The sequence below is a fragment of the Methylophaga thiooxydans DMS010 genome, from assembly GCF_000156355.1.
GTDB lineage: Bacteria > Pseudomonadota > Gammaproteobacteria > Nitrosococcales > Methylophagaceae > Methylophaga > Methylophaga thiooxydans.
Genome location: NZ_GG657899.1, coordinates 1 through 113862, shown reverse-complemented (window position 1 = coordinate 113862; position 113862 = coordinate 1). Strand labels below are relative to the sequence as shown.

The 113862-nt window shown below is 45.7% G+C and carries 105 protein-coding genes, 1 tRNA gene and 2 pseudogenes; 39 read left to right on the top strand and 69 right to left on the bottom strand.

Annotated features, from left to right (window positions below; all coding sequences use genetic code 11):
• Together MDMS009_RS09370 and MDMS009_RS09365 are read left to right on the top strand one after the other, a co-directional pair.
• On the top strand, nt 1-1175 hold a 1175-nt coding region (locus tag MDMS009_RS09370), incomplete at its 5' end, for a permease (protein WP_237700510.1).
• Between the two features lie 198 nt (nt 1176-1373).
• Nucleotides 1374-1946: a Tll0287-like domain-containing protein gene (locus MDMS009_RS09365; protein WP_008291415.1), complete on the top strand. Its 573-nt coding sequence runs from the start codon at nt 1374-1376 to the stop codon at nt 1944-1946.
• Between the two features lie 11 nt (nt 1947-1957).
• On the opposite strand, the gene MDMS009_RS09360 is transcribed toward MDMS009_RS09365, so the two are convergent.
• The 12 genes from MDMS009_RS09360 to MDMS009_RS09305 form a co-directional block, all read right to left on the bottom strand.
• A complete protein-coding gene (locus tag MDMS009_RS09360) occupies nt 1958-2155 on the bottom strand; it encodes a winged helix-turn-helix domain-containing protein (RefSeq protein ID WP_008291609.1) in 198 nt (65 codons plus the stop codon).
• Between the two features lie 141 nt (nt 2156-2296).
• Nucleotides 2297-3466: a pyridoxal phosphate-dependent aminotransferase gene (locus tag MDMS009_RS09355; protein WP_008291727.1), complete on the bottom strand. Its 1170-nt coding sequence runs from the start codon at nt 3464-3466 to the stop codon at nt 2297-2299.
• A complete protein-coding gene (gene ovoA, locus MDMS009_RS09350; RefSeq protein WP_008291601.1) occupies nt 3463-5604 on the bottom strand; it encodes a 5-histidylcysteine sulfoxide synthase in 2142 nt (713 codons plus the stop codon). The genes MDMS009_RS09355 and ovoA overlap by 4 nt, the downstream gene beginning before the upstream one ends.
• A 75-nt stretch (nt 5605-5679) precedes the next feature.
• Entirely contained in the window at nt 5680-6249 is a 570-nt protein-coding gene (locus tag MDMS009_RS09345) for a class II aldolase/adducin family protein (RefSeq protein WP_008291422.1), read from the bottom strand.
• Nucleotides 6233-7462, bottom strand: coding sequence for a tetratricopeptide repeat protein (locus MDMS009_RS09340; protein ID WP_008291619.1), 1230 nt, complete (start codon nt 7460-7462; stop codon nt 6233-6235). Before MDMS009_RS09340 ends, MDMS009_RS09345 begins: the two co-directional genes overlap by 17 nt.
• On the bottom strand, nt 7459-8118 hold the full coding sequence (locus MDMS009_RS09335; RefSeq protein ID WP_008291603.1) for an energy transducer TonB: 660 nt from the start codon (nt 8116-8118) through the stop codon (nt 7459-7461). Before MDMS009_RS09335 ends, MDMS009_RS09340 begins: the two co-directional genes overlap by 4 nt.
• 12 nt (nt 8119-8130) lie before the next feature.
• Nucleotides 8131-8538, bottom strand: a complete 408-nt coding sequence (locus tag MDMS009_RS09330; protein ID WP_008291710.1) for an ExbD/TolR family protein — start codon at nt 8536-8538, stop codon at nt 8131-8133.
• 9 nt (nt 8539-8547) lie between these two features.
• Nucleotides 8548-9072, bottom strand: coding sequence for a MotA/TolQ/ExbB proton channel family protein (locus tag MDMS009_RS09325; protein ID WP_008291757.1), 525 nt, complete (start codon nt 9070-9072; stop codon nt 8548-8550).
• The gene (locus MDMS009_RS09320) at nt 9056-10411 is read right to left on the bottom strand and encodes a MotA/TolQ/ExbB proton channel family protein (protein ID WP_008291443.1); all 1356 of its coding nucleotides are present in this window, start codon (nt 10409-10411) and stop codon (nt 9056-9058) included. Before MDMS009_RS09320 ends, MDMS009_RS09325 begins: the two co-directional genes overlap by 17 nt.
• Nucleotides 10408-11181 carry a DUF3450 domain-containing protein gene (locus MDMS009_RS09315; protein WP_043888145.1) on the bottom strand — a complete coding sequence of 258 codons (774 nt, stop codon included), beginning with the start codon at nt 11179-11181 and terminating at the stop codon, nt 10408-10410. The genes MDMS009_RS09320 and MDMS009_RS09315 overlap by 4 nt, the downstream gene beginning before the upstream one ends.
• Before the next feature lie 283 nt (nt 11182-11464).
• Nucleotides 11465-12100, bottom strand: a complete 636-nt coding sequence (locus MDMS009_RS09310; protein ID WP_036312341.1) for a response regulator — start codon at nt 12098-12100, stop codon at nt 11465-11467.
• Complete coding sequence (locus MDMS009_RS09305) at nt 12000-13433, bottom strand: LapD/MoxY N-terminal periplasmic domain-containing protein (protein ID WP_237700509.1); 1434 nt, start codon at nt 13431-13433, stop codon at nt 12000-12002. The genes MDMS009_RS09310 and MDMS009_RS09305 overlap by 101 nt, the downstream gene beginning before the upstream one ends.
• A 72-nt stretch (nt 13434-13505) precedes the next feature.
• Here MDMS009_RS09305 and hemL point away from each other — a divergent pair, with 72 nt between their 5' ends.
• The 4 genes from hemL (at nt 13506) to MDMS009_RS16095 (ending at nt 18197) form a co-directional block, all read left to right on the top strand.
• Complete coding sequence (gene hemL / locus MDMS009_RS09300) at nt 13506-14786, top strand: glutamate-1-semialdehyde 2,1-aminomutase (protein WP_008291374.1); 1281 nt, start codon at nt 13506-13508, stop codon at nt 14784-14786.
• A 109-nt stretch (nt 14787-14895) separates the two neighbouring features.
• Nucleotides 14896-16335 carry an exodeoxyribonuclease I gene (gene sbcB / locus MDMS009_RS09295; protein WP_008291325.1) on the top strand — a complete coding sequence of 480 codons (1440 nt, stop codon included), beginning with the start codon at nt 14896-14898 and terminating at the stop codon, nt 16333-16335.
• A 159-nt stretch (nt 16336-16494) separates the two neighbouring features.
• Nucleotides 16495-18006, top strand: coding sequence for a B12-binding domain-containing radical SAM protein (locus tag MDMS009_RS09290; RefSeq protein ID WP_008291533.1), 1512 nt, complete (start codon nt 16495-16497; stop codon nt 18004-18006).
• A 5-nt stretch (nt 18007-18011) separates the two neighbouring features.
• On the top strand, nt 18012-18197 hold the full coding sequence (locus tag MDMS009_RS16095; RefSeq protein WP_008291407.1) for a DUF1289 domain-containing protein: 186 nt from the start codon (nt 18012-18014) through the stop codon (nt 18195-18197).
• 2 nt (nt 18198-18199) lie between these two features.
• On the opposite strand, the gene MDMS009_RS09285 is transcribed toward MDMS009_RS16095, so the two are convergent.
• From MDMS009_RS09285 to MDMS009_RS09270, 4 genes are all read right to left on the bottom strand, one after another.
• On the bottom strand, nt 18200-18766 hold the full coding sequence (locus MDMS009_RS09285; protein ID WP_043888142.1) for a hydrolase: 567 nt from the start codon (nt 18764-18766) through the stop codon (nt 18200-18202).
• 6 nt (nt 18767-18772) lie between these two features.
• On the bottom strand, nt 18773-20089 hold the full coding sequence (locus tag MDMS009_RS09280; RefSeq protein ID WP_008291618.1) for a TolC family outer membrane protein: 1317 nt from the start codon (nt 20087-20089) through the stop codon (nt 18773-18775).
• 196 nt (nt 20090-20285) lie between these two features.
• Nucleotides 20286-20609 carry a rhodanese-like domain-containing protein gene (locus tag MDMS009_RS09275; protein WP_008291214.1) on the bottom strand — a complete coding sequence of 108 codons (324 nt, stop codon included), beginning with the start codon at nt 20607-20609 and terminating at the stop codon, nt 20286-20288.
• Nucleotides 20610-20624: 15 nt separating this feature from the next.
• The gene (locus MDMS009_RS09270) at nt 20625-21281 is read right to left on the bottom strand and encodes a protein-L-isoaspartate O-methyltransferase family protein (protein ID WP_237700508.1); all 657 of its coding nucleotides are present in this window, start codon (nt 21279-21281) and stop codon (nt 20625-20627) included.
• Between the two features lie 98 nt (nt 21282-21379).
• On the opposite strand from MDMS009_RS09270, the gene msrA reads away from it, so the two are divergent.
• Complete coding sequence (gene msrA, locus MDMS009_RS09265) at nt 21380-21847, top strand: peptide-methionine (S)-S-oxide reductase MsrA (RefSeq protein WP_008291368.1); 468 nt, start codon at nt 21380-21382, stop codon at nt 21845-21847.
• Between the two features lie 12 nt (nt 21848-21859).
• Here the strand turns inward: msrA and MDMS009_RS09260 are convergent, their stop codons facing one another.
• From MDMS009_RS09260 to MDMS009_RS09185, 18 genes are all read right to left on the bottom strand, one after another.
• Nucleotides 21860-22651 (bottom strand): ABC transporter permease, encoded by a 792-nt coding sequence (locus MDMS009_RS09260; RefSeq protein WP_008291296.1) that lies wholly within the window; start codon nt 22649-22651, stop codon nt 21860-21862.
• Nucleotides 22648-23580, bottom strand: a complete 933-nt coding sequence (locus tag MDMS009_RS09255) for an ABC transporter ATP-binding protein (protein WP_008291334.1) — start codon at nt 23578-23580, stop codon at nt 22648-22650. Before MDMS009_RS09255 ends, MDMS009_RS09260 begins: the two co-directional genes overlap by 4 nt.
• On the bottom strand, nt 23570-24763 hold the full coding sequence (gene pqqE, locus MDMS009_RS09250; protein WP_081443614.1) for a pyrroloquinoline quinone biosynthesis protein PqqE: 1194 nt from the start codon (nt 24761-24763) through the stop codon (nt 23570-23572). The genes MDMS009_RS09255 and pqqE overlap by 11 nt, the downstream gene beginning before the upstream one ends.
• Nucleotides 24735-25019 (bottom strand): pyrroloquinoline quinone biosynthesis peptide chaperone PqqD, encoded by a 285-nt coding sequence (gene pqqD, locus MDMS009_RS09245; protein WP_008291278.1) that lies wholly within the window; start codon nt 25017-25019, stop codon nt 24735-24737. The genes pqqE and pqqD overlap by 29 nt, the downstream gene beginning before the upstream one ends.
• Nucleotides 25016-25753: a pyrroloquinoline-quinone synthase PqqC gene (pqqC, locus tag MDMS009_RS09240; RefSeq protein ID WP_008291457.1), complete on the bottom strand. Its 738-nt coding sequence runs from the start codon at nt 25751-25753 to the stop codon at nt 25016-25018. Before pqqC ends, pqqD begins: the two co-directional genes overlap by 4 nt.
• Nucleotides 25754-25783: 30 nt before the next feature.
• On the bottom strand, nt 25784-26698 hold the full coding sequence (gene pqqB, locus MDMS009_RS09235) for a pyrroloquinoline quinone biosynthesis protein PqqB (RefSeq protein ID WP_008291516.1): 915 nt from the start codon (nt 26696-26698) through the stop codon (nt 25784-25786).
• Nucleotides 26699-26802: 104 nt separating this feature from the next.
• Nucleotides 26803-26874: a pyrroloquinoline quinone precursor peptide PqqA gene (gene pqqA / locus MDMS009_RS16090; protein WP_081443609.1), complete on the bottom strand. Its 72-nt coding sequence runs from the start codon at nt 26872-26874 to the stop codon at nt 26803-26805.
• A 351-nt stretch (nt 26875-27225) separates the two neighbouring features.
• Nucleotides 27226-29004, bottom strand: a complete 1779-nt coding sequence (locus MDMS009_RS09230) for a methanol/ethanol family PQQ-dependent dehydrogenase (RefSeq protein ID WP_008291263.1) — start codon at nt 29002-29004, stop codon at nt 27226-27228.
• A gap of 161 nt (nt 29005-29165) precedes the next feature.
• The gene (locus MDMS009_RS09225; RefSeq protein WP_008291695.1) at nt 29166-29801 is read right to left on the bottom strand and encodes a response regulator; all 636 of its coding nucleotides are present in this window, start codon (nt 29799-29801) and stop codon (nt 29166-29168) included.
• A 283-nt stretch (nt 29802-30084) separates the two neighbouring features.
• On the bottom strand, nt 30085-31863 hold the full coding sequence (locus MDMS009_RS09220; protein WP_008291558.1) for a methanol/ethanol family PQQ-dependent dehydrogenase: 1779 nt from the start codon (nt 31861-31863) through the stop codon (nt 30085-30087).
• Nucleotides 31864-32044: 181 nt separating this feature from the next.
• Complete coding sequence (locus tag MDMS009_RS09215) at nt 32045-32689, bottom strand: response regulator (protein ID WP_008291285.1); 645 nt, start codon at nt 32687-32689, stop codon at nt 32045-32047.
• Complete coding sequence (locus MDMS009_RS09210) at nt 32686-34032, bottom strand: sensor histidine kinase (RefSeq protein ID WP_043888140.1); 1347 nt, start codon at nt 34030-34032, stop codon at nt 32686-32688. The genes MDMS009_RS09215 and MDMS009_RS09210 overlap by 4 nt, the downstream gene beginning before the upstream one ends.
• 153 nt (nt 34033-34185) lie before the next feature.
• A complete protein-coding gene (pqqA, locus tag MDMS009_RS16275; protein WP_081443609.1) occupies nt 34186-34257 on the bottom strand; it encodes a pyrroloquinoline quinone precursor peptide PqqA in 72 nt (23 codons plus the stop codon).
• Between the two features lie 152 nt (nt 34258-34409).
• On the bottom strand, nt 34410-35054 hold the full coding sequence (locus MDMS009_RS09205; protein ID WP_008291401.1) for a response regulator: 645 nt from the start codon (nt 35052-35054) through the stop codon (nt 34410-34412).
• Nucleotides 35051-36763, bottom strand: a complete 1713-nt coding sequence (locus tag MDMS009_RS09200; RefSeq protein WP_008291453.1) for an ATP-binding protein — start codon at nt 36761-36763, stop codon at nt 35051-35053. Before MDMS009_RS09200 ends, MDMS009_RS09205 begins: the two co-directional genes overlap by 4 nt.
• Nucleotides 36760-37077, bottom strand: a complete 318-nt coding sequence (gene soxZ / locus MDMS009_RS09195) for a thiosulfate oxidation carrier complex protein SoxZ (RefSeq protein ID WP_008291633.1) — start codon at nt 37075-37077, stop codon at nt 36760-36762. Before soxZ ends, MDMS009_RS09200 begins: the two co-directional genes overlap by 4 nt.
• Nucleotides 37077-37565 (bottom strand): thiosulfate oxidation carrier protein SoxY, encoded by a 489-nt coding sequence (locus MDMS009_RS09190; protein ID WP_008291543.1) that lies wholly within the window; start codon nt 37563-37565, stop codon nt 37077-37079. Before MDMS009_RS09190 ends, soxZ begins: the two co-directional genes overlap by 1 nt.
• Nucleotides 37566-37568: 3 nt before the next feature.
• Nucleotides 37569-38990, bottom strand: coding sequence for a M48 family metalloprotease (locus MDMS009_RS09185; protein ID WP_043888253.1), 1422 nt, complete (start codon nt 38988-38990; stop codon nt 37569-37571).
• Between the two features lie 126 nt (nt 38991-39116).
• Between MDMS009_RS09185 and MDMS009_RS09180 the strand changes: the two genes are divergently transcribed.
• The 3 genes from MDMS009_RS09180 (at nt 39117) to MDMS009_RS09170 (ending at nt 40893) form a co-directional block, all read left to right on the top strand.
• On the top strand, nt 39117-39359 hold the full coding sequence (locus MDMS009_RS09180) for a sulfurtransferase TusA family protein (protein WP_043888138.1): 243 nt from the start codon (nt 39117-39119) through the stop codon (nt 39357-39359).
• Nucleotides 39352-39816: a sulfur carrier protein DsrE2 gene (gene dsrE2 / locus MDMS009_RS09175; protein ID WP_008291547.1), complete on the top strand. Its 465-nt coding sequence runs from the start codon at nt 39352-39354 to the stop codon at nt 39814-39816. Before MDMS009_RS09180 ends, dsrE2 begins: the two co-directional genes overlap by 8 nt.
• A 96-nt stretch (nt 39817-39912) precedes the next feature.
• Nucleotides 39913-40893: an NAD(P)/FAD-dependent oxidoreductase gene (locus MDMS009_RS09170; RefSeq protein ID WP_008291567.1), complete on the top strand. Its 981-nt coding sequence runs from the start codon at nt 39913-39915 to the stop codon at nt 40891-40893.
• A gap of 145 nt (nt 40894-41038) precedes the next feature.
• Here the strand turns inward: MDMS009_RS09170 and MDMS009_RS09165 are convergent, their stop codons facing one another.
• From MDMS009_RS09165 to MDMS009_RS09100, 14 genes and pseudogenes are all read right to left on the bottom strand, one after another.
• On the bottom strand, nt 41039-41752 hold the full coding sequence (locus MDMS009_RS09165) for a hypothetical protein (protein ID WP_008291265.1): 714 nt from the start codon (nt 41750-41752) through the stop codon (nt 41039-41041).
• Nucleotides 41736-42530: a hypothetical protein gene (locus tag MDMS009_RS09160; RefSeq protein WP_008291509.1), complete on the bottom strand. Its 795-nt coding sequence runs from the start codon at nt 42528-42530 to the stop codon at nt 41736-41738. Before MDMS009_RS09160 ends, MDMS009_RS09165 begins: the two co-directional genes overlap by 17 nt.
• Nucleotides 42531-42670: 140 nt before the next feature.
• Nucleotides 42671-45142: an EcoAI/FtnUII family type I restriction enzme subunit R gene (gene hsdR, locus MDMS009_RS09155; protein ID WP_008291424.1), complete on the bottom strand. Its 2472-nt coding sequence runs from the start codon at nt 45140-45142 to the stop codon at nt 42671-42673.
• Complete coding sequence (locus MDMS009_RS09150) at nt 45142-46350, bottom strand: restriction endonuclease subunit S (RefSeq protein ID WP_008291444.1); 1209 nt, start codon at nt 46348-46350, stop codon at nt 45142-45144. Before MDMS009_RS09150 ends, hsdR begins: the two co-directional genes overlap by 1 nt.
• A complete protein-coding gene (locus MDMS009_RS09145; RefSeq protein WP_008291344.1) occupies nt 46350-47816 on the bottom strand; it encodes a class I SAM-dependent DNA methyltransferase in 1467 nt (488 codons plus the stop codon). The genes MDMS009_RS09150 and MDMS009_RS09145 overlap by 1 nt, the downstream gene beginning before the upstream one ends.
• A 33-nt stretch (nt 47817-47849) precedes the next feature.
• Nucleotides 47850-48719, bottom strand: a complete 870-nt coding sequence (locus tag MDMS009_RS09140; RefSeq protein WP_237700507.1) for a DUF2628 domain-containing protein — start codon at nt 48717-48719, stop codon at nt 47850-47852.
• Nucleotides 48720-48779: 60 nt separating this feature from the next.
• Nucleotides 48780-48839 (bottom strand): annotated as a pseudogene (locus MDMS009_RS16735) (zinc-ribbon domain-containing protein); the annotation flags it as partial.
• Nucleotides 48840-48867: 28 nt separating this feature from the next.
• Nucleotides 48868-49689 (bottom strand): GIY-YIG nuclease family protein, encoded by an 822-nt coding sequence (locus MDMS009_RS09135; protein WP_008291709.1) that lies wholly within the window; start codon nt 49687-49689, stop codon nt 48868-48870.
• A 47-nt stretch (nt 49690-49736) separates the two neighbouring features.
• Nucleotides 49737-50276: a terminase small subunit gene (locus MDMS009_RS09130; RefSeq protein WP_043888136.1), complete on the bottom strand. Its 540-nt coding sequence runs from the start codon at nt 50274-50276 to the stop codon at nt 49737-49739.
• On the bottom strand, nt 50254-51063 hold the full coding sequence (locus tag MDMS009_RS09125) for a YagK/YfjJ domain-containing protein (RefSeq protein ID WP_008291360.1): 810 nt from the start codon (nt 51061-51063) through the stop codon (nt 50254-50256). Before MDMS009_RS09125 ends, MDMS009_RS09130 begins: the two co-directional genes overlap by 23 nt.
• Before the next feature lie 2 nt (nt 51064-51065).
• A complete protein-coding gene (locus tag MDMS009_RS09120) occupies nt 51066-51245 on the bottom strand; it encodes a hypothetical protein (protein ID WP_008291690.1) in 180 nt (59 codons plus the stop codon).
• Between the two features lie 541 nt (nt 51246-51786).
• Entirely contained in the window at nt 51787-52992 is a 1206-nt protein-coding gene (locus tag MDMS009_RS09110; protein WP_008291220.1) for a tyrosine-type recombinase/integrase, read from the bottom strand.
• Nucleotides 52993-53166: 174 nt separating this feature from the next.
• Nucleotides 53167-53243, bottom strand: a tRNA-Arg gene (locus MDMS009_RS09105).
• A 95-nt stretch (nt 53244-53338) separates the two neighbouring features.
• The gene (locus MDMS009_RS09100; RefSeq protein ID WP_043888131.1) at nt 53339-53635 is read right to left on the bottom strand and encodes a hypothetical protein; all 297 of its coding nucleotides are present in this window, start codon (nt 53633-53635) and stop codon (nt 53339-53341) included.
• A 218-nt stretch (nt 53636-53853) separates the two neighbouring features.
• On the opposite strand from MDMS009_RS09100, the gene MDMS009_RS09095 reads away from it, so the two are divergent.
• From MDMS009_RS09095 to MDMS009_RS09070, 6 genes are all read left to right on the top strand, one after another.
• Nucleotides 53854-55083: a phage integrase gene (locus MDMS009_RS09095; protein WP_008291605.1), complete on the top strand. Its 1230-nt coding sequence runs from the start codon at nt 53854-53856 to the stop codon at nt 55081-55083.
• A 27-nt stretch (nt 55084-55110) separates the two neighbouring features.
• Nucleotides 55111-55665: a hypothetical protein gene (locus MDMS009_RS09090; RefSeq protein WP_008291395.1), complete on the top strand. Its 555-nt coding sequence runs from the start codon at nt 55111-55113 to the stop codon at nt 55663-55665.
• A 2078-nt stretch (nt 55666-57743) separates the two neighbouring features.
• Nucleotides 57744-59705 (top strand): type I restriction-modification system subunit M, encoded by a 1962-nt coding sequence (locus MDMS009_RS09085; protein ID WP_008291535.1) that lies wholly within the window; start codon nt 57744-57746, stop codon nt 59703-59705.
• Nucleotides 59705-61069 carry a restriction endonuclease subunit S gene (locus MDMS009_RS09080; protein WP_008291691.1) on the top strand — a complete coding sequence of 455 codons (1365 nt, stop codon included), beginning with the start codon at nt 59705-59707 and terminating at the stop codon, nt 61067-61069. The genes MDMS009_RS09085 and MDMS009_RS09080 overlap by 1 nt, the downstream gene beginning before the upstream one ends.
• 27 nt (nt 61070-61096) lie before the next feature.
• The gene (locus MDMS009_RS09075) at nt 61097-64177 is read left to right on the top strand and encodes a type I restriction endonuclease subunit R (RefSeq protein ID WP_008291261.1); all 3081 of its coding nucleotides are present in this window, start codon (nt 61097-61099) and stop codon (nt 64175-64177) included.
• 477 nt (nt 64178-64654) lie between these two features.
• Entirely contained in the window at nt 64655-65617 is a 963-nt protein-coding gene (locus MDMS009_RS09070) for a GGDEF domain-containing protein (protein ID WP_008291450.1), read from the top strand.
• A 126-nt stretch (nt 65618-65743) separates the two neighbouring features.
• Here MDMS009_RS09070 and MDMS009_RS09065 read toward each other — a convergent pair whose 3' ends face one another.
• On the bottom strand, nt 65744-66754 hold the full coding sequence (locus MDMS009_RS09065) for a zinc-dependent alcohol dehydrogenase family protein (RefSeq protein ID WP_008291644.1): 1011 nt from the start codon (nt 66752-66754) through the stop codon (nt 65744-65746).
• Nucleotides 66755-66894: 140 nt separating this feature from the next.
• On the opposite strand from MDMS009_RS09065, the gene MDMS009_RS09060 reads away from it, so the two are divergent.
• Complete coding sequence (locus MDMS009_RS09060; protein WP_081443613.1) at nt 66895-67167, top strand: winged helix-turn-helix transcriptional regulator; 273 nt, start codon at nt 66895-66897, stop codon at nt 67165-67167.
• 402 nt (nt 67168-67569) lie between these two features.
• Here MDMS009_RS09060 and MDMS009_RS09055 read toward each other — a convergent pair whose 3' ends face one another.
• Nucleotides 67570-69195, bottom strand: coding sequence for a Na/Pi cotransporter family protein (locus MDMS009_RS09055; protein ID WP_008291573.1), 1626 nt, complete (start codon nt 69193-69195; stop codon nt 67570-67572).
• 234 nt (nt 69196-69429) lie between these two features.
• On the opposite strand from MDMS009_RS09055, the gene MDMS009_RS09050 reads away from it, so the two are divergent.
• The gene (locus MDMS009_RS09050; RefSeq protein ID WP_008291771.1) at nt 69430-70650 is read left to right on the top strand and encodes an APC family permease; all 1221 of its coding nucleotides are present in this window, start codon (nt 69430-69432) and stop codon (nt 70648-70650) included.
• A gap of 211 nt (nt 70651-70861) precedes the next feature.
• Nucleotides 70862-71131, top strand: coding sequence for a hypothetical protein (locus MDMS009_RS09045; protein ID WP_008291687.1), 270 nt, complete (start codon nt 70862-70864; stop codon nt 71129-71131).
• A gap of 50 nt (nt 71132-71181) precedes the next feature.
• On the opposite strand, the gene MDMS009_RS09040 is transcribed toward MDMS009_RS09045, so the two are convergent.
• Together MDMS009_RS09040 and MDMS009_RS09035 are read right to left on the bottom strand one after the other, a co-directional pair.
• A complete protein-coding gene (locus tag MDMS009_RS09040; protein WP_008291733.1) occupies nt 71182-72846 on the bottom strand; it encodes a cation acetate symporter in 1665 nt (554 codons plus the stop codon).
• A complete protein-coding gene (locus MDMS009_RS09035) occupies nt 72843-73154 on the bottom strand; it encodes a DUF485 domain-containing protein (RefSeq protein ID WP_008291456.1) in 312 nt (103 codons plus the stop codon). Before MDMS009_RS09035 ends, MDMS009_RS09040 begins: the two co-directional genes overlap by 4 nt.
• Before the next feature lie 219 nt (nt 73155-73373).
• Between MDMS009_RS09035 and MDMS009_RS09030 the strand changes: the two genes are divergently transcribed.
• The 4 genes from MDMS009_RS09030 (at nt 73374) to MDMS009_RS09015 (ending at nt 80152) form a co-directional block, all read left to right on the top strand.
• A complete protein-coding gene (locus tag MDMS009_RS09030; protein WP_008291340.1) occupies nt 73374-75632 on the top strand; it encodes a lipopolysaccharide kinase InaA family protein in 2259 nt (752 codons plus the stop codon).
• Nucleotides 75633-75668: 36 nt separating this feature from the next.
• A complete protein-coding gene (gene alkB / locus MDMS009_RS09025) occupies nt 75669-76307 on the top strand; it encodes a DNA oxidative demethylase AlkB (protein WP_008291295.1) in 639 nt (212 codons plus the stop codon).
• A 166-nt stretch (nt 76308-76473) separates the two neighbouring features.
• On the top strand, nt 76474-77607 hold the full coding sequence (locus MDMS009_RS09020) for an HD domain-containing phosphohydrolase (protein ID WP_052298157.1): 1134 nt from the start codon (nt 76474-76476) through the stop codon (nt 77605-77607).
• 529 nt (nt 77608-78136) lie between these two features.
• The gene (locus tag MDMS009_RS09015) at nt 78137-80152 is read left to right on the top strand and encodes an ATP-binding protein (RefSeq protein WP_406564442.1); all 2016 of its coding nucleotides are present in this window, start codon (nt 78137-78139) and stop codon (nt 80150-80152) included.
• Here the strand turns inward: MDMS009_RS09015 and MDMS009_RS09010 are convergent.
• The 5 genes from MDMS009_RS09010 to MDMS009_RS08990 form a co-directional block, all read right to left on the bottom strand.
• Entirely contained in the window at nt 80149-81045 is an 897-nt protein-coding gene (locus tag MDMS009_RS09010) for a crotonase/enoyl-CoA hydratase family protein (protein ID WP_008291267.1), read from the bottom strand. The genes MDMS009_RS09015 and MDMS009_RS09010 overlap by 4 nt on opposite strands.
• Nucleotides 81046-81279: 234 nt before the next feature.
• Complete coding sequence (locus tag MDMS009_RS09005; protein ID WP_008291268.1) at nt 81280-82263, bottom strand: histone deacetylase family protein; 984 nt, start codon at nt 82261-82263, stop codon at nt 81280-81282.
• A gap of 36 nt (nt 82264-82299) precedes the next feature.
• Nucleotides 82300-84717, bottom strand: coding sequence for an EAL domain-containing protein (locus MDMS009_RS09000; RefSeq protein ID WP_008291426.1), 2418 nt, complete (start codon nt 84715-84717; stop codon nt 82300-82302).
• A 15-nt stretch (nt 84718-84732) separates the two neighbouring features.
• Nucleotides 84733-88344, bottom strand: coding sequence for an EAL domain-containing protein (locus MDMS009_RS16080; protein ID WP_008291280.1), 3612 nt, complete (start codon nt 88342-88344; stop codon nt 84733-84735).
• A 70-nt stretch (nt 88345-88414) separates the two neighbouring features.
• A complete protein-coding gene (locus MDMS009_RS08990) occupies nt 88415-89359 on the bottom strand; it encodes a YbgA family protein (RefSeq protein WP_008291778.1) in 945 nt (314 codons plus the stop codon).
• Nucleotides 89360-89461: 102 nt separating this feature from the next.
• On the opposite strand from MDMS009_RS08990, the gene MDMS009_RS08985 reads away from it, so the two are divergent.
• Both MDMS009_RS08985 and hemH read left to right on the top strand, forming a co-directional pair.
• Nucleotides 89462-90361, top strand: a complete 900-nt coding sequence (locus tag MDMS009_RS08985; RefSeq protein ID WP_008291485.1) for a TIGR01777 family oxidoreductase — start codon at nt 89462-89464, stop codon at nt 90359-90361.
• A gap of 6 nt (nt 90362-90367) precedes the next feature.
• Nucleotides 90368-91381 carry a ferrochelatase gene (gene hemH / locus MDMS009_RS08980; protein ID WP_043888126.1) on the top strand — a complete coding sequence of 338 codons (1014 nt, stop codon included), beginning with the start codon at nt 90368-90370 and terminating at the stop codon, nt 91379-91381.
• Here hemH and MDMS009_RS08975 read toward each other — a convergent pair whose 3' ends face one another.
• From MDMS009_RS08975 to flgA, 3 genes are all read right to left on the bottom strand, one after another.
• Nucleotides 91382-91870: a flagella synthesis protein FlgN gene (locus tag MDMS009_RS08975; protein WP_043888124.1), complete on the bottom strand. Its 489-nt coding sequence runs from the start codon at nt 91868-91870 to the stop codon at nt 91382-91384.
• 15 nt (nt 91871-91885) lie between these two features.
• The gene (flgM, locus tag MDMS009_RS08970; RefSeq protein WP_052298156.1) at nt 91886-92182 is read right to left on the bottom strand and encodes a flagellar biosynthesis anti-sigma factor FlgM; all 297 of its coding nucleotides are present in this window, start codon (nt 92180-92182) and stop codon (nt 91886-91888) included.
• Nucleotides 92183-92272: 90 nt separating this feature from the next.
• The gene (gene flgA, locus MDMS009_RS08965) at nt 92273-92929 is read right to left on the bottom strand and encodes a flagellar basal body P-ring formation chaperone FlgA (protein WP_237700503.1); all 657 of its coding nucleotides are present in this window, start codon (nt 92927-92929) and stop codon (nt 92273-92275) included.
• A gap of 179 nt (nt 92930-93108) precedes the next feature.
• Between flgA and MDMS009_RS08960 the strand changes: the two genes are divergently transcribed.
• Nucleotides 93109-94029, top strand: a complete 921-nt coding sequence (locus tag MDMS009_RS08960) for a chemotaxis protein CheV (protein WP_008291253.1) — start codon at nt 93109-93111, stop codon at nt 94027-94029.
• Between the two features lie 32 nt (nt 94030-94061).
• On the opposite strand, the gene MDMS009_RS08955 is transcribed toward MDMS009_RS08960, so the two are convergent.
• Genes MDMS009_RS08955 through MDMS009_RS08940 form a run of 4 tightly spaced genes read right to left on the bottom strand, consistent with a single transcriptional unit; the run spans nt 94062 to nt 98855 of the window.
• On the bottom strand, nt 94062-95189 hold the full coding sequence (locus tag MDMS009_RS08955) for a DUF4340 domain-containing protein (RefSeq protein WP_008291409.1): 1128 nt from the start codon (nt 95187-95189) through the stop codon (nt 94062-94064).
• Between the two features lie 46 nt (nt 95190-95235).
• Complete coding sequence (locus MDMS009_RS08950) at nt 95236-97149, bottom strand: Gldg family protein (protein ID WP_008291432.1); 1914 nt, start codon at nt 97147-97149, stop codon at nt 95236-95238.
• A 15-nt stretch (nt 97150-97164) separates the two neighbouring features.
• On the bottom strand, nt 97165-97905 hold the full coding sequence (locus MDMS009_RS08945) for an ABC transporter permease subunit (protein WP_008291317.1): 741 nt from the start codon (nt 97903-97905) through the stop codon (nt 97165-97167).
• Entirely contained in the window at nt 97905-98855 is a 951-nt protein-coding gene (locus MDMS009_RS08940; protein WP_008291726.1) for an ABC transporter ATP-binding protein, read from the bottom strand. The genes MDMS009_RS08945 and MDMS009_RS08940 overlap by 1 nt, the downstream gene beginning before the upstream one ends.
• 161 nt (nt 98856-99016) lie before the next feature.
• Between MDMS009_RS08940 and MDMS009_RS08935 the strand changes: the two genes are divergently transcribed.
• Together MDMS009_RS08935 and MDMS009_RS08930 are read left to right on the top strand one after the other, a co-directional pair.
• The gene (locus tag MDMS009_RS08935; RefSeq protein ID WP_052298155.1) at nt 99017-100081 is read left to right on the top strand and encodes a DUF2333 family protein; all 1065 of its coding nucleotides are present in this window, start codon (nt 99017-99019) and stop codon (nt 100079-100081) included.
• Nucleotides 100082-100229: 148 nt separating this feature from the next.
• Entirely contained in the window at nt 100230-100631 is a 402-nt protein-coding gene (locus MDMS009_RS08930) for a c-type cytochrome (protein WP_008291634.1), read from the top strand.
• Between the two features lie 46 nt (nt 100632-100677).
• Here MDMS009_RS08930 and MDMS009_RS08925 read toward each other — a convergent pair whose 3' ends face one another.
• Both MDMS009_RS08925 and MDMS009_RS08920 read right to left on the bottom strand, forming a co-directional pair.
• Nucleotides 100678-101481 carry a substrate-binding domain-containing protein gene (locus MDMS009_RS08925; protein ID WP_043888122.1) on the bottom strand — a complete coding sequence of 268 codons (804 nt, stop codon included), beginning with the start codon at nt 101479-101481 and terminating at the stop codon, nt 100678-100680.
• Nucleotides 101482-101540: 59 nt separating this feature from the next.
• A complete protein-coding gene (locus MDMS009_RS08920; RefSeq protein ID WP_008291391.1) occupies nt 101541-102875 on the bottom strand; it encodes an OprO/OprP family phosphate-selective porin in 1335 nt (444 codons plus the stop codon).
• 130 nt (nt 102876-103005) lie between these two features.
• Between MDMS009_RS08920 and MDMS009_RS08915 the strand changes: the two genes are divergently transcribed.
• The gene (locus tag MDMS009_RS08915; RefSeq protein ID WP_008291602.1) at nt 103006-104076 is read left to right on the top strand and encodes a substrate-binding domain-containing protein; all 1071 of its coding nucleotides are present in this window, start codon (nt 103006-103008) and stop codon (nt 104074-104076) included.
• Between the two features lie 11 nt (nt 104077-104087).
• Here the strand turns inward: MDMS009_RS08915 and moaC are convergent, their stop codons facing one another.
• On the bottom strand, nt 104088-104564 hold the full coding sequence (moaC, locus tag MDMS009_RS08910; protein WP_008291752.1) for a cyclic pyranopterin monophosphate synthase MoaC: 477 nt from the start codon (nt 104562-104564) through the stop codon (nt 104088-104090).
• A 45-nt stretch (nt 104565-104609) separates the two neighbouring features.
• Here moaC and MDMS009_RS08905 point away from each other — a divergent pair, with 45 nt between their 5' ends.
• From MDMS009_RS08905 to MDMS009_RS08895, 3 genes are read left to right on the top strand one after another with little or no spacing between them, the layout of a single operon-like run.
• Nucleotides 104610-104837 (top strand): MoaD/ThiS family protein, encoded by a 228-nt coding sequence (locus MDMS009_RS08905; RefSeq protein WP_043888242.1) that lies wholly within the window; start codon nt 104610-104612, stop codon nt 104835-104837.
• A 1-nt stretch (nt 104838) separates the two neighbouring features.
• Nucleotides 104839-105291 carry a molybdenum cofactor biosynthesis protein MoaE gene (locus MDMS009_RS08900; protein ID WP_008291758.1) on the top strand — a complete coding sequence of 151 codons (453 nt, stop codon included), beginning with the start codon at nt 104839-104841 and terminating at the stop codon, nt 105289-105291.
• Nucleotides 105288-105683 carry an MAPEG family protein gene (locus tag MDMS009_RS08895; RefSeq protein ID WP_008291692.1) on the top strand — a complete coding sequence of 132 codons (396 nt, stop codon included), beginning with the start codon at nt 105288-105290 and terminating at the stop codon, nt 105681-105683. The genes MDMS009_RS08900 and MDMS009_RS08895 overlap by 4 nt, the downstream gene beginning before the upstream one ends.
• Here MDMS009_RS08895 and ubiD read toward each other — a convergent pair.
• On the bottom strand, nt 105680-107149 hold the full coding sequence (gene ubiD / locus MDMS009_RS08890; protein ID WP_008291613.1) for a 4-hydroxy-3-polyprenylbenzoate decarboxylase: 1470 nt from the start codon (nt 107147-107149) through the stop codon (nt 105680-105682). The genes MDMS009_RS08895 and ubiD overlap by 4 nt on opposite strands.
• Nucleotides 107150-107268: 119 nt before the next feature.
• On the opposite strand from ubiD, the gene MDMS009_RS08885 reads away from it, so the two are divergent.
• The 5 genes from MDMS009_RS08885 (at nt 107269) to MDMS009_RS08865 (ending at nt 110628) form a co-directional block, all read left to right on the top strand.
• Nucleotides 107269-107844, top strand: coding sequence for a GIY-YIG nuclease family protein (locus tag MDMS009_RS08885; RefSeq protein ID WP_043888120.1), 576 nt, complete (start codon nt 107269-107271; stop codon nt 107842-107844).
• Nucleotides 107845-108377: 533 nt separating this feature from the next.
• Nucleotides 108378-108644 carry a DksA/TraR family C4-type zinc finger protein gene (locus MDMS009_RS08880; protein ID WP_008291351.1) on the top strand — a complete coding sequence of 89 codons (267 nt, stop codon included), beginning with the start codon at nt 108378-108380 and terminating at the stop codon, nt 108642-108644.
• A 7-nt stretch (nt 108645-108651) separates the two neighbouring features.
• On the top strand, nt 108652-109476 hold the full coding sequence (locus MDMS009_RS08875; RefSeq protein WP_008291579.1) for a formate/nitrite transporter family protein: 825 nt from the start codon (nt 108652-108654) through the stop codon (nt 109474-109476).
• A gap of 122 nt (nt 109477-109598) precedes the next feature.
• Nucleotides 109599-110024, top strand: a complete 426-nt coding sequence (locus MDMS009_RS08870; RefSeq protein WP_008291554.1) for a helix-turn-helix domain-containing protein — start codon at nt 109599-109601, stop codon at nt 110022-110024.
• Between the two features lie 181 nt (nt 110025-110205).
• Complete coding sequence (locus tag MDMS009_RS08865) at nt 110206-110628, top strand: hypothetical protein (RefSeq protein WP_008291483.1); 423 nt, start codon at nt 110206-110208, stop codon at nt 110626-110628.
• 49 nt (nt 110629-110677) lie between these two features.
• Here the strand turns inward: MDMS009_RS08865 and prlC are convergent, their stop codons facing one another.
• A complete protein-coding gene (gene prlC, locus MDMS009_RS08860) occupies nt 110678-112717 on the bottom strand; it encodes an oligopeptidase A (protein WP_008291304.1) in 2040 nt (679 codons plus the stop codon).
• A gap of 142 nt (nt 112718-112859) precedes the next feature.
• Here prlC and MDMS009_RS08855 point away from each other — a divergent pair, with 142 nt between their 5' ends.
• Both MDMS009_RS08855 and MDMS009_RS08850 read left to right on the top strand, forming a co-directional pair.
• On the top strand, nt 112860-113654 hold the full coding sequence (locus MDMS009_RS08855) for a UDP-2,3-diacylglucosamine diphosphatase (protein WP_008291557.1): 795 nt from the start codon (nt 112860-112862) through the stop codon (nt 113652-113654).
• Nucleotides 113654-113862, top strand: a pseudogene (locus MDMS009_RS08850) (glycosyltransferase family 1 protein); the annotation flags it as partial. The gene MDMS009_RS08855 and the pseudogene MDMS009_RS08850, both read left to right, overlap by 1 nt.

Sequence of the window (113862 nt, the reverse complement as noted above, 5' to 3'; positions counted from 1 at the left end):
CTATCCTTCCAGTCATTATTTCGACATTACTAGAATTACAGGATAAAAGAATGTCTCAACAATTCAATGATACATTAAGTATGTTCGCTTTCCTCGCCATCGAGCTATCCGTTCTGTTTATCGGTATAAGTGTGCTTGTTGGTGCACTACAGCGTCATATTCCAGCATCAAAAGTAGAAGCATTATTACACTCCCGTCGACGTTCAAGTTACTTTCTTGCCGCGGGCCTAGGCGCCATCACACCATTTTGTAGCTGCTCGACTATCCCCATGCTGAAAGGCCTCATCCGTGCTCGCGCTGGTTTCGGTCCAATGATGGTATTTTTACTTGCCTCCCCCTTACTGAATCCCATTATTGTTGCCCTGCTGATTGCAACGTTTGGCTTTAAACTGACTGCAATATATGTCTTTTCTGCTCTTATCGTATCTTTGGTTGCAGGCTGGTTGTTTCATGCTTTGGGCTTAGAACGGTTTGTGCGTCAAAATGAAACTCACTCTCGCTGTGGCAGCTCCGTTTCAGATCAGAATACAGGCTCGTCGTGCTCTGTAGTAAAGCCTGCTCAACCTGAACCAGAACGCTGTTGCGACACCCCGGCGGACAGAATAGTGAACACAACAACACAGACTACATCTGAGGGCTGCTGTGGCAGTTCAGCAGATAAGACAGTGGCCGATAGCATACAAGATCCCATGCAGGCAGAGCCTCAGGGGTGTTCTGACAATACGCACTCCGTTCAAGCTAAGCCAGCAGCGTCAAGCACAGTCAGAGAAAAATATCGTGGCCTGTGGCGTGAAGCATGGTCAGACTTTAAAAATGTTCTGCCTTACCTGTTAATTGGCGTTTCGATTGGCAGTATTATTTATGGTTATGTTCCTATTGGGCTACTGCAACAATACGCTGGGGGAAACAACCCTTTTGCGATTCCTGTCGCGGCGGTGATTGGTATTCCGCTCTATATTCGTGCTGAAGCGGTGATACCTTTGGCGGGGGTGTTGATGAGTAAAGGTGTCGGCGCTGGGGTTGTGCTGGCGTTAATTATTGGCAGTGCAGGCGCCAGCCTGACGGAGCTTATTTTGCTGCGATCATTATTCAAAACCCCATTATTATTGGCTTTTGTTAGCGTCATTATCAGCATGGCAATCATCGCCGGTTTTGTTGCCTTTGTTTTTTTGTAATCTGTGTTTCCTTGCATACCCCTCCCCCACCTCTGGCATGACTGATTCACACAAGCCCTGTTGCGACACGTTTCTCACATTTCCAGCAGACAATGCTTCTCAGCACAAAAAACAGGTGATAATGTGGTCATTAGACAGTCTCAGTTATTTAACCGTTGAGGTTTAACGCTGAAACCTCACTGAACCGGGGATGCAAAAATGAAAACCGTCACGCTTATGATCAGCCTGTTGTGTGTCTGTGCGAGTAGCTCCGCCGCACAGCTTTCAGAACAGCAACAATTTGAAAAAGAAGCTCAGGTTGCGATCAAGGAATTTGCCTCAAGTCTCAAAACAGCATTGCTCTCGGCCATGCAGGATGGAGGACCGATTGAAGCCGTTGCTGTCTGCAACCTCATTGCGCCGACGCTAGCTGCTGAAATGTCGAAAAAACATGGCATGGAAATCGGCCGAACTAGCCTGAAAGTGCGTAACCCGTCGAATGAAGCCGATGAGTGGGAAACATCAGTGATGCAGCAATTCGAAACACGCTTAAGCTCAGGAGAGGCGATTCAAAGTCTGGCGTTTAGTGAAAAAGTCGACACCGATACCGGTCAACAATGGCGCATGATGAAGGCGATACCGACCGATAAAGTCTGCTTATCCTGTCATGGCACAAAGATCGCCCCGCCGATTCAGGCCAAACTGGATAAATACTACCCTGATGATATGGCAACAGGATTCAAGCTACGTGATATCCGCGGCGCCTTCACCGTCAGCAAAGAAATCGATTAATCAAATCGGGTTTATTTCAGCCCGATAAGCTCGGTACGCCCTTTTGTCTCAAAGCTAAGCTTACCTTCTTTCGATAACCAGCCAATCGCGCGGTGTAGTACTTTGCTATCCAGTCCTGTCTCTTTGCCGATTTTACTGGCAGACGCCGTACCATTTTGCTCCAGATATTCCCAAACTGTACCTGCCGCAGTTCCGATTGCATCAGTCATGGTCATTTTCCCTCAATAAGATGAATTGCATCCATAAATTGGCAAGGTCTATGCCAATTTTAGCGCCATGGTATCTGCCGTATTTTGCGAATTAATGACAACTTTCTGCACTTTTTCAGCGCAAAGAAGAATATTATGCACTCAAAACGCTTTTCTCAGCGCTGAAGCAATTTGCTGCATGGCCTGTTCAACCTGCTGTTGTGGTGTACCTATATTCATTCGCATAAAACCACCACCGCAATCACCAAACACATAACCGGGGTTCATTCCGACCCCAGCTTCATCGATGAAAAAACGTCGTAAGGCTTGATTATCCAGTCCCAGATCACGACAGTCGAACCATAACAAATAAGTACCTTCGGGCTGAATCAGCGACATTTGGGGTATTTCGCTTGCCACAAAGTCAGCTACCCACTGCAGCGAATTGGCTAAATATCGCATCAAGTCATCAAGCCATACTTCACCATGTTGATAAGCCGCCTCAAAGGCAGTGATACTAAACGGGTTGGCGGCACTCACATGCCAGCTATCAAATACCTGATTAATCTGTTTGCGTTGCTGCTTATCAGGCACAACTAATGTAGATAGCCCCATGCCCAGGATATTAAAGGTTTTACTAGGGGCTATTGCTGTGATGATATTGACTGAATCTGTCATCTCGGCAAGTGGCAAATGACGTTGCCCCGGGTAAATCAAATCCGCATGGATTTCATCAGAAATAATCGTAATGTGATACCGCTCGGCTATGTCCAGTAATGCTTGCAACTCATCACTACGCCATACCCGTCCCACAGGATTATGCGGTGAACACAATAACAACAACTTTGCGCCTTGTTTGGCACATTCTTCAAAATGATTCAGATCGAATGAATACTCGCCATCCTGTAATTGCAGCGGATTCAAAACCAGTTCACGCCCAGTTTGTGTCACGGCTGAAAAAAATGGGAAATAAACGGGGGGTTGCACAATGACTTTTGCATTGGGTTCAGTCAATGCTTGTATTGCCGCATGAAGTGATGGCACGACACCAGGACACATCATGATCTCAGTGTGTTTTATCTCCCAGCCATATCGCCTGTGGCACCAGTCAATCATCGATTGATACAAGCTATCGGGATACATGGTGTAACCGTAGAGAGGGTGTTGAGCACGCTGCACCAAAGCATCAGTCACTGCTTGCGGGGCAGCAAAGTCCATATCTGCCACCCACATCGGCATGACATCGACACGACCAAAATAGGCTTGTCGCGCATCGAATTTGAGACTGTTAGAACCGCTTCTATCTATCCGTTTGTTAAAGTCGACTGTCATGTCTTACGTTTCCAGACCGTCACTTCCGATAATGTATGCTGGAATTTACGGCTGGTTTCACGAATCACAAAAGGCACTGATTCAGGCCCACGCACTAAATCGAAATGTGGCTCCAGCAGCGCTTTTAAGCCGTCTAAAGTCGTAAAGCTTTCACCATCTTTTTTGAACCCGCCCAACCATTGCGCTGGTTCTGTATGCGCTTCCAACCACGTGTAAGGTGATGCCAGTAACAACATACCGCCACTGTTCAAACGCTCATGAATCGTTTTCAAAAACTGTGCGGGTTTATATAAACGGTCAATCAAGTTTGCTGCCAAGATCAAATCGTAGCCAGTGTAAATGGACTTCAAATTGCAGGCATCGCCCTGCATAAATTCGACTTTCTCAGCGACCTTATCCAAGCCTAGTTGATCCAAGCGGCGCTCTTCATAGTGAACCAGTTCACCTTCATCAGTAATGGTATAGCGCACCACACCTTGCTGCGCCATTTGTACCCCGAGGTTAATTAAGCGCGCAGAAAAATCCACACCGGTCACATGGTCAAAATGCTTGGCTAATTCAAAACTAGCGCGCCCCACGGCACAGCCAATGTCCAGAGCTTTACCTTTTTTGTGCTCGCCCATTTGCTCTACTGCTAGCGAGGCTAATGTCTGGGGGAAATTGGGTACATCAAAATAGCTATCACCGTAATGAAACTCGGCATATTGCGAAAGCATAGAATCTGTCTCGTAATTCGAGCCATGCTCTTCGACTTCGGCATCCGAAACAACATAACGAAATCCGGCGTGTTGAAAGAAATGACGACGGAATGCATAACGTGCCGTGCGGCGTGTTTCATTACCACAAGAAATCCACGAGCCCCCTTTGATTAAATTATGACGCCCATCAAACGTCGGTGTCGTAAAGTCATCATAAATCGGGTGCACTTTAAACCCATCAAAAGGATAGGTTGGCGTTTCAACCCACTGCCAAACATTGCCGACAACATCGAATAAGTCGCCATGTTTGAATTCGTTAACCGGACAAGAGGAGGCGGCATAATCAAGATGAATATTAGCGGCAGCCTGCTCTTCAGCGATCTCTTCAACACCCGCATGGTCATAGAGACGGTACCACTCATCTTCTGTGGGCAAACGTACTGACTCTCCGGTTTGTTTTGCTTTCCATTCACAGAAGGCTTTGGCTTCATGATAGTTAACATCAACAGGCCAATCCCAGGGCATTGCTATGCATTCAGTCATCAACCTTAACTGCCAGCCCTGCTTGGTTTTCAGCCAAAAAGTGGGGTGTTCTGCTTGGGTAAACTGTCGCCATTCCAGACCTTCTGGCTGCCAGTAACTATCAGTTTGATAACCGTCATTTTCGACAAATGCCAAAAACTCCTGGTTACTGACTAAAAATTTTGAAGCCTGAAAGTTATCAATCTCAGCCTCGTGTTGGCCATATTCATTATCCCAGCCGTAGGTAGTGTCAGCGTAGTCTTTTCCAATGCTGACTTTGCCTGCGGGAATTGTTACTAAGCTGTTTTGTGGCGCCGCTGACGATTTAGTAAAAGGCTGCCACTTAGGATGAGTCTTTATCCACTCTAGTTGTTGCTGGCGAATCAACACCGACGACGTTTCCAGGTGAATTTGTTCATGTTCGATACCCATCAAGATGGCCCACCAAGGATTATCCCAATCGATGGGCAGTTTAAGTGGCGCTTTTTGGATAACTTTGTTGATCATTGTTTTGACTTGCTGACGATACGCTTTCACTTCTTCTACAGCAGGCCAGTCATAATGTTCATCGTTGAGATCGTCCCAGCTCATCTCATCGACCCCCACCGCAAACATTGACTCAAACTTGGGATTGATGCGTTTATCAATCAATCCAGCCAGCAACATCTTGTTCACAAAAAATGTTGCGGTGTGACCAAAATAGAAAATCAAAGGGTGACGCAGTGGAATCGACTTTTGATAAAAACCTTGATCGGATTTTAAGACTTCAAATAACGATTCATAACGTTCAAAAGTGAAGTTGAAATAATCTGCAATTTCCTGACGTTTTGCGGTGGAATCTTTACCATCCAAAATGGGGGTGCGAAGGTAAAGTGCATTGCCTGATGCGTGTTTTTTTAATGCATTCTCAGCAGTCATATTCCTACTCCATCTTTTTTGTTTGAGCCTTTATGACTATTCAAGCGTGAAATTGTTGCGAAATAATGGCGACTCTTATAGCTGCCGAGCCAACCAAGCCATTTTCGCAGACAGCTCCAATGAGCAACTCCATTTATACGCCAGATTAATAGTCTCTGCACAGGCGTAGACACCATGACCACAAACCACCGCTACCTTATGTTTTTGCAGTTGCCGGGCAATGGCTGCTGGCGACTTTTCTACATATTCCGGATAGGGAATTTGCACAACCGGTACAACCGGAAAGTAAAGTTGGCCTTCAAAATCGACCGGTTCGAAGTTGTTCCCGTTTAAGGTTATCGCGACCACATGCGGACCATGGCTATGAAATACGGCCCGTGCGTCTGGGTTTTGACGGTAAACTTCGATGTGCAGCGGTGCATCAAGCGAGGCTCCCACCTCGGTAGTACCATCAAGCTGGCAACAGATAAGATCGTCTACAGTTAAGGTATCAGCACAGCAGCCGGTCGGTGTTACCCAGACCTCATCATGCCAGCGAAAAGAGGCGTTGCCACTATGTGAGTCATTACAACCATACTGGCGAAGCCACAAATAGTGCTGAACCAGTTCTTGTTTGAGCTGTTGTCGATCAGGAATCCTGTTCATTTTCAGCCCTCTTCAATTGGTCGTCGATATGCCGTATCCATTGTCCTGCTTGATTACTCTGCTGCTCAAAGGCAATCGCTTTACTAAACGCCGTTTTCGCCTGAGGTAGTTGCTCCAGATTAAAAAAAGCGGTACCCATCAATACGTAAACGCGACCAAGATCGTTTCCTTTCAGCAAGGCTTGGCTTTGCTCTAAAACCGACACAGCATGTTGCCACTGCTCCATACCGATGTATAGATGGCCGAGCTTCAGGTGTGTTTTCCCAGTGTTATCCATCGGCAGCATTTTTTGTAAGCTTTGTGCCGCCAACTCATCTTCTCGTGCCGCTAACCAACTTTGTGACAGTTTTTCCATGTTATCGAAATTATTTTTGATAACGCCCTTATCCATGGCCTGTTGTAACAATTGACCCGATTTATAAGGAATTCTTAAATAGCGGTACATATCCGCCAAATTAATTAAGGTTTGGGGATCTCCCAAGTCCAGTCGATCAGCAAGCATACGTACCGCTAAAGAAGTGAACTCTTTATCTTGCTCCATGTAGAGAGCAGCCAGCTGCTCCCAATAAACTTTCTGATAAGGGTAAAGTGTAATTAAGGTTTCTAGCACCTGAATCGCAGATTTATATTGCTTGAGTGACATATGAGATGACAGCAATAAGCGATACCAATCTTCTTTAGGATCGGCATCATTTCGAATCGCACGCCGGATATATTCAATGACCTTGGTATGGTTCTCAATGCGATAATTAGCCGTTGCAAGCAAGACAAACACATCGTTATCAGCTTGCGTTTCGCTCTGCAGCCAACTCTCCATCAAACCAATGCCTTTTTTGTACTGGCCATCAGCAATCAATAGCTGCGCCAGGTTGTAGCGCAGATTGTGAGTCACGTCGTCCGGTAAGGCATCGGCATCCAGCGCTTTTTGGAAAGCCTCGGCAGCTTTGTCATATTGGCCGCGTTCTGAATACAAGTAGGCAATCGTTTGCTGAACCACAGCACGGTCATAACTTCCCGTTTCAGTCTGTGCCAACAAATTATCTAAAGCGCGTCCCGCTTCTGTGTATTTTTCGGCATCCAGCAGCGCTTGTGCTTTACTGAGAGATTTGTAGGTTTTTTCTGTCAGCAAGTACTCATCCGCGGCTAAAACACCCGCCTGAAAACTGACCAGCAGAAAAAATAGGGAAACAAAGACAAATGGCTTTTTTATCATCGTGATAATTTAAACTCAATTTCTTGTGTGGCTTGTCTTTCGACAGGCTGACCGTCGAGCAGTTTCGGTTTAAATTTCCATTTTAGAACAGCCGCGAGCGCTTCATCATTGAAAACATTCGCAGGCTTGGCATCAACGACTCTGGGATCGCGAACTGTACCGTCTTTGGTGATGATGAAGGTGACTGTGACAACCCCTTCAACCCCTCTGCGCGCAGCAACACGCGGATATTTCGGTGGAATACGCACCAACGGTACCACTTCATTATCAATGATTGGCCCTTCGACTGTCGCGGGTGCAGGTGAGGCTTTTGGTGCTTTAGCAAAATCACCTAAGTAAGGAACACCGGTGATATTCATCGGCACATCAATCCGTGGCACATCCAGCTTAGGCGTGGGTGCTTTCGGTTTATTTGTTTGCGGTGTTGGCGTTGCCGGTGGTGGCGGTGGCTCTTCCGGCGGCGGTGGCTTTTTAGGCAACTCACGTTTTTTTGTTTCTGGCTGTTCTTGCTCACGTTTCAAACGCACAAAATCAAGCAAACGAATATCTTCAGTGACCCGTCTATCCACACCCTGACTGTTGGTCATGTGATGCATTAGCATGAACAAGCCAAAGTTGACGACTAGCGCCAGAATGATGCCTATCACTATCCGCATTAATGGCCGCCGTTAATCCCGCTCTGCAGCAATCGAAACATTCGACACACCAGCAAGACGAGCCTGATCCATAACTTCTATCAACAAACCTGTTTTAGCCTCTTCATCGGCCAAGATAATAACTGAACCTTCTGGATTTTCCGCGTGCATACGTTCAACATTAGCGCGAACTGCCCGACGATCAATTTGACGTTTATCCATCCAGATTTCGCCATTGGCTTTAATTGAAACAAGAATATTGGCTCGCTCTTTTTTCACCGCCGTTTTTGCTGTAGGACGGTTTACATCAACACCCGTCTCTTTGACGAACGAAGTCGTCACAATGAAAAAGATGAGCAGAATAAACACCATATCGATTAATGGCGTCATATTAATTTCTGCAATGCCGCCACTTTGACGACGGGAATGTCGGTTTCTCATCTTGCTCCCCTACTCCCTGCGCAGCGCATCAGCGACATTATCGACTTTACGCGATACTGTTTGCGTCAGTTGAGTACTGAAATAAAGGCCGGACAATGCCGTTAATAAGCCGCCCATCGTGGTGATCAAAGCCACTGATATACCGCCAGCCATGCCACGCGTATTTCCTGTGCCAAACACGGTCATCACATCAAATACCTGAATCATGCCATTGACCGTGCCCAACAAACCAAGCATCGGCAACGCTGCTGTCAAAGTTCGAATCGACATCAAATAGCGTTGTAGTGACACACGATTCTTGGCAATCATGCCCTGACGGATTTGCTGCGCATACCAACTGGTACGATCCTGGCGCTGCTGCCATTCATCAATCATGCTTTTGACCGAACGTGGATGCTGGATATAAACAAAGAGATAACGCTCAATGATCAACGACCACATCAGAATCGATACCAGCAAGATAAGCCATAGCACAAAGCCACCGCTTTCCATCAATAGCTGAATACGAAACAGACTATCAGTCAGACTGTCCATGCTGCTTTTCCGCGTTGCGTGCAACGATAGCTGCACTTTCTTCATCCAGAATTTGTATCAGACGATTAGATTTGCTGGATAGTCCACTGTGAATCAACAAGAGTGGAATTGCGACCGCCAGCCCTAACTCTGTCGTCACCAAGGCCTGAGAAATACCGCCAGACATGAGCTTGGGATCACCGGTACCAAACAAGGTAATCGCTTGGAAGGTTTCGATCATGCCTGACACCGTTCCCAACAAGCCTAACATCGGCGCGATCGCCGCCAGAATCGCTAGTGTTATCAAGCCACGCTCGAGCCGAGGTGTTTCTCGCAGAATGGCTTCATCCAACTTGAGTGACAGCGTTTCCACATCCTGAGCTAATTTTGCGTTGTACACCGACAAAATTCTGCCTAAAGGATTATTCTGGCTGGCTTCATCTTGTTTCTGCTGCTTGGCAACACCCCGGCCAGCACGCAGTAAGGATAAGAATTGTAAGATAGCAACTAATAGCCCCACAGCACCCAACACCAGAATGATATAGCCAATCCAGCCACCTTGTTCTATTCGCTCTTTCATTGTCGGCGTTTGCACCAATAGCGCCATAATCGCACCACGGGTTGGATCGACCACCGCCAGCACAGACTCACCTGCATCTGTCTGTGCGAACTTGTTCATTTGATTGCGTAAGCGCTCAACAGGCTGTCTTGCCAACTCAACCAAATTTCCGGTTTCTGACAAATAACGTAAAAACTTGCCATTAGAAAACGCCGTAAAGACACCAATACGTGTCACCTCACGGTCTTCCACAGCACCCGTGACACTGATAACAGGCGCTGTAAACTGCTCGACTTTGCCTGATTCAGTCATCTCTTCCTGCAGTGTCAGCCAGAGTTTTCGCAACTCTTCTATCGTCGGTTGTTCTTTACTGTCACTTAGTTTGCTTAGAAACTCGACCCGTTCTGGCTTTTGCACGGTTGTCATAGAGCTTTCCAGTACACCGCGGCTATCATTAGCTACTTGTCGCACCGTGCCAAATAATTCCCCCAACGAACCCGACTTTTCTGATAACAAGCTTTCCTGTTCAGCCAGGCCTTGTTCAAAATCATTAAATGCTTGGTTTAGTTGAGTAGTGCGTTGCTCTTCAAGTTGCAGTTGGCGGCGTGCTTCTTCTAGTAACTGTGCTTGCTTGTCATGCGCTTCTACAAACTCAGCTTCACGCAGTTTATTTTGCTGCTGCTCCAAGACGCGTTCACGCTTAACTTGATCCAGCAACTCATCCAGATTCGCCGGTTTTTCTGCCGCCAGCAACGGCATCGACAAAGCGACCATCAAAAACAAGGAAATCAGCGCTTTCATTGCTCACCTCCTGTTGTATTAACGGGTAACACGAGTAGATCAGGCGGTAGTTGCTTACGTGCCACTTTCAGACCGTCTGCAATCGCTTGCAGCTGGCTGCTTGGTAAGCTCTGCCACTGTTGTGTTTGTTGGTTCCAGATACCGGCTTGCAAACCATCTAGGGTCAGGTAATACAAACTGACGCGCCCGATACGTAAAAAATCAACCGTACGCTCATCGTCTTCCTGAGTCAGCTCAGCTTGGTAGGCTTCAATCGTGCGGCCATATTGAGTTTCAACCTGATAGGCTTCCATAATACGGCGATATTTTTCTGACAATGACACATCTGCTCGTCCCATCATTGTCTTTAACGCCACAATGCGGTTAGTACGTTCTTCTTGTAGAAACGGCACATCAAGCGACACAAACTGCTCCAGTACCTCAATCATCTTGAGCATCAGCGGCACAATATCGCGCTGTGTCGTTTCAATATTCTTCAATTGTTGTCTGATTGAGTCGAGCTCTGCTTTTTGCGAGTCGACTAGATTGTCGAGTTGGTCGTTGTAGGCTCTCAGGCTTTGGGTCTGACGCAAAACATCCCGATACTCAGCCAACATTTCTGTCGTTTCGTCAGCAAGGTTATCGATGTTTTCCTGAGATTTCTGAGCAGCCACATCAGTCTGAACCTGCATGTCGATCGCTTCGTCCAAAGGCCCCGCATTGACTATTAACGGAAGGGCAAGTACGAGCGAGAAACGCCAACCCCATTTCCTCATCTGCTTTGCGTGCATAGATTCAAGATTCCATTTTGCCAACAGTTTGGCATTCAACAAAAAAATATCATCTTAACAAGAGAACACAGGAGGGGAAACGCTTATTTCAGGCAAAAAAAAGCCAAGTAACGAGGTACTTGGCTAAACCTTCAAAGAAGGAGAGAGAAATATAAGACTATAGAAGCTGAAAATTTCTATAACTTGATACTTATGTTACAGATGACAAGCGCATCAGGAATGAGCGACTTATCCCAATAAAACGGGAAGTTATTCCTGTTCCTCTTCCTTCAATATCAAGCAGTTATGATGACAACCCGTGACTAATAGCAAAGCGCATAAGTTCCGCTGTTTTGCTAATATCTAGTTTGCTCTTGATTTGGGTCAAATTATTGGCAACCGTTTTGTAACTGATGCCCAACACATCCGAAATTTCGTTCATACTTTTGCCTTCGCCTAAAAGCCGTAATATTTCAAGCTCTCGGCGAGACAGGTCACTTAAGGCACTGGTGCCCGCATCGATATTTAGCATCGCCAGTTGCTGCGCCATATCCGGGCTCAAGTAGATTTTACCATCCAAGACTTTTTCAACGGCTTCAACCAAGTGATCGGCAGCATTATTTTTGGTGATATAACCTCTGGCACCGGCTTGCATAGCGCGTGATGCAAAGACAGGATCTTCATGCATACTGAACATCAATACTTTGGCATCTTCACGATTGGCACGAATGCGGCGAAGTACTTCTAGGCCGCCAACCCCCGGCAAGGTGATATCCAACAGCACCATATCCGGGTAAGACTCCTGAAACAAGCGATAACCTTCTTCCCCGGTTTCCGCCTCAATAACCTTGGCTGATGGGATTTGTTGAATCAGCTGGCGACAACCTGCCCTGACTATCGGATGATCGTCCACGACCAAAATCGTTACTGCCTGTTTCATTATTCATTTCACCTTTCAATGGAATCAACACGCGAACCTGTAAACCAAGCCCTTCTTCGGTATCAAAGGCAATTCGCCCGCCCAATGCCGATACCCTTTCCCGCATACCAATCAAACCAAAGCCGCGAACCAAGTTTGCATCCAGTCCTTTACCGTCATCGGTCACGGCGACTTTGATAGTTTCCTCTTCGCGGCGAACTTCAACTTTGACATGACTGGCTTTGGCATGGCGCACACAGTTGGTCGTACACTCCTGCACTACCCGATATACCGTTACCTGCAATGTGTCAGGCAAATCATAGAAGTCGCCAACAAAATCCCACTCCCAATCGATTTCAGGTTGCCGATCGCGCCAGTTATGCAACATATCACGCAATGCCTCAGCCAAGCCCAAATCATCCAGGGTCATAGGCCGCAAACGACTGAGCATTTTACGCACCAAGGATTGAATATGAGTTGTGATGGTTTTGACTGAGCCAACTTTGTCTTCAATTTCTGTAATCTGTCTTTCACCCGCTAAACGTTCTATCTCACCTAAATCCACGCGAATACCAAACAAGCACGGTGCCAACTCGTCGTGCAGCTCGCGCGCAAGATCACGGCGTTCAGATTCTTGTAGGCTTAACATGTTACCGGCCAATGCATGATTCTCAGCCATGGTTTTGTCCAAAACGCTTGCCATATGATTAAAACGGATTTGAATCGGGTTGAGTTCTTTTACTGCGGTTGTATCAACCCGTGCGGTGAAGTCACCTTTTTCCAGTTGCCCTAAAGCATCGGCTAATTGCGAAAGTGGCTTAAGTCCTTGCCTGAGCGCGATATAAATCAGCAATAAAATTAACACCAGAAATATCAGCCCTAGCCAGAACAAGGCGTTGATATCCTGCCAAACCTCCGTCACTTCATCGCTAGGGTCCGCCTCAACAACAAGATAACCATAGGACTTACTGCCTTTGGTAATCAGTCGCCTAAAAGCAACGGCTTCAGGCTCCATCATGCGGATAAACCAGTCAGGTGCATCTGGTTTGTTAAAAAAACCCGTTTGGTCTTCTTGCCCGATCAGGGGCCGACCATTCATGTCTTCAAACCAAGCACGAATGTGTCGCGTGTGGCGTACACTATCCACAATCAACGTCAAGCGTTCGCTCAAGTCATTAGAAAAGCGCAAGGTTGGCAAAGCATTGACTAGCAAACCTTTAGCAAGCTGGGTACTTGAGGCCATTTCCTGGGCAAGCGCCGTTCTGGCGTTTTGCACCATGTAGTAGCCTGCGGCGGCAAAGTTGATTAGCAATATAATGCTAACAATAATCAATAATCGTAATTTTAGACTCATAATCATCAGTACAATGGCTGTGATAAGTTAGAATTATCGCACACTTTAAATTGGAGACTCTCAGGAAACGGCATGCAGAATAATCACGATTTGTTTCAACAAGCACAACAGCACATTCCCGGCGGCGTAAATTCTCCTGTTAGGGCTTTCAAAGGCGTTGGTGGTGATCCGGTCTTTTTCCGTGAAGGCAAAGGTGCCTGGCTCACTGATGCAGAAGGTAAACAATACGTTGATTACATCGGTTCCTGGGGGCCAATGATTGTCGGTCATGCACATCCAGAAGTGCTGCGAGCGGTCACACAGGCTGTACAACATGGCCTAGGCTTTGGCGCGCCAACAGAAATTGAAACCACAATGGCGGATCTGGTTTGCGATCTTGTACCTTCAATGGAATTAGTGCGCATGGTCAGTTCCGGCACAGAAGCTACCATGAGCGCGATTCGTTTAGCCCGTGGCTACACTGGCCGCGATAAAATCGTTAAATTCGAGGGCTGCTATCACGGTCATGCCGATTCCTTGTTGGTGAAAGCCGGTTCAGGTGCGCTAACTTTGGGAGTTCCCTCTTCAGCAGGTGTGCCTGAGTCCCTAGCAAAACATACATTAACGTTGCGCTTTAACGATTTAGAATCGGTCGAAACCTGTTTTAAAGAAGCGGGAGACGACATTGCCTGCATTATTGTCGAACCAGTTGCCGGTAATATGAACTGTATTCCACCGGAACCGGGATTTTTAGAAGGGCTGCGTAAAATCTGCGATCAATACGGTACTGTGTTGATTTTTGATGAAGTCATGACCGGCTTTCGGGTCGCCTTAGGTGGCGCACAAGCTCACTATGGCGTGACGCCCGATCTGACCACATTCGGTAAAGTCATCGGTGGCGGTCTTCCGGTTGGTGCTTTTGGTGGTAAACGTAAGGTGATGGAACATATTGCGCCACTCGGCCCTGTCTATCAGGCTGGCACATTATCCGGTAACCCGATTGCGATGGCAGCGGGACTTGCGACGCTGACACAGCTGCAAGAGCCTGACTTTCATAGCAAATTGACACAAGCAACTGAAACCTTAGTCAAGGGCTTACAACAAGCGGCTGATGACGCAGGAATTGCGATGACAACCAATCAAGTGGGCGGCATGTTTGGTCTGTTCTTCACTGAAGATAAAAAAGTCAGCTTTTACGAGCAAGTCGTTGCGAGTAACCAAGAACGCTTTAAACAATTTTTCCACGCGATGCTTGATCGCGGTGTTTATTTAGCACCATCGGCATTTGAAGCAGGTTTTGTCTCAGCTGCTCACGGTGATGCAGAAATCGAATTTACCCTCTCTGCTGCCAGAGAAGCCTTCCAAACACTGTAAAACTCAGTTTCAAACAAGCCATATAGTGAGTTAACCAGCTATATGGCTTGTTCTGGAAGCTTCGCTCGGTTAACGTAAGCAGATTCTATTTTTCTTGCATGGCAGCGTTATGACGACCCTCTACTGGCACGATTACGAAACCTCCGGCATCGATCCACGCTTTGACCGCCCCATGCAGTTTGCCGGGGTAAGAACCGATGAAGATCTCAATATAATCGGCGAACCGCTGATGATTTACTGTAAACCATCAGGCGATTATCTTCCCCATCCACAAGCCGCACTTGTCACTGGTTTAACCCCACAACTAGCAGAAAAAGAAGGCCTCAATGAGGCTGAGTTCATTAAGCAGATTCATGACGAGTTAGCTGCGCCAGGTACGTGTGGTGTGGGCTATAACAGTCTGCGGTTTGATGATGAATTCACCCGTTTCACTTTGTTTCGAAACTTTTACGATGCTTATGCGCGAGAATGGCAAAGTGGTAATTCACGCTGGGATATCATTGACATGGTAAGACTCACGCGTGCCCTGCGGCCGGAAGGTATCCACTGGCCAAACAGAGAAGATGGCAAACCTAGTTTTCGGCTTGAAGACCTAACCGCTGCTAATGGCATCGAACATAGTGGTGCTCACGATGCCTTAGCCGATGTCTACGCTACTATCGAAATGGCCAGATTGATAAAAAACGCACAACCAAAACTCTATGATTATGTGTTTGAACGACGTCGTAAGCAGACCTTGGCACCACTGCTAAACTTGAATGAACGTAAACCCGTTGTGCATGTGTCTCGCATGTATCCGGGAGAGTATTGCGGTACAGCCCTTGTCGTACCGTTAGCTAAAGATCCGAATAACAATAATGGCATTATTGTGTATGACCTGCGTCATGATCCCAAAGACCTGATAGAGCTGGATGCCGAGACTCTACGTGAGCGTTTATTTACGCCTACAGCCGATTTACCTGAAGGAGCCACGCGTCCGGCACTGAAAACCCTGCATATCAATAAATGTCCTGTTGTCGTCCCGGAAAACACCTTGGATGATGCTGCGGCGGAACGTTTGCAGATCGATCGAACCGCACATTATCAGCACCTAGACATGCTTAACACCGCACAAGGATTAACCGAAAAGCTGAATGCCATCTTTACCGCTCCGACATATGACGAAATCGATGATCCTGATGCCAGCCTCTACGGTGGTGGTTTTTTCAGTGATAACGATAAACGCAAAATGGATGTCATCCGTAATGCCGATCCCGCCATGTTGCCAACCTTGTCTGTGCCTTTTGAAGACCCGCGCTTACCCGAACTCCTGTTTCGCTACCGCGCCCGTAACTGGCCGGAAAGTTTGAACCAAGAAGAGCAGGAACAATGGGTTTTGTATCGACAGCATCGCCTGGGAAATCAAGCCGCAGACAAAGTGCTAAATGTAGAGCGATTTGAAACAGCTCTGGCTGAAAGCCGCCAACAAGACCTCAATGAAGAGCAAAAAGCAGTACTCGAACAACTAGAGCAGTATGCGCAAAGGTTAAAAACAGAGTTAGCCTTGTGACAGAGTAAAAACAGAGCCACGCACTGTTTATAGCATGCCTTCATCAGGCCAATTACAAGCTGAACCGAGATTGCTATACAATATCGCTCATTGATTTAACAGCTATTTTCCTAATCCTGCCAATGCATTATCAGCAGGATTTTCATTTCTGGCATACCGATGACTGTTTCTCGCGAAATTATATTGACCACACTCAACGCCCGCTACATGCACGCTGCATTTGGCCTGCGTTATCTTTATGCCAACCTTGGCGATTGGCAGGCAGATACAGAAATTGTTGAGTTCACCATTCAGGAACAAGCTCTTAATATTGCCGAAACCTTATTACGTTACCAGCCTAAAATTATTGGTTTTAGTGTGTATATCTGGAACGTGCAGGAAATCAGCGATATCGTTGCCGTCATCAAGCAGATTGCACCACAAACCATCATTATTTTAGGTGGCCCTGAAGTTGGCCATCACCCTGATGTTCCATCTGTATGTGAACAAGCTGACTTTGTGATCAGTGGTCCGGGTGAAAAAAGTTTTCGCGACTTATGTGAACAACTTTTGACAGGCAACAGACCCGAACAAAAATTTATTGAAGGTCAGGCAACAAAGCTCGATGACTTAGTTCTGCCTTACGCGTTTTATAACGATGAAGATATTCGCAATCGCTTGATTTATGTCGAGGCCTCAAGAGGCTGCCCATTTAAATGCGAATTTTGTTTGTCCGCTTTGGACAAAACCGCTACCCCATTCCTATTGGATCCGTTTCTCGATGAAATGGAAAAGCTATGGCAGCGTGGCGTACGTAACTTCAAGTTCATTGACCGCACCTTTAACCTCAAAGTCACGACCAGCATTCGTATTCTGGAATTTTTCCTTGAACGAATGAGCGATGATCTCTACCTGCATTTTGAGGTCGTCCCTGATAACCTTCCGGACAAACTGAAAGACGTCTTAAAACGCTTTCCACCACAAAGCCTGCAATTTGAAATTGGCATTCAGACGTTTGATCCAGCCATTCAAACGCTGATCAGTCGTAAGCAAAATAACGCCAAGACTTGTGAGAATATCCGTTGGTTGCGTGAACATACCGGTGCTCACCTGCATACGGATCTCATTTTTGGTTTACCCAGTGATACCTTGGACAATTTTGCCGATAGCTTTGATCAGTTAGTCGCATTGAATCCGCATGAAATTCAACTGGGTATTCTAAAGCGCCTGCGTGGGGCTCCTCTCAACCGCCATACAGAAGATTACGATCTGCGTTATAACCCGCAACCGCCCTACAATATTCTATCGACGCGTGATATCAGTTTTATGCAGATGCAACGCGTTAACCGTTTTGCCCGTTTCTGGGACATGATCGGTAACTCTGGGCGCTTTATTAATACCCTGCCAATCATTCTTGGAGAAAGCCCGTTTGTCCGCTTTATGCAACTCTCAGACAGACTTTACGCATTGGCAGGACAAAGTTACAAGATCGCCCTGAGACGCTTGTTTGAAATGCTTTATGTGGTGATGACTGAGGATCTTGGCTTAGATGCTGAGCGTGCTAAAGCACAGTTAAAACTTGATTATTCACGCGCTGACATCAAGGGTATTCCTGATTATGAAAAATTGCCCAGCCTGAATAAAAAAACCAAACAGGGCGTGGCCAATAAACGTCAGCGTCAACACGCCTAGCGCCCATGTCAGAGCAATTTATCCCTAGCCCTTGTATTCGCAAATGTGGTCTTGATGAACGTGAAGTGTGTCGAGGTTGTTTTCGTACGATTGATGAAATCATGACGTGGGAAAAGATGAAAACAGACGACAGATTAGCGACCGTGGAACGTTGTCGTGAGCGACGCGCAAAACGCGCCGCTAGAAGCTAAATTTAAACAATTAATTTTGCCAGCTGTTTGAACGCAGGGTGCTTGGCATCGCCGAGCCACTCAAACAGTAATGACTCAACATTCGTTATCACCGCGCCCGCCAGTCGCAAACGTTGTAAGGCATTAAACTGATTACCCTTGGCGCGTGAACTGACCGCATCTTCCACAACAAACACTTCGTAGCCTTGTTTGAGTAAATCTAAAGCCGTTTGCAGCACGCATATATGCGTTTCCATTCCCACCAGAAATACTTGCTTACGACCACTTTGCTGTAAAGACTCGATTACAGATTCTGCTTTAGCTAATGAAAAACTGGTTTTCTCAATAACCGGCGTATTATTCGGCAACTTATTGAGCAAGGCTTTTTCCGTCGGCCCGAGACCTTTCGGATACTGCTCTGTCACCAGCACAGGTATGGCCAATGATTCAGCCGCTGTCAACAATACGCTGACTTGCTCAATCACGCGGTCTCGCACACCGGCAGGCATCGATGAAGTCAGTCTTTCCTGGATATCTATGACCATCAGGGTGCTAGTTTGACTGTCTGCAACCGACATATTGGTATGCATTCGAATTTACGCTCCTAACCAACTATTTATTTGTACAAGATCTTCAATCGTAACGATACCTGCTGCCTGCTTTAGGCGCAAAGTATTCAGTATGTAATCGTAACGTGAACGTGCATAATCACGACGTGCACTAAATAAGTTACGACGTGCATCGAGCACATCTACCGTGGTGCGGGTGCCCACTTCATAGCCAGCCTGTGTTGACTCCAATGCCTTTTCATTAGACACAACCGCTTGTTTTAACGCCTGCACACGGCTGATACCTGACATAACACCGTTGAATGATTCACGGGTTTGGCGTGTAACAGAGCGACGTTGTTGTTCCTCATTCTGCATCGCCTGATCCAGTCTATAACCGGCTTCACGGGTACGTGAAACTACTGCGCCACCAGCATAAATAGGTAAGTTGAATTGCAAACCGATTGCTTCAGTATGTGTTTTGCTACTACCACTAAAATTACCATCACTTTGTGAAGCATAATTTTTCTGTGCAACTAAATCTAAACTTGGATAGTGACCACTTTTTTGTAACTCAATGGTTTGGGCTGCACTATCAACATTTGATTTCGCCACCATCAATGATGGGTTTTGCACCAGTGCCGTTTGACTCCACTGATTAATATCTTCAGGCTCAGGACTGACTAAAGGTGAGTCACTTTGTAGCCCCGTGAGTTCGTTAATATATTTTCCGGATGTTTCGCGTAATTGCTCATTGGCATTCGCCAATGCATTTTCAGCGGCAATCACTGCTGCATTCGCTAAATCAAAGGCAGCTTGTGCTTCTGTGGTATCGGTAATCGTTGCCATACCAACATCAAATCGTTGTTGGGTTTGCTCCAGTTGTTTAGCAATGGCTTCGCGTTCTGCTAAGGCAAAAGTGAGATCATCTTCCGCACCTAACACGCCAAAATAGCGCTCTGAAACACGGACGATAAGAGACTGCTCAGCAGCAACATAACTCGCATCCGCCCCCTCGATGGCGATATCAGCTTGTTCCTTTTGTACAAAGTTCTGACGGCGATAAAGTGGCTGAACCAGGCTTAATGTGTAGCCATGATCATTATATTCCGTCTGACCACCAAAACTCTGCGATGATGCATCCACCCAAGTTTTGCCAGTGTTCGCAGTGAGATCAACTTGTGGCAAAAAATTGGCCGTTGCCTGATCATCTAATTCCCCTACCGCTTGGCGTGATGCCGCCTCAGCTAATAACTGCGGATCACTGCTTAAAGACAGTTCGAATACGTCAATAAGGTTTTCTGCCCAAGCCTGCGATACCAGCAAACTTGACGCAATAAATGCGTTAATCGCAATTTTTTTCATTTTCCTTCCTTAGTCAATAAGCGTGTCATACCAACGTATGACTCTGAGCGGACTAGCCTCATTTTCATTGGTTTATTATTACAATCCGACCAGTCGGTATGTTGACTCGCAAAAAATATATCAGCGCCTAGCGAGCAGTCTCATGCTGCAAGCGTAGTGCTTCTTTATAACTGTCTTTCAGACTTAGCGATGAAACTTAGTAAACCGTCATGCTGTTATCGACATCAGCAGCCCAGCTGTTCATACCACCTTCCAGATTAATGACGTCTGTAAAGCCAGCATGCTCCATAAATTGACCCACTTGGGCACTCCGTTTACCGCTTCGACAAATTAACACCACGCTTTTATCTTTATATGGCGCAAACTCTTCCATACGACCCGGCACGTCATTCATTGGGATATGAATGGCACCATCGATCATGCCGTGAACCAACTCATTATCCTCACGAACATCAATCATTACCGGGGTAATGCCACTAGTAAGCATGGCTTGCAGTTCGGTTACTGTCATTTGTTTCATTACAATACTCTGACTTTAAAATTTAAATTCGGTTTTGGGCTCAGCATTAATGACCGCTGGAATCACCGTTTCAAAGAGTGACTCAGTCTGCCAATCCCATTCGCTGACACGTTGTATTAATTGTACCGACATAGCTGGCGCTTTGCCTGTTACAGCTAATAATCGACCGCCGACCTTTAGCTGATGTAAATAATGCTCGGGAACGGATACATAGGCAGCTGTCATCACAATCGCATCAATACGATCTGGTAACGACCAAGATTTTGATGCATCTCCCACCTGCAGACTCACATTCTCAATACCCTGCTGGTCCAGCCGTTGTGATGCTAACTCTGATAGCTCAGCAAAGAATTCTACTGACACAACCCGTCCTGCTAATTGCGCCAGTAACGCAGTAAAATAGCCCGAACCGGTGCCTAACTCCATGACAGTCTCATGAGACTGTAAATTTAAGGCCTGTAAAAACCGACCTTCTTGTATCGGAGACAACATCGTCTGTCCACAACCAATCGGTAACTGGGTATCGGCATAAGCCAAAGGAGCTATATCCGTATCAACAAAGCCCTCTCTTGGTATAGCGGTCATCGCAGCTAGTACCCTTGCATCAAGGACATCACCAGGTCGCACCTGTTGTGCAACCATATTAGAATGAGCGTTGTTGAACTTAACCACTTGCTGCTCCTGTTGCAGTTTACTGAGCGGTGTTAGAGTGAATTAGCATAAAAGCTTTCTTATACAGGTGCAACCACATAAACGTTGAGGAGATAAGCATGAACATAGCCACATTTGCAGCCGGTTGCTTCTGGGGTGTGGAAGCCCGTTTCCGCCAGATCAATGGCGTTGTAGAGACGCGTGTTGGTTATACAGCTGGAATCACCCCTGATCCAGATTACAAACTTGTCTGCACGGGTCAGACAGGCCATGCTGAAGCCATTGAAATTCAGTTCGATCCTGAGGTCATTAGCTATCGGCAATTACTCGAAGCATTCTGGCAAATGCATAATCCGACAACGCTGAACCGACAAGGTCCGGATGTCGGCACACAATATCGTTCAGCAGTTTTTTACCACGATGCCGAACAAAAACAACAGGCAGAAACATTAAAATCTGAACTGAATCAGAGTGAACAGTTTGCAGGGACCATTGTGACTGAGATTACGGCTGCTAGTATTTTCTATCCTGCTGAGGATTACCATCAATGCTATTTGGAAAAACGCGGTCAGGGAAGCTGCCACTGACCTGGTTCTACCTTAGCCTTTCTTCCCGGTTACACGATGAAACAAAGGCTCATGCACCGACTCTCTGGAAAAACGCCAGCACGCGACGACTATCGCCGCGATCGAGAATACGCTTAGTACTGTGATATCCGTGATGATAGAAAAGTCACTCTCCGCTGCCGGCACTGCGTGTTTCATTAAATCGACACCGTAACTGAACGGGTTGATTAACACGATATATTTCAGATACTCGGGTAATTGACTCACTGGATACAAAGCGCCACTCAAGAAAAACAGTGGAAAAATGAAGAAATTCATAATCACCGCAAAGTTATCCAGCGTTTTTGACCACGCGGCAATTAAGCCGCCAATCGCCGCACAGCAGATAGCGGTAGCAAGCGCGGGCACTAACAACAACAACGCTATATTAACGTCAACCAGTCCAATAATAGCTAATATCACCAGCAGCATCGCGGCCTGCACCATCGCCGTAATGGTAGCCGCAATTATTTTCGACACCACAATCCAATAATGTTCGATAGGTGCAATCATCATCATTCGCATCACACCGAACTCTTTGTCATAAACCAAAGTCAATGCAGAAAGTAAGGCCGCGAATAACAACGTCATTGCCACAATACCGGGCACTAAAAAGGTGAGATAGCCGCTTTGCTGCTCCCCTTGAAGCATACTTCCGACGCCACTCCCGATAACCAGCAGCCAGATCAACGGTCTCACCATTGAACTAATCAAACGACCACGCTGACGAAACACTTTACTTAACTCACGGCCCACCACGGCTTTTACCGCTAACCAATTACTCATACTACGGCTCCAGTCTGCGGTGGACAGACTGTCCAGAGGTAAACGTCATTCAAGTTGGGTTTACGCCACTGCAAAGAATTGACCGCATTTCCTAGCGACTTTTGTAGCTGCGAGAAATCGACTTTATTGTCGATGACCCTGAAACTTAGATGATTATCTTCCCAGATAGGCTGCCCGAAATCGGCGCTCAGCTTGTGGTAAACCGCTTCAGTATCAGCACAATCTATCTCTAAGATATAAGTAGCTAAACCACGGATCAACGTGTTGGGTGAGCCCCCCTGTTGCAATTTACCTTTCTGAATAAAGTCGACCCAATCACAGGCTTCCGCTTCCTCCAGGTAATGCGTGGTTAAAAACACTGTCATCCCTTCTTCTTTTCGTAATTGCTCGACAAAGCGCCAAATAGCACGACGATTAGGCAAATCGAGTCCAATCGTCGGTTCATCAAGAAAAAGAACGTCAGGTCGGTGTAGCACACCGCGTGCGATATCTACCGCGCGGCGCTGACCACCGGATAAAGCGACTAACTTCATATGTCGCTTGTTTTCCAAACCGAAAATAGTAAGCAGTTCTTCAATACGTGCCGTCGCCTGTTTTGGCGGAAGCTTGTAGAGAGCGGCGGCGAATTTCAAGTTTTCATCCACCGTCATCATGCGATCTAAAGCTGAGTCCTGAAATACTAGGCCAACCGTACCGCGAATTGCCACGGGATCAGTTAGTACTGACTGCCCAGCAATCCAGGCATCGCCTTGTGTGGGTGACGTCATCGTTGTGAGCATATGAATAGTAGTAGTTTTGCCCGCACCATTAGGTCCAAGCAAGCCGTAGAACTGTCCTGCTTTAATGGTAAGGTCAAGCTTATTAACAGCAACGGCCTGACCATATTGCTTGGTCAGGCCGTTGGTACGAATCGCAAAATTAGAGGCCACTGATTTCTTTGGAGTTTTTAGGGTTTCTAAATACTAGAGGTTTAGCTTCCTGTGGTGTTTTCTCAGCCTCATCCCTGCCACGCTGAATCGCTTCATCAATCAGGTGACGATCTGGAGATTTGGTACAAACCGGATCAGCCATGGCCGGATCCCCCGTCAGCATATAGGCCTGACAACGGCAACCACCAAAGTCTTTTTCTTTTTCATCACAACTACGGCACGGCTCTTTCATCCAGTCAAAGCCACGGAAGCGATTAAAATCGTTAGAGCCTTCCCAAATATCTCTAATGCTCAAATCACGCACATTAGGCAATTCCATACCCGGCAATTCACGTGCGGCATGACACGGCAACGCAGTACCATCAGGTGTGACAGTCAGGAATACATTACCCCAGCCATTCATACAGGCTTTTGGACGTTCTTCGTAATAATCAGGCACCACATAGTAAATCTTCATGTTGCCTTTCTGTTCTTCTTGATACCGATGTGCCGTCGCTTCAGCACGTTCAAGTTGCTCTTTCAATGGCATCAATTGATCACGGTTATGCATTGCCCAGCCGTAATATTGCGTTGTTGCTAACTCGACATAATCGGCATCAAGGCTAATCGCCAGGTCCAGAATTTCATCAATCTGATCGATATTCTGACGATGGGTTACGAAACACAATACCATCGGGTAGCCTGCCGCTTTGACCGCTTTCGCCATTTCAATTTTATGTTGAAACGCATCTGTACCCGCAATCAAGTTATTCAAGTCTTCAGAACTGGCCTGGAAACTCACCTGAATGTGATCCAGTCCAGCTTCTTTAAAGGCTTTCGCTTTCGTGGCATCCAAACCAATACCAGAAGTTATCAGGTTGGTGTAAAAACCAAGGTTACGCGCTTCTTGAATCAGTTCAAGAATATCCGGACGTGTCAGTGGCTCTCCACCCGACAGACCCAATTGGGTCGCGCCCATGGCACGCGCCTGCTTGAATACTTCAACCCACTCTGCTGTAGTGAGCTCTTTTTTGATATCCGCAAAATCCATCGGATTTGAACAATACGGACACTGCAACGGACAAGCGTATGTGAGCTCAGCCAATAACCATAACGGTTGTCTGATGTTCTCGTTTGCATTAATCCCAACAGCACCACCGGTGCTGCCAGGCGCTTTATTCTGGTCTGATCCAGTCGTTGCCATGAGCTTCCTCCAAAAACTGATAGACGTCATCGTCCAGGTCGGCGCCATTAAAAGCAGCCTTGAGTTCAGCGATGAGTTCGCCTACGGTTTGTTTTTTTTCACTGACGCGCTTTAAGATTTCTCCGGCAGCAGGATTTAATTTCACCATGCCTTCCGGGTAAAGCAGTACGTAGCAGTCTTGTGCTGGTTCCCATTGGAAACGGTAACCCAGCGCCAGTACTGGCACACTATCTACATTAAATACGCGCTCTGTCATTTTGTTACTTCCACATCCATGCAATAAGGCGGACGGTTTTCGATGTATGCCATCCACATCGCATCTAACATTGTCCACAAGATATCCAACTTAAACTGCAGCAAATCAACTGCACGTTGTTGTTTTTCGCGAGTATCGCAGTAATCCAATGTAATTTGTAGGCCGTGCTCTACATCACGACGAGCTTCATTCAGACGTTTACGAAAATAACGATAACCACTTTCATCGATCCATGGATATAGATCTGGCCAATTATCAAGTCGAGCCTTATGGATCTTAGGGGCAAACAACTCGGTTAATGATGAACCTGCAGCTTCCTGCCATGAGGCGCGACGGGCGAAATTAACGTAGGCATCAATCGCAAACCTGACACCTGGTAAGACATGTTCATGAGACTCGAGTTCTGCACGCGTCAGACCAACGGCTTCACCCAATTGCAACCACGCCTCAATGCCACCTTCTTCGTTTTCGTAACCATCATGGTCAAGAATACGTTGTACCCAGTGCTTGCGTACGGACGCATCATCGCAGTTAGCCATAATCGCAGCGTCTTTAATAGGTATCGCTGTTTGGTAGTAAAAACGGTTCGCTACCCAACCCTGAACCTGTTTCTGACTCAACTTACCGGCATGCATCAGCTTATGAAACGGATGATTGATGTGATACATCGCTTCTTTATCACGCAGTTTTTGTTCGAATTCTTCACGTGACCATGGGGCTGGTTTTTCTGACATTATTATTCCTCTCAACACTGCTTGGCAGTTTTATAGTTCGATATCCATTCCATCATAGGCAAGCTCAATACCGGCCTTATTCAGGATCTGCCTTTGTGCCGACTCTTCATTCAGAATCGGGTTAGTATTATTAATGTGGATTAAAATTTTGCGTGGCTTCTGCATCGCGTTGAGAATACTCATGATGCCGCCTTCACTGGACTGATCCAGGTGGCCCATTTCCTGAGCACGCTTATCACTGATACCTTCATTAGACATTTCATCATCAGTCCAGACAGTGCCATCAACCAAAACAGCATCAGCATTACTCATATACTCAAGTACGTGCGGTTCTGCCACTCCCAAACCGGGTGCGTAGAACAAGTTGCGCCCTGTACGGGTATCTTCAATTTTGATGCCAATATTGTCACCGGGCACGGTGTTATGTCGATGTGGTGAGTACGGCGGTGCTTCACTCTTCAGAGGAACCGCAGTAAAGATCAAACCGTCTGCTGTTGGTATAGTGAAAGAGCTTTGATCGGTGGCAATTTCGTGGTGATTAATACCGCGAAAGTGACCGAGAATGTTGAATACAGGAAAGCCTGTGGTCAAATCTTCGTACACCGCTTTGGTGGTATACACTTCCCAGGGTTTATTGTGTTCACGCAAGGTCAGCATACCGGTAGCATGGTCAATCTGCGCGTCGGTTATAACAATCGCAGTGATCGCAGTATCACGTACCTCTCGCGCAGGCTGCAAAGCCGGGAAGTCATCCAATTGTTTCTTGATGTCGGGTGAGGTGTTGAACAATACCCAATCTTTGCCATCAGCGCTGACAGCAATTGATGACTGTGTGCGTGGGCTCGCTTTAACCGTGCCTTCTCTGACACCCTTGCAGTTAACGCAGTTACAATTCCATTGAGGGAAACCACCGCCTGCGCCTGAGCCTAGTACGTGTACAAACATAACCGTCCTTTAAATTCGTGTTAAACCGGATACCACTTTAACAAATCTTATCGGGTTTAACGTTGCCCGGGGCACAAAGCCCCGGACATACACCGAAACCGATATTAACGGTTGCAGATGTACATGGTTACTTCAAAACCAAAACGCATGTCTGAATATTCAGGTTTAGTCCACATAGTTATATCCTCTCAAAAATTATTTTTAGATAGTCGTCACCCGAACCATTCGGGTAACGCTGATAATGCTACACAGCAATCATGCAACTGACGTCAGGATTCCCCGCCTTGCCATTCAGGATTTTCCTGATTTAGTTACCGTGCTGAACATCGCACCACATCTAGCTTTTAATCACTTTTTGTTATGAGGTGGTGGCTTATAACATTACTGTGTTGCTCCATACAATTTTAGTTCTATAAAAGCTACCTATTGAGATTATTTCAGACATAAAAAAAGACCCGGCATCTTACGATACCGGGCCTTTTATCAGACTTGTTAGATTAATTGCTTAATCTAATTGGGTCTTGGTCTTACAGGCTAAATACGCTCAGTACACCACCCAGGTTAGTCCAGCTAGACAGTGCTTTATATGCACCGACTGCGCCCAGACCATCTGAATCGTTTTCTAAGCTAGGGATAGCCATACCGATACCAGCCCAACCACCTACACCAGACAGGATAGAAACGTATTGTTTACCACCATGTTTGTAAGTGTTGACGTTACCGATGATGCCTGATGGCGTTTTGAATCTGTACAATTCACGGCCAGTTTGAGCATCGACTGCTTTCAGGTAACCTTCCAGCGTACCGTAGAACACCACATCAGAGGCAGTTGCCAAAGCACCTGACCATACTGAGAAACGTTCTGGGTTTGACCAGACGATTTTACCGACACGTGCATCCCATGCAATGAAGTTACCCAAGTGAGTACCACCTGGTGCTGGATACATGCTTAATGTCGCACCAACGTATGGTTGACCTGCAACATACTCAACTTCGAATGGCTCGTAGTCCATGCACACGTGGTTAGTCGGTACATAGTACAGACCGGTACGTGGTGAGTAAGCCGCTGGCTGTTGGTCTTTCGTACCCAATGCCGCAGGACAGATACCCGTGGTGTTCACATCTTCGCCGTTACGTGCAGTGGAGTATTTCGCTACACGATCATGCAGACCGGTTTTCAGGTTAACGCCATTTGACCAGTTAACTGCTGGGTCAAATTTTTCTGCAACAAGCAATTCACCTGTTTCGCGATCCATGGTGTAACCAAAACCGTTACGGTCAAAGTGAACAGCAGTCTTATGCATTTTGCCTCTGACTTTTTGTTCAGCCAGGATCACTTCGTTCACACCATCGTAATCCCACTCATCGAAAGGCGTCATTTGGTAAACCCATTTCGCCATACCGGTGTCTAAATCACGACCAAACAGAGACATGGTCCATTTGTTGTCACCTGGACGTTGTACTGGGTTCCATGTAGATGGGTTACCGTTACCGTAGTAGAACATGTCTAAATCAGGATCGTAAGAATACCAACCCCATGTTGTACCACCACCAATTTTCCATTGGTCACCTTGCCATGTTTTCAAAGATGAATCTTTGCCAACTGGTTTCAGCATAGAAGTCGTTTTAGCTGGATCGATCAGCATTTCTTCGTCAGGACCGGTACTGTACGCTTTGTACAGAGTGTTACCGTCTAAGTCATAAGCCTGGATGTAACCACGTACACCGAACTCACCACCTGAGATACCAACCAGTACTTTATCTTTAAATACGTGCGCCGCCGCAGTGCTGGTTGCACCACGTTTTGGATCGTCACGTTTATCAGACCATACAACGCTACCGTCAGTAGCATTCAACGCTACCAATGTGGTGTCAGCTTGGTTCAGGAAGATTTTTCCGTCGCCGTATGACAGACCACGGTTAACCGTGTCACAGCACATAACGGGCACAGTTTCGTCGTAGTTTTGTTTTGGCTCATACTTCCATTTGATTGCACCGTCGTTGTTCAAATCCAACGCGAATACGATATTAGGAAATGCAGTGTGAACATACATAGTGCCGTCCATGACCAAAGCATTACCTTCGTGACCACGTAAAACACCGGTTGAGAAAGACCACGCCATGTTCAAATCTTTGACATTGTCTTTGTTGATTTGGGTTAATTCGCTATAACGATGGTTAGCATAGTTACCGGCTGGCATGACCCAATTGTTAGGATCTTGCTGCATCTTTGCTAGCTCGTCAGCTGCTGCCAGACCGGGAACGGCCAATGACATCATAGCGAGTGTTAATGGTTTCAGCTTCATTTTGTAATACCTCTTGTTTTTAAGGTTTTAATGGTGGCCATAGAACCGCTAACCACACTAGAGATACTTTATGCCGAAGTTTCCCAACCTTCACTATGATTCCCTCCCCGCAGACATAGGAGTTTTTCCCGACGTTTAGCTGAAGTAACTGCGAAAAATACCTAATGTAGACTAATGATGTGATGCTTGAGCGCTAATCTGACGAGTTGGATTGGTGTGTGTATATTGAGTTTATGCTTAAGTTGGGTTTGATAATTAGCCACAGTCTTGTGGCCAATTTTAAGTGTACTGGCAATCATATCGACTTCAGCGCCTTCAGCCAGTAAACGAAAGATTTCAAACTCGCGGGGTGTCAAAACGCGGGTTGGATCGTTTTCTTGAGAGAGGTTGTGTAGCGCGATGTTCTGGGCGACTTCTGCACTTAGGTAACTCTTACCTGATGCAACTTGCCGTACTGCTTGGATCATTTCTTCTGGCGTGCTGGACTTCAAGACATAGCCCTTTGCCCCAGCACTGATTGCCTGAACCGCAAAACTCACCTCAGTATGCATTGAAAACATAATGACTTTGGCTTTTACATAACGCGCAATCAATTGTCCTAAAGTCGCTAGGCCACTGGACCCGGGCATATTCATATCTAGAATCAATACATCTGGCTGATATTGCTGATAAAGCTTGTAGGCATCATCACCCGTTGCAGCTTCAGCAATGACTCTCAGATCTGCTTGTTCCTCCAGCAATCGTTTAACGCCGGTGCGAACCACCACATGGTCATCAACCAAAATCACTCTAATCATTATTTTTACACCTTTATGCAAAAAAACGAATGATCAAGTCTCACGTAAAAATTTAAGAGGCCGTCTTTTTAACTTTTGATAATACCAGCTTATATAAAAATAATATCAGATTCTTGTTAGGTAACACCTTTTCCATTTCCCATTACAAAAGGGCGTGGATACAGCTAATTAACTCACTCTTACTTTATAAGATAGTTGATATTAAAAAGACCCGGCATCTTACGACACCGAGCCTTTTATCAGACTTGTTAGATTAATTGCTTAATCTAATTGGGTCTTGGTCTTACAGGCTAAATACGCTCAAAATACCACCTAAGTTAGTCCAGCTAGACAGTGACTTGTATGCACCGACTGCGCCCAGACCATCTGAATCGTTTTCTAAGCTAGGGATAGCCATACCGATACCGGCCCAACCACCTACACCAGACAGGATAGAGATGTATTGCTTACCTTGGTGCTTGTATGTATTAACATTACCGATGATGCCTGACGCTGTTTTAAAACGCCAAAGCTCACGACCACTCTGTGCATCAACAGCTTTGATATAACCTTCCAGCGTACCGTAGAACACAACATCAGAGGCAGTTGCCAAAGCACCTGACCATGCTGAGAAACGTTCTGGGTTTGACCAGACGATTTTACCGACACGTGCATCCCATGCAATGAAGTTACCCAAGTGAGTACCACCTGGTGCAGGGAACATGCTTAATGTCGCACCAACGTATGGTTGACCTGCAACATACTCAACTTCGAATGGCTCGTAGTCCATGCACACGTGGTTAGTCGGTACATAGTACAGGCCAGTACGTGGTGAGTAAGCGGCTGGCTGTTGGTCTTTAGAACCCAATGCCGCAGGACAGATACCCGTGGTGTTCACATCTTCGCCGTTACGTGCAGTGGAGTATTTCGCTACACGGTCATGACGACCAGTTTCCAGGTTAACGCCGTTTGACCAGTTAACTGCTGGGTCAAATTTTTCTGCAACAAGCAATTCACCTGTTTCGCGATCCATGGTGTAACCAAAACCGTTACGGTCAAAGTGAACAGCAGTCTTATGCATTTTGCCTCTGACTTTTTGTTCAGCCAGGATCACTTCATTAACACCGTCAAAGTCCCACTCATCATGCGGCGTCATTTGGTAAACCCATTTCGCCATACCGGTGTCTAAGTCACGCCCCCACAGAGACATGGTCCATTTGTTGTCACCTGGTCGTTGTACTGGATTCCATGTGGATGGGTTACCATTACCGTAATAGAACATGTCTAAATCAGGATCGTAAGAATACCAACCCCAGGTTGTACCACCACCAATTTTCCATTGGTCGCCTTGCCATGTTTTCAAAGAGGAATCTTTGCCAATGGGTTTCAGCATTGACGTGGTTTTTTCTGGATCAACCAGCATTTCGTCATCAGGACCGGTGCTATAAGCGGTATAAAGCTCTTCGCCATCTAGGCTGTATGCTTTGATGTAACCACGCACACCAAACTCACCACCAGATACACCGACCAACACTTTATCTTTAAATACATGGGCTGCCGCTGTACTGGTTGCGCCGCGTTTTGCATCATCACGCTTATGTGACCAAAGAGCTTCACCATTAGTCATATCCAAGGCAACTAAGGTTGTGTCAGCTTGGTTCAGGAAGATTTTTCCATCGCCGTATGACAGACCACGGTTAACCGTGTCACAGCACATAACTGGCACAGTTTCGTCGTAGTTTTGTTTTGGTTCATATTTCCATTTGATTGCACCGTCGTTGTTCAAATCCAACGCGAATACGATGTTAGGAAATGGGGTATGTACATACATGGTGCCGTCGATAACCAAGGCGTTACCTTCATGACCACGTAAAACACCTGTTGAGAAAGACCATGCCATGTTCAAATCTTTGACATTCTCTTTATTGACTTGAGTCAGCTCAGAGTAACGCTGGTTAGCATAGTTACCGGCTGGCATGACCCAGTTATTTTCATTTTCTTGCATCGTTGCCAGTTCATCAGCAGCAACCAGACCTGGTACTGCCAAGGACATCATGGCTAATGACAGAGTTTTCAGCTTCATAATTAAATCCCTATTATTTTGTTATTTCGCAATGTACACAGCTAGACTCCACTCATGTACGCGTAATAAGACTTTATGCTGCTAAGGCAATGCAAGCACCATGAGATGCTCCCGAATTGAGCAGGAGAGAATCCTACTCAGACTGGGAATATAGACGCTAGATTATTGAAAAATATATTTTTTATTGTTCCATAATGACGCCATATTTCATCGCCAAACGAACCAAATCAACAGGTGAATGTATGCCCAATTTTTGTTTAAGGCTAGTTTGGTAATTAGCCACTGTTTTTTGTCCGATATTGAGACGGCTCGCAATGTCATCCACCAACTTACCCTCAGCAAGTAAACGAAACACTTCAAATTCACGTGAAGTAAGCCTCTGGGTTGGATTGTCGTCGCCGGCCAAACTCTGAAGCGCCACTTTGTGAGCCATATCCGAACTCAAGAAACTCTTACCACTTTTGACTTCTCGTACTGCTTTTACCAAGTCTTCAGCATGTCCCGACTTGGCGACATACCCCATTGCGCCTGCTGTTAATGATTGAATCGCATACGTCGCATTTTCATGCATTGAAAACATAATGACTTTGGCACCAGACCACCGGTTGAGAATGCGGCGTACCGCTTCCAGCCCTCCCATGCCAGGCATCGACATGTCCATCACTAACACATCCGGACTAATCTCCGGATAGGTTTGATAGGCTTGTTCACCACTTTCTGCTTCACCTACCACAGAAATATCTGTGTTTTGCTCCAATAAACGGCATAACCCTGAGCGTACAACCGCATGGTCATCAACTAACATGACACGAATCGCTAGGCTCATGTAAAACCTCCTTGTTTTGGAATACTAACGTCAATTGTTACACCTTCGTTGAGCGCTGTTTTAATTACAAACTCACCATGAACACTGTCCACACGTTCTTTCATACCCGCTAGCCCAAATCGGTAACTGTGCTGCTGCAAATCAAACCCTTGTCCGTTATCGGCAATTTCCAGCTTGATAGCCTGCTCATTTTCGGTGAGTGAAACCCAAACCTGTCTGGCTCGAGAATGTCTACTAATATTGGTCAGACACTCTTGCATGACTCGATATAAAGTCAGCTGTACTGTTTCGTCAATGCGCTGAAAATCGCCATTAAAATCGGCTTCCACATCAATATTTTGATGTCTTTCCCGCCAGTTATTTACCAGCTCTTGCAGAGCTACTACAAAACCCAGCTCATCCAGTCCGTCAGGACGTAATTGATGCAACATAGTGCGAACAATCTCCATCATTCGACGTACAACTTCATCAATCGCTTCTGCACTTTTTTTGGCTATATCCAAATTTGGGCTGGTTTTTATGGCAGAGGCATCAACATGAATGGCTGTTAAGTGCTGACCTATTTCATCGTGTAGGTCATGTGCCAGTTTTTTTCGTTCAGCTTCCTGTAGACGAATAATTTGCTGAGTAAGACGATGATTATTGTTAATGCTGCCCTGTAATGTGCTGGCCATCAGGTTGAACTTATGGCTGATATTCGCCATTTCAGGTAAATCAAAGATAGGCAATCGTCTATCCAACTGACCTGTTTCGCTATCGGATAGCGCCTCAGTAATGGTGTCAATCGGCTTAAGCGAGCGTGCAACAGCAAAGTACAATAAGACATTGACGGCAAGAAAAAACATAACAATCAGACCCAACATCGTTTTCGTCTCTTGCCAAGCCTCTCTGACTTCGTTGCCAGGCTCAGGACTGATGACTAACTTGCCCATTACTTTGTCGTTAATAGCGATGGGTAATACTTTTTCTGAGACAGATTCCAGTGCTAGATTCATTTGCCCCATAAACCAAGAGGGAGGCTGCTGCTTATGATCCACGCCAACGGACTGGTTGGTTTCAATCAAACGATCATGGTGATCATAGTAGGCTATTCGTAAGTGACGTACACCAGACAAATTTTTGAGATTAAATGGTGATACGTCTACAGTAAAGTCTGTCTGTCGATCGTTGTGGTTAAAATTGGCTAATTCGGCGTTCAACATGTGAAGCGCCAAATCCATAGTAGATTGTACTTCGGCCTGAACATTCTGACGCGCATTATGAATGACCACTACTGCACCGATTGATAAAATGACCAATAGCACCAAAGTAACAACAAGATTAAGTCTGAATCTAAGGTTCATTCAGCAAGGCTCATGAAAAAACCACCATTATAGTGCCAGCCCTAAGTTTCGGTGATAGGAGAAACTCCTATTTCAGTAAGCGATGCGATCCTTTAGACAAAAAAAAGCCCCGGTCGAGACCGGGGCTTTTTTTATAAATCTTTTTACTGCGTATTAACGGTTGCAGATGTACATTGTTACTTCGAAACCGAAACGCATGTCTGAATATTCTGGTTTAGTCCACATGATAATCACCTCACTTTTGTTGGTTACAAAGTCTTTAAGTTCTGACTTGGTTCTCATCATATGCATTCTCAGCAACAAACAAGAGAGGAATTTGCTCGACCTCACTCAGGATTTTCCTGAATTGCAGCAAACCGTATCTGGTTAATTTAACTCTATGCGTCTAACAAACCGCTGCGAATGGCTAACCTAGCCAGTTCAGCCGAGTTTGATACATTAAGTTTTTGTTTGATACTGGTGTGATGTGTGCCCACCGTTTTCGGGCTGAGGCTCAAAATATCGGCAATGTCATTCACTGTTTTCCCCTCAGCCAGTAAACGAAACACTTCAAACTCACGTTGACTTAATACATCAATTGGGTTTTCTGAGCCCGTCAGTTTTTGCATCGCTAATTGCTGTGCAATTTCCGGAGCAATACAGGTTTTACCTTGTGCCACCATTTCTACTGCACGCAACATTTCTTCTGGCGCACTTCGCTTGGGAATAAAGCCTAAAGCACCTGCCTGCATTGCTCTGGTAGTAAACACACTGTCTTCATGAACACTGAGCACCAAAATTTTGGCAGAAGGTTCACGGGCAATGATCCTCTCAATCGCCCCTACACCACCAATACCAGGCATTGAAATATCCATCACGACAACATCAGGATGATGTTTATTGAAGTCTTGAACTGCTTGCTCGCCACTCCCTGCTTCAGCAATCACAGTGAATTTATCACCATCTTCTAGTAGTCGCCGGAAACCTGCCCTGACCAGTTCGTGATCATCCACTAATAAGACTGTCGTTAGATTCTGGTTCATAAGGTTTTATCCGCTCCGAGTGGAATGGTAATCAATATTCTGACTCCCGCGCCGGGCTCACTATTTAGTTCAAACTTACCACCGAGGCTCTGTGCACGTTCTCGCATGCCTAACAGGCCAAAATCAACATCTGAGTGAAAATCTTTCACTACCATGCCTTTGCCATTATCTTGTATATCAATAATTAGCTTATCGTCTTCGCTGCCTTGTTCAGCCGAGACCTTGACCTTAATCTCCGACGCATCGGCATGACGAACAGCGTTGGTGATCGCTTCTTGGACCACCCTGAAGACTGTCATATTCATTATTTCATTCAGATTATTAAGCGTACCATTAACATCTAGTTGGAAGTTAATCGTAGTCTCACGTGACTGCCAACTGGCAATACACTGCTCCAATGTTGGTACCAGTCCTAAGTCATCTAAAGGGCTCGGGCGCAGCCGGGTAATCATATTATGCACAACATCATAGATATGGCTGGCAGTATCGATAATGGCTTGCGCACTGTTAAACACACGTGGTTCAGTCGTTTCAGTTCTATTTCTGATTAAGACTGCATCCGTTTTAATGGCGGTCAAACACTGCCCTAATTCATCATGTAACTCACGCGCAAGATGACGTCGCTCCGCTTCCTGAGCCTCGTCCATATGTTTGGCAAGTAAACGTGTTTCACGTAGCTGGTTTCTGGCGGCCTCAGCTTGTTTAAGTTCAGTAATATCTCTCAGTGTACAAATCAGCCCAATCACCCTATCCTCGTTATCTGATAGCGGTACGGTGGAGAGTAGTAAGTCGACTTGGCTGCCATCTGGACGCACTAAAACAGTTTCCATGTTTTCCGTACTTTCACAGTTTTCAAGAATATGAGAAATCTGTTTATAGTGATTTGCAAAACCAAGGTGTGCCAGCGACTCACCTTTTAGAATAGGTGTTTGTGAGGCAAACAATCGCTCTGCCGTTGAATTACAAAAGGTGATATTGCCAGCATGATCGAGTGATAAGATCGCGTCACCGGATTGTCTTACCAGCATCGCTAGCCGTTGATTTTCGGCTGTGCTCAGCTCTAAAGCCTGCCCCATTCGATTGAAGGTATGACTGATCTGGTTCATCTCAGCCAAGGTAAAATTCGGCAATCGCAGGTGTAAATCACCACGCTCAAAGCCTGACAGCGCTTGCAACAACCGTTGTAACGGTCTTAAGAACCAGTCCACCCCCCAATACAAAAAGATACTGACAAAAACAAAGATCACTAACCCCAGAGCCAGAATGCTTCGAATATCCAACCAGCGTTCACTGATCTCCTGCATCGGTGCCGCATAGATCACCATATGACCATTACCGAAACGTTTTGATAAAGGTGTGACTTTGGGGAACAAAACATCCACAAACCACTTAGGTGGCTCAGATTCAATGTTTTCATCTGGCTGGCCTTCAAATAAGAGACCTTGGGAGTCGAACATAAGAATGTGCAGGCTACGGATCTCACTCAACGCTTTAACCATTTCATGCATTTGTTCGTTGATGCCGAGATCACGAGTCAATGGCTGATCCGCAAGGGTCAGGGTAATCAGCCTAGCGGCAGAGTTCATCGTGTCTTCCACTTCATTTTGCACAGAGTGGCGAGCATTAGAAATCAATACCCCGGTACTGGCCAGTAAAGACACCAGCAATAACATTGTGAAAAAGAGATTAACCTTAAGCTTTAAACTCATTGAAGAAAGGTCTCAGCCACGCCCTTAGCGCCAAGGTTATCGACCCAACGAATCATAATCTTGTCACCCGCAGCTCCCCCAGTGAGCTGAAATGAAAAATAGGGATTGCGCGCCGTTGCCGTGCCACATTTGATGGTCAGCACTTCATTGTCATTGCGCCAGCAGCGAATATCCTGGATAAATTCCGCTGCTATCAACTCGCCTTGTTCATTTTCGCCTCTGCCAGTGTGCATAGGATGGGCGAGCAAAACACGGACTGTTGTCTGCCCCTCTTTGAGCTTCGCTCTGATTCTGTCTCTGGCTTTAATGGCCATCAGGCACAGCCTCCAATATCTACCTCAATCTTGCGTGATGTTCGGTAGAGCTTACCATCAGCTCGAATCACTGCAATTACTTCCGAGTCTTCGGCAACTTTAATCATGCTTTTGAATGGTAAAGCGATGTCGGGCGTCATTTCTAAACTCATTGCCAATGGGTTGGGGTTCTTATCAACTAAGATGGCAATGCGTTCGATATTTTGTAATGAGCTTCGCACCTCTACCGGCACCGATGCGCCATTAACGGCATAGCTGGGTGGCGCACCAACTTTAAAGCTCACAAGCTTATCATCAACTACTTCAGCATCCCCCACCAAAGCGAGCAAGGCATCTTCAACAGTCGCGGCGGTAAAGGCATCGCTCGGCCAGTGTGCGAGCACGCGTTTAGGTAATAGCAGACCACTAGCGGCAACAATCGCTAAGGTTGAGGCAGAGATTGCGCCTTTGATGAGTTTACGTCGGTTATTATCAGGTTGATGCGTCATGTCTTACTGTTCCATCTGGGCGAGTGCCTTTTCAACTTCACGCAAGCGAGAAGCTATTTTAGCGCGTTGGTATTCATCGTGACCGGCAGCTTCAGCAGCTAAGCGTAATTGGTCTGCCGCCGCTTTCAGCAAACCTGAGCGGTAATAATACTCAGCCAACCAAGTGTGTGCCTGACTTTTCTGCCCCATATCGCCTTTCGCCTGTGCCATAAGCTTGAAGACATCACGTGAATTTTCACCCAAATCAAGTTGCGTTTGTAGCAAGTTAGCGGCATCTTGAGGACGCCCGGTTCTCAATAAAGCATGGACCTGCTTCATGCTTAATGCTTTGTCATCAGGGTATAAGCGCTGATTTTCTTCATAAATCGACAATGCCGTCGACACACGCCCAACAGCTAATTCAATGTCAGCCAAAGCCAGTTGATAGGCAAGACGGTCACGATCTTTATCCAGCAATGGCTGTAGCGTTGCTCGCGCTTTGGTATGTTGCCCAGCCTTCAATAATGCCAATGCATAGCCATAGTGAAGTGGATCTTTGTTTTTATTACTATCTTCCGCTAAAACATGTTCATAGTGCTTGAGTAAATCAGATGATTTATCTGCCATCATCACCCGCAACTTTTCTCTAATTAGATAGAACTGTAGTTCATCACTGGGTTGCTGCTGTTTTTGGTAGTTAACCGCGCGACCTCGCGCATCGGCTATCCGCGATAACGTCACGGGATGCGTTCGCAAAAATTCAGGTACAGAGTCACCGCCGTAATAACGACTAGCCTGTTGCAACTTTTCAAAGAAACTTGGCATAGCATGAGGGTCAAAGCCTGAAGCAACTAATGTCTGCATACCAAGGTTATCCGCTTCAGATTCATGCGCACGGCTGTAATCCAGCATGCTCTGAATATCACCACCTTGTACTGCCAAAATGGCTGCCTGCCCGGCTCTCGGGTCAGCGATCCCCAATAAAGCTGCAGCAATCATAGCGGCTGTTCTGGGCACCGTCATTCGTTTATGTCGTTCAAAACTTCGAAGGATATGACGCTGCGTGATGTGTGCAATCTCATGCGCCATGACTGACGCCAGCTCATCCTCTCTTTCCGCGGTGAGCAACAAGCCAGCATTCACGCCGATAAATCCACCCGGAGCAGCAAACGCATTGACTGATGGGTCAGGCACCATAAAGAAAGTGAAGTCGAGCGTAGGCTCATCGCTATTAGCTGCCAGCTTGTAACCCAAAGCTTGTATGTAACTATTAACTTCGGGGTCTTCAACTAGCTCTGTATTTTGTTGCAATCGCCAGAAAAAAGCCTGCCCGATGTCATACTCTTCTCTTGGTGAAACCAATGCTCCCGCACTGTCGCCCATTTCTGGCAACGCAATATTCACCGCATAGCTGTTTAAAATAAACAGGCTCGGAAAAAGAAGCATAAAAAGTAAAAAGTAGCGTTTCATACAGAGCATAGACCTATCCCCCGACACCGGGGTTCCAGCAAGACAATGAATGTAATTCCGTTTATCATTAAGGATTGATACAACGATTGGTCGGTAGCAAGTATGTCAGAATTCGATGCAGAAATTGATACCTCAGGTTTAAATTGTCCCTTGCCCGTGCTCAAAGCACGCAAAGCACTCAACGAGATGGCAGCAGGTCAGCGCCTTCACCTCATCGTAACAGATCCGGGAGCTAACAAAGATATCCCTGCGTTTTGCAAGATGACGGGAAACAGTCTGGTTGAGACATCTGAAGCCAACGGAAAAATTCATTTTATTCTGGAAAAAGGTGCCAGCAATGCCTAAAAAGCTCGCCATTATTGCTAGCAAAGGCACCTTAGATGGTGCTTACCCCCCTTTTCTGCTGGCATCAACTGCTGCTGCATTAGGATTTGAGGCCAAAATCTTTTTCACTTTTTATGGCTTACAACTGCTCAACAAGGAATTATCACTCAAAGTCTCACCACTGGGTAACCCCGCTATGCCAATGCCCGTCCCTGTTCCCAGCATTGTGCAGGTTTTACCAGGCTTGCAAGGTTTTGCCACTTGGATGATGAAGCGAAAGCTAAAAAAGAAAGGGGTCGCCAGTGTCGAGCAACTACGCGAGATCTGTATTGAATCGGGCGTCGAACTCATCGCCTGCCAAATGACGGTAGACTTGTTTGACTTCAAACACGAAGACTTTGTTGATGGAATCAGCTCAGGCGGTGCAGCCACCTTCCTAGAGTTCGCCAGCGAAGCCGACATAACACTCTATATCTGACAACACATGCTCATCGCTGAACTTTAGCGCTGAAACTCAGTCCGTTTTGTATTTGATTAATCTCATTACAAACAAAGTTATCAACTCGGACTCACGATGCCAACGACACGTTTAGCCATCATCGGGGCAGGTATCAGTGGACTGACTCTAGCCCATAAACTTCAAGATAAGTTCAACGTTACCCTATTCGAAAAAGCAGATCGCCCGGGGGGCCGCGTTACCAGCAAAGTCATTGGTGGCGTAGATTTCGATTACGGTGCACAGTTTTTTACCGCTAAAACCAGTGCTTTTCAATCTTTTGTTGATGAAATGCAAGCCAAAGGAGTTGTGGGCATTTGGAATGGTCATTTTATTGAATTCGACCACACAGATATTTGCTCCGAAAGAGACTGGGATGAGAGCTACCCGCATTATGTCGGCACACCTAATATGTCAGCAATTGGAAATTGGCTGGCAGAACCTCTGACCATACATTACGAAACCACTATCACAGAGTTAAAAAAGACGGCGAGTGGCTGGCAACTTCTCCAAGACGATACCGAACTTGGCGCGTATGACTGGGTTGTTTTAACAATGCCGCCACCACAAGTTAGTCAACTCCTGGCTGCCGAACACACCTTTCAGACGACATTATCAGCAATCACTATGCAGGCCTGTTTCGCGCTTCGAGTGGCACCAAAAAACGAACAGGACCTCGGGTTTAATGCTGCATTGATCAGAAACCACGACATCAGTTGGATATCTAAAAACAGCAGTAAACCTGAAAGGTCAGAAATCCCTTCGATTGTGGTCCATGCGACCAATGCTTGGGCTGATGCACACTTAAATGAAGATCTACAGTATGTGGAAAATCACATGCTCACGTGTCTCGCCGACATTACACAAATCGCAGCGGATAATATCGCTTATCGTGACGTCAAGAGATGGGTGTATGCCAACGCTCCGAAACAATCAGGCAATCCATTTCTAGTGGATAAAACAGATCAAATAGCCGTATGTGGTGACGGCTTAATCAAAGGGCGCATTGAGTCAGCTTATATAAGCGCCAGCAAGTTAGCTCAATATCTATCTGCTTAAATGGCTACCAACTGAGTGGCGTCCCCGGCAGACTCAAAATTCACCCTTTAAGGGGTTGATAAGTATATATTAAATTAAAAAAATTTAGTTTGTTGCCCCTTGAGTTGCCCCTATATGACGCTAGTTAGAGTGCAATTAGTGTTTGTCACTCAAAGGTTTCTGATATCAGATCCCTGTAATCAAGGATGATACTGTCTTCCTCTACTCCACCATTGAGTAGCCAATAAAGCTGGTCATCCAAAAGCTCCATAGCTCCCTCAGAGAGAACATACCCAGAATGCGCATAAGCATGATAATGAGTCCCGAAGGGCTGCAGGTGATCAAGCCTCACTATTGACTCACTAGTCCCCTTTGAATTTATGGGTAAACTTTCCCAGTGAAACTGAGGGTACTCTAGATGTCGCACCCTTTCGACAAATTCAGGGCTATAACCTGCACGCTTTCCCTGGTCTACGCCATAACATGGGGCGGCTAGAAAAGTTGGAGCTGTGGCGTGCTTTGACTTGCCTTTGATCAATTCATTACTGACCGGCACGGACTCACTACTAAAAACTATGCAAGGGCGTTTCTTTGCTCGATGAGCTGACCAAACCTCTCTGTCATTGAGAGTCATAGCCGCAACCGGTAAATCAGTAGACTTAAGGGGTTGATTCACCCTCAATGGAGATACTTTAACTACTGCAGAGTTATGGACGGTTGGGTCTTTTCTTCCAGTTGGTTCGAAAGTATATGGGGTTTGATCAACATGAGGTGCGAACGCGAATACCAGCGCCCCCTTTTCCAACTTCGTACTATCTGTTTTGACCCACCAGTTGTTGGGTAAAACCATTGACTGTAAACAATCATCCGGATACGTCATGTCCTTTCCTTGTTAGTGACTTCCATACATCCTCATCAAATTCTGCAACAATCTTCTCTTCTGAAAACTCCTCGCCGGAGAGTGACTCAAGCCACCTAATACCTTTCTCTAAAACATCATCCTGTCTAGAGTTTGGCGCAGGGTTGACTAGTTTTTTTCGTTTCCGCTGACTGTGTTTTTTTTGATAGAGACTTCTCAGCTCCTGCATGTTCTTTTTGAAAGTTTTAGTTTTTTTGTTTGATAATGATGAAATCCTCAAATCACTCTCACCGGCCTGAGCATCAACATCTTCAACAGAAAAATCTAAATATTCATTAGGGGCCGCATTTAGAAGAGGAGGAGTGCCGTATGTTAAATGGAGCAATTCGGTGGTGTTTTTAGTGTACTGGTGTACTTGCCTTTTTAATTTCCCCGTGATGGCGAGAGGCAGTTTTTCCGAGAGGTCCTGTAATCTCTTTCCATCTTGAGCTTCCCACCTAACCCAATCATCTTTGCCAAAATCACTTTCAAATTTATATTGACTGGCCTTGATAGCTTTAAGCGCAGGCTCAATTCTTGAATGGACTGTCTCAGACCATGCTCCAAAGTGATAGAACCTCCAATCAACACCTGTGAATGTTTTCCCTTGATGACTCTGGGAGTAGTGTAGATCTGCGAGATATACGTATTTGATTAGGTGGATAGGCCCAAGTTGTCTGTCAAAGCGGTCATCCTCTTCACCCGCCGCCAATAAGGCAAACTGTAAGAGCATATCTATTTTTTCTATTTTAGTTTGCATGGCGATCTAAGTTGATGACTAGGCTCAACTATGAGCAGGACTCTGACTGGACACTCACAATTGAAGACACATGATTATTTCAAAGATTCAACTCAAAGTGAATCAGAGAAAATTAAGAGAGTCCATAATTATTGGCAATGTCAGGCATACAAATACCTTTGACACCCAACAAATGCTTCGCGGATAACAGCAGTAGATCCAAGATAGTCAGCCGCATCATGGATAGAGTTATACTTAAGCTCAAGCAAGTCGCTCATTTTATTCAGTGATAGCTCCTCAACACCGTGACCAATATATTGAATCAGTACGAAGTCAATAAACTCTTGCTGCTTAGGATCTGCAAAAGCGGACTTGATGGCCGGTTTAGCATGGTCCACGCGATGTTGACGGGTCTGAGCATCTTTAGCATAAGCAACAAAGGCTAATACGTCATAGACATCACTGTCTTTGGCATCGATCAGGTCTTTCATGCTGTCTAGCTTTTCATTGTCATAGCCAGCTTCGGCAAGGTCCTCTAACAATTTGTCCCTAGTTGTCGGGTCACTCCAGATCGCACGTAACTGGTCTTCGTCACCAAAGAACTGAGGCAGGTCATCAAACATACGCTCAACAAACTCTTTGGCGGTAATGGGTTTACCTTCTGGACTCCAATACAATGCAGAGGAAATATGTTGGATTGTTCGTGTTTTGCCATCAGAAAGTTTGATCACGATTTTCTTTTCACAAACACAAGGGCGCTGGCCACAATCCTCGCATACTGGTGGTTCTGGCTTCTCACAGATACAAGGTTCATTATCACACTTGCTGCAGTACCCTGTGGGTGGCGTATCAGGCTTTTCACAGCTACAAGGTCTCTTGCCACACTCTTCACATACTTCTACTGGCTCAGGTTCACCATCCCACTCAGGATCAGCAAAGTTATAGTGAGCTTTCACGAAATCGTAGATGGTGAAGTAATCCTTACCATCGTACATTCGTGTGCCACGACCAATGATCTGCTTAAACTCAATCATGTTGTTACACGGCCGCATCAAAACGATGTTGCGTACATTACGGGCATCTACACCAGTGGAGAGCTTTCGAGAGGTGGTTAAAATAGTCGGAATAGTCTTCTCGTTATCCTGAAAGGTTTTCAGGTCATTTTCACCGGCACTGCCGTCATTAGCGGTGACACGGACACAATAGTTCGAGTTTGTTGTCCAGCCCTTCTCTACAGCGTATTGATTGATGAAATCACGCACCATGCCTGCATGCTCTTGCGTTGCACAGAACACGAGCGTTTTTTCATGAGGATTAAAGCGATCCATCCAATAGTGGACACGCATTTTTTCCCGTTCGGGAATGGTAATAACGCGGTTAAAGTCGCCTTCTTTGTATACCTTGCCCTGTTCAGGTTCGCCTTTGATGATCAAACCATCACCGGGCGTATAAATATACTCATCCATAGTGCCGACGATTGGCAGCACCTTGAAAGGCGTTAAAAAGCCGTCGTTGATACCTTCCTTGAGTGCATAGGTGTAAACAGGCTCACCAAAGTAGGTATATGTATCGGCGTTGACGGTGCGCTTTGGTGTAGCGGTTAGACCCAGTTGCACCGCCGGTGAAAAGTAATTGAGGATGTCACGCCAGGTACTTTCGTCATTCGCCCCGCCCCGATGACACTCATCGATGACGATAAAGTCGAAGAAATCTTCCGGATAATCACCAAAGTACGGGGCAGGATTACCGTCTTCATCCGTACCAGACATAAAGGTCTGAAAGATGGTGAAAAACACACTGGCATTTTTGGGTACAGCCCCTTTCTTTTTAATTTCACTCGGCTCTAAACGCACGATGGCATCTTCACCAAATGGACCGAAGTCATTGAAGGCTTGGTTAGCTAATACATTACGATCAGCGAGGAACAGAATACGAGGCCGTTTCTTGGCGGCTTCTGGCTCGCGCTGGGCACTCAAACTCCAACGGCTGTGGAATAACTTCCATGCAACCTGAAAAGCAATACAGGTCTTACCTGTACCGGTTGCCAGTGTCAGCAAAATGCGTTCTTCGCCCTTGGCGATAGCATCCAAAGCATTATTAATGGCATTTTCCTGATAATAACGCGGTTGCCAATCGCCTTTCGCCTCAAACGGAATTTGAGCAAAGCGTTCACGCCAGACGGCAGCAAAGTCAGGCTCGGTCTGTTTATCACCCGGTTTTTGAGTGGGGTCAAAGGTTAACCGCCAGATTTCTTCAGGGCTGAGGAATGCCTCCACCAACTTTTCTTCATGGGTTTCGAGATCAATCTGGTAGATGTCGTGTCCGTTGGTGGCATAACCAAACCGGCATTGCAATCGCTCGGCGTAGTCTTTGGCCTGACGCACGCCCTCGGTATAACTCAGACTCTCTTTTTTAGCTTCAATCGCCGCCAGTTTACGGCCCTGATATTCCAGTACATAGTCGCTGCTCAATGCCGAAGCACGTTTTCCCGCGCCAATAATGCGTCCCTTGGTAATGCTGACTTCACGACGAATATAACTGTTTTCTATCGCCCCCCAACCAACCTCAATCAACTTGGGGTCGATGAGATCGGCGCGGGTATCAGCTTCATTACGCATCCTTGCATTTGCCATTAAGCTGCAGCCTCTTGTTTATCTTTTGTCAACTCACCCGAGAAGGCTTTTTGGAGGAGTGAATTTTTAAGGTCTTCCAACTCTGCTTGCTTAAGAAGATAGATACTTTCGAGCTGATTGCACTTTTCTTTGAGGTTAAAAAGTGATTTAGCAATCGTCTTTTGTTGATTGAGACTTGTCGGAATCGATACTTTAATTGCTTCCATTTTTTTTGGCGATGTATGTCTGACCTTTAAACCACTCGCAGTTTCCTGAACTTTTGCTCTGAAATACTTAGTGTTAAAGAGGTGATAGAGAAACTCAAGATCAACAGACTCGCTATACTCACTTTTAATATCCACCAAACCAAGCCGTTGATTATGAAGGAATACTTCATCTTCAGGTATTAGAGCAGGTGAACCCAACAGCCCTTCCGCTTGCTCAGTCATAGCAACTAAAAGGTCACCTTTTGAAAGCAGAAACTCTTGAGGAAAAGGACCGTCGTAATATTTTTGTTTATGCCCTCGGTCCCTGTAACCCCCCTCCTCATAAAAGTTGCCAGGTGTAAGCAAAACTAAAGCAGAATCATCTACAAAATATTCGCTTTTAAATGCGAAGCCATGCTTAAACGAGCAAATATTTCCAAGCGATGTTTGGACAACCTCTTCACCAAGCTGGTTAAACACCTGCTGCAAGTAACTTTCAAACAGTTCGCGGGCGTTTTTGAGGTTTTGTTCGGTTAAGGCGCGGGCTTTGTCGATGTCAGCAAAGGCTTGATCGAGGATGGCGACGATGCGTTTTTGTTCTTTCAAGTCCACATATGAAATGCTTAATTCTTCAATTTGTGATTTGTTGATTGAAGCAAATACTGCACCCTCATTACCTTGAATTTCGTCCTGCTTTGAGAGCAAGTAATAAAATAGAAAGTCTCTATCCAACTTATCTGAAGCTCTAATTGCAGCTAGTCCACGACCGATACAAATTTGCTCTATTGAGATATTTATAGGTCCTACGGGTGCTCTGACGGACATCAAAATATCACCGGAATTTGCCTTCTTAGTAATTTTTGTAGTCCATTTCTGAGGTGCTCCAATGTAACGTTCACCAAACTCTTTTTTGCCTTGGTAAAAAGGCAGTCCGTCACCTGAATCGTTATAGTATTTACCTTCGGGAGACTGGCCAGCTATTACTTCACAGAAGTCTCCTAATTTATGGCTAGACCAAGGCATCAAACCAACTCCTGAATCTTTGCCAGTATCGCTTCACTCTCTTTATCTAAGGCAATAATCTCAGCAATGATGTCCTTAGGATCGCGGAGCTCGGCTTCTTTCTTGGCATTGGGATTTTTGACTGACAAGTCCCAGTTGGTCTGATCTAAATCTTCAACATTAATTGACCAGGATTTGTCCGAATCTTCAAAGCCTTTTTGCAATGTCACAAACTCTTCTAGATCTTTATCATGAAGTGGGTTGGTTTTGCCCAGGCTGCGGCCGGGATCAAGCTGGTAGTTCCAGACTTTTTGCGTCGGCTCGCCTTTCGTAAAGAACAGCACCACGGTTTTTACCCCCGCCCCCAAGAAGGTCTTGGCGGGACAATCCAGCACAGTATGCAGGTTGTGGTTTTCCAACAGCTCCTTTCTGAGTGCAATGGCCGCATTATCGGTATTACTCAAAAACGTGTTTTTGATAACAATTGCGGCACGGCCACCGGGCTTGAGCGTTTTCATAAAGTGCTGCAGGAATAGGAAGGCAGTCTCACCGGTTTTGATGGGGAAGTTCTGCTGTACTTCCTTACGCTCTTTACCACCAAAAGGCGGATTGGCCAAGATGATGTCATGCTGGTTGCTGGGCTGAATATCCTGCAAGTTTTCCGCCAGCGTGTTGGTGTGCATGACGTTAGGCGTTTCGATGCCATGCAGAATCATATTCATGATGGCAATCACATAGGCCAGCGACTTCTTCTCTTTGGCATAGAAAGTACGCTCTTGCAGGGTTTTCAGATCATTGGTTGAGAGCTGCTTTTTCTCACGGCCACCTTGTCTTAGATAGTCGTAGGCTTCACAAAGAAAGCCTGCCGATCCAGCAGCCCCGTCATAGATCGTCTCACCGATTTTGGGCTTGGTAACATCAATCATGGCGCGGATCAGTGGCCTTGGCGTGTAGTATTCTCCACCGTTCTTTCCAGCATTACCCATGTTTTTGATTTTGGTTTCGTAGAGGTGGCTGAGTTCATGTTTCTCTACTTGCGAACGGAAACGTAATTCATCAACTTTTTCGATAGCGTCACGAAGCGAGTAGCCACTCTGAATCTTATTTCTGATCTCTCCGAAGATTTCACCGATTTTATATTCGATGGTGTCCGGACTCTCTGCACGCTGCTTAAAGCCTTTAAGGTATGGAAATAACTCACCATCAACGTAGTCGATCAAGTCTAATCCGGTCAGTGCCTTGTTATGGTCAAAGCTGCCATTGGCGTCTTTTGGCGCTGCCCAGCTACTCCAACGATGATCCACATCGATGATGTATCGGTAATCTTCGCCCATCAGCTCGGCTTCGAGCTTGCGCTCCTGTTCCAGATCATCAAGGTATTTGAGAAAGAGCATCCAACTAGTCTGCTCGGTGTAGTCTAGCTCGCTGGAGCAACCAGCGTCTTTCCAGAGTACGTCGTCTATGGCTTTGAAAGTTTGTTCAAACATTTTTTAATGGCTTTTTGTTTCTATTTGGACTGGTTACTGACTACAAGCGTTAGGAAGATACCTCTGGCTTATTCCTGCAGCCTTACACTCCCAGAATATCTGTTGGTTATTGTCCAAGTATGGAGTTAACACCAAGGCTTCACCATTCAAGTCTCCAGCATACATGCTTACAGTTATTTGCCCATTATCTGGGTCCAACTTTAACAATGAATTAGGTATATGTTGCGGGCCTATAAACAACTGCTCAAGCCTCTGCGGTATAGTCTGATTACGCTCATAATACTCTTTAAAGGCTTTAGTAACTTCATTGCTGGAGTTATATGCATTCTGTACGTGAGTGCGCGTTGAGTAATCCTGATAAGCAGGAACAGTAATGGCTCCAAGAATGCCCAATAGAGTAAGAACTACACACAATGCAATCAGTACCCAAACAATGCTAGAGGTTCTGCCTTTTCTTTTCAGATAGCTGAGTTGCTCATTCGGGTTGGGGTGGTTAAATCGTGCGGTTGCTATCAACTCATTACATTTTTTGTAGTACAGAGCATTGGCATACATTGGAAAAATAATAAAAGCTCCAACTAGATAAACGATATCAACCGTAGTGACTCCAGCCCCATCCTTTGCAGTGGGGAGTGCAATGATGGTGATGAGTATTCCAGCAAGGAAATAACCAGCCGCCGGATACCACATTTTCCTGTATAGCATCCAATATAGTGAGAAAAAGAATGCTGGCCAATTCCATGAGGCTCCAGTATTTCCCTCTCTAGCAAACCTATCGAAGCCATCGCGATAATAGTCTTCATATTTATGACCAATGGCCGCATGGTAAAGCGCGTCTTTGGTGTTAATTATAGGCTCAGGTTCAGCCCCTTCAGACACCTCAAGATTATCTCTTTGACTCATTACAATCTTCGGCTCCCTATCATCAGCCAAACTAAGATCAGTTTTCTGAGTTGCTTCACCGCAGTTAAAACAAAACCTGGCTGAATCTGCGAGTTGCTCGCCACATTGTGTGCAAAACACTTAGCTCTCCTTGCTTATGTCTGTAGTTCTAGTTTCTGTTGTATCCGAATGGAACCCTGCTCTGGAATACATTCTTCCAATAGGTTTCTCGGTCAATGATGGCCTTATCATCTGTTCTCATTGGGCGGTATTCCAACAATGAAAACATGAAATTCTCTCTAGCATAGCCAAGCCCCTTAGAGGTTATCAACTTGGTTAACTCATCATTAAATCCATGCCCGGTATATACATAGCAGCTCCACCTGGACCAAATACCAGAGTCACCGTATGCAGAGCCTATGTATACCTTGCCATTGGACTTGTCAGTTATTGCATAAACACCTTTTACATTTTCCAAGGATGACTTCCAGTCCGCTTTTTCTAGCTTGATGATGTTTTCGATCACGCTGAAGTTATGGTTTATATTCTCAAAACCGCAGAAATGCTCACCGGAATACTGTTCAGACAGAATTTCTTTGATCAGGAGCTGTTCGACGATGCCTTCCAATTGCCTGGCTCTCTGTCTTCCGTTTCTAGTCCAAGAAATTTTCAGCCGACCAATAAGATTTTGATACTGATCTGTGAGCAGGGATTCATAGCTAAGAGTTCTAGGTTCAGCAGATCTCGATACCACCTCGAACACACCGCCAAACAGCCAGGTATTTGGCTCATGATAATAGTCGATGAGTGATAGTACGTACTTCCTGTTAAAGTCATTTCGCTTGCTACGCCAGCAATTCCATAACCGCCATTCTTCCCTGTCTCTTACAAAAACATCCAGAGGCTGACTTTCACCATTCCAATTCGCTAGATGTACTTTATAACTCTTAGGATTGGGGATATTGAGCAACTCTGATAGCGCTATAGTCATCTGAAAAGTCCGTTTCAAAAATTGCTAACATTACCAGAAAACTGTGCTTATGACTCCCGAGCCGCCTCCTCAAGCAGTTCAGCCAGAGATTTACGGTCGTTGAGGTTCACCTCAACTCTCTTTTCCCAAGCGCCAATATCCGTGTGCTTACCCAGTAACTCCAAGTTCTTGACCTTATCAGGCCATTTCACCTTTTTAAGAAGCCCAATATTTTCACCTTCTGAAGACAACTCAGCTACGTCCAGACTGGTGATAGTTTGTCTCCAGATCTCTGGCCATTCAGATACAGGTTTGAGTTGTCCCTCATGATTGAGGATATCGACCACATCCATTTGGTCGATTTCTATAAGCCTCCTAAGCACATACTCAGAATCAACAGCCAGTTTTTCTGAACGGGATTTAACCCTCTCAGAGATAGCTTTTGAAACATTAACATTTGCTAACAACCTAGCTGCCTGCGGGGATGCCGTTTTTTGGCTGTAGCCGGCCCTCACTGCCGCTTGGGTGGCATTGAAGTCAACTAGATACTCATCCACGAATGTTGACTGCTTCGTACTGAGTAGGTCACTGTCGTGTCTCTTTGACATCGTCAATACCTCCTTTAATTTTCATTCTGGAGGAGCCATAGTCCTTAGTCTGTGGTGGCCTGTAGCCTTTGCCTCTTGCCTTTGCCAAATAAGATATCCTGTAGACCGCTTTCTTTTTTGCCTCATGAGTGTCAATAAAAACGAATGGCCGGGGAATCACGGGCATGTGATTATTGCCATCATAGGTTTCCCAGGCGTCCTTAATGATTCGATTCAGCTTTGAAGAATGTCTGATTCGATCACCATCCAAAAAAATTACAAAGTGATAGTGTTGAGCTTTGGCTCGCTCTTGCTCTCGCACCCAGCAGAAACCAATCTCATCAACTTGATACCTCCACTTAATCCGCTCAAAAAGACGCTTACGGAATTTAGTAATGATTTGGTTACTATGGGTATGTTGGTAGGTATGTAAATCGAACCTGAGCATGAAAACCCTTGACCATCTAACAAGACAAACCTCTAGCTGCTCCATCATGGTTGTCATAATTCGTAGGTAGATCCCTGATGGTTTTGAGTTAATTAGATACCTGTAACCACCAAACTCAAAATCATCTCCATAAATAACTTTTTTTCGATTCCTTGTTCTTTTGCTGGGGGCTGGCCGGTGGACCAAATTTTCTCCACCCGTATTAATGTCGTGATTAGCTTCGATAGATACTAGAAACTCCCGCGCTTGATCCTGTATTTCAAAATTTGGGGATACCGCACTAGCGCTGAGACCTAGCTTTTTCGTCTCTGACAATTCCGCTCTGTCAAAACCGCCTGGTGGATTCTTTAGTTTATTCATCCCTAAAAGCCTCCCTTTTCTTCGAGCTTCCTAAGAAGAAAACGTCGGTGGCGAATCAAGTCAGTCAGACTCAGTGTCGTTAGGTAACTGGGCTTTATTCCTAGCTCTGGCAGCCTAAGAACTAGCTGGGTGACAAAATCCAACTCTTCGGCCCACTCAGTCAATGTAATATTTTCAGACATTGCTCAAACCTCCCCAGTGTGAACACTGCTGACACTTGCAACTGGTATTTGGGTGGGCTTGGGGTGTTTCTGGTATAGCTGTTTCTTAGATATCCGTTTTGAAATGAGATCGGCTACAAAAGCTCTCATCTCCATATCGGATAGACCGGCAACGAGTGCGTCGTTACAGGCATGAATCTCATGCTCAATCCAGAATGAGGAAGTCCCAACTTTAATGGGGGGAGGTAGAAGTCCTTGTTCTACATCTTGATATACCTTGGCACGTGACTGCTCTCTTTGTTCAACCACGCTTTTGACTCTTATCAGCTTTGCATTAGAAGCCATGTAAAACCTCACGGTTCTCGGCCCATGCATAAATCTCAGGCATAAAAAAAGAGCGCACTGAGTCATCATGCATGAGCTGCATGACTGTCAACACACTCTCTTCTGCTCTTTCCGCGTTATCGGCTCTTGCCTAGGTTTAACCCATTTAACGCGTTTGACAGGTGGAAATTAATCCATCTGTGTATACATTAGCCAAATGCCGTCATCGCTGCAACTTTCAGAAGTTAATTCTCAGCTCGTCTAAGTAATCTGCCCATTCCTGAAGCATTTTGGCTCTGTCATCCAAGTGTTGCGCATGGTTGTATGCGGATCTGGTTGATGAGTCGATGTGGGCTAGCTGACGTTCCACCCAATCACTGTTATAACCTTTTTCATGGAGTAGAGTTGATGCCATTCCGCGAAATCCATGAGCGCTCATTTCTTCACCGGAAAACCCCATTCTCCTCAATGCAGCACAAATGGTGTTTTCACTCATGGGCCTAGCTTTAGACCTCATGCATGGAAAAACATACTTCCCTTCACCTGTAAGAGGACGGATCTCTTCCAGTATTTCCAGTGCCTGCCTTGATAGAGGAATGATGTGAGTTCGTCTCGATTTCATTCTTCCCATGTGAATACGCCAGACACTATTTTCGAGGTCAATGTCACCCCATTCGGCAGCTCTGATATTAATGGGACGATTCATAACCAACGCGGATAATTTTAAGGCACATCTTGTTGCAAAATGCCCAGAATACCCATCAATAGCTCTGAGGAGTTCAGCCACCTTCTTAGGTTCTGTCACAGCGGAATGGTGCTTCACTTTTTGAGTAGGAAAAGCTCCTTCCAGAGCGGCCGCGGGATTTGTTTCCGTCATCCCGTTTGCGATAGCGAATTTGAATATGGTGTTGGAAAGCCTTCTTATACGATGTGCAGTTTCTATGGCACCCCGATCAAAAACTCTTTTGATCACGGTCAAGAGTTCAGGTGCAGTGATCTTGTCTATCTGCCTATCACCAATCCATGGGAATGCATTTTGCTCCAGCCTAGACAAAGTTAAGTCAGCATATTTCTTTGTCCAGTTCGCCTTATTCCGGGCATGCCATTCACGAGCAACTTCTTCATATGTATTTCCTGATACAGATGCATTGAGTCTTTTTTTCCTACGCTCATATGAAGGATCAATTCCAGCATCAATCTTCTTCCTTATGTCATCACGTTTTTGACGTGCTTCCTTCAAGGAGATCTTCGGATACGTTCCCAAAGACAATTTTCTCTCAGTCCCTTCGAAATAAAACTTGTAACGCCAGCGTTTGCTGCCTTTTAGAGGAACCTCGATATACAAGCCATGGCTATCACTGACCTTGTAAGGTTTATTCGTCTCAGACTTGTCTGGTCTTATGCCAGGCTTGAGATTTTTGATTTGTTTGTCTGTGAGAGGCATTTGGGGGGGGCAACTTTTCCAAAAAAAGAATAAATCTACTGTTGCCCCGAATATTGCCCCTTATTGCCCCTGGATGTCAATGACGAATATTGACAGTAATGGACACAACCAAAACTATAACTAACTGTTATTATTGTATTTAAACTCAGTAATAGAAACATATTGATATTAATTTGGCGTCCCCGGCAGGAGTCGAACCTGCGGCCTTCCCCTTAGGAGGGGGACGCTCTATCCAGCTGAGCTACGGGGACAATGGGTGGGCATTATAACAGGCGTTAGTAAGTGCTTCGAATCGAGTTGGGCCAACCGGCGGCTGAGCGGCTTCCGGGCGGTGAAACGGATATGCTTACAGACTGTCAATTTCGCATCGAGCATAATCTGATGCCTCTGCTACATATAGCTCTAGGTCGTTGATATACATCTCCACATCGCGGTTGTAGGCTTCAACTTCGCTATTGTATGAGTCTATCTCCCACTGGTCACAGGTATGTGTGTTAGCCCATTCGTTAACACAGTAGGGTGTTGATGGCTTATTTGGCTTTGAGAAAGGAGCTGAAGGCTCAATACAGAATGCTACTGAGTTGGTTGATAGTGTTAGGAATGCAAGTCCTGCAAGCATGTTCAAATTGAGCTTATATTCCATCTAATTACTCTCCATGTTTCACCGTCAATAATTATGGTGTCGGTATCCAGCGCCTAGTCAAGACTGACCGCCATCATCTGTTTAAAGGTAGGCACCCGCATTGAGAACACTCCCCGTTGTTCCCAAGACAGCCTAAACCAAAGCTTATTTAGATGCCATCCTTGGTTTCCTACCTAGGCTTGATAGACTGGCCTTAAAACCAGTTACAGAGCCGTTTAATGGACTACAAACAGAAGCTAACGCCCTCACTTGCTACCAATATGAGCAAGACTAAAACCGACAAGCACTTTGAAGTCACTGACACGGTCATGGCGGGCTTCAAGCTCAAACGCTACACCTCCGGCACAATGACATTTAGCCTCATCTACACCGCCCCAGATGGTCGTCGTCTGCGTTACACGATGGGTAATTTCCCTGCCCTGTCCGTTCCTGCCGCTCGCAAGATGGCTGAGACGCTCTACGCCCAAGTAAAGCTAGGTCGTGATATTCAACGCGAGAAACAAACGGCACGTGATGTAAAGCCCGTTCCCAAGCTCGGCGACTTTATCAGCGATACTTATCTGCCTTGGTTCATAGCCCACCATAAAGCCCCCAAAGCCAAGTTACCGTTCAATCAATTCAAACACCTGTTCAACAAGCGCCTCGATAAAGTCACGGCATGGGATATAGAAAGTTGGCGGTCAAAACGTCACAAGGACGGACTCAGCGCTTCAACATCGAACCGTTACATCGGCACGCTAAAGGCCATGTTCAATCGTGCGGTTGAGTGGGAAGTCATCGAGCAAAATCCCATCACCAAAGTGAAGAAACAAAAGTCCGACAACCGCGCCATCATTCGCTACCTATCACCTGACGAAGAAGAGCGCCTCAGAGCTTCCCTAAGATCACGTGATCGTCGTTTAACTCAATCAAACCCCTTCTATGCTGACGGGCGTTTCACGCGCTTAGAAACGATCCTAGGCGGCTTTCAAGATCACGTTCATCCGATGGTCTTGTTGCTGATGAACACCGGCATGCGTCGAGGCGAAATGTTCAATCTTCGCTGGCAAGATGTCGACCTCAACAATAAAAGAATAACGATTGTCGGTAACACGTCAAAAACCGGACAGACACGTTACATTCCGCTTAACGTTGAAGCCTTTAACGTTTTACAAATGTGGTCAAAACAAACGAAACGAAATGCCGGTCACGTTTTCGTTGGCAAAAATGGAAAGCGCTTCACCAACATCGACAAAGCGTGGAAAGTGCTTTTACGTGATGCCAAGATTCATGATTTCCGTCTTCATGACCTTCGTCACCACTTCGCCAGCCGTCTTGTCTCTGCCGGTATCGACTTAAACAGCGTTCGCGAGTTGCTAGGTCACTCCGACATCAAAATGACGCTTCGCTACGCTCACCTTGCCCCTGCTCACTTATCGGATGCGGTTGCCGTATTAAACAGCCGTTAAACAACCTTCAAACAAATAAGGAAATTTATGTACGCAAAACATCTCAAGCCTTTCATGCTGTCTGCATTGGTCATCAGCTCTGCTGTAGAAGCCCGCGACTTATCAGGCTTCAGCAACCTGGAATTTGGTATGACATTCAGCGAGGCAAGAGCACTCACCGAGCACAAGCCAGACTTTGAGGTATGGCAAAAAGAAGCTGGCAGCGAAGATCATCTCAAATACACCGTCACCATTTCTGGCATGACAATGACCGCAAGAGCTTTCTTCAAGGATGGTGTAGCTGACGGCTTTAATGTTTCTTCTCGCGTTACTTCACCCAATGAAAATAACTGCATTGACCGGTTTCTTGATGTCGTCATCAAGCTTGAAGATCGCTTTGGCGCAGTGACCAACCCACCGGTCAGTGAAAGGGGTATGTATTCGGCTGACTTCGCATTCTCTAATGGGAGACACATCCGCATGACTGGCAGTTACGATCGAATCATTGATAGATGCCGTTTCCTTATAAATTACGAAAACTCACCCCTGACAAGACAGATGCCAAAAACAACCGGTACCGTCTCTACTCACGATTCTTTCTAGTCAAACGCTAACCAGACAAATCATTGCTCGCATGGTGTCATCACGCATCATGCGGGCAATACCCAGTATCGGCTTCTAAGCCGCTTCATAAAGCTTCTAACTACCCTGACTACAGTTAAAGACAAAACATTTTCCTGACGATCGCCTAGACCGCCTCAGCATCATTCAATTCACCTCCTTTCTTCCCCATTACACAAAACAAAACGACAACAACGATGAGCACTAGACAGTATAGCGTCGACGTTACTTAGTCATCGTTAATGGTCAAAATGAGCCCGCACAGATTGAGTATCGATCCCCCATCGTAAGCCGTCGTGTCTGGTCATCGACTGCATAGAAGCCATGATCCACTCATCGCCTCATACAGCCGTCTTCTTTCTGCTGATGTAGGGTGATGAAGGTCGTCACCAGAAAGCCTCTAAAACCGGCTGCTAGGATCTTTAAAAAGACCTTCAACCCAAGCAGCAAGCAATAGCCTTACACCCGCAGATATTCATTCAATTCATGGGAGCCTAAATCCGCGTCTACTCAAGGAAGGGAGGAAACCAAAGTCCTAGATATTTTCCGTATCCTTGTGGGGGATGCATTTTAAATAATCCGGCTCCCGTGGAACGACCTTATACAGGGAGAAAACCATACCGAAAGTTCTGATGTACATCCGCTACCGGGAAAGACTCAACAACATCATTAACAATGACCTCAATGACCTGATTGTGTTGAATCTGAATTCAAAATTGATGTGGGCATACAAAGACGTTCTAAGCCGTCCAAATTAGTTTGAGGTACCCATGCTTGGGTACGAACCTGAAACGCCGTCTATGGATCACTCTGTTCGCCTAAGTGTCACTGTCACCCAGCATGTCCCGATGCCTGACAGTAAGGTGATGAAGAAGGTACTCAATTGCATTAAAACGACCCGCCAAATTTTTGCTCCGTCTCTCTGTGCGGGCTCATTTGTTTTTTCTACATATAGTTATTAGTTATTTATAGTAATTAATTACTTTGGTTATTGTTATTACGTAGAGATGCAACTTGAGCCCGCACAGATTTTGAATACAAATACAGAGGGAGAAAAGTAAAGCCATTTGATGTGTAAGCGGCTCATTGGAGAACGTATTGAAAAAGTGTCTAACGGATGAGACAGCCACACACAGACACTCAGGCCTGTTCTCGAATGCCTAACGGGTGTTGGGTGTTGGGTGTTGGGTGTTAGTAAGTATATTGTTTTTAATAATACATCTGGTTAGCAGGCAAATCTCCCCTAACCCCATGAAGGAACACAAGGTTTGGTTCTACCTGCCCCAGATAAACATCAGTATAAGGGGACCTGACACATTACAATTTAGTATTGCGTATGAGCATTTAGTCATGAGGCTCAGCACATACACTCAATAGCCTGGCTGTAATGACCCTCTATGAGAGCAACTCGCCTGTGCGCCCCAGCTATATCCCCTCTTGGCGCGATCAGTCACAAGTGACTGACTTTTACAACAATGCCCGAGCGTTCAAGATATACCGACAAAGCATTGAGGATTGCTCGATTATCTCAAAAAATCGCTAATTGTTTATCATTCATACCGAATGTAAAGATCAACGAAAGGTCAACGTAATATCAACTACTTTTGATGATTTTCATGAGTGTTGATCTTTCTTCACACCACAAGTCACAAGGTTGATCTGTGCTCGCCCCAAACAAGCTGACCCACGCAACCCTATTACAGCATGTTTTTAAAGGCTTAGAACGCAATATAGACGTTATCGTAAATGAGGAAATCAAGATGGTTTGTAGCGGTTCAGATGGGCTTAGTGCTTAACAAAAGATCTCACGGCCAAAACAGCCTAATACAAAGGAAACGATGGAAGAATACAACCGCTGTTTGAAAGTAGAAAACAATCATCTTCAAAGCCGCTAGGTTGCTGCCTGTCAGCCCCAAACAATTAGAGTCACATCAACCTATGCCCCAACATAGAGGGCGGCTTAGAACGCAACCGTGATCGTTTTACAATAACTAGTCAAAGTAGCCACCTTTCCGCTATCCTCGTGCCTTTATAAGCAACATCAAGTCAGGGATCGCATCTTGGAAAACTTCAGCACCAGCGTCAGCTTCATCTGGTCAATCGCCGACATTCTTCGTGGTAACTTCAAACAGTCCGAGTACGGGCGCGTCATTCTGCCCTTTACCGTATTACGTCGACTTGATTGCGTGTTGGAAGCAAGCAAAGGTGATGTGCTCAACAAACTGAAGTCCTTATCTGACAACGTCGACCATACCATGCGTGAAACCATGCTCAACATGGCAGCGGGTCAGAACTTCCATAACACCAGCCCCTACACCTTCCAAAAATTACTCGATGACCCTGACAATATCGCTGCCAACCTGAGTCACTTCATCAATGGCTTCAGTGACGATGCCCGCGAAATTTTCATCGACCGCTTTAAGCTGCCAGAGCAAATTACACGGCTCGATAAAGACAACCTGCTCTACCTTGTCGTCAGCAAGTTCGCCCAAGCTGACCTGCATCCAGACGCGGTAAGTAACCTGCAAATGGGCTACATGTTTGAAGAGCTGATTAGGCGCTTTTCAGAGCAAAGCAACGAAACGGCCGGTGAGCACTTTACCCCACGCGAAGTCATTCGCCTGATGGTCGATTTACTGTTCTACGAAGACGCAGACGTACTCACCAAGCCGGGCATCATACGTAAGCTGTTCGACCCCGCCTGTGGTACTGGCGGCATGCTCAGCATCGCCGAAGACTATCTGCGTGAATTAAATCCCGATGCCCACCTTGAGGTATACGGACAAGAGCTCAACGACGAGTCCTACGGCATTTGTAAGTCAGACATGATCATCAAAGGCCAAAACGCCAAGAACATCCACCCCGGCAACAGCTTTAGCGAAGATGGCCTTGAAGACGAGCAATTCGATTACATGCTATCTAACCCGCCTTTTGGCGTGGAGTGGAAGAAGGTCGAAAAAGCCATCAAGGAAGAAGCCAACACGCTTGGCCTGAAAGGTCGTTTTGGTGCCGGTCTACCGCGTGTCAGCGATGGGTCACTGCTGTTCGTTCAACACATGATTTCAAAGTTCAATCGCAATGGTGACCCGTCACGGCTTGCTGTTGTGCTCAATGGCTCCCCGCTGTTCACAGGCAGTGCTGGTAGTGGTGAGTCTGAAATCCGTCGTTGGATCATTGAAAACGACTGGCTGGAAGCGATTGTGGCACTGCCTACCGACATGTTCTACAACACCGGTATCGCCACTTATATTTGGATTATCACCAATAAGAAAAAGCCGCAACGCAAAGGCAAAGTGCAACTGATTAACGCGACCGACTTTCACAGCCCAATGCGTAAAAGCCTTGGTAGCAAACGTAAGCAGATTGCACCGGAGCAAATAAAAACCATCGCTGAATTGTTTGGCAACTTCGAAGAGAGCGAACAAAGCAAAATCTTCGACAACAGCGACTTTGGCTACCAACGAATTACCGTTGAACGACCGCTTAAGCTTAACTTCAACGTCGATGAAGAGCGCCTTGAACTCCTGCGTGACAACAAAGCTTTCAGCAAGCTCGATAAAACAGACCAACAGACCATCATCACAGCGCTTGAGACGCTGCCTGGGCGTGGTTTGTACCTGAATCGCGACACCTTTGTAAAAGACATGGATAAAGCGCTTAAATCGGCGCAGGTTAAGGCTGGCGCACCGCTTAAAAAAGTCATCCTGTCAGCCTTGAGCGAGCGCGACGAAAACGCCGACGTTTGCACCAACAACAAAGGCAAGCCAGAACCAGACAGCGAGCTACGCGATTACGAAAACGTGCCGCTGAAAGAAGACATTGATACCTACTTCCAACGCGAAGTCATTCCGCATGTACCGGATGCGTGGATTGATTACGACAAGACCAAGGTCGGCTTTGAAATTCCATTCAATCGTCATTTCTACCAATACGTGCCGCCTCGACCATTAGAAGAGATTGATGCTGAGTTGGATGCGGTCACGGCTGAAATTCTTGAGCTGCTGCGAGAGGTGCATGTTTGATGGAACAATTGTCGGGCAAATACGCACCATACTCTCAATACGAAACTGTTGCTCTACCTTGGTTCGACACAAAACCCAAAGAGTGGATGTTAACAAGACTTAAGTTCACCTCATCCATTAACATGGGCCAATCACCGAACTCTGATGATTGTAATGATGAAGGGCATGGGCGACCTTTTCTTCAAGGAAACGCAGAGTTTGGCATGCGAACACCCAAAGCCAAGCTGTTTTGTGAAGCTGCGAAAAAAACTTGCAGCGAAGGAGATGTACTTCTGTCAGTTCGTGCTCCAGTTGGCGAACTAAACATTGCAAATCAAGAGTACGGAATTGGTAGAGGACTATGTGCTATCACTGCTCAGTCCGTGAAGGCTGACTTTATGTGGTGGTTACTTCAAGCTTCAGTGAGTCAACTCCGTGCAGTTGCAACAGGTAGCACATTTCAGGCTGTTAGTGCTGAGCAAGTAAGTAACTTAACTTGTTTACTACCAGCGCAAAGCGAGCAAACCCAAATCGCCACCTTCCTCGACCGTGAAACCGCCAAAATAGATCGCCTGATTGAAAAGCAACAGCGGCTGATTAAGCTGTTGGAAGAAAAGCGTCAGGCTGTCATTTCCCACGCTGTCACCAAAGGCTTGAATCCTGATGTGCCGATGAAAGACAGTGGGGTTGAGTGGTTGGGTGAAATTCCCAGCATGTGGAGTATCGTTCAGTTACGTCGTGGCATTGATTTTCTGACTGACTTCGAAGCTAACGGTAGCTTCGCTGAAGTAAAAAAGAACGTCAGCTTAGATACTGACAACAAGTATGCTTGGTACGTCAGAGCAACCGACCTCGAACATCGTAGATTCGGATTAGTCGATGGCAATAGATCATGCAATGAGAAATCATATTCCTACTTAAGTAAAACTACGCTAGATGGTGGTGAGCTATTAGTTGCCAAAAGGGGTGAGATAGGCAAAGTTTATTTGATGCCTGAAATAGACTGTAGGGCAACCCTAGCACCAAATTTGTATCTTATCAGACTCAATGATAATTTCTTTCCTCAGTTCACGTACTATTGGTTCATCAGTTCTTATGGTAAATCAGAGCTGGTCAACGCTGACAAATCCACAACTATTGGAGCTCTCTACAAAGATGATGTCAGAGCTTGCATCATTCCAATGCCACCTGTTCAGGAACAAATACTAATAGTCAAACACATATCTGAACGCACAGATAAAATTCAAAGGTTGATAACTAAGGTTCAAAAGTCGATTGCCCTGAGTACGGAACGTCGAGCCGCATTAATCTCAGCCGCCGTCACCGGCAAAATTGACGTGCGCGACCAAGTTCCGCAGGATGTCGAGGAAGCCGTCGCCTCATAACGCCGACAATGTTGAAAGGATTGAACAATGGCAGTCACAGGTAAAACCACATCAGAACTGGACTTCGAAGAAGCGATTGAGGCTTACCTTGTTGGCGAAGCTGGGTATGACATCGCCCCCAATACTCAATTCGATGCAACCCTAGCCCTTGATGCCACTACCCTGCTCGACTTCGTCAAAGCCACACAGGAAGACACCTACAACGCCCTGAAAGCCAGCTACGGCACTCAAATCGACTCAGCCTTGGTCAAACGCATTGCCAGCGAATGCGACCAACGTGGGCTGCTGGACGTGCTGCGTAATGGCGTCAAAGACCGAGGCCAATTGATTCGTCTTGCGTTTTTTCGTCCTGCTTCAACCCTCAACCCCGAAACCGAAAAGCGTTATCAGCAAAACAAGCTGACCGTGATGCGCCAAGTGCATTACGACCTTGCCAGCAACAACTCCATCGACATGATGCTGTCGCTTAATGGGTTGCCTATCGCGACTGTGGAGCTCAAGAATGCCTTCACAGGCCAGAAGACCATCAATGCCATCAAGCAATTCATCAAAGACCGTAAGCCAACAGCCAAAACGCCACTGATTCAATTCAAAAAGCGTGCTCTGGTTCACTTTGCAGTCGATACCGATGAAGTGTTTATGACCACGCGCCTTGCTGGCGAGCATACCTTCTTTTTGCCGTTCAATAAGGGCAACAATGGCGGCAAGGGCAACCCAGACCATCACAACCATGTCACGGGCTACAAGACCGGTTATCTGTGGGAAGAAGTCTGGCAGCGTGATAGCTGGTTAGACATTCTGCATCGCTTTGTTCATTTACAGACAGAAGAGAAACGCGATCCGGATACGGGCAAGAAAACACGCAAGGAAACGCTGATATTCCCGCGTTATCATCAGCTAGCAGCGACGAGAGCTTTATTGAAGCAAACGGCGCTGGACAGTGCCGGTCAAAACTACCTGATTCAACACAGCGCGGGCTCAGGCAAAACCAACACGATCTCATGGACAGCCCATCAACTCGCTAGCCTGCATGGTGATGACAACAAGCCGGTGTTCAACACGGTTGTCGTTATCTCTGACCGTCGTAACCTTGATAAACAATTACAAGACAGCATCTATCAAATTGAGCACAAACAGGGCGTGGTCGAAAAGATTGATGAGGACAAATCATCGACAGATCTGGCCGATGCACTTAACGCCGGTGCCAAGATCGTCATTACCACCTTGCAGAAGTTTTCGTTCCTGATGGGGAAAGTGGAAGACTTTTCTGATCGTCGCTTTGCCGTCATCATCGATGAGGCACACAGCAGCCAAGGTGGACGAAGTGCATCAAGTTTGCGTGTCGTTCTGGGTAAGCATGATGACGAGCAAGTTTTAGCTGCGGCTGAAGTCGAAGACGACAAACAACCCGAACAAAAAACAACGGAAGATTTGGTACTTGAGGAGATCAAGAAGAAAGGCAAACAGCCTAATTTGAGCTTCTATGCGTTTACTGCCACGCCCAAAGCGAAGACCCTTGAAATGTTCGGCGTTGATGATGGTAGCGGCATACCGCGCCCTTTCCATTTGTACAGCATGCGTCAGGCGATTGAAGAACGTTTCATTCTGGACGTGCTCAAGCACTACACGACCTACAAAACGTATTACGAACTATCGAAAAAGGTCGATGACGATCCCGAAGTGGACGAGAAGAAAGCCAAACGCGCCATCGCTCGATTCATGAGCTTGCATCCGCACAACCTCGCCCAGAAAACCGAGATCATGATTGAGCATTACCGCCGCTTCACGTCGAAAAAGATTGCCGGTAAAGCCAAGGCGATGGTTGTCACTCGTTCGCGTCTGCATGCGGTGCGATACAAACAAGAGTTCGACAAGTACATTCATGACAAAGGCTATGACGACGTTAAAACGCTGGTGGCCTTTTCAGGTACGGTAGACGATCCCGACGATGATACCCAGAGCTACACCGAAGCGGGCATGAATGGCTTTGGTGAAAAAGAGTTGCCTGAGCGTTTCGCGAGTCGGGAGTATCACATCCTTATCGTGGCAGAGAAATACCAAACAGGCTTCGATCAGCCGCTACTGCACACAATGTTCGTCGACAAACCACTGAAAGACCTTAAGGCGGTACAAACGCTATCACGGCTCAATCGTTCAAACAGTGGCAAGACCGATACGTTTGTGCTCGATTTCGCTAACGAAATGGAAGAGATCAAAGAAAGCTTTAAGCCGTACTTCCAAGAAACTGAAATTGAAGAGACCACCGATCCCAATCAGCTTTACACGTTGCAACAAAAGATCGACGGTTTTCATATCATCCGCTCTGAAGATGTTGAGTCATTCGCTGCTGTCTACTTCAAACCAGTGACCAATCAAACCAAACGCGATCACGGCCAACTCAATAAGTGGGTCGATCCAGCGGTTCAACGATACAAGGACGAATTTAGGGACAGCACATCCTCTGTTGACGAAGAGCGCTACAACGAAGACGGCGAAGAATTTAAAAGCAGCCTGCAAAGCTTTGTACGGCTGTATAGCTTCCTCAGCCAAATCATCGACTGGCAGGATGTCGAATTAGAAAAGCTCTATGCCTATGGCCGTCACTTGTTAACCAAGCTGCCTTACCGAAGCAATGGCGGCAACATCGACCTTGATGATGACGTTGAACTCAGCGCTTATCGTAACGAGAAAACGTTTGATGGCAATGGTTCATTAACTGTGAACGAAACCAAACCGGTCTATGGCACTACCGAGGTTGGTACGGGTGGCAACCATGAAGATAACAAGTCACCCTTGTCAGCCGTTATCAAAGTCATCAATGAACGTTTCGGCACTGACTTCAGCGAAGACGACAAGCTGCTGTTCGATCAAATATCCGGTGACATGGTCAACAATGACAAGCTCGCTGAGCAAGCACGTGCCGGTTCCAAAGAGAAGTTCAAGGTCGTGTTCGAGCCGAAAGTCATCGAGGCGTTCGTCAATCGTCAGGGACGTAATGAAAAGATCGTCAACGAATTTATGGCGAATGGCGACATGCGTAACATGATCATCGCCGCCCTACTTGATGATGTTTACAATCGGTCACAATCATCATCGGAATTACGCTGACGGTTGCTCGGCGTCCACGCCTAGCAGCCGGAAGGTGACCGGCAATTGAAGTGAAAACACCCAATAATCAAGGGATTGCCTTGCGGTAGCTGGCCGCCTCGATATTGCTCCAGAGGATTTAGGAGGGGGACGCTCTATCCAGCTGAGCTACGGGGACAATGGGTGGGCATTATAACAGGGCTATTGTAGACCGACGAATACATAACCATCCGATAGGATGCGGATCGACGACTGTCCACTGTCGAAGACAGTTAAGCACCTGCTATTAACGTAACTTTGCACACAACCCCAACAATTTCGAAGATCAAATACAAACGTTACTTCTCTGGCACGATGACATTCAGCTTGATATACACAGCCCCTGGCTCACATCGCTTAAGAGTATAAATCTGATAATTACGTCGCACTAATCACGGCTTTCTATATAAGCTTTATCTGTTATCCTAGCTTTTTTGTATCGTGACGACTTTAATAAACATGATTAAACCTAAAATCCCCAAAAACGAAGCAGAAAGACTTCATGCTTTAAGAACGCTTCAAATTTTAGATACCTCTCATGAAGAACGATTTGATCGCGTCACTCGAATGGCTAAACGAATGTTTGGGGTCTCTATTTCTTTGGTCAGTCTGGTTGATGAGAACCGTCAGTGGTTTAAGTCTGCACAAGGTATCGACGCTTCAGAAACACCAAGAGAGATCTCATTTTGTGGACACGCCATCAATCAGGATGGTCTGTTTATCATCCCCGATGCTCTTGAAGACGAACGGTTCTATGATAATCCGCTGGTGACCGACGCTCCTAATATTCGCTTTTATGCTGGCTACCCTCTAAAACTTAGACAAGGCATCAATCTGGGTACTTTATGCCTGATTGATGGTGAGCCTAAAGAGCTAGATGAAGAAGATCAGCAACTATTAGAAGATTTAGGGGCAATGATCGAGCAAGAGATCAACTCCATTCAACTAGCAACTTTGGATGAGTTGACGCTGATTTCGAATAGACGCGGCTTTTTAAGTTTGGCAGAGCATAGCCGGAACGTCTGTCTTCGTAAAAAAATGTCGATGACAATCATCTTGTTTGATCTAAATAAGTTTAAGCCGATTAATGATGAGTATGGCCATCACGAGGGTGATTTTGCATTGACGCAATTTGCTAATGTGATGCGGGACGTTTTTAGGGATAGTGATGTCATCGGTCGTCTGGGTGGTGATGAATTTGTCGCGATGCTAAATGATACCGACAAAGAGCAGATTGATGCCGTTCTGAACCGGTTTGATGACGCTATTGAAGCGATGAACCAGAGCATTAATAAACCATATAAAATTGCTTACAGTGCGGGGGTTGCATCCTTTTCTTATCAGACTGATATGTCACTGGATGAAATGATTGAACGTGCTGATGCTGCGATGTACGAACAGAAAAAAGCTCGCTCACGCTAATCGTAAATGTGGAGTTCGGCGCTGACAGTGATGAGGCTTATGCCAATGGTCAGGTGAGTATGCAATATACTTTCTGATCTGTCTTTGCCAGATATAAAAAAGCCCCGCTTAACGGGGCTTTTTTTATTAAAACTCTAAACAAATTTTTCCGAAATGCTGATTCGTCTCTTGATACTCAAATGCCTGAACAATCTCGTGCAGAGCAAACGTACGATCAATAATCGGCTTGAGCTTATTAACCTCGATAGCTCTAATCATCTCCTGCTGATGCTCTCTACTGCCAACAAGAACACCCTGCAGCCTCGCCTGTTTCACAAAAGACTTCACAATATTTATATCGCAAGTTTGTCCAGACAGGATACCAATTAATGAAATTTGGCCAGCGACACGTATCGCGTTGAGAGACTGCTCTAGTGTTTCAGCGCCTCCAATCTCGACGACGTGATCAACCCCTTTTCCATCATTAAGCTCTCTGGCTAAAAAGCCCCATTTAGGTTCTTTCTTGTAGTTGATCACATGATCAGCTCCCATCTCCTTGAGCCTTGCGAGTTTTTGCTCACTGGAGGAAGTGGCAATCACTTTGGCGCCTGCCATTTTGGCAAACTGTAAAGCGAAAATAGAAACGCCACCCGTACCTTGCAAAAGCACCGTTTCACCGGATTTAAGTGGATTAAAATCAAACAGAGCTCGCCAAGCTGTCACCGCAGCTGTGGTCAAAGTCGCCGCTTCCGTATGAGACCAACCCGTGGGCGACTTTGTGAATGCCTCAGCACTGGCAGTCACATATTCTCTTGCATAACCATCTACGCCATCGCCCGGAACCGTTGAGAAACCGTCAACGACGGGGGCGCCGTTTACCCAGGAAGGGAAAAACGTACTGACTACGCTGTCACCCACTGCAAATTCAGTTACATTTGGGCCAACCTCAATCACTTCACCTGCACCATCAGCCATCGGTATTCTGTTTTCAGATGCAGGCCATAGCCCTTTAACAACAGCATAATCATGATAATTCAGTGAATTGGCATGTATTCTGACCAGAATTTCTCCCGCTTTAGGCGCTTGTGCCTCGGCATCAGCCACTCTGACACGCTCAAAGCCGCCACCGGACTCAACGACAATAGATTTACCTTTCATTTGTAGTTTCCTAATTGGATTTGACACACACACGTTATCATTCAGGTTACTATAGTCAACTAGTTAACTTTTTGTAACCTATAAAATCTATGAACCAAAATGAGCTAATTTGCTATAAACCATGCCCCGTCGAGAGAGGTATGAGAATTATCGGTAATAAATGGACCGGTTCTATCTTATGGCACCTAAAAGATGAGCCCATGCGCTTTAATGAAATAGCGAGACAACTCAGCGGTGCCAGTAAAAAAGTTTTAGCAGAGAGATTGAAAGCAATGGAGGAAAATAAACTGATCACAAGGAAGGTTATTTCAAGTAAACCTGTAGCAGTTCAGTACACAATCGCAGACAGAGGCTTGAGTGCTTTATCTATTCTTGAAGTGCTAAAAACTTGGACGATTGAAAATAACCTCTAAACAATATTCTGAGCGCTTTATCCAACGATACAAAGCGATCATAGTCCTGCAATGTAAGATCGAAAATGCCGACTTATTTAAGCTATAGCTTGTTTATGGACACAGGTGAGTCAATCTGAGCATTTACGGCTGAAACAAGCATCACCGAGAAAAGCAAAACCCGACACACCTTAACTGGCTAGAACCTTACAGGGCTCAAGTTAACGCCCCATAAACCAGCTGAAAAAAGGCATTTTGGCACTATTTCTACTCGAAACGGGACTGGTTGCAGTTGTTCCTCTTGCCAAGGTTTCTTTCGATAAAGTCAGCGTATTCCTATGTGCTGTTGTGGCTCCTTCATTGCTCGCTCGGGAAACTGTTGGGGCTCCTCAAGGCTAAACCACCGTCACCGCTTTGCCATCATCAACTCATTAGATAGGTTTTGACTTTGTTAAGCTGATAGTTGGCTTTACAGTATTGCTCTGTCATCAGTTGCACTTTTTTAATATTGTCCATGACCTCCATCATCGTCTGAATGGGCGCTCTGGACTCAACAGCGGCATCGAGCATAATCGCTTTGACCTCATCATATCTGTTCTTGACATGTTGAATATTGGCATCAAAGTCAGTGTCTTGTATTGGTAAAGATTGTTCACTTATCTGACCTATCATGCCCCTCATCTCAGCAAGGTAGTCCTCCAGTGTGCTACTCACGTGAGAATCCGATGTTGCCTGCAACAAGGTCTGATCTTTTGCTATTTCGAGAGCCGATTCAGCACCTGACAAACTGTACTGTTGGGCGAGAATCAGTGTAGAAAGTTGTGTTTTTACCTCACTGGTCAATGTGCCTTTTTCCAGTTTTGAGATAAATTCACCGGTGATATTAGCGAGCTTTTCCAACGCCTCGTATTTCTCGTTTAGCAAAAGCGTTGTACCTTTCGTTTGCCCCAAAACAGCCTTTATCAAGCTTTTACTCATTCCCACAATACGGTCTATTTCCAGTGACAGCGCATTGAGAGCGAGTGACGGTGACACGGCTACATTTTTATCAATGTATTTGGGTTTGCTCTCTATTTCTTGATGGGTCATGAAGCGTTTTTCCAAAAAGGCGCTCAGCCAGACCAGCATTGGCCATATGATCACCACACCCAAAATATTAAATACTGTGTGAAATAAGGCCAGCGTCACTTCAGGTGTGTTTTTAAGACTGAACACATTACCTGCCAGGCTTATAAGCCAAAAGATAAAAGGCAAAATAATGAGCGCCACAATGGCAGTGATTACATTAAAAAACACATGCGCTGCAGCCACACGCTTTGCGTTGGGTGTGGCCCCAATCACTGCAATAACAGCTGTTGACGTCGTCCCAAGATTGGCGCCAATCACCATCGCAGCAGCATCATTCAAGTCAATAATGCCGCCACCTGCTGCGGTCAGGATAATCGCTATCGCGGCACTAGAGGACTGGGTTAATACGGTGATCAGAAACCCCACACCCAGGAACAAAAGCAGTGCCTGAGGACCATCTGAAGACAGTTGCTGGAAGTCAATGCCACTGGCAAAACCTTCAAACGCCTGCCTCAACACATCAATACCAATAAAAAACAGCCCGAATCCGACCAATGCCCAGCCCAAGTGCGCAATTCGGCGCTGACCGGCAATTAGGCGCACAAACATGCCGATGCCGATTAAGGGCAACGCAAACAGTTCGATTTTGAGTTTAAAGCCGATCATGGCAACTAACCAGCCGGTCATCGTCGTGCCGACATTGGCACCAAACACAACACCAAGAGATTGGTATAAGGTCATGAGCCCCGAATTGACAAAGCCGATCGTCGCGACGGTAACGGCACTCGAAGACTGTACAATTCCCGTAATCGCAATTCCGCTGGCAAGACCATGAAGCGGGGAACGCGTCCACCGGCCTAGAATGTGCCGCAATGTTTTACCTGCAGCTAACCTGAGTCCATCGCTGATAATGCCTACCGCCAGCATAAATAAACCAAGGCCGCCAAGCAACATACCAATGTTGAGCACTATTTGACTCATACCAAACTCCGACTGAAGCCTTCGTTTGATAGTAACGCTTTCTCACGACCCTGTGCAGCATGGCAGCCATCACTGCTATTTTTTCATTCTATAAACAGACGTCATAGCGACGTTGTAGGCGATAGCTCACATGTGATGAATCAGAAACATCACAAGCGTGTTTATTGCTTTACTCACGACTTGGCTTATTATCGACATATATGGATTCTCTGTTATCTATAAGCCGAGCCATACATGAAACCGCAAATACGTTTAAAACGTTCACTTTCTCTGCCAATGATGACGCTTTACGGTCTGGGGACAACCATTGGCGCAGGGATCTATGCTTTAGTCGGTGAAATCGTTTCCTTTGCAGGGTATTACGCGCCCCTATCGTTTTTGATTGCATCTGTTTTAGCTGGGTTTACGGCATTGTCATTTGCAGAACTTTCGAGTCGTTTCCCGCGAGCAGCCGGTGCCGCCTTGTATGTACAAAAAGGGTTTCATTCCACAACGTTATCAACCGTCATCGGTCTACTGGTGGTGCTTGCCGGTCTTGTTTCTGCTGCCGCTTTAATCAACGGTTTTTTTGCCCATATGCAACAGTTTATTGGCTCTGAACGGCTAATCAGTATTGTGCTGATTAGCTTGTGCCTCGGGGCATTAGCAGCGTGGGGAATCGCTCAATCAGTTATCGTTGCCAGCCTAATCACGCTCATTGAAATCAGTGGTTTACTATGGGTCATTGCGGTCAGTCATGAAGCGTTATTAACCCTACCCTCACGCTGGCCCGAATTGGTGCCATCTATAGATATCAGTAGCTGGCATGGCATTTTCTTTGGCGGCATTTTGGCGTTTTACGCGTTTATTGGCTTTGAAGATATGGTCGACGTGGCAGAAGAAGTCAAAGATGTGAAGCGTAATCTGCCTCTAGCCATTATCCTCACGCTTATTATTACCATGGTACTCTATGTTCTGCTGATGCTAGCCGCAGTATTGTCGATCGCCCCCTCCGACATTGCAGCCAGTGATATCCCTCTTGCCTTCATTTACGAATCGAACTCTGGAAAAGACGCGACGCTGATAATGATTATCGGTATGTTTGCAGTCATTAATGGCGCCTTGATTCAAATGATTATGGCATCCAGAGTGCTATATGGTCTGAGTTCACGAGACCAATTACCGGCGATACTCAGTAAGGTTCATCACAAAACGCGTACCCCATTAGCCGCGATTCTGGTGACCACCTTATGTGTTTTAGTACTCGCTTTAACAGGCAGCTTATTAACTCTGGCACAAGCCACATCGCTGGTCATGCTGACCTTATTTGCGATCGTCAACTTGTCACTTTGGCGCGTCAAAAAGCAAGACCCGCGTCCAGTTGGCACGGTATTATTTCCAGTCTGGGTGCCTGTGGTGGGTTTCTTGGCAAGTTCAGCCTTTGTTATTGTTGAACTAATTAATAAGCTTTCTTAACAGTCACTTGTTATTTTATGTGTACTGAGAGTTATCATCTACCGGCTGCTAATAAATAGACTGAAACACCACCCTCAAAATTAACCGACGATAATCAGCACAACTCAAATAGCCACTAATGTAAATCGATTCGGGATAGACTCAATCATCACATTGTCACATTAGTTACTGATAACCATTGCCACGAATAAACATCAACGGAGAAACACCAATGAATGGTAAAAATAAAGCGTTATTGACGACCATCGTAGCCGGCTTCTTGCTTTCTGCTGCAAGTCAGGCACACCCTCTCCTTTCATATGATGATCTGACGCAAGCTGAAAGACAGCGGATGAAACAAAACTACGAACGCAGTGGCGGTACGTCTGTTGCCACCCAGCAAACTGACGACAAGTGGCTGACCAATACGCCCAACACCTGGGGCTATATTATCAACAAAGAAAAACTTCGCATGAAGCAAATCCAACGCTCAGCCAAGTAGCTTATTTCCTCATCTGAACATTGCCAGCAAACTGGCAACAATAGATCACGTTAGTGATCATTGTTCGCGCCATGTGCGCCTATTCCCGTTTGTGAGCGTATAAATTGATGTTCAAACAAGGCCCGTTCCTGCTTGCCCTGCTCACTTCTATCCGTAACCGAAAACAGCCATATCAATACAAATGCGGTAATAACAGAAAATAATGCAGGGTATTTGTAAGGGAAGATTGCCTCGGCGTTACCCAAAATATCAACCCAGACGATAGGTCCCAGAATCACGAGCACAATCGCCGTGGTAAGACCGGCAAACCCACCAATCAACGCCCCTCTGGTCGTCAGTTTTTGCCAGTACATGGATAAAAATAAAATCGGGAAATTGGCACTGGCAGCAATCGCAAATGCCAGGCCAACCATAAAGGCCACATTTTGTTGTTCGAATAAAATACCGAGCACAATAGCGACGAGCCCCAACACCAACGTGGCGATTCTGGATACACGAATCTCATCCTTCCCGGTCACCTGACCTTTTTTGATCACACTGGCGTATAAATCATGCGATATCGCTGAAGCCCCTGCCAAGGTCAACCCTGATACCACAGCCAGGATAGTGGCAAAGGCGACTGCTGAAATAAAGCCAAGGAACATATCGCCCCCTACCGCTTGTGACAGATGAATGGCCGCCATATTATCTCCACCAATTAACAGACCTTCGCTATTAAAGAAGTCGGGGTTATTGGTTAACAACACGATGGCGCCAAAGCCAATAATAAAGGTCAAAATATAGAAATAACCGATAAAACCAGTGGCAAAAAACACTGAGCGTCGAGCCTGTTTCGCATCGGCCACTGTGAAAAAGCGCATAAGAATATGCGGTAACCCGGCGGTACCAAAAATCAATGCTACCCCAAGCGAAATCGCTGATATCGGGTCGGTCACCAAGCCCCCGGGAGCCATGATTTGTGAACCTTTATCATGTACTGCAATCGCCTGCTCAAACAACACATTTATATCAAAGCCGACGTGCTTAAGCACCATAATGGCAATAAACGTAGCCCCAGAAAGCAGTAATACGGCTTTGATAATTTGTACCCAGGTCGTCGCAATCATGCCGCCAAACGTCACGTAGAGCACCATAAGAACTCCCACAACCACCACAGCAAACTCATACGGCAAGCCGAATAGCAACTGAATCAATTTACCCGCGCCCACCATCTGCGCTATGAGATACAAGGCTACCACCGCCAAAGCGCCGAACGCGGACAACGTTCTTATCGGTAATTGTTGTAAGCGGTAAGACGCGACATCAGCAAAGGTGTAACGCCCCAAGTTTCGTAATCGTTCCGCTATCAGAAAAAGAATTAATGGCCAGCCAATCAAAAAGCCAATGGAATAAATCAAACCATCGTAGCCGGATAAATACACCAGACCAGAAATACCCAGAAATGAAGCCGCTGACATGTAATCACCAGCGATCGCCAATCCATTTTGTAAACCAGTGATGCCACCACCGGCCGCATAATAGTCTGATGTCGATCGTGTTCTTTTGGCTGCCCAATAGGTAATCATCAAAGTGGCAGCGACAAACAGTAAAAACATGATGACCGCAGGTAAGTTTAATGCTTGTTTTTCTACTGCACCGTCTATCGCATCAGCGGCAAAGCCAAGCTGTGGCAACAAAAAAAAGAGTGTAATAAACAGTTTTTGTAGCAATCTCATTGTTCGATCTCGCTGATAATTTGCTGGGTCATTTGATCAAAATCGGTATTCGCTTTGTGCACGTAAACACCTGTTAAAACAAATGCCACTAAAATCACGAGTACTCCGATGGGAATGCCGATGGTGATAACACTGCCCGCCACCACAGGCTGAGCTAACCACTGCGGGGCAAAGGCGATCAGTAAGATAAATGCGAAATACATCAGCAAAATAATGGTTGCCAGTCCCCACGCCCAGCGAGAACGTCTTGCCACCAGCATGTGAAAATTAGGGTTACGTTTTACCTTGTTATAACTGTCCGCACTCATGGTTTTTCTCTCTTTATCATTATTGCCTACGCCGAGTTGTATTTTTTATCGCGGTTGGCTCGATTATGCTGACTTTATCTAAGCAGTACAAACCCGCTAATTATTCGCTTTTGGTTGAGCTTCATGCTCAAAAGATTCAAAATAGTCCTTTAAAGCAAATTCTTAGCATTGGTCTGCCATGTCAATAGACCTGCATCAATAACTACTTTGGAAATATTCATGACCGGGCAGCCGCAGTCAAACACCCCAAAAAAAATTAATGCCGTAATGAATGGCTCGCTTTTATTGACTGCATTGAAATATGTAGCAAAAGGCGGACTAAGCCTAAGAGGGGGTCATATCCCTCAACCCGGTCACACCGTACCTGATGATTTTGCAGGCGTCGGTGTAACGGCATCGGCCGATCCTGCTGTTGATGATTTTATTATCAACAAGCTGGCTGAATTGAACATTCGAAACGTACGTATCGACTACAGTTACGATGACGAGCAAGGCCCTGTTGCTCGACTGTTGGAACGGTTGTTAGACACCGATCTGCAAGTCATGCTGCATCTGGTACAACCTTTCGAAGCAGCCTACGCAATGAAAAAACCTGAAGCCCAGCAACGCTGGCAAGATTTTGTTGTGGCGACATGTAACCGCTTCGGTGACAAAGTACATGCTATTGAAGTCTGCTCAACCATTAATCGTCGTCGCTGGGCCGGCTACGACACCGAGGGCTTTTTCACTGCTTGGCAAATTGCGCATGATGAAATCAAAACCCGCCAAATAACACTGGCAGGGCCGAATATTTCTGATTTTGAGCCGTTTTATACCATGGCGGTATTTGATCGCTTACGCAAAGCGGAGCAATTGCCTGATATTCACACCAATAACCTGTTTTGTGAACGTGTCACCGAGCCGGAACGGTTTGATCACCGCATCCTCGGCTTCAAATGGGCCACACGCCTTAAAGTCAATCTGGTCAAAAAAGCGCAATTGTTACAACGCATTGCCGCTAAACAGGGTGTGTCAGCGCTTGTCTCCCCTGCCGCATTCTGGACCTTACCGCGTATTGAACGGCTACTGGTCAACAGTGAAGAAAAGCAAGCTGATTACCTCAGCCGCTATATGGTGTTACTGGCTGCTTCCGGCGCTATGCGCCAAGCTTTCTGGGGACCCTTTTTGTGCTGGCGAGAAGGTTTAATCGATGACGGCAGCGGCCGCTATCCGAAACTGGAACGCATTACACACTATCAAAGCATCTTAGGTGAGCTAGAAAACTTCCGTGTTCGCCCGGCTTTTGTCGCGATGAAACAATTCATCGCTCAAATTCCGGGTAGCGTGTATCTCGGTGCCTTACACACATCAAATAATGTGGAAGTGCATGCTTTTATCAACAATGACCGGCTGATTCACGTTGCCTGGACGATTAACGGTAAAGCCTTAAAACTGGCTGAGTTGTATCGAGATGAAGATATGCAACGGGCAGCATTTGAAAATCGCGACGGCAAGACGTTTGAAGAAATGCCGTTATTTATCAATGAATCTCCACTGTTTTTGAGCTGGTCATCGCAAGTTTCAATTAACTTAAAACCTGTGTCCGGTGCGTTGCCTCTCGAATCGATCTATGCCCATCGAAGTGAAGGCCATTATTACCCGCATAACAAAGATGGCTGGAAAGGCATGATCGTTGCCGATTCAGCCGAACAGGCGGCGCAACTGGTAGCAAAATTTCATCCCGACAATCTAGCTCAAGCAACAGAACAAAACACGCTGCGCAAAGCCCGTAATATTATCTGGACAGTAATGGGGCTTGAAGGCAACACAGTCGTCGCTAAAAAGCCCATCAAAATGCACCCTCACAAGCGATTGTTAGATAAGTTCAAACCCTGCAAAGCGCGACGTAGCTGGATTGCTGGAGCGGAATTATCACGTCGTGGTATCCCGACAGCACAACCGATTGCGTATTTCGAGAAGCAAAACGACCCGAGCTTGCTGCAAAACTTATTTATTTGTGAACAGGTGGATCATGATTTCTCAGCTCGTGAGATGATCGTGGCTTTTCATGATGGTGCTGATACCTATGAAGGTATCAAAGCTGACTCAGCCTACCGTCAGCTCAGCGCATTCTTGCTCAACATGCATGAGCACGGGGTATTTTTCCGTGATCTTGCTGGAGGCAATATCCTGATCAAAAAAGTAGGTGGCGATACACTACAGTTCACTTTGATTGATATTAACCGTGCTCGTTTCTACAACCACAGCACCCCGCTCAATCAACGTATTTCTGATCTGACAAGAATTTGCCACAAATTACACTGGCAAGGTCGCGAATTTTTGGTTGAGCATTACTTGCAGAGCATGCTAAAACGCAAACACTTCACGCTACGTTATCGAGTGCCCTTTTACCTGTATGACTTTAAGGTCAACTTCAAACGTCGGTATAGCCGTAAAGCAATCAAACGACTTTGGCGTAAGTTAAATAACAAAGACTAGCTTAACTGGCTTAGTCACTAGCAGAGCGATTTTTCAATGTCTTCAAAACCGAATACGACATCGCCATTAAAACCCATCGCCAACGAAAGCTATATATTGCCGGGGTTTGCTACTGCTAAAACCAATGCCTTGCTGACAGCCATAGAGGGTGTTATCCAGGTGGCGCCTCTTCGCCAAATGCACACACCCGGAGGCTTTAAAATGGCGGCTCAACTCACCAACTGTGGCAAATATGGCTGGGTAACCGACAGCCACGGATACCGTTACCAAACAACGGATCCAGAAACTAACCTGAGTTGGCCAACAATGCCTGAGCTGATTCATCAGTTAGCGCTTGAGGCCGCATCGGCGTGTGGTTTTGCACATTTCAAACCCGATGTTTGCTTGATTAATTGTTATCAGCCGGGGGCTGGAATGGGGCTACACCAAGATAAGGATGAGAAGGACTTTTCAGCACCGATCGTTTCGGTTTCCTTGGGTGTTCCAGCTATATTTCTATTTGGTGGCGCCAAACGTCAGGACAAACCCAGTGCCTACCTACTGAAAAATGGCGATGTTGTCGTTTGGGGTGGTGAAGATCGGTTGCGTTTTCATGGAGTCCAGCCAATCAAACTTGCCCACCACCCGATGACCGGTCAAAAAAGGTTTAATCTCACAATCCGTCAAGCCGCTTAGCAGTTAGGCTGGACGAAATCTCCAGCAATAGTGATAATGGGACAAATCATTAACTGATGTTACTATTCGAATGAAAATCAGTTCCTTTTTTTGACCCTCAGGAGATACATGGGTCGATAGTTGATGTGGCTCTATTGCAGGATGCTCAGTCATATTCGCCACGATAATGAGGTACGTTATCTTGACTGGCAAGACAACACAAAATCCTAGCGACCAGCCCTACGTGACAGCCAGGAGGCAAAGTATTCTGAAGAAAAAAAAGAATGTACTGATTATCGATGATCAGTCTACCGGTCGAACTATTCTCGAAAAAGTCATTCAGCAAATCTCAGACAACCTTCACGTCTCAGCCTTTGGTAATCCTGTGGAAGCTCTGAACTGGGTAAATGAGCATGAGCCCGACTTGATCATCACCGACTACCGTATGCCCGAAATGGACGGGGTCGAGTTTATTCGTGCTGTCAGACAAAAACCACATTGTGAAAATGTGCCCATCATGATGATCACCGTGGTCAGTGAAAAAGAAGTGCGTTATGAAGCTTTGGATGCAGGCGCTACGGCTTTTCTGACTCGTCCTATCGATCAAATTGAATGCCGGACCAGTTGTCGTAACCTGCTCAAAATGCATGAGCAACACCTGATCATTCAAGACAGAGCCGACTGGTTAGCAAGACAAGTTGAAGTGGCCACAGAACAAATCACTGAACGTGAAAAAGAAACCATCTTACGTTTAGCCAAAGCAGGTGAATACCGGGATGAAGGCACCGGTAATCATGTGATACGAATGGCCAAATATGCACGCTTGATCGCTGAATCACTGGGCGTATTTTCGAAACAAGATTGTGATGATCTGGAATACGCCGCCCCCATGCATGATATTGGCAAAATTGGTATTCCAGATAATATTTTGCTTAAACCAGGTAAACTGGATGCGACAGAATGGGCAGTCATGCAAACCCACACCACAATAGGTCATGCCATCCTCTCAGATAGTCAATCCCGCTACATGAAAATTGGTGCGATTATCGCGCTAAACCATCATGAACGTTTTGATGGTAATGGTTACCCCAATGGACTAAAAGGTGAAGATATTCCCCTTATCGCCCGAGTTGTAGCAGTGGCCGATGTGTTTGATGCTCTAGTCTCGTCACGCCCCTATAAAAAGGCATGGGACAATAGTGAAGCTATCGCCTATATCCAAAAACAGGCCGGTAGTCACCTCGACCCACAATGTGTTGAGGCATTTATGCAAAGCTGGGATGGCATACGTCAGATTCAAATTGAGTACAGTGACGAATAAGTCATTCAACATGATGAAGGTTATCCAAAGGACTATTTCATACTTTCAGTTTCTGATAAAAAGACTTGAAAGGTATCCAGACCCTGAACATGAACAAGCGTTTAAACTCAGGTTAACAATGGGTTTAGGCTTGATAGCCTACTTCTGCTTGCCATGGCAAGAAAATGAGACTTTTGTAGAAGCATTTACTTCGCTTCCTAGTATCATGACTTTGCTTTACTACAGTTTCGCATTAATCATTGCCGCGGCCATTCTGATCAAACCCACGGTATCTCCGATACGCCGGGTATTAGCCAATGCACTGGATCTGATATCACTTTCTGTCGTAATGTTTTTTGCTGGCTCAGAAAGTGTTTTTCTGTTTGTACTCTACTTATGGGTCATTCTCGGCAGCGGTTTTAGATATGGCGCGCCCTACCTCTATATTTCTCTCGCCGTCGGTATTGTTGGTTTTACTATTTCCATTACCTGGGGAGAGTATTGGCAAGATATTCAACACAAGCCTATTGGGCTCAGCCTGCTCATCCTGATGGTTATGATCCCGGTTTATTCTGCATTTCTAATCAAAAAACTTCATCGTGCTCTGGATACTGCCAAATTCGCCAACGAAGCCAAAAGTCGCTTTTTGGCCAGTATGTCGCATGAGTTAAGAACACCATTGAATGGCGTAATTGGTGTTGCCGATCTTATGCAGGAAACGAAGCTAAATCCTGAACAACGAGAGTTTGTCAGGATCATGCATAACTCTGCGAATACCTTACTCGGCCTGATTGAAAATGTTCTGGATATTTCTAAAATTGAAGCCGGAAAAATTGAAAGCATACGTTCAGAGTTCGATTTACATGAACTCATCACCACTGTCATCAAAATGCAACGCCCCATGGCAACCGCCAAGGATATCGCTTTATTCTGCAATATGGACCCACAAATACAATTTGCCGTGCACGGTGATCCGCAACACCTTAAACAAGTCCTGATAAATCTGATTGGCAACGCAGTTAAATTCACCACTAGTGGCTACATCAGACTATCTTTACAAGCTCAAGTCAGTAATACCGATGAGCAGGTAGTGAGATTTGAAATAAGGGATACAGGTATCGGCATTCCAGCCGAGTCACTGGATACTATCTTTGATGACTTCACTCAGGTAAACGCGGCAAGTGGTACAACTTCAGGCACCGGCCTGGGAACAACCATCTCGAAAGAACTTGTGGAACTGATGGGTGGTAACATAGGTGTCACAAGCCAGCTAGGTGTAGGCACTACATTCTGGTTTGAGCTACCATTGAAGGTAAATGAAAATAACGTTATGACGCTTGATAATCACAATATTCTGATCCTGAGCAGTGCCTCGCAACAGCAAGCGCTTAATAAAATGCTCAATACATGGGGACTGACAGCAGACTGGGTTGATAACTCAGCAAAAGCCTTAGCTGAATTGATACAAAAAGCCGAATCAACTGCGCCCTACTCCACTTTAATTGTCGACACCGACACCATGTTAGCCATTGAACCGGCCAAGTTCGCAAAAATGATTAAGTCTGATAGCTCATTGCGTGACTTATCTTTGATTCTCCTTAATACCAGTGGCATCAGTATTCACGACGATATCAGCAATCATTACATTTCTGTTATCAATGATGAAACGAACAAAACTGCACTCTTCAATGCATTACATGCGGCGCATTCATCCATCAATAGTCACGAAAACGTTGTCCGCTTAGCTGATTATTATGCCGCACAAGGTCTGACCAGACCCCTCAATATTCTGGTCACTGAAGACAATAAAGTGAATCAGCATGTATTAAAAGGGATTTTGCATCAGGCAGGGCACAAAACCCTTCTGGCTGATAATGGTGATGCTGCTCTGGATTTATTAAGTGATCCTGCTAACCAGATTGATATCCTCATTCTTGATATGAACATGCCCGGCATGTCAGGACTTGAAGTAGTCAAAACATTTCGGTTTATCGATACTTCCGCTTCCATGCCAATCATTATGCTAACAGCTGATGCAACCCCTGAAGCCAGACAGAGCTGTGAGCAGGCAGGCGTCGATGCTTTTCTAACAAAACCCATTAACTCGCGTGCATTAATTGAAACTTTAGCCCAGCTTTCTCAAGGTTTGGAGCTCAAGGTTGATATTGAAGATTCACACCAGACTAGCGATCAGGACTTAATCCTGGATGAAACGGCTATCCAACAATTGATTGCATTGGGCGACACCCACTTTTTACAGACATTAATTGAAAGCTTTAAACATGATGCGGTTAAACATATCAATCTCATAAAAAAGCACTGCCGGGATGACTACTTAACTTATCGAGAGAGCCTTCATGCCCTGAAAGGCTCGGCCACCGAAATGAGCGCTATTAAACTGGCTTCTTTGTGTGATTCTGCAGAACAGATAAAACCTGATGAACTCGGACAAGAGACTGTGCTGACGTTAGTCGAACAGATTGAGTCGAGTTTTGAGCAGACTATCACGCAACTTGAAGCCAAAATGGACTCCAAACAACGTGATAGTCATCAAGATAGCCATTAAGCTTGGCGACGGGCTTCTTTCGCTGATTGACGATTCACCAGTCGGGACATCATTCTGACATCTTTTGCTGTCAAATTGAGTGCCGCATCAGCCCAAACACCAGCGATAGCTGATAATTCTTCATAACTGACCGGGTTACAAATATCTTTTACTCGTGACATTGCTTTGTAAGTATTCGGTGATTTTTGTGCATTTTTAATATAGCGATAAAGCGCCAACTCACCTTCTCCTTTCTCAGCAAGAATATCAATGGCTCCCATCTCATACATTTCTTCGGCTGTATATAACTTACCGCTCAGGATCATTTCTTCCGCCTTTCTTGGCCCCACTTTACGGGATAACAAAGAATATGCCCCCATACCGGGAAAGAGGTTAAACAACACTTCAGGCAGTCCCATTTTCACGCCCCGCTCTGCAATGATGACATTGCTTGATAGTGAAGCCTCAAAGCCACCGCCTAATGCATCACCTTGAATCAATGAGATCGTTGTCAAATCAGAACCAAAATGGGACATATTGTCATACAAAATATCGACACAATGCATGGCATATGAAAACAGTGCCTGACGATTTTTTTGCTCAATCAAGTGCATAAACAGATCAAGATCACCACCCAAATTGAAAACACCGTCCACCTTGGAGCCCACTACCAGATAATCATATTTTTCATTATCCGTAGCAGCCATATCGGTTTTCACAGATGACAGATAATCTGTTAATTCATTCAATAAAGTTGGAGTGAAACAAGGACGTGGGGATCCCATCATATAAAACCAACCAACCTTGTATTTGGCATCGTAATGGGTGCTTAACTGCTCATACTCTCTTTTTTCAGGTAATGATTGCAGTGAATCGACTTTTTTATTCTCATTCAAATGGGCGGTGGCATTCATATGGGTTCTCCTTGAATGTTTGTATTAACCTCAGCCAGCTGTTAACTGATTCTCAGTACTTACAAAGCTTACAAAGCAGAAACTGTGCCCAATATCAACAAACCTGATCACAAAAATTAAAAATCTTTATTTAATAATAACTTACCCCCATAAAAAACCACTTGGTGGCTCTAGACTGTTACTGCAAAAAGGGCTAGAAGAAACATGGCTTCTATGCTGACAGAATTTTGACGATCACAGTAAAGCATTCAGTGCTTCAAGGTGACTGAGCACAGCACTGGCATTGCCCGTTGTGTTATAGCCCCCTTCAAGAATTGAAACCAGTCTGCTCTGACAATATTTATCAGCCATCGTCATCACCCAGCGAGTGAGTTGATAAAATCCCTGATCGGTAATATTGAAACAACCCAGAAGATCATCTTGGCGACTATCAAACCCTGCTGATATTAATATCAATTCAGGTTCAAAAGTCTCAATAGCAGGAGCAAGGTGTTGTTTAAATGCGGCCATGATGGTTTCATCATCGCTGCCACACTCCAGGTGCACATTAATGTTAAAGCCGAGTCCTGCTTTATCACCCTTTTTTAACGGACTACCGGTTCCTGGGTAAGCATACTGATCATGGGTAGAAAAGAATAAAACTGAGGGATCATCATAAAAAGCCCACTCGGTACCATTACCATGATGGTAGTCCCAGTCAATAATTAGGATCTTGTCAATCTTATACTGCTGTTGTGCGTATTTGGCTGCCACTGCTATGTGATTAAAAAAACAGAACCCTTCTTCCTGCCCTGTATTTAAAGCATGATGCCCGGGTGGCCTCGACGCACAAAATGCATTTCTAACTTGGCCCAACATGACAGCATCAACAGCCGCAAGACTTGCTGATGTTGCCAGTAAGGCACTGTCAAAATGTGTGGTCTGACTGGCAATGGCTTCAATATGGGCCTCAGAATGAACAAAAGATAACCATGGAAACGTTTTATCAGCGGCTAAAGGCTTGAGTTTAACCAGAGGTCTATGCCATACATTTTTTTCAACAGCATGCTGGATCGCCTGATATCTAGCAGGCGACTCCGGATGATTAGCAGAGAGTTGATGCAGCAAGAACTGCTGCTCCATAACGATACCGGTTGCCGCTCGGTTGTCCGCCCTAGCCGGGATAAGGTGACTCGATAAAGAGCAAGCAGCCAAACTTAAAAAGTGACGACGATCCATACATCCTCATCCTCATAAACGCGGTTAATTGACAATTCAGGTTGCCCGGATCTCCGCCTTTATTGAATTTTCCAAACTGCTATTTTGTGTCGGCTTAAGAATGCTATCAATAGGTACCGGTCTGCCTAAATGATAACCTTGTCCATAGTCGATGCCGATTGATTGTAATTTTTGCCATACATCTTCATTTTCGACAAACTCAGCAATCGTTTTCAGGCCCATAACATGGCCAATATCATTAATGGATTTGACCATTTCAAAATCCAGCGGGTCGTGAGCCATATCTTTTACAAACATACCGTCTATCTTAATACTCTTGACTGGTAAGTGCTTGAGGTAACCGAAAGAAGACAAACCACTGCCAAAATCATCTAAAGAAAATTCACAGCCCAATTTCGACAATTCACTGATAAAACGAGTCGCTTCACGAAGGTTACTGATGGCAGCCGTTTCAGTTATTTCAAACTTAATTTTAGAGGCTGAGAATCGGGCTTTTTCAAATAAGTCTGAAATAAGCTTGAGCATCTCATCATTACCCAGTGAGGCTCCAGACAAGTTAATGGCTATTTTTCTAAGATCAGGAACTTGATTGATATGTTTCTCAAGCCAGTCAAAGGTCTTTTCCAACACCCATCGATCTACTTTATCTGATAGATTATACCGTTCGGCAGAGGGTAGAAAAGCACTGGGTGGCGAGAGATCACCTTGCTTATTTCGCAGCCTGAGCAACACTTCATATATCTCCGCTTTACCGCTTTTAGCTGAGGTGATGGGCTGTACAAATAACTCAAACCGATTTTCGGTCAACGCCAGCTTAATTTCATTCACCCAATGAAATTCCCCTTGCTGTTCTACTAAGTGCTTGTCGTCATCCTGATAGATATAAACTCTGTTTCTGCCTGCATTTTTTGCTGCATAGCAGGCTGTATCCGCTTGTTTGAGTACCTCAGTCATGTCAGTAGTGTGTCGATGGATACTGCTCACACCAATACTAGCGCCGATAGTAAAGACGCGTGAATCCCACACAAACTGGAACAGCTCGATCACCTCACGAACTTCGGTGGCGACTTTCTCAGACTGCCCTGGGTCGCAGTGCCTCATTAAAATGGCAAACTCATCCCCACCCAACCTTGCCAGCGTGTCACTTTTCCTAACTTGCCCAATGAGTCGCTGACCAAGTTGACGTAATAATTCATCGCCCGCTATGTGACCACAGGTATCATTAATCACTTTGAACTGATCTAAGTCAATGAAACAAAGCGCATGGACCGAGTCATGCTGGCGTGCATCCTGAACCAGTTCAATTAACCTTCGTTCGAACTCGGTACGATTTATCAGTCCTGTCAGATTGTCATGAGTAGCTTGGTAGGAAAGCTTATTTGCCAGCACACGTGCTTCAGTAATATCTTCCTGGATAGCGACAAAGTGCGTTATTGTCCCCTCATCATTTCTAATCGGGGCGACATACTCCTTTATCCAGTAGAGCTCTCCACTTTTACGTCGATTCTGAATCTCACCGTTCCACTCCTTACCGGATCGAATGGATGCCCACATTTCCTCTATCATTTCGTTGTTATGGTGATCTGAACGATAGACCTCCGGCGTTTTGCCGATAACATCTGCAGCCATATAGCCAGTGATATGCTCACAACGTGGATTTACATACTGAATGATTCCTTCCGCATCCGTTATCAGAATGCCGTTAGGGCTTGCCTCAACCGCGCTGGATAAGGTCAGCATATGAGCCTGACTAGCCTTGAGTTGAGCATTGACCGTCAGCAATTCCTGAGTACGGTTTTGAACTAACTCTTCACGCTGATTAACTTCACGATTAAGCTCATTCACCAAGAGGCTATTCTTGTGTCGTAGGTTTAACTCATTCACTACATTTTTATAGGAGCGTCTCGCCAAAGAGAGCAACATGCTGTAGTAAATCAGTAACGCTATAAACAAAAAATAAGATAGTGCTTGCGTTGAAGGATCGTGATAACCCTGGTAAAAAGTCACGCCAAGTAACGCTAAAACTTGAGGTAACGTATAGGCAATATAGGCGGGAAACCATACGGATAATACAGGCACTCCGGCTGTGGTGACCCCACATACCAGAACATAAAATAAAGTATTGATCTGAACATCGTCGATCAAAAAATAGAATGTGCTAACACCAGCCCAAGCGAATCCCATCAACAACGTCAGCCAAACATGGCGAGTGATCCAGGTTATTGCAGGTGCTAAATGCTTATTTTTGAGGTGTGAATACCAAAGCCCTAAACGACAGACCGCAATCAGACAAATGCTTATGGACCAAATTTTCAGTACATCAGCAGAAACATGGTCAATAAATAACCAATACAATGCAATGACAGTAAAGATGATGGCAATATTCGCATATGGCGTTTGTTGGTATAGCAGCAAAGCCTGATTTTTCAGAACAACCTGTTCATGCCTATCCATGGTAAACGAGGACCGTTATGACAAACCGTTGAGAATATCATCAATTGGTGCTGGTTTGCCAATAGCATAGCCCTGAACAAAATCGACGCCGATTTCACTCAATTTAGCCAGTATGGCTTCACTCTCCACAAATTCAGCAATCGTTTCCAGCCCCATCACATGACCAATCTCATTGATTGATTTCACCATTTCAAAATCCAGTGGATCGATGAGCATATCTTTGACAAACATACCGTCAATTTTCAATGAGTCGACTTTCAATTTTTTCAAGTAAGCAAACGATGATAGGCCACTGCCAAAGTCATCTAAAGAAAAGTGAATGCCACTTTCTCTTAGTGTCTCAATGAACTTGGTTGCCGCTCGTAAGTTGGCAATGGCTGCTGTTTCGGTAATTTCAAATTTAATTTTTTCGGCTGGTATTTTCGCTGTTTCTAATTGCTCGATAATGAATGTCAGCATCGATTCATCCCCCATGCTCAAGCCAGAAAGATTGATAGAAACAGTCGCCACCTTATTTAACTTGGCAGCGTTTTTATTGAGCCAATCGAAGGTGTGTGAGACAACCCAGCGATCAATACGGTTTATGGAATTGTAACGTTCAGCCGCAGGTAAAAAGGCGCCAGGTGGCGAAATTTCACCGTCTTTACGTAACATCCTAACCAGAACCTCATAACTCATACCTCGTTCGGGGTTCATTACTGGTTGAATCGGTTGTGCATAAAGCAAAAAACGATCATCATCCAATGCGTCGTTTATTTCCGTACTCCAATGAATTTCGCCACGGCGTTGTTTCAATCGCAGACTGTCTTCACGATGGACTTCGACGCGATTTCGCCCCGCATCTTTGGCTGAATAACAAGCTGTATCAACATGTTTTAAAGCTTCGTTGCTATCGCGTGTGTGCTGATCGATGATCGCCAGCCCAATACTGCCACCAACGGTAAAGGTATAGTCTTGCCAGTGAAAGCGAAAATCCTGTAATAATTGCAGAATCTGCTCACACGCTTTGTAAGCCCGGTCAATACTGCAGTGCTCCATCAATACAGCAAACTCGTCACCGCCAAGCCTGGCGATGGTATCGCGTGAGCGCACATTGCTTTGCAACAAACTCCCAATCTGACGTAATAGTTCATCGCCGGCAATGTGACCACAGGTATCATTAACCAGCTTGAATTGATCCAGATCCAAGAAACATAAAGCATGCTCTGTCAGGTTATGCTTGGCCGCTAACACCACGCGCTCTAAGCGTAGGTCGAATTCGTGACGGTTGATCAAACCCGTTAGCTGATCGTGAGTCGCTTGATAAGACGTTTCTTCACTTAAGCGTCGCGCCTCCGTGATATCAATTTGTGTGGCGACAAAATGGGTGGCATGACCTTCCGAATTCAACATCGGCGCGATAAGCTCCTGCGCCCAGTACAAATCACCGTTTTTCTTACGATATTGCAACTCGCCACGCCAGTCATCACCACGCCGAATAGTCTGCCAAATTTCATCATAAATACCGGGCATATTAACCCCGGAGTTAATCAGATCAGGCCAGCGCCCTAATTTTTCATCATTGTGATATCCGGTAATCGACGTGAACTTCGGGTTCACGTATTCAATCTCGCCAGCTCGATCCATCACCACGATGGCATTAGGACTGTGCTCAACAGCTAAAGACAGTTTTTCCAGTTTTTGTTGCGATGCTTTGAACTCGGTAATATCACGGGCAATTCCCTCAACACCTATCACTTCCTTGTTGTCGTTATAACTTGGTACTTCGGTTACCGCTAAAGTGTGTAAGCCGCCTTTTTTATCTAAGATTTCAACTTCATAATTAGATTTGTAACCAGCGAGCGTGTGTTCAGTAAATAAAGGCACCAGCTGATTGACCTCCGTTTCCGGTAAAAAGCTCAGATAGTGCTGTAAAAACTCTTCCTGACTGTACCCAAGAATCAATGTCACCGAAGGGCCGACATAATTGAAAATACCATTGACATCATGACTGTAGAGGAAATATTCGTCTTGAAGGTTTTCTACCAAGCGTCGATATTTTTTTTCACTTTTTGCCAACAACTCACTACGCCGCTGTAACTCTCGAGTCTTTTTTGCCACCTCATTTTCAAACCGGTTATAACGCCCAGTTATGGTCAACAACCAGATACTGGTCAAACTAAAACATATTAAGGTGACAATCATGACCCCATACACATACCAGTTGGAGTAATGGCTCATAAAGAAAGACGATGGCGTATATTCAACTAGCCACATATCATCCGAATAATTGATCACATGCGCTTTTTTAAAAATATTATTCGCGACATCATCCACTCTCTCACTCGCAATAGTGTCAAATAAGCGTTCACCTGTGCTTTGCCGAGTCACGGCGAAGTCGACCCAGGCGTGAACCTGAGACTGATATAAATCTGAAAACAAGGCCTGCACATTGATCATCTGTAATACATAGCCCATCACTTGTTCACGCTTATCTATCACCGGTAACAGATAAAAAAACGAGTCCGAACCATTATTTAAGTTTGGCAGTAGGTTTTTGACGGTAAAGATGCTTTCTGAGGAAAGATTCTCTTGTTGGCACAAAAGCCTCTCCTCAAATGCACACAGATTAACGCCTAGCAGAGCAGAATAAGGCGTTTCTGCTTCGGTCTGTTCCACAGTGAGGTAACGCACCACCAGAGCAGCTTGATTGAAAGAGGCGTCATTACTCTTATTCGAGATTGAATCATGGTTTTTTATATGCAAGCCGGTGTCACGCTGAAACTGGTTCAGTTGCCCGGGTCGAATGAACTCTAACCAAGCCAGCGCTTTAACATCAGTGTGCTGTTGCTTGAAATCAGCCAGAAAGTGCTGAAACTCAGACTCCGTGACCTCTTCGCTGTTTCCGAAATAGGCTTGCATCGATCGTAGTAAGCTACGATGATAATTTAGCTTATTTTCGATCAACGTATTGACTAGTCTTGTACTAGAATCAAACCGCGCATGGTTCAGGGCTCTGTCTCTATCTTGTGCGATCGATAACATCAGCAGTAATACACCAAACAGCACCACCAGCGGCAAACTCACACTCATAATGCGTGTCCGCCATAGCTTTCTGGGATAAGCAAAAAAACTGAACATGATGGGGCATACCATCACCACGCCAATGACTTTACCCAGCCAAGAGATAGCAAAAGGGCTAACAGTATCGGCTAGTATGGAATCACCAGTTAACGCCACCCCTATTGCAATGACCCCAGATGAAATCAGTGGCGCAATAACAGCGGCCAGTAGGAAGAAGGTGAAGATCTGTTTATCCTGATTCAGCAGCGAAGGCCAACGACTAAAACGAATAAGCAGATATCGGGCTGAGAAGGCGAGTAGTAAGGATTCTACGCCCATGATGGTGGCAATATTTACTGATGCGCCATCTGACCAGCCATGCAGGCTCATGGCTAACAAAAACTCACCGAAAAAGGCAGCAGGTAATAAGCTAAACCCCCAAAGCAAAACGGCGGATACGGCGATACTCGCAGGCAGCCACATTAAGATATTATCGATGTGGGGAAGCGACAAAACACTTAGTGAGTTGCCCAAGCTAAAATAAATAAATATCAGTAATAAATTACTGAGAATAACTCTATTCAATGCTACTCAGTCCCTGATTCGCCCTGTAACTGAAGTTTAACTGAGAATGTCTATTAGATCACAGTATTCGTTATATCGCATTTCGTAGGCTCAAATCATCTGGGTATGGCTGTAGATAGGCCTGCTGGGAAATATACGGGTCAGGATGGTTATTAAAGTGGTGTTTAAGTAATGTTACCGGAACAATCAAAGGGAGCTGCGCGCTGCGATACTGTTCGATGATTTGTGCCAACTCCGCTTTTTCTGCTGCCGAGATTTTTTTCTTCAAATAGCCCTGCAAATGCATCAAAACATTCGTATGCGTTTTTCGTGAAGCCAGTGATGTCAGCACTGTCATCAGTGCTGCAAAATACTGCTCGCCGAGAGCATCTATATTCTGATTACCAGCATCGGCTAGCATACGACCGAGCTCAGAATATTTTGCTGGCGAATGAGCCATCAACACATATTTGTAACGAGCATGAAAGTCGGTCAGGCCTTTTGGTGTCAGCCCTGCTTTTTTCAACTCCTGCCAGTTGGCATAGGCGAACACACGTGTAACAAAGTTTTCTCGTAATAATGGATCACATAACCTGCCTGATTCCTCTACGGGCAATAAAGGATGAGCATCAGTAAAAGCTCGGGCATACAGGCCGCGACCGGGCGTAGCTGCAGGATAACCGTTCTCTTGGTAAACTTTGACCCGAAACAACCCGCAGCTCGGTGAGTTTTTCATAAAAATATAGCCAGATAAATCCGCATGCTGTTGCGCTTTTTGTTCACCAAACTGTGTCAATTCAGCGGTATAATCCAGCGCTTCATCATGAACGGCGACTGCTTTAGGTTTATCAACGTCGCCCACCAGCCGAATCGGCTTACGAGGAATGCTCATACCGATACCCACCTCGGGGCACTCGGTGATAAAATCAAAATAACGAGCAAGACTGTCAGTTGCCAAACGCAAATGCTTATGAGTTCCGTCATAACGCACTTCCTGCCCCATAAGGCAGCTACTGATACCAACTTTAATTTTCATCTTTTCACACTCGCTTGTCGCGGGATAATTTATCTTAACACTAGCCAAACTTTAGGCTACAACTGTGTTCTATAATTTTGACTCGCAGAGGATGAATTTTTTATGAATTATCTGATAACCGGCGGCACAGGGCTTATTGGGTCAGCAACATGTCAGCAGTTACAAGCGGCTGGACATACGGTCATGGTGCTCAGTCGAAACCGAGACAAAGTTTATCAACGCTGCGGTTTGTCCGTCGTTGCGATTACTGACCTGAATGAAATAGGCCACGCCGAGCAAGTTGATATTGTCATCAACCTTGCGGGTGCCCCAGTTGCCGATGCGCGCTGGAGCAAGCATCGCAAAAAAGAATTGGAGCAAAGTCGTATCGCATTGACTGAATCACTGGTTGACTGGATTGCACAACGCGATAAAAAACCATCAAGCCTCATTAGTGGATCTGCTGTGGGATGGTATGGCGATCAGGGAGACACGATTTTGACTGAAACCAGCGGCTATAACGACGAGTATGCCCATCAGCTATGTGAACGCTGGGAACAAGCCGCTTTGAAAGCACAAGCATATGGGGTTCGTGTATGCATTGTCAGAACCGGGCTTGTTATCGCCAATGGCGGTTTCCTCAATCGTATGCTTTTACCCTTCAAATTGGGGATTGGCGGACGAATTGCTGATGGCAAGCAATATATGCCATGGATCCACCACAACGATATAGTCAATCTGTTTATTTTCCTCAGTAAAAAGCCGGAGGCTCAGGGTGTGTTTAATGGAACAGCTCCAGCTCCCGCCACCAACGCAGAGTTCACACAAACCTTAGCAGAAGCGTTACATCGACCGGCTGTTTTACCCGTGCCCGCCTGCGTGCTAAAACTAGCGTTGGGAGAAATGTCTGAATTACTACTCGGCGGCCAACGTGCACTGCCTGCAAAAGCACAACAAATCGGTTTTGAGTTTCTCTATACTGACCTACACAACGCCCTAACAACCACTCTAAAACAAGCTTGAATCAATATGACTAAACGCGCTGTACTTTTGGCCAACCTTGGCTCACCCGATGCTCCTGTCACACCAGCTGTTCGTCGTTACTTGCATCAGTTTTTAATGGATCCATATGTCATTCAATTACCCTGGCCGCTGAGAAAGGCGATTGTGAGTTTGTTTGTGTTGCCCACCAGACCCAAAGCCTCAGCAGAAGCTTATCAAAGCGTCTGGATGGAACAAGGTTCACCCTTAATTGTATTGTCCGAAAAACTTAAAGCCGCGTTAAAAGCAAAAGTGGATGTGCCTGTAGAAATGGCGATGCGCTATGGCAAGCCGAGCATTGAAGAAAAAATACTCACTCTCACGGCAGATAAAGAGATTACAGAACTGCTATACATTCCTTTGTATCCTCACTTTGCAGATAGTACTGTTACCACATCAGTAGAAGAAGCCAAACGGGTCATAAAAAAGCATCGCCTCGATATCCAATTACGCACCGTCGAACCGTTTTACGACAATCCTGATTACATAGAGGCGCTCGTCAAAAGTGCTGAACCTTATCTGGAGCAAGATTACGATCACATCGTATTCAGTTATCACGGTTTACCGGAATCACATATCACTAAACTCGACGCCACGGGTGAGCATTGCCTGAAGCAACAGAATTGCTGTCAGCTCAATAAGCCCGAGGTTCATAAAACCTGTTATCGCCATCAAGTGATGCGGACTACGCAGTGTTTTGCACTGCAAGCCGGCTTAGCTGAAAACCGTTATTCTGTTGCGTTTCAATCTCGACTGGGACGCGCTAAATGGTTAGGGCCTAATACTGAAGATCGTTTAGAAGAGCTTGCTCAAGCTGGCGCCAAAAAGGTGCTGGTTATTTGCCCGGCGTTTGTCACCGATTGCCTTGAAACATTGGAAGAGATTGCGATACGCGGTGAAGAAGTGTTTAAACAAGCAGGCGGTCACAGCTTGAGCTTAATACCCTGTATGAATGACCATCCTGCTTGGGTAGATGTCTTAGCTGACTGGTGTCAGCCGTAATCAAACACGCCCTAATAAGGGCTGTCTGACAACTTGGCTAGTGTATTCACCACCGGGCCCATATGAGCTTGTTTCTGGATCACGACCACGCAGAATACTAATGGCTTTGACTAAGTACTGGCGATTCACATTAACGATGCCGCCGTTAATCTGATTATGCTCACGACATGATTTTGCCACGACACGTAGTTTATTCAGCAAACTATTCAAATGTTGAGCTTCAGGCTCTGAGTGGTTGGCAATAAATGCCTCTAATCCCGTCTTGCCACCGGGGAATCCTGCCGCTTTAAGTAATTGCTCACGCTGACGTCCAAGCTGTTCGAGTTGAACAACATGTGGCTGCTTTTGTTGATTCAGGGAAGTGATCTGATCGAGCTCTGCATTTTTCAATGCATCACGTTCTTGTTGCAACAGTTGTGACAATTGTGAAGACAGGTTGAGTTCTGCTTGTAAAATCGAACTAAGTTGTTGCATGGCGTTCATTGACATGAGGGATGTCCTTGCTTAAAAGTCTCCCTCAAAATCAATCATTTTTCGTGCCAACTCCTGACTGTCGATTTGGTAACTACCATCTTCAATGGATTGTTTAATCGCTTCAACTCGCGCCGTATCAACTTCAGGAACACCTGTCAGTTTTTGCTCTAACACCGCAAGTGTGTCGCTGAGACTCACTTTATCAGATTCTGTATTAGGTGCTGATGCAGCAGCAGTGGATGCCTGCGAGCTCCTATTACGGTCCAGGTTACGAGACGAACTGATGTCCGGCTGCAACGAGGGTTTGTTGGTATTAATTTCAGACATTTTACTGTCTCCGCTTATATTCTATGATTTGGGTATCGGCCAGATAATTGAAAAGTTGAGCTTTTTTCTCAACTTTTTTCTCTGGCATCATTACATGGTGACTTTTACTACACCCGGCGCATGAACAATTCCTTCGACAACACGCTTTGACGAACTATTCTTCACTTTTACCTTTTCACCTACGCTGGCATCTCCCATCGCAGTACCATTCATTCTTACTTCCATACTTCCGGCGCTCGCAACCAGAATGATTTGCTCACCACGCCGTATCACTTTTTCTTGTTTCAAACCACGCGGAGGTAATGCCATTCCCATTGATAACGGGTATTTTAACTGTTGGCCTATCACTTTGTCTGTCGATTGAATATAACCTTGGCGTAATTCCCCGATATCCATCATTTCCAATGTAATATCGGCCTTACTCAGGGTTTCATTAGCGACTAGTGATCTTGCAGCCACCACGACTGGCTGTAACACTTTTACTTTAACCGGCACGTACACTGTCCATTCAGTGGGTGACGAACAACGCACACCAACAGTACGGTTGCCCAATGTGTTGGAGACCGAATTGGAAAAAGCCTGTAAAGCTTGCTCGCATTGTTGTAAACGCAGTCGCTTATCTAAGGCCTCAACAATAATTTGTGGGTTATCATAATTTGCCTGTGCCTCAGCGGCGGCATATAAAAAAGCGGTTTGTTCAATATCCGCTAAAGCATGGATGGTTTGTGCCTTTACAGGATTCGTCAAAAATATGACACTTACCATCAAAGTTATAAAATATTTATTCATTTTGACTAGCCTCGCTAGCTATTGTGACTTAACGTGAGTAGAACTTTGCAAAGAACATGCCTGTATTAATGGCATTAAAATTAGTGAAGTTAAGCTGAGTTTGAGCCGATAGCCCTAACAGTTTTAACGGAGGATGCATGAGCAGTATCATTGATGGCGTTGATCAACGTACCAACTTGGCCGGCAACAACCGCTTGGAGTTATTGTTATTTCGCTTAGGTGGCTCACAACTCTACGGCATTAATGTTTTTAAGGTGCGAGAAGCCATTCCCTGCCCGGCGTTAACAAAAATGCCGAATAGCCACCCGGATATTCGTGGCATTGCCTCCATCCGAGGCAAAACCATCAGCATTGTTGATCTGTCACAAAGCATTGGTCGCAAAGGCATCGGCGACCCCGAGAGCAACTTTGTTATTTTGACTGAGTACAACCGCACCGTGCAGGGCTTTTTGGTCAGTCAGGTCGAGCGCATCGTCAATATCAGCTGGTCTGAGGTATTACCTCCTCCTTCAGCTTCTGGCGCAGGTAATTACATGACCGCCATTACCAAGGTAGATGACAAAATCGTCCAGATCATCGATGTCGAGCAAGTTCTGGCTCAAGTGATGAATATTACCGCGGCAGTATCCACTGATCTGGCTGAAGATTTAGCAGAAAAAAACACACAGGCGCGTAAGCACATTCTAGTTGCTGATGATTCGAGTGTCGCGCGCAAACAAATCAAACGCACATTGGTTCAAATAGGTCTGGATGCAACAATTGCCAAAAACGGTAAAGAAGCCCTGGAAATTCTGAAGGGTTGGGCTGAACAGGGTTTAACGGTAAGCGAGCACGTTTCTTTGCTGATTTCTGATATTGAAATGCCCGAGATGGACGGTTACACACTGACTTCTGAAATTCGGAAAGATCCAGCGTTAAAAGATCTGCAAATACTCTTGCACACCTCAATGAGTGGCACCTTCAACCAAGCACTGGTTAAAAAGGTCGGTGCTGATAAATTTCTGCCCAAATTTTCTGCTAATGAACTGGCAGCAGAAGTGCAAGCATTGATTCAATAGACAAAAAAAGGCTCCCGCAGGAGCCTTTTTGTTTAGCGTGGTCCAAAGCCTGTCATATCAGGTGGCATTGGAATCACATTAGAACTTTCGCTCACAATATCCGCCCTAGCACGCATCAGATTGGTTCCCACAAAACCACTGACGCGGTACACCCATGGCGCTAAACGCTTATCTAATTTTTCAGCTTCTGTGCGGACGGCATCTGCCGATTTCAAAATATCCAGTTTTTGAATATCTTCTGGGGCAGGCTTAACAGCATTGGCATCAAATTCTGCGTCAAAGGTAGCGTAATAAAAACCATCATTAAATGACGTTTCTGATGTCACAACCAAGCCATCAAACGTAGTGAATTTTGCCGTCACCACCTCCGCATCGCCACGTGAGAATTGCTTAACTGGTTGCACATCTTCCATACGCATTTGATGTAATGAGCCGGCGATGTCATAACCCAATTGTTCATATTTGAAGGATGTGTCCTTGCCCTGCTCTGGCGTACCGAATTTGTCTTTTTTACCCAAGTTAACTAGCACGGCCTTATTACCGTTAGGCTGTATAATTTCCACCTTGGCGATACGTTCACGCGCCAGATTGATAATTTCCCCTTGGATCCAATTCAGCATCACCGGACTAATTTGCAGATAGCCTTGAACTAACCAACTCTCTTGCTCATCAGCGCGACGCACAAAGAATTGTTTAGGGCCTGTCTGCAAGGTAACGTCACGGGTATCGCCTAAAACAAGGCCAGCAATGTGTTCATCACCGTTCGATAGGTTAATTTTCAGTGATTCACCACCCGCTACTTCGGGTTCAGCACCTTCAACACCGATCACATCATACTGCTCAGGATTGTCCGTTTTACGTTCCAGAATTTTAGCTTCCGACATGTCAATCAGCATGCGTTTTACATCATCAAAATTCGCCGGATAATTAAAGTGATCTTTGATATACCAGTCTTCACCTTCACGCTGTAAAGAAAACTGATCTTCACTGCTACTAAATTGAATCTGATTGACTTGGCTTAACTGTTCATACAAATCTGGGAACAGCAAACCAAAATCATCGTTGTTATCTTCAGCACGATAGATAGTGACGAGCATGAGCAACACCATCACAACCGTGACAATAAACAGGATAGTCAGACTGTTGAGTTTTTTTGTCATTTTTACAACCTAATTTGTCGGGACGACTCTTTTTTACTTCCAGTCATTACTGCTGGCTACGGCCTTTGTTACGTTTACGAATTCGCATCCAACCAGTAAAGATGGCCAGCAACGCAACCAAGATCGGCACCAGACCGATATTGAAGAACTTCAATTGGGTATCAAGCTTATCGATATCCTTGCGCAAATTCGCTTGAACCTGACGTAGCTGTTGCTCTGTTTTGTTAGCCGTCAAACGAAATTGTGCAATTTCTTTTTGCTGCTCTGGTGTCAGGATTTGCTCACCACTACCACTCCGTTGTACCTGCATACGTGCTATACGCTGCTGTGTTTCTTTCAGCTTTTTCTGCAGTTCACGTTCTTTCGTTCTAAAGCGTTTTTCTGCATCTCGTTGCAAGGCAATGACATGATGGAATGGCTTCGAAAAGCCCGCTCTTGAGCGCACACTGATAAGCCCTTCACTTCCGGTCATATCTTCAACTGAGTTGATCAGAAAATCGATATTGTTTGAGGTATTAAAAGTCAGTTGTTGCCCATAAAAGTCCTGCGTTTGTACCCAAAAACGATCATCCAACATATCTACATCGGCAATCGCAATAACATCAATTGCTTGCTTAGCTTGCTCAAGATGACCCGGCAACTTCTTCACTTCGCCGGACTTGGTTTTTGCGCCATCCGGGAAAGCAGTTTTAACTTCGCCTTGTACACGTACTGCCATTGGATACGTGAGTGTACCGGCTTGGTACTTAGTTAATAGCGCCACGGGATCATTCCGGAACTGCACCACGCGTTTATCCACCAGCATGGCTTCATTACTGGAAGAAAATAACGGCGTCACTTCGGTAGTACGTCCATCTAACAATTCAAAACGACCTGGCGTGGCTACATTAATTTTGCGTAATGCCGAAGTAATACGTTGATTCTTGTTGAAGTTCGCTTCATCCAAGCCCTGCCACAACACATAATCAATCGGTTGATAATCGGTTTTGGCACCGAAATCGACTTTAGTTGCCGTCTTACGATCAGCGACAACATCAGCACTGCCTCGCTGAATACCCCATGCATTGAATAATTGATCCATATTCGAGCTACGCGATGCCAACATCGCAGACATCGGGTTATCCGGGTCTTTTTCTGGTATATCAACTTCAGCATAGGGATCGACAAAGGTCACCAGCTTGCCACCATTCAAGACAAATTGGTCGATCGCATAAAGCGTACTTTCCGTGAACTCTTTTGGATGCACGACAACCAGCACATCAATGCTGGAAGGAATACGACGGATATCTATCGGCAACATCGCCACATCAAACATCTGACGTAACTCAGACATCATTGCCCATGGCTTAACACCATCAGGCGAGGCCACTTCGCCTTTCAGCGGGTCATATTGCTCACCATCGAGTTCCAAAGCACTTAAGATTGCTACGGCTTTACGATCTGAGTTCGATAATTTGTAAATCAACTTGGTCAGATCGTATTCCAGCGTATCTTCTTTTTCTGGCTGGAAAAAAGGAATGGTTTCAACGCCATCCAGCAAGTTGGTACCGACCAAACCGAAGTACATGGGATCCGGCTCACCTTCAATAGGCACTGACTGCAAACCATACTGATTAGCACGCTGCTCGTTATCTGAAAACGGCTCTGGGCTCATCACAAACAACCGGATCATGCCGTTAGATGCACGCTGATACTCTTGCAATAACTCTTGCACACGCTGCGCGTAGGACTTCAGGCTTGGTAATGCTTGTGCCACCTGATCAGAGTAATAAAAACGCAGTGTGATGGGTTCCTCAATTGACTCCAGAATATTCAGTGAACCTTTAGACAAGGTGTATAAATTATCTTCAGTCAAATCCACACGGGCGGATTTGAAGTTACCGTTAATCACGATATTAAAAGAGACAAACAGAATAATGGCCAAAAGCAGGCCGGCTGTTGATAGAAGTTGTTTATTCATTGTCGCAAATTTCTCCTAATCGGCCTTACGGGCATTGATTATCAACGCATTGGCGAATAGCCAAATGGCGATCAGTGAAATGAAATACATCATGTCACGCATATCAATAACCCCTTTGCTGATCGCATCAAAATGCGTCAGAAAGCTGAATGAGCTAATGGTTTCCACCAGCGTTTGAGGTGCCCAACCTGCGAAAAAGTCGATCACGATCCCGTAACCACTTAATACAAACACCAGACTGATAATCAGACTCAAAACAAAGGCAATAACTTGGTTTTTGGTAATGGCCGAAATACATGAGCCAATCGACAAAAAGCCCCCAGCCATCAATAAGCTGCCAAGAAAACTAGCGATGATCACACCATTATCGGGGTTACCCAGAAAGTTAACGGTGATCCATAACGGGAAGTTAAGAAATAAAGCGAGACCAGTAAACGCCCAGGCTGCCAAAAACTTGCCTAATACAGCCTCGAAAACAGATACCGGTAATGTCATTAATAACTCAACCGAGCCGCTTTTGCGTTCTTCTGCCCACAGACGCATGGAAATAGCCGGAATAAGCAGAATATAAAGCCAAGGGTGTAATGAGAAAAACGGATACAAATCCGCTTCACCGCGCTCAAAGAAATTACCAACGTAGAAAGTTGAAAAACCAGTCAGTAACAAGAAGATGATGATAAAGACGTAAGCCACCGGCGTTGCAAAATAGCCATTAAACTCACGCTTCATGATGAACCAGATATTGTGCAATTTCATCAGTTGCTAGACTCCGTATTTGGCATGGTAATGCTGCGGAAAACTTCATCCAAACGACCGTGCTCGGCATGAAGTGCGTCAATATCCCAGCCATTCGCACGGATTTTTTCCGATAATTCTGCCGTGATCTGAGCACCTTGTTTGGGATAAACTCGGAAACCGGCTTGGGCATCCAATGCCTCAACATCAGAGACAAAGTCCAGTGAGGTTAGGAAGGTTTCAAATGCCTGTTGCTCGATATTGGCAACATTGACGCATACCGCGTTGTAATAGCGCGATTTTGCTTCTAACTCGTGTGGTGTGCCATCGAAGCGTACTTTGCCGTTGGCAATCACTACATTGCGGTTACATAAGGCATGGACTTCTTCGAGGATGTGGGTAGAGATGATAATGGCCTTATCTTCAGCCATTTCATTAATCAGTGTGCGTACTTCGTGTTTTTGATTCGGATCTAAACCATCGGTAGGCTCATCCAGAATCAACACCGGTGGATTGTGTAAAATTGCCTGAGCCAAGCCAACCCGACGTTTGTAGCCTTTGGATAAGGTTTCAATTGGCTGATGCATCACCGTGGTAATGCGAGCACGCTCCGCTGCTGAAGCGACGGCACGTTTTCTATCAGCACCACTCAGGCCACGAATTTCAGCAATAAATTTCAGAAAGCCATCGGGTGTCATATCCGCATAGGCAGGCGCCCCTTCAGGCAAGTAACCTAAATGAGCCTTTACTGATATGGGATCCTGCAACACATCGTAACCACACACTCTCACCGTGCCGTGCGTGGGTGTCAGGAATCCGGTAATCATTTTCATTGTGGTGGACTTACCGGCACCATTTGGCCCCAAAAACCCCAACACTTCGCCTTTACTGACTGAAAATGACACGCCATCAACGGCTTTAATCGCACCAAAATGTTTGGCTAGATCATCGATCTCGATTCTCAATGTCATACCTAAAGCGTCCCCCGCTTCCTTATTATTTTTTGCAAACCCGTCATTATTCTGAGGTCAGTCCGCCTAAGTCAAGTTTGAATTTGCTCAGACCATCCCCATTGTTTTAGCTAGAGTTAGCGCATAAGCTGTCCTTGACCACCTCACAAAATGAGTTTGATATGGCCTTGAAAGTTCTTACACAAAAATTCCGTGATATCAGCTGGACTGTCCGCGACAGTATGGCAGATAACACAACACGCAAACGTATTGTCAAAACAAGTGGCATCATCGTTAGCGCATTACTCGTCTTTATGATTCTGATCATGCTCTGGTGGAGCAACACGCCGGATCGTTTTAACCCGGTAGATAATGCCCAGCGCATGTCAAAAGCGCAACAGCAGCCATTCGTGACTGGCTACACATCTACCGCAACCTTGATAACCCTCGCAGAAACCTTATTGGATAAGCCAGGTGGTTATCTATCAAATGATGTGATGCCGCCATCCGTGTGGATGGACAATATTCCTAATTGGGAGTTCGGCGTATTGGTTCAAATTCGCGATTTTTCACGTGCACTGAGAAATGATATTAGTCGCAGTCAATCACAGTCACTAGAAGATAAAGATCTCGCGATTGCCGAGCCACAATTCAATTTCAACTCAGAATCATGGCTGTTTCCCCCCAGCGAACAAGAATACCGCGATGGCATTAGCGCTTTGCAATCTTATCGCGACCGCCTCAGCAGTTCGGGCGAAGAAGAAGCCCAATTTTATGCGCGCGCCGATAATCTAACTGGCTGGCTGGCGATTGCCGAAAAACGTCTGGGTAGCCTATCACAACGCCTCAGTGCAAGCGTCGGGCAGGTGCGTGTCAATACAGACTTGGCAGGAGAGCCTGATGCTCAGCAGTCAACGCCAACGTCCGGTGAAGTGGTCAGCAAAACACCGTGGAGGCAAATTGATGATGTCTTTTTCGAGGCAAGGGGCACCACCTGGGCATTGATTCATTTGCTTAAAGCGGTTGAGCACGACTTTAACGAGATTTTGAGAAAGAAAAATGCCTTAGTCAGCCTACGCCAAATCATTCGTGAACTGGAAGCCACACAAGAAAACGTGTGGAGTCCTATTATTCTCAATGGTAGTGGCTTTGGTTTGTTCGCCAATCATTCGCTGGTGATGGCCTCTTATATTTCACGCGCTAATGCCGCCATTATCGACTTGAGAGACTTATTAAACCGGGGATAAACCACTAAGCCCTTAGGGCAAATAGCCTACAAACACGGTAAATCACATATTTTCGTGTTGGCATGATTTCATACACTATTCATTCGCCTAATCGGCGCTGGCTGTAACAGTCGCCAGAGATAACGTCATTTAGAGATGGAGATTTTGTATGTTTTCACCCAAGACAGGGCTTGCTCTGCTTTTATCATTCAGCGTAATGATGCCCTTTACTGCGGCTAATGCGGAAGACACACCCTATACCGTTACTGATGGGACACACCTGGATGCTGAGTCCTATAACGGTTTCAAGCTATACAGAAACTGGTGTGCTCGTTGCCATGGCACTTATGGACAAGGCATGGTTGGACCCAACTTGGCAGATAGTCTGGGCGTCATTTCAAAAGAAGAATTTTTCGACACTGTGGAAAACGGCAAATCAGGCACAATTGGTAGTATGCCCGCCTGGTCATCTAACCCGAAAGTGATGGCCGGTCGTGAACAGTTGTATCGTTATTTGAAAGCACGCTCCGATGGTGCAATTGGTGAAATAAAACCGAAAAAAGCCAAATAATGAAAAAAAACGGGTTGCCACTGGCAACCCGTTTTCATTTGAGCGCTTACTTTATCGCGTCAGGATGGAACAATTGTTGCCCATTCAGACGAAAGTCCTTAATGATAGTTTGACCTTCTTCCCCGGTCACAAAATCAATGTACTTTTTGGCAAGATCGTATTTAGCGTGCCCATGCTTGGCAGGGTTTACCGCCATCACGTGATAAGGGTTAAATAATACTTCATCCCCTTCAAATAACACTTTCAAGTTCATTTTCTCGGCATAGGCGATCTGCGTGCCGCGATCAGCCAAGGCATAAGCTTGCTTTTCGTCAGCAATTTTCAGTACGGCGCCCATGCCTTGGCCAGCAGCCACATACCATTTGCCTGTTGGTGTCAGCCCCGCGTTATCCCACAATGCTTTTTCTTTTTTATGGGTGCCCGAATCATCTCCGCGTGAAATAAAGTCTGTTTTCGCATTGGCAATTCGAATAAACGCGCCAGCGGCGTTCTCCGCTTTAGCAATATTTGCCGGATCAGCCTCCGGCCCCACCACCACAAAGTCATTGTGCATGACCGCACTACGGTCAATGAAGTCGCCAGATTCGACATATTTCAATTCTGCCGCGGGCGCATGCACAAACACCACATCGACATCACCGTTGCTACCAATCTTGAGTGCTTTACCGGTGCCGACAGCTATCACATCCACCTTGGCATCAAACTTTGCTTCAAAAGCCGGATTTAATACCGCCAGCAAGCCAGAGTTATCGGTGCTGGTTGTAGTAGATAGTTTCAGGTGCTCTACGGCCATCGCCATAGAGCTGGTTACTAACAACAGGATGAGGCTTAAACCTTTTTGCCATTTCATCTCTTTCTCCTTTAATCAACGTTTTTCAAAATTAGCTTAATTAGATGACGTAATAATGACTAGAATGCCCACTGGCTGCGTACTTGAAACACGCTTGGCTCGTCGCCATCATTGGTTCCGCCATCAACATCCAATACATCGACGTAGTTAGCCGAGAAGCGCAATGTCGGTGCCGGATACCAGTTCACCCCCAATGTCACAGAGTCTGCTTCACCGCCCTCAATCTCAGCATCGTTCAAATCAATGGTGCTATAGCGTAATGCCAGCTCCCAGGCACCGATACCACCGTCACCGACATTGCCTTTTGGTGTGATACCGCCAAATTTACCGTTTTTATACTGACGAGACTCCCCCGTGAGGAAATAACCTGCTTGTGCATACCAGCCATCAAAATCCAGATCGTTACCGCTATCACGATTTACTGATGTTGTGATGTATTCAGCTTGTGCCGAGAAAGGCCCTTGTACCGTGGCAATTTCAGCACCGACTTTATAAAAGTCATTGACGGCGGCAATCGTCGCGGTATCGACGATATTGATTCCTGAAATGTGCGACTCTGCCTGTTGCTTAAACCGAGCAGCGTTTGTGCCGCCCGTTTCACGGTAGTTGAGACCTAAGCCAAGGTGAATAACGTCGGCTTGATTATTGACTGGCGCCCAGGTCGCACGTGTTCCCGCGCCCCAACCTTCGTCTTCTGCTCCACCTTTAGCGCTGACTGTATCACCAAACAAACCACCCGCAAGTGTCCAATGTTGATGTCTTGTACTTGCCATAACACCGATATGACGACCCGCCGCAAAAGCAGACGGTAAGCCACGCTCCATAAATGAGATAAATTTGGAACTGGTCTGTTCCTGCAAACTGAACGGATCTTTAAAGTTACCGGCTTTCAATTCAAGATTATCAAAGCCGGTGTAGGACAAATAGGCATCTTTAATACCCGCTGAACCCGTGTCCACAAAGTCATATTGCAGCTTATAACCCCAGTCGTGATACATCGTGCCCTGTATGTATAATCTGGCGCGGCGTATTTCAGTGCCATCGCCCATATCAGGTTCACCGCCATAAGCGGCGGCATCAGCCTGAACCCGGCCACCAATTTTTGAGGTAAATTTCTCATCACGGGTTTTTATGTTGATCCCTTTATCAATGGTCACTTCAACATCAGAAGGTTTGGTAGCCTCAGCCAGCTTTTGTTCTACAATCGCTTTTTCTTCTGCGGCTTGCGTCTTGTTTTGCTCCAACTCTGCCATTAATCGGCCATATTGAGCTTCTGACACCATGCCGTTTTCATGCAGCATCGTAATTAACGTTTCAATTTCCGAGCCTGCGTAAGCTGGGTTTGTTATCGCAAGCGCCATGCCTGCCGACAAAACAGTGTTTTTCCATTTCATAGTTAATTTTCCGTTAAAAATAAAAGAATAATAAGAATGCAATATATGTTTATGTCGTCATATATTGCATAATGCGGGCTAGTCTATTACTCAATATCAAAATAAAAAATATGATGGCACGTGCATAACTATGGATATTAAAATCAAACTCCATTGGCAACTAAGCCAACAGGGTGAAACTCATAATATCGATACCGTCTTATTCAAGATGTTGGAAGCGGTACAAACACTGGGCTCATTAAAAAAAGCCACCGATAAAATTCAAGTGTCTTATCGCTTTGCCTGGGGATTGTTAAACAAGTGGGAAAATCGATTAGGCCAACCGCTAGTGATTTTAGAGCGTGGCCGAGGTGCCAAACTGTCACCGATTGGCGAAAAACTGATGCATGCAAATCGTCATTTATCCGCAACGTTCTCACCTGAGTTAGATAACTATTCAACTCAATTCAAACGCGAGTTTGAATCGTTACTGGATGACAGCCGAGGTAATGGCTTTAATATTTTTGCGAGTCATGGCCTGGCTATTGGGACATTACGTGATCTGATTAATCAACAATCTGATGTTCAACTGGACCTACACTTTCATGGCAGTCTGGACAGTCTCAGAGCCTTACGCAATCGTGAATGCCACATCGCCGGTTTCCATATCCCGGAAGGCGAGCTGGGCAAACAAATCATGGCGGACTATTTAGAACTGATTAGTGACGAATCGCACCAATTAATTTATGTGATAAAACGTAATCAGGGTTTGATGATGGCGAAGGGAAACCCAAAAAACATTGAGGGTATCCCGTCGTTAACACAAGCAGATGTGACCTTTATCAACCGTCAAGCTGACTCTGGTACTCGCTTATTGCTGGATCAATTACTCAAAACTGAAAATATCTCTGGCCAGCAAATCAAAGGTTATCAACACGAAGAGTTCACCCACATGGCGGTTGCCGCGATGGTCGCCAGCGGCGCTGCTGATGTGGGGTTTGGTATTGCGCCCATGGCCGATAAATTCAATCTCGAGTTTTTACCACAAGTTTGGGAACACTACTGTCTGGCAGTGCCAAGGCAGCTTATTGATAATAAACGCGTTAATGAAATTATCTCTTTACTACAAAGTGAGGCGTTTCATAACAAGTTGGCAGGCTTTTCTGGCTATGACACGACCCGTTCAGGCGAACGGGTCGATTTTAGTGATATTTTCAATTAAGCAACAACGTGTTACTCGGCTTTCCAGTGACCACTTTTACCACCCTGTTTTTCCAGAAGACGAATATGATTCATGACCATACCGCGATCAACGGCTTTACACATATCGTAAATCGTCAGTAAAGCTACTTGAACCGACGTCAAGGCTTCCATTTCAACACCAGTCTGGCCGCTGGTGCCGACCTGTACCTGACAGTGAATGGCAGATTCAGCTTTAACCAGTTCAAACTCAACGCTGACTTTAGTCAATGCTAAGGGATGACAAAGTGGAATAAGATCAGCGGTTTTTTTCGCTGCCATAATTCCGGCTATGCGAGCGATACCTAGCACATCCCCTTTCTTATGCCCGCCTTGTTCAATCAATTCAAAGGTGGCAGGCAACATGGTGATAGTTCCAGTCGCAACAGCAACCCTATTGGTCACCGCTTTTTCTCCAACATCGACCATATGCGCTTCACCGGACTGATTAAAATGGGTTAATTCGGACATGTTAAATGTTATCCTCTAGTTTTAATGGCTAAAACGATCAATCAGATGAGTATTCAAGTCAAATTTTTTGCCAGCCTGCGTGACAAAATTGGTAAAGCCGATATCGAACTTGACGCAGCCAAAGACCCAGCCGAAGCATGGACATTGGCAACGGATAATGCCCCCCGCCCAGATAATATACTGGTTGCAGTTAACCTCGATTATGCTCGCTTTGACACCCCCGTCAAAGACGGTGATGAAGTGGCCTTCTTCCCACCGGTAACCGGAGGCTAAGGTGAGCAACTGGATCAGCGAACAGGCAATCAAACCTTGGCAAATTTTAGCTGATTGCGAAGTACTGCAACCTACAGGGCAACACGGTGCCACGTCGAGCTTTATCGGCACTATGCGTGACTTCAGCGAGCGTGAAAACCTCGAAAAAATGGTGCTAGAGCATTACCCGCAAATGACGGAACGTTACCTTGCCAAGCTGGAAAAACTGGCACGTTGCCGTTGGCCTTTGCAAGATTGCGTTATTGTACATCGGGTAGGTGATATTCTCCCCGGCGATCCCATTGTTGTGATTGGCTGCTGGTCAGCGCATCGCCGTGCTGCAATAGACGCTTGCGATTGGTTGATTGAAGAACTCAAACACAATGCCCCTTTCTGGAAAAAAGAGTTTGGGCCAGAAGGTGCGCATTGGGTAGAACAAAATACTGACGGACACAGTTTAGGGAATAAGCCATGATTACAGCGTTATATGCCAGCCTCTGTGCTTTATTACTGGTAAAACTCTCGTTGCAGGTAATCAGCCTTCGCCGCAAACATCGAGTTTCACTAGGCGATGCCGGTAATGCAGAACTGCAGGCGGCGGTTCGCACTCAGGGCAATGCGACAGAATATATTCCCATCACGCTGATCTTGATGATGCTGTTGGAGTGGGCAACCGCGGCATGGTGGATTATTCATCTGGCAGGGATCGCTTTACTAGCAAGCCGAATTCTACATGCCTCGGCACTCAAAACCGGCGATGTTAAACGCCGCGTTTTAGGCATGAAAATAACATTCTTTTTGATCCTGGCCTTGGCGGTACTGAATATCTTTTATCTGATAGCGGGTTATTTCTTCGCTGGCAGCTAATCATCAAGCCCGAGTTCATCCCAGATCGCATCAATGCGAGCTGTCACCGCAGGATCTTTTTCAATCGGCCTGCCCCATTCGCGATCCGTTTCCCCGGGTAATTTATTGGTCGCATCCATGCCCATCTTAGAACCTAAGCCTGATACCGGCGAAGCAAAATCCAGATAATCAATCGGCGTATTTTCTACCATCGTGGTATCACGCACCGGATCCATACGCGTCGTAATTGCCCAAATCACATCCTGCCAATCTCGCACGTTCACATCATCATCGACGACGATAACGAATTTTGTATACATAAACTGGCGTAAAAATGACCAAACCCCCATCATCACGCGCTTGGCATGACCGGGGTATTGTTTCTTCATACTCACCACCGCCATTCGATATGAGCAGCCTTCGGGTGGCAAATAGAAATCGATAATTTCAGGAAACTGCTTTTGCAAAATCGGCACAAACACTTCGTTTAATGCCACGCCCAAAATAGCCGGTTCATCGGGTGGACGACCGGTGTAGGTGCTGTGATAAATCGGGTCTTTGCGTTGGGTAATACGCTCGATGGTAAACACCGGAAACTCATCCACCTCATTGTAATACCCGGTGTGATCACCATATGGCCCCTCAGGCGCCATATCATCAGGATAGATAAACCCTTCCAACACAATCTCCGCATTGGCAGGCACCTGCAAATCATTGCCGATACATTTCACCAACTCGGTTTTACTACCACGCAGCAATCCTGCAAACGCATACTCTGACAAACTATCCGGCACGGGCGTTACGGCACCTAAAATAGTGGCTGGGTCACAGCCGAGCACCACGCTAATGGGGAATGGCTCACCCGGATGCTCTTGTTGCCATTCTTTGAAATCTAACGCACCGCCACGATGTGACAACCAGCGCATGATCACACGATTTTTACCGATGACTTGTTGGCGATAAATGCCCAGATTCTGTCGCTCTTTATGCGGGCCTTTGGTGACGACCAGCCCCCAGGTAATTAGCGGTGCGGCATCTTCTGGCCAGCACAACTGAATCGGGTAATCGGCAAGATCAATCTCATCCCCCTCAATGATCTGCTCCTGACACGCCGCTTTTTTGACCAGCTTCGGCCCCATATTCAACACTTGTTTGAATATCGGCAGTTTCTGCCACGCGTCTTTCATGCCTTTCGGGGGTTCAGGCTCTTTCAAAAACGCCAATAACTTACCCACTTCGCGTAAGGCTTCAACAGACTCTTCGCCCATACCCATCGCTACCCGCTTAGGCGTACCAAACAGATTTAATAAAGCTGGGACAGCCGAACCTTTTGGGTTTTCAAACAATAACGCCGGCCCGCCAGCGCGTAGAACCCGATCAGCAATTTCGGTCATTTCTAAGGAAGGATCAACTTCAGTAGTAATGCGTTTTAATTCGCCTTGTTTTTCAAGGCCGTCGATAAAGTCTCGGAGATCGGTGTATTTCATTGGTGTTGGTTGTTTTTATGTGAGTGGAGATAGCTTAGCAGTTTCGCTTACCCACATAGAAACCAATATGAATAATCTTGCTATGATTCTGCGAAGAGTCTTTAAATTCAGGAAGAATCATGTCGCAAAATCCATTTTACGTTTATGCACTTAAAGATCCGAGGCAAAAACCTGCGAAAACTTTTTACATAGGTAAAGGAACGGGTAACCGAGCATGGGAGCATCAATCTCAGGTAGATGACTCAGAAAAAGGGAAAGTTATTCAAGCCATCCATGAGGCTGGGCTCTCAGTACTTCACACCGTTATCTCAGATGACCTGTCCGAAGCGCAGGCTCTTAAAATTGAGGCCGAATTGATCGCTGGCTTTGGTATACGCTCTCAAGGAGGTTTACTCACTAATCGCGTGAGACCTAACCCCGAAAAAGTGATTAAAAGAGTCAGAGTTAATATCCCCGATGGCTGTTACGAAAAAGCACAAATGGGTATTAATCTACTTAAATCAGCAATTATGGAGTTAGCGAAAGCTAATCCTGAAGGGATTAAGAATTCAGATGCTGCTAAGTATTTAGGACTCCAATCAGATTATGGTGGCGGCTCAAAAGATTACCTTTCGTATAGTCTTCTAGGCATTTTAATGAAAGAAGGCCGCTTGAAAAGAAATGAAAAAAAGAGGCATATTGCTAGCACTGAATAACGTAAATCTAATAACCAATAGCTAATTAATTTTATGAACTAAAGGTTCACAAGTTCATTTTTTGCGTGGCCAAAAAACGAACCAAAAAAGGCCAGCCCACTGCTTGCCCTGCGGGTTCCCTGCGCTTCTCGATATATTCGGGCACGCCGGAACTCGCTACGCTCAAACAGCCGTCGTGCTAGTCCGAATATCTCTGCGATGCTCGGCTTCGCAAAAGGGCTTCCTGGGTTTGATTCCAAAACATGTTTCAGCTCCCTCTCCCCTGTTGTGCTGACGAGTAGCACAGGTTTATCTGGATAAGGATTGGTCAGTGTTTGAGCGTTAGCGAGTTTTGACCAATCCCAGACAAACCGAGCAACACAGTAAAGCCGCAGGCCAGCACATGGGCGCACTTTTGTTTGGTTCGTTTATTTTGGGCGAATCAAAATAAATGAACGCCCTGCGGCAGCACTCAAAAGGATCTTGAATATTAGTCATCCCTTCAACATAGGACTATAATCAAAACTATGTAATACAGTCAGTTGGAGGTTGTCATGGCTGGAGGATGGTCCCGAGATGGGGCAGTACAAGATCAAATCGATGCCAGCGTTGAAGATGCAATTCAACAGGCACGCAGTCACTTACCTAAAGGTGAGAGTCTGACGCATTGTGAAGAGTGTGAAACAGAAATCCCACAACGACGCCGTGAGGTAATTCCTGGTGTGCGTTTATGTGTGAATTGTCAGGAAATAATTGATAACGAGAACAAAGCCGCCGGTTTATTCAACCGTCGCGGCAGTAAAGACAGTCAATTACGCTGACGTCATCATGGCAGAGCAACAAGAAGCCGTTAGTGATCCCTATCCACCCGTGGATATTGCACGCAAAGTTGAAGGCCTTGGCGTCACTAAAGCTCATACAGATACCCTTACTTTATTAGTGTTGGCCGTCTTAGCAGGCGCCTTTATCTCGCTCGGGGCTCTGTTTTATAGCGTTGTAGTAACAGATTCAGGACTTGGGTTTGGCATTACACGCTTATTGGGTGGTTTAAGTTTTTGCCTCGGGCTCATTCTTGTTGTGATTGCCGGAGCTGAATTGTTCACCGGTAATAACCTGATCGCTATGGCCTGGGCCAGTGGATTAATCGGCACACGCGAAGTCATAAGAAACTGGATTATCGTCTATCTGGGTAATGTCGTTGGATGCTTGGGCACCGTTTTACTGGTTTTTTGGAGCAATGTTGCACAGCTGGGTGACAGTGCGGTGGGACAGACTTTAGTCAACATTGCCCATACCAAGGCCGACCTGTCGCTATCTGAGGCATTTACTCGCGGAGTCCTGTGCAATGTACTGGTTTGTCTGGCGATTTGGCTGGCAATAGGAGCTCGCAGTGTATCCGGCAAGATTTTAGCGATTCTTTTCCCAATCACGGCGTTTGTGGCTATCGGTTTTGAACACTCCATCGCCAACTGGTTCTTTTTGCCTCTGGGCGCTGTGCTGGATGTACAGAACGGTGTTTCCCTTCTCCCTATGGTAAAAAACATTATTGCAGTGACGGCGGGCAATATGGTCGGTGGAACGCTCCTCGTTGCAGGCATCTACTGGCTGGCATACTTAAGAGCTGAACGTATGCGAATGCCTCCCCCAAAATGAAATATTAATCTGAAGCCAGGCATTGAGACGCTATCTAATACCCCTCAGTAGCATTAAGTCACTTTTAGATTTGTATGATGTATTATCAAGTGGAATGCTTTCAATAACCAACGGAGTGCTTTATGGCAACCACCGAAAAGCTTCTCACCCCGGCACAAGTGACCCAATGTAAAAAAATCGCTGCTTCAGCGTCTGACTTCAGTAGTCGGGCAGCAATCCTTCTCGCTATTCACAGTGGTGCCACTCAGACTAAAGCCGCAGCCCAATCTGACTTAACGATCGGTCAAGTACGTTATTGGGTAGCAAAATTCCGTCGTGATGCCATGGCTGCATTTCCTGATACGGCTTCAAAATCGACTCCTGCAACAAAAGCAGAGCCGGTTACTGGCGAGCAAAAAAAGAAAGCAAAAAAATCAAAGTCGAAAGATCAAGCAAAGACAAAAATCAAAGACGATAAGAAGAAAAACAAAGGCAAAGACAAAAAACCGAAGTCCGGCAAGAAAGATAAGAAAAAGGACAAAGGCAAAAAGAAAGCGAAGAAAAAATAACGCGACATCAACACTTCCTAAAACATCATAAGGGCACTGCTGTGCCCTTTTTATTTTAAACACTGCGCTGGATTCATTTTCCTTAAACAGATACAGTTCACAGGAAATTTATATTCTGTGCCTTATGGTGCAGATTCAAAGTCCGGGGTTTGTGTCCGGACTAATAAAGTAAGGAGAAACAATGAAAAAATTACTACTTCTGTTACCTTTCATTTTTGCGGGTCAACAGGCGTTGGCTCTCAGTGCAGAGGATGAAACCAACTATAAGCAGCATTATGCCGAGCAAGTAAAACCACTTGTGGTGAAAAAACTGAGTGCTGAGCGACCTGAAATGACGGCGCAAGCAGTCAAAGCTGAAGCTGATTTTTTTGTATTAAAAATGGCAGGTTGCCAACTTGAAGGCTTAAGTAACCTACCTGATACTTATCGTGATAAAGCGATTCTTCCTGTGGCTAACGGTGAAGATGTCGAAGCCACTACCCGCGCCTTAAACACGCAAATCAAGCAGGATGTCGATTCAGGTAAGTTGAATAAAGACAAAGCCATGACGATGTTGCAAGGCGCCCAGCAGGCTGTGCAGGTGTGTTTGAACTCTCGTAGCTAAGACATAACAAAGTCATATAAAAAAAAGGGCCTACTGGCCCTTTTTTTGTTTATGCTGCGATGCCTGAATGCCTTAATAAAGCATCTATCTCTGGCTCACGACCACGGAATGCAATAAACAATTCCATTGGCTCTTTGGAGCCACCCTGCTCAAGAATATTATTCAAAAATTCCAGGCCGGTCTGGCGGTCAAAAATACCGTTCTCCTCAAACTTGGAGAAGGCATCCGCTGACAGCACTTCTGCCCATTTATAGCTGTAATACCCCGCTGCATAACCACCGGCAAAGATATGCCCGAAGCTATGAGCAAAACGGTTGAATTTTGGCGGTTTGACGACAGTCACTTGGTCACGCACTTCAGCAAGAATTTTTTCAACCTGATCACCACCATTCGGCTCAAACTCCAGATGCAAACGGAAATCAAACAAGGAGAACTCGAGCTGACGCAGCATCATCATGGCTGACTGGAAGTTGCGCGCGGCCATCATTTTTTCATACAGATCGTCCGGTAAGGTTTCACCGGTTTGGTAGTGACCAGAAATGAGATCCAAGGCTTCGCGTTCCCAACACCAGTTTTCCATAAACTGGCTTGGCAACTCGACCGCATCCCATGCAACGCCGTTGATACCGGAAACACCTGAATAATCAATTTTGGTCAACATGTGATGGAGGCCATGTCCAAACTCATGGAACAAGGTGGTGACCTCATCATGAGTAAATAACGCTGGATTATCGCCGACCGGTTCTGAAAAGTTGGTAGTCAAAAATGCCACTGGTGTTTGGATGCCGTTTTGGATTTTACGTCGAACCAGGCATTCATCCATCCATGCGCCACCACGCTTGTGTTGACGCGCGTAGAGATCTAAATAAAACTGACCGCGTAACTCGCCGTTAGCATCATGAATTTCGAAGAAACGTACATCTTTATGCCAGGTATCGACACCTTGGCGTTCAGTAATCTCTAAGCCGTAAAGCTTGTTCACTACGGCAAACAAACCACTGACCACTTTATCTTCTGGGAAATAGGGTTTTACTTCTTCTTGCGAAATCGCATAGCGCTGTTGCCGTAGCTTCTCAGCATAATAAGTGACATCCCACGCTTCCAGATCATCCATATCGGCGGTTTCTTTGGCAAACGCTTTTAATTCCTCAAACTCTTTCTCAGCAATCGGTTTGCTGCGTGAGGCTAAGTCGTTAAGGAAGTCCAACACTTGTTGTGGACTTTGTGCCATTTTGGTTGCTAATGAACGCTCTGCGTGGTTATTGAACCCTAACAATTGAGCCAACTCATGACGCAGTTTCAGAATCTCTGCCATCACCTCGGTGTTGTCCCATTTACCAGCATTGGGACCTTGATCTGAGGCTTTGGTCGCAAACGCGGTGTACATTTCCTCGCGTAACTCACGATTGTCAGCGTAAGACATGACGGGCATATAAGACGGAAAATCCAAGGTGAAGACCCAACCGTCCAGATTGTCACGTTTGGCAAACTGCTCAGCCATCGCGATGGTCGAGTCTGGCAAACCAGACAACAGATCCTTATCGGTGATGTGCTTTTTCCATGCATGCGTGGCATCAAGCAGGTTTTCTTCAAACTTGGCACTTAACTCGGTCAGCTTTTGCGTGATCTGTTTATATTGATCACGCTCTGCTTGCTGCAGTTCGACCCCTGATAGGCGAAAATCGCGAATGGCATTATCAACCACTTTTTTCTGTGCCGTATCAAGCGCGTCATAAGCATCACTTTCCGCCAGCTTTTTATAAGCCTTGTAGAGATCTTCATTTTGTCCCAGCTCAGTGCCGAACTCGCTCAACATAGGTAGGCAGGCATTGTAGGCTTGGCGTAATTCATCTGAGTTCACAACAGAATTCATATGACTGACCGGCGACCAGATGTGATCGATGCGCGCTTCCATTTCTTCCATTGGCTCTACCAACGTTTCCCATGTGGGGTTTTCCAGCTGGTTTAGAAGCGCTGCAACAGACTGCTTTGCTTCTTCAATCGCTTGGGTCACAGCGGGTTCAACATGCGCCGGTTCGATGCGTGAAAAAGGCGGCAAGGTAAACGTTTCTAATAATGGATTGCTCATAGTGCTCTCTATTTTTATCTGCGAAAGGTGATGTTATAACAACGCGTTCAATGACTTATCGTCATCGTTCTGCAACAAAAAGTTCATCATCCTGCAATATCTATTGGTTAGTGTGCGCTCAATATATAGATAAGGGCACATTATGCAAAAACAAGTGAGTCACAAAGAGAAAATCAAAGTTCGCAGCGTCTGGATTTCAGATATTCACCTCGGCTTTCGTGGTTGCAGTGCTGACTTCCTGCTCGATTTTTTGCATCGCGTCGAATGTGACTACTTGTATCTGGTCGGCGACATCATTGATGTTTGGGAAATGAAAAAGAAAATGTTCTGGCCGCAGGCACATAACAATGTGATCCGAACCTTACTTGGTAAAGCCAAGCATAACACTAAGGTCGTGTATGTTCCCGGTAACCACGACGAAGTGTTGCGCGATTTTGATGGTGCGGTGTTCGGTAATGTTGAAATTCAAAATGAAATCATTCACACCACAGCCGATAATAAAAAATTACTGATTCTGCATGGTGACCAATTCGACAGCGTCGTCAAAATCTCTCCACTACTGGCAAAAGTCGGTAGTCGATTATATGAGTACCTATTAAGGGCTAACCGCTGGGTGAACTTTGTCAGACGTAAACTCGGCTTTTCCTATTGGTCTCTGGCTGCGTTTTTGAAGCACCGTGTAAAAAATGCCGTGCAATATATCAGTAACTTCGAAGAAGCAGTCGCGCATGAAGCGGCACGCCAAGGCGTTGATGGCGTCGTATGTGGTCACATTCACCGGGCAGAAATAGCGCGTCATCATGACATTGACTACTTCAATTGTGGTGACTGGGTAGAAAGTTGTACGGCTTTAGTTGAGCACCCTGATGGCACAATGGAAATATTGAATTGGACTGAGTTTACCGAGCAGACCCACGCAGTCGTACAGGCAGCCTGATGAACATCGTTATTATTACAGACGCTTGGGAACCTCAAGTAAATGGCGTGGTGCGGACGTTAAAACAAACACGGCGTCATCTAATTGAGTTAGGTCACACTGTTCACCTGATCACGCCCGAAAATTTCAAAACCGTTCCCTGCCCGAGTTACCCGAGCATTCGCTTGGCTGTTTTGCCCGGCCGCAAGGTTCGCAAAATGCTCACCGA

Coding starts and splice junctions, on each gene's coding strand:
- soxZ (WP_008291633.1), bottom strand. CDS start 37,077: ATGGCCATTAAAGCCAGAGACAGAATCAGAGCGAAGCTCAAAGAGGGG.
- MDMS009_RS09320 (WP_008291443.1), bottom strand. CDS start 10,411: ATGAAAGCGCTGATTTCCTTGTTTTTGATGGTCGCTTTGTCGATGCCG.
- MDMS009_RS09220 (WP_008291558.1), bottom strand. CDS start 31,863: ATGAAGCTGAAAACTCTGTCATTAGCCATGATGTCCTTGGCAGTACCA.
- MDMS009_RS09200 (WP_008291453.1), bottom strand. CDS start 36,763: ATGAGTTTAAAGCTTAAGGTTAATCTCTTTTTCACAATGTTATTGCTG.
- MDMS009_RS09070 (WP_008291450.1), top strand. CDS start 64,655: ATGATTAAACCTAAAATCCCCAAAAACGAAGCAGAAAGACTTCATGCT.
- MDMS009_RS09060 (WP_081443613.1), top strand. CDS start 66,895: ATGAGAATTATCGGTAATAAATGGACCGGTTCTATCTTATGGCACCTA.
- hemH (WP_043888126.1), top strand. CDS start 90,368: ATGACTAAACGCGCTGTACTTTTGGCCAACCTTGGCTCACCCGATGCT.
- msrA (WP_008291368.1), top strand. CDS start 21,380: ATGAACATAGCCACATTTGCAGCCGGTTGCTTCTGGGGTGTGGAAGCC.
- MDMS009_RS08895 (WP_008291692.1), top strand. CDS start 105,288: ATGATTACAGCGTTATATGCCAGCCTCTGTGCTTTATTACTGGTAAAA.
- MDMS009_RS09345 (WP_008291422.1), bottom strand. CDS start 6,249: ATGAACAGGATTCCTGATCGACAACAGCTCAAACAAGAACTGGTTCAG.
- MDMS009_RS08880 (WP_008291351.1), top strand. CDS start 108,378: ATGGCTGGAGGATGGTCCCGAGATGGGGCAGTACAAGATCAAATCGAT.
- MDMS009_RS09185 (WP_043888253.1), bottom strand. CDS start 38,990: ATGCTTCTTTTTCCGAGCCTGTTTATTTTAAACAGCTATGCGGTGAAT.
- MDMS009_RS16095 (WP_008291407.1), top strand. CDS start 18,012: ATGTCAGAGCAATTTATCCCTAGCCCTTGTATTCGCAAATGTGGTCTT.
- MDMS009_RS09285 (WP_043888142.1), bottom strand. CDS start 18,766: ATGCATACCAATATGTCGGTTGCAGACAGTCAAACTAGCACCCTGATG.
- MDMS009_RS08950 (WP_008291432.1), bottom strand. CDS start 97,149: ATGAATAAACAACTTCTATCAACAGCCGGCCTGCTTTTGGCCATTATT.
- MDMS009_RS09355 (WP_008291727.1), bottom strand. CDS start 3,466: ATGACAGTCGACTTTAACAAACGGATAGATAGAAGCGGTTCTAACAGT.
- MDMS009_RS08885 (WP_043888120.1), top strand. CDS start 107,269: ATGTCGCAAAATCCATTTTACGTTTATGCACTTAAAGATCCGAGGCAA.
- MDMS009_RS08940 (WP_008291726.1), bottom strand. CDS start 98,855: ATGACATTGAGAATCGAGATCGATGATCTAGCCAAACATTTTGGTGCG.
- pqqE (WP_081443614.1), bottom strand. CDS start 24,763: ATGGCAACGACTGGATCAGACCAGAATAAAGCGCCTGGCAGCACCGGT.
- MDMS009_RS09055 (WP_008291573.1), bottom strand. CDS start 69,195: ATGAGTCAAATAGTGCTCAACATTGGTATGTTGCTTGGCGGCCTTGGT.
- MDMS009_RS09135 (WP_008291709.1), bottom strand. CDS start 49,689: ATGACTATAGCGCTATCAGAGTTGCTCAATATCCCCAATCCTAAGAGT.
- MDMS009_RS08955 (WP_008291409.1), bottom strand. CDS start 95,189: ATGACAAAAAAACTCAACAGTCTGACTATCCTGTTTATTGTCACGGTT.
- MDMS009_RS08985 (WP_008291485.1), top strand. CDS start 89,462: ATGAATTATCTGATAACCGGCGGCACAGGGCTTATTGGGTCAGCAACA.
- MDMS009_RS09365 (WP_008291415.1), top strand. CDS start 1,374: ATGAAAACCGTCACGCTTATGATCAGCCTGTTGTGTGTCTGTGCGAGT.
- sbcB (WP_008291325.1), top strand. CDS start 14,896: ATGACGACCCTCTACTGGCACGATTACGAAACCTCCGGCATCGATCCA.
- MDMS009_RS09205 (WP_008291401.1), bottom strand. CDS start 35,054: ATGAACCAGAATCTAACGACAGTCTTATTAGTGGATGATCACGAACTG.
- MDMS009_RS09170 (WP_008291567.1), top strand. CDS start 39,913: ATGCCAACGACACGTTTAGCCATCATCGGGGCAGGTATCAGTGGACTG.
- MDMS009_RS09100 (WP_043888131.1), bottom strand. CDS start 53,635: ATGGAATATAAGCTCAATTTGAACATGCTTGCAGGACTTGCATTCCTA.
- MDMS009_RS09280 (WP_008291618.1), bottom strand. CDS start 20,089: ATGAAAAAAATTGCGATTAACGCATTTATTGCGTCAAGTTTGCTGGTA.
- MDMS009_RS09180 (WP_043888138.1), top strand. CDS start 39,117: ATGTCAGAATTCGATGCAGAAATTGATACCTCAGGTTTAAATTGTCCC.
- MDMS009_RS09310 (WP_036312341.1), bottom strand. CDS start 12,100: ATGAAACAGGCAGTAACGATTTTGGTCGTGGACGATCATCCGATAGTC.
- MDMS009_RS08870 (WP_008291554.1), top strand. CDS start 109,599: ATGGCAACCACCGAAAAGCTTCTCACCCCGGCACAAGTGACCCAATGT.
- MDMS009_RS08960 (WP_008291253.1), top strand. CDS start 93,109: ATGAGCAGTATCATTGATGGCGTTGATCAACGTACCAACTTGGCCGGC.
- MDMS009_RS09130 (WP_043888136.1), bottom strand. CDS start 50,276: ATGTCAAAGAGACACGACAGTGACCTACTCAGTACGAAGCAGTCAACA.
- MDMS009_RS09000 (WP_008291426.1), bottom strand. CDS start 84,717: ATGGATAGGCATGAACAGGTTGTTCTGAAAAATCAGGCTTTGCTGCTA.
- MDMS009_RS09305 (WP_237700509.1), bottom strand. CDS start 13,433: ATGAGTCTAAAATTACGATTATTGATTATTGTTAGCATTATATTGCTA.
- MDMS009_RS09160 (WP_008291509.1), bottom strand. CDS start 42,530: ATGCAAACTAAAATAGAAAAAATAGATATGCTCTTACAGTTTGCCTTA.
- MDMS009_RS09165 (WP_008291265.1), bottom strand. CDS start 41,752: ATGACGTATCCGGATGATTGTTTACAGTCAATGGTTTTACCCAACAAC.
- MDMS009_RS09110 (WP_008291220.1), bottom strand. CDS start 52,992: ATGCCTCTCACAGACAAACAAATCAAAAATCTCAAGCCTGGCATAAGA.
- MDMS009_RS08925 (WP_043888122.1), bottom strand. CDS start 101,481: ATGAAATGGCAAAAAGGTTTAAGCCTCATCCTGTTGTTAGTAACCAGC.
- MDMS009_RS09030 (WP_008291340.1), top strand. CDS start 73,374: ATGACCGGGCAGCCGCAGTCAAACACCCCAAAAAAAATTAATGCCGTA.
- MDMS009_RS08990 (WP_008291778.1), bottom strand. CDS start 89,359: ATGAAAATTAAAGTTGGTATCAGTAGCTGCCTTATGGGGCAGGAAGTG.
- MDMS009_RS09150 (WP_008291444.1), bottom strand. CDS start 46,350: ATGCCTTGGTCTAGCCATAAATTAGGAGACTTCTGTGAAGTAATAGCT.
- MDMS009_RS09005 (WP_008291268.1), bottom strand. CDS start 82,263: ATGGATCGTCGTCACTTTTTAAGTTTGGCTGCTTGCTCTTTATCGAGT.
- MDMS009_RS08935 (WP_052298155.1), top strand. CDS start 99,017: ATGGCCTTGAAAGTTCTTACACAAAAATTCCGTGATATCAGCTGGACT.
- ubiD (WP_008291613.1), bottom strand. CDS start 107,149: ATGAAATACACCGATCTCCGAGACTTTATCGACGGCCTTGAAAAACAA.
- MDMS009_RS09035 (WP_008291456.1), bottom strand. CDS start 73,154: ATGAGTGCGGACAGTTATAACAAGGTAAAACGTAACCCTAATTTTCAC.
- MDMS009_RS09260 (WP_008291296.1), bottom strand. CDS start 22,651: ATGAGTAATTGGTTAGCGGTAAAAGCCGTGGTGGGCCGTGAGTTAAGT.
- MDMS009_RS08875 (WP_008291579.1), top strand. CDS start 108,652: ATGGCAGAGCAACAAGAAGCCGTTAGTGATCCCTATCCACCCGTGGAT.
- MDMS009_RS09095 (WP_008291605.1), top strand. CDS start 53,854: ATGGACTACAAACAGAAGCTAACGCCCTCACTTGCTACCAATATGAGC.
- MDMS009_RS09050 (WP_008291771.1), top strand. CDS start 69,430: ATGAAACCGCAAATACGTTTAAAACGTTCACTTTCTCTGCCAATGATG.
- alkB (WP_008291295.1), top strand. CDS start 75,669: ATGTCTTCAAAACCGAATACGACATCGCCATTAAAACCCATCGCCAAC.
- MDMS009_RS09315 (WP_043888145.1), bottom strand. CDS start 11,181: ATGCACGCAAAGCAGATGAGGAAATGGGGTTGGCGTTTCTCGCTCGTA.
- moaC (WP_008291752.1), bottom strand. CDS start 104,564: ATGTCCGAATTAACCCATTTTAATCAGTCCGGTGAAGCGCATATGGTC.
- MDMS009_RS09065 (WP_008291644.1), bottom strand. CDS start 66,754: ATGAAAGGTAAATCTATTGTCGTTGAGTCCGGTGGCGGCTTTGAGCGT.
- MDMS009_RS09335 (WP_008291603.1), bottom strand. CDS start 8,118: ATGCGGATAGTGATAGGCATCATTCTGGCGCTAGTCGTCAACTTTGGC.
- MDMS009_RS09190 (WP_008291543.1), bottom strand. CDS start 37,565: ATGACGCATCAACCTGATAATAACCGACGTAAACTCATCAAAGGCGCA.
- MDMS009_RS09120 (WP_008291690.1), bottom strand. CDS start 51,245: ATGTCTGAAAATATTACATTGACTGAGTGGGCCGAAGAGTTGGATTTT.
- MDMS009_RS09330 (WP_008291710.1), bottom strand. CDS start 8,538: ATGAGAAACCGACATTCCCGTCGTCAAAGTGGCGGCATTGCAGAAATT.
- MDMS009_RS08975 (WP_043888124.1), bottom strand. CDS start 91,870: ATGTCAATGAACGCCATGCAACAACTTAGTTCGATTTTACAAGCAGAA.
- ovoA (WP_008291601.1), bottom strand. CDS start 5,604: ATGACTGCTGAGAATGCATTAAAAAAACACGCATCAGGCAATGCACTT.
- dsrE2 (WP_008291547.1), top strand. CDS start 39,352: ATGCCTAAAAAGCTCGCCATTATTGCTAGCAAAGGCACCTTAGATGGT.
- MDMS009_RS09275 (WP_008291214.1), bottom strand. CDS start 20,609: ATGAAACAAATGACAGTAACCGAACTGCAAGCCATGCTTACTAGTGGC.
- MDMS009_RS08905 (WP_043888242.1), top strand. CDS start 104,610: ATGAGTATTCAAGTCAAATTTTTTGCCAGCCTGCGTGACAAAATTGGT.
- MDMS009_RS09015 (WP_406564442.1), top strand. CDS start 78,137: ATGGTTATGATCCCGGTTTATTCTGCATTTCTAATCAAAAAACTTCAT.
- MDMS009_RS09145 (WP_008291344.1), bottom strand. CDS start 47,816: ATGTTTGAACAAACTTTCAAAGCCATAGACGACGTACTCTGGAAAGAC.
- pqqC (WP_008291457.1), bottom strand. CDS start 25,753: ATGTCAGAAAAACCAGCCCCATGGTCACGTGAAGAATTCGAACAAAAA.
- MDMS009_RS09020 (WP_052298157.1), top strand. CDS start 76,474: ATGAGGTACGTTATCTTGACTGGCAAGACAACACAAAATCCTAGCGAC.
- MDMS009_RS09215 (WP_008291285.1), bottom strand. CDS start 32,689: ATGAGCCTAGCGATTCGTGTCATGTTAGTTGATGACCATGCGGTTGTA.
- MDMS009_RS09340 (WP_008291619.1), bottom strand. CDS start 7,462: ATGATAAAAAAGCCATTTGTCTTTGTTTCCCTATTTTTTCTGCTGGTC.
- MDMS009_RS08945 (WP_008291317.1), bottom strand. CDS start 97,905: ATGAAATTGCACAATATCTGGTTCATCATGAAGCGTGAGTTTAATGGC.
- prlC (WP_008291304.1), bottom strand. CDS start 112,717: ATGAGCAATCCATTATTAGAAACGTTTACCTTGCCGCCTTTTTCACGC.
- MDMS009_RS09125 (WP_008291360.1), bottom strand. CDS start 51,063: ATGAATAAACTAAAGAATCCACCAGGCGGTTTTGACAGAGCGGAATTG.
- MDMS009_RS09045 (WP_008291687.1), top strand. CDS start 70,862: ATGAATGGTAAAAATAAAGCGTTATTGACGACCATCGTAGCCGGCTTC.
- MDMS009_RS09140 (WP_237700507.1), bottom strand. CDS start 48,719: ATGAGTCAAAGAGATAATCTTGAGGTGTCTGAAGGGGCTGAACCTGAG.
- hsdR (WP_008291424.1), bottom strand. CDS start 45,142: ATGGCAAATGCAAGGATGCGTAATGAAGCTGATACCCGCGCCGATCTC.
- pqqB (WP_008291516.1), bottom strand. CDS start 26,698: ATGTTTGTACACGTACTAGGCTCAGGCGCAGGCGGTGGTTTCCCTCAA.
- MDMS009_RS09075 (WP_008291261.1), top strand. CDS start 61,097: ATGGCAGTCACAGGTAAAACCACATCAGAACTGGACTTCGAAGAAGCG.
- MDMS009_RS08920 (WP_008291391.1), bottom strand. CDS start 102,875: ATGAAATGGAAAAACACTGTTTTGTCGGCAGGCATGGCGCTTGCGATA.
- MDMS009_RS09210 (WP_043888140.1), bottom strand. CDS start 34,032: ATGAACCTTAGATTCAGACTTAATCTTGTTGTTACTTTGGTGCTATTG.
- MDMS009_RS09010 (WP_008291267.1), bottom strand. CDS start 81,045: ATGAATGCCACCGCCCATTTGAATGAGAATAAAAAAGTCGATTCACTG.
- MDMS009_RS09290 (WP_008291533.1), top strand. CDS start 16,495: ATGACTGTTTCTCGCGAAATTATATTGACCACACTCAACGCCCGCTAC.
- MDMS009_RS09225 (WP_008291695.1), bottom strand. CDS start 29,801: ATGATTAGAGTGATTTTGGTTGATGACCATGTGGTGGTTCGCACCGGC.
- MDMS009_RS09325 (WP_008291757.1), bottom strand. CDS start 9,072: ATGGACAGTCTGACTGATAGTCTGTTTCGTATTCAGCTATTGATGGAA.
- MDMS009_RS09230 (WP_008291263.1), bottom strand. CDS start 29,004: ATGAAGCTGAAACCATTAACACTCGCTATGATGTCATTGGCCGTTCCC.
- MDMS009_RS09360 (WP_008291609.1), bottom strand. CDS start 2,155: ATGACTGATGCAATCGGAACTGCGGCAGGTACAGTTTGGGAATATCTG.
- MDMS009_RS09040 (WP_008291733.1), bottom strand. CDS start 72,846: ATGAGATTGCTACAAAAACTGTTTATTACACTCTTTTTTTTGTTGCCA.
- MDMS009_RS08930 (WP_008291634.1), top strand. CDS start 100,230: ATGTTTTCACCCAAGACAGGGCTTGCTCTGCTTTTATCATTCAGCGTA.
- MDMS009_RS08855 (WP_008291557.1), top strand. CDS start 112,860: ATGCAAAAACAAGTGAGTCACAAAGAGAAAATCAAAGTTCGCAGCGTC.
- hemL (WP_008291374.1), top strand. CDS start 13,506: ATGCAGAATAATCACGATTTGTTTCAACAAGCACAACAGCACATTCCC.
- flgM (WP_052298156.1), bottom strand. CDS start 92,182: ATGTCTGAAATTAATACCAACAAACCCTCGTTGCAGCCGGACATCAGT.
- MDMS009_RS09090 (WP_008291395.1), top strand. CDS start 55,111: ATGTACGCAAAACATCTCAAGCCTTTCATGCTGTCTGCATTGGTCATC.
- pqqD (WP_008291278.1), bottom strand. CDS start 25,019: ATGACAGAGCGCGTATTTAATGTAGATAGTGTGCCAGTACTGGCGCTG.
- MDMS009_RS09080 (WP_008291691.1), top strand. CDS start 59,705: ATGGAACAATTGTCGGGCAAATACGCACCATACTCTCAATACGAAACT.
- MDMS009_RS08865 (WP_008291483.1), top strand. CDS start 110,206: ATGAAAAAATTACTACTTCTGTTACCTTTCATTTTTGCGGGTCAACAG.
- MDMS009_RS08915 (WP_008291602.1), top strand. CDS start 103,006: ATGGATATTAAAATCAAACTCCATTGGCAACTAAGCCAACAGGGTGAA.